91 protein-coding genes (1 of these 91 only partly in view) are annotated in these 115,343 nt (G+C 68.3%); 55 read left to right on the top strand and 36 right to left on the bottom strand.

Annotation, left to right across the window (positions count from 1 at the left end; genetic code table 11):
• Window positions 1–203: 203 nt before the first annotated feature.
• From DBV35_RS15500 to DBV35_RS15490, 3 genes are all read right to left on the bottom strand, one after another.
• Entirely contained in the window at window positions 204–1,205 is a 1,002-nt protein-coding gene (locus DBV35_RS15500; RefSeq protein WP_108661216.1) for an HAD family hydrolase, read from the bottom strand.
• 69 nt (window positions 1,206–1,274) lie between these two features.
• Window positions 1,275–2,978, bottom strand: coding sequence for an arylsulfatase (locus tag DBV35_RS15495; protein ID WP_108661215.1), 1,704 nt, complete (start codon window positions 2,976–2,978; stop codon window positions 1,275–1,277).
• 67 nt (window positions 2,979–3,045) lie between these two features.
• Window positions 3,046–3,300 carry a hypothetical protein gene (locus tag DBV35_RS15490; protein ID WP_108661214.1) on the bottom strand — a complete coding sequence of 85 codons (255 nt, stop codon included), beginning with the start codon at window positions 3,298–3,300 and terminating at the stop codon, window positions 3,046–3,048.
• 272 nt (window positions 3,301–3,572) lie between these two features.
• Here DBV35_RS15490 and DBV35_RS15485 point away from each other — a divergent pair, with 272 nt between their 5' ends.
• Window positions 3,573–5,351, top strand: a complete 1,779-nt coding sequence (locus DBV35_RS15485; protein ID WP_170134953.1) for a hypothetical protein — start codon at window positions 3,573–3,575, stop codon at window positions 5,349–5,351.
• A gap of 35 nt (window positions 5,352–5,386) precedes the next feature.
• Here DBV35_RS15485 and DBV35_RS15480 read toward each other — a convergent pair whose 3' ends face one another.
• Both DBV35_RS15480 and DBV35_RS15475 read right to left on the bottom strand, forming a co-directional pair.
• Window positions 5,387–8,476, bottom strand: a complete 3,090-nt coding sequence (locus DBV35_RS15480) for an efflux RND transporter permease subunit (protein WP_108661212.1) — start codon at window positions 8,474–8,476, stop codon at window positions 5,387–5,389.
• Complete coding sequence (locus DBV35_RS15475) at window positions 8,473–9,585, bottom strand: efflux RND transporter periplasmic adaptor subunit (protein WP_108661211.1); 1,113 nt, start codon at window positions 9,583–9,585, stop codon at window positions 8,473–8,475. Before DBV35_RS15475 ends, DBV35_RS15480 begins: the two co-directional genes overlap by 4 nt.
• A 430-nt stretch (window positions 9,586–10,015) precedes the next feature.
• Here DBV35_RS15475 and DBV35_RS30665 point away from each other — a divergent pair, with 430 nt between their 5' ends.
• Window positions 10,016–16,843, top strand: coding sequence for an autotransporter outer membrane beta-barrel domain-containing protein (locus DBV35_RS30665; protein ID WP_205648697.1), 6,828 nt, complete (start codon window positions 10,016–10,018; stop codon window positions 16,841–16,843).
• Here the strand turns inward: DBV35_RS30665 and DBV35_RS30265 are convergent.
• Complete coding sequence (locus tag DBV35_RS30265; RefSeq protein WP_157961781.1) at window positions 16,830–17,819, bottom strand: LysR substrate-binding domain-containing protein; 990 nt, start codon at window positions 17,817–17,819, stop codon at window positions 16,830–16,832. The two genes, DBV35_RS30665 and DBV35_RS30265, sit on opposite strands and share 14 nt — an antisense overlap.
• Window positions 17,820–18,014: 195 nt before the next feature.
• Between DBV35_RS30265 and DBV35_RS15460 the strand changes: the two genes are divergently transcribed.
• Entirely contained in the window at window positions 18,015–19,079 is a 1,065-nt protein-coding gene (locus DBV35_RS15460) for a mandelate racemase/muconate lactonizing enzyme family protein (protein ID WP_170134952.1), read from the top strand.
• Between the two features lies 1 nt (window position 19,080).
• Here the strand turns inward: DBV35_RS15460 and DBV35_RS15455 are convergent, their stop codons facing one another.
• Both DBV35_RS15455 and DBV35_RS15450 read right to left on the bottom strand, forming a co-directional pair.
• Window positions 19,081–20,058 carry a dihydrodipicolinate synthase family protein gene (locus tag DBV35_RS15455; protein ID WP_108661966.1) on the bottom strand — a complete coding sequence of 326 codons (978 nt, stop codon included), beginning with the start codon at window positions 20,056–20,058 and terminating at the stop codon, window positions 19,081–19,083.
• Window positions 20,059–20,193: 135 nt separating this feature from the next.
• Window positions 20,194–21,150, bottom strand: coding sequence for an acetamidase/formamidase family protein (locus DBV35_RS15450; protein WP_108661209.1), 957 nt, complete (start codon window positions 21,148–21,150; stop codon window positions 20,194–20,196).
• 149 nt (window positions 21,151–21,299) lie between these two features.
• Between DBV35_RS15450 and DBV35_RS15445 the strand changes: the two genes are divergently transcribed.
• The 6 genes from DBV35_RS15445 (at window position 21,300) to DBV35_RS15420 (ending at window position 27,654) form a co-directional block, all read left to right on the top strand.
• Window positions 21,300–22,142 carry an isopenicillin N synthase family dioxygenase gene (locus DBV35_RS15445; protein WP_108661208.1) on the top strand — a complete coding sequence of 281 codons (843 nt, stop codon included), beginning with the start codon at window positions 21,300–21,302 and terminating at the stop codon, window positions 22,140–22,142.
• Window positions 22,143–22,272: 130 nt separating this feature from the next.
• Window positions 22,273–23,277 carry a BMP family lipoprotein gene (locus tag DBV35_RS15440; protein WP_205648696.1) on the top strand — a complete coding sequence of 335 codons (1,005 nt, stop codon included), beginning with the start codon at window positions 22,273–22,275 and terminating at the stop codon, window positions 23,275–23,277.
• Window positions 23,278–23,340: 63 nt separating this feature from the next.
• Window positions 23,341–24,936, top strand: a complete 1,596-nt coding sequence (locus DBV35_RS15435; RefSeq protein WP_108661207.1) for an ABC transporter ATP-binding protein — start codon at window positions 23,341–23,343, stop codon at window positions 24,934–24,936.
• Window positions 24,937–24,968: 32 nt separating this feature from the next.
• Window positions 24,969–26,033, top strand: coding sequence for an ABC transporter permease (locus DBV35_RS15430; protein ID WP_342752368.1), 1,065 nt, complete (start codon window positions 24,969–24,971; stop codon window positions 26,031–26,033).
• Window positions 26,026–27,000 (top strand): ABC transporter permease, encoded by a 975-nt coding sequence (locus tag DBV35_RS15425; protein ID WP_108661205.1) that lies wholly within the window; start codon window positions 26,026–26,028, stop codon window positions 26,998–27,000. Before DBV35_RS15430 ends, DBV35_RS15425 begins: the two co-directional genes overlap by 8 nt.
• Before the next feature lie 87 nt (window positions 27,001–27,087).
• Window positions 27,088–27,654 carry a dihydrofolate reductase family protein gene (locus DBV35_RS15420; RefSeq protein WP_108661204.1) on the top strand — a complete coding sequence of 189 codons (567 nt, stop codon included), beginning with the start codon at window positions 27,088–27,090 and terminating at the stop codon, window positions 27,652–27,654.
• 68 nt (window positions 27,655–27,722) lie between these two features.
• Here the strand turns inward: DBV35_RS15420 and DBV35_RS15415 are convergent, their stop codons facing one another.
• Together DBV35_RS15415 and pepN are read right to left on the bottom strand one after the other, a co-directional pair.
• Window positions 27,723–30,290 carry an ATP-binding protein gene (locus DBV35_RS15415; protein WP_245943963.1) on the bottom strand — a complete coding sequence of 856 codons (2,568 nt, stop codon included), beginning with the start codon at window positions 30,288–30,290 and terminating at the stop codon, window positions 27,723–27,725.
• Between the two features lie 104 nt (window positions 30,291–30,394).
• On the bottom strand, window positions 30,395–32,968 hold the full coding sequence (pepN, locus tag DBV35_RS15410) for an aminopeptidase N (RefSeq protein ID WP_108661963.1): 2,574 nt from the start codon (window positions 32,966–32,968) through the stop codon (window positions 30,395–30,397).
• Window positions 32,969–33,066: 98 nt separating this feature from the next.
• On the opposite strand from pepN, the gene DBV35_RS15405 reads away from it, so the two are divergent.
• The 7 genes from DBV35_RS15405 (at window position 33,067) to gatA (ending at window position 42,614) form a co-directional block, all read left to right on the top strand.
• Window positions 33,067–34,284 (top strand): acyl-CoA dehydrogenase, encoded by a 1,218-nt coding sequence (locus DBV35_RS15405; RefSeq protein ID WP_108661203.1) that lies wholly within the window; start codon window positions 33,067–33,069, stop codon window positions 34,282–34,284.
• A gap of 441 nt (window positions 34,285–34,725) precedes the next feature.
• Window positions 34,726–36,579: an ABC transporter ATP-binding protein gene (locus DBV35_RS15400; protein WP_108661202.1), complete on the top strand. Its 1,854-nt coding sequence runs from the start codon at window positions 34,726–34,728 to the stop codon at window positions 36,577–36,579.
• Window positions 36,579–38,468: an ABC transporter substrate-binding protein gene (locus DBV35_RS15395; RefSeq protein ID WP_108661201.1), complete on the top strand. Its 1,890-nt coding sequence runs from the start codon at window positions 36,579–36,581 to the stop codon at window positions 38,466–38,468. The genes DBV35_RS15400 and DBV35_RS15395 overlap by 1 nt, the downstream gene beginning before the upstream one ends.
• 27 nt (window positions 38,469–38,495) lie before the next feature.
• The gene (locus DBV35_RS15390; protein WP_108661200.1) at window positions 38,496–39,521 is read left to right on the top strand and encodes an ABC transporter permease; all 1,026 of its coding nucleotides are present in this window, start codon (window positions 38,496–38,498) and stop codon (window positions 39,519–39,521) included.
• Between the two features lie 16 nt (window positions 39,522–39,537).
• Window positions 39,538–40,755, top strand: a complete 1,218-nt coding sequence (locus DBV35_RS15385) for an ABC transporter permease (protein ID WP_108661199.1) — start codon at window positions 39,538–39,540, stop codon at window positions 40,753–40,755.
• A 105-nt stretch (window positions 40,756–40,860) separates the two neighbouring features.
• Window positions 40,861–41,148 (top strand): Asp-tRNA(Asn)/Glu-tRNA(Gln) amidotransferase subunit GatC, encoded by a 288-nt coding sequence (gatC, locus tag DBV35_RS15380; protein WP_108661198.1) that lies wholly within the window; start codon window positions 40,861–40,863, stop codon window positions 41,146–41,148.
• A complete protein-coding gene (gatA, locus tag DBV35_RS15375) occupies window positions 41,145–42,614 on the top strand; it encodes an Asp-tRNA(Asn)/Glu-tRNA(Gln) amidotransferase subunit GatA (RefSeq protein ID WP_108661197.1) in 1,470 nt (489 codons plus the stop codon). Before gatC ends, gatA begins: the two co-directional genes overlap by 4 nt.
• Before the next feature lie 15 nt (window positions 42,615–42,629).
• Here the strand turns inward: gatA and msrA are convergent, their stop codons facing one another.
• Window positions 42,630–43,277 carry a peptide-methionine (S)-S-oxide reductase MsrA gene (msrA, locus tag DBV35_RS15370; RefSeq protein ID WP_108661962.1) on the bottom strand — a complete coding sequence of 216 codons (648 nt, stop codon included), beginning with the start codon at window positions 43,275–43,277 and terminating at the stop codon, window positions 42,630–42,632.
• A 129-nt stretch (window positions 43,278–43,406) separates the two neighbouring features.
• Between msrA and DBV35_RS15365 the strand changes: the two genes are divergently transcribed.
• The 6 genes from DBV35_RS15365 (at window position 43,407) to rnd (ending at window position 51,370) form a co-directional block, all read left to right on the top strand.
• Entirely contained in the window at window positions 43,407–44,348 is a 942-nt protein-coding gene (locus tag DBV35_RS15365) for an ABC transporter ATP-binding protein (RefSeq protein WP_108661196.1), read from the top strand.
• Complete coding sequence (locus tag DBV35_RS15360) at window positions 44,345–45,106, top strand: ABC transporter permease (protein ID WP_108661195.1); 762 nt, start codon at window positions 44,345–44,347, stop codon at window positions 45,104–45,106. Before DBV35_RS15365 ends, DBV35_RS15360 begins: the two co-directional genes overlap by 4 nt.
• 265 nt (window positions 45,107–45,371) lie before the next feature.
• Complete coding sequence (locus DBV35_RS15355) at window positions 45,372–47,147, top strand: N-acetylglutaminylglutamine amidotransferase (protein WP_108661194.1); 1,776 nt, start codon at window positions 45,372–45,374, stop codon at window positions 47,145–47,147.
• An 18-nt stretch (window positions 47,148–47,165) separates the two neighbouring features.
• Window positions 47,166–48,947 (top strand): N-acetylglutaminylglutamine synthetase, encoded by a 1,782-nt coding sequence (gene ngg, locus DBV35_RS15350; RefSeq protein WP_170134951.1) that lies wholly within the window; start codon window positions 47,166–47,168, stop codon window positions 48,945–48,947.
• The gene (locus DBV35_RS15345; RefSeq protein WP_108661192.1) at window positions 48,935–50,086 is read left to right on the top strand and encodes an osmoprotectant NAGGN system M42 family peptidase; all 1,152 of its coding nucleotides are present in this window, start codon (window positions 48,935–48,937) and stop codon (window positions 50,084–50,086) included. The genes ngg and DBV35_RS15345 overlap by 13 nt, the downstream gene beginning before the upstream one ends.
• An 18-nt stretch (window positions 50,087–50,104) precedes the next feature.
• Complete coding sequence (gene rnd / locus DBV35_RS15340) at window positions 50,105–51,370, top strand: ribonuclease D (RefSeq protein ID WP_108661191.1); 1,266 nt, start codon at window positions 50,105–50,107, stop codon at window positions 51,368–51,370.
• 87 nt (window positions 51,371–51,457) lie between these two features.
• Here the strand turns inward: rnd and gpt are convergent, their stop codons facing one another.
• Together gpt and DBV35_RS15330 are read right to left on the bottom strand one after the other, a co-directional pair.
• Window positions 51,458–51,958: a xanthine phosphoribosyltransferase gene (gene gpt, locus DBV35_RS15335; protein ID WP_108661190.1), complete on the bottom strand. Its 501-nt coding sequence runs from the start codon at window positions 51,956–51,958 to the stop codon at window positions 51,458–51,460.
• A gap of 27 nt (window positions 51,959–51,985) precedes the next feature.
• Window positions 51,986–52,321 (bottom strand): DUF5330 domain-containing protein, encoded by a 336-nt coding sequence (locus tag DBV35_RS15330; RefSeq protein ID WP_157961779.1) that lies wholly within the window; start codon window positions 52,319–52,321, stop codon window positions 51,986–51,988.
• A gap of 241 nt (window positions 52,322–52,562) precedes the next feature.
• On the opposite strand from DBV35_RS15330, the gene DBV35_RS15325 reads away from it, so the two are divergent.
• The 30 genes from DBV35_RS15325 to DBV35_RS15185 all read left to right on the top strand — a co-directional run bounded on the left by DBV35_RS15325 (window position 52,563) and on the right by DBV35_RS15185 (window position 79,531).
• Complete coding sequence (locus tag DBV35_RS15325; RefSeq protein WP_157961778.1) at window positions 52,563–53,183, top strand: peptidoglycan-binding domain-containing protein; 621 nt, start codon at window positions 52,563–52,565, stop codon at window positions 53,181–53,183.
• Window positions 53,184–53,258: 75 nt separating this feature from the next.
• On the top strand, window positions 53,259–53,567 hold the full coding sequence (locus DBV35_RS15320; protein WP_205648695.1) for a DUF1491 family protein: 309 nt from the start codon (window positions 53,259–53,261) through the stop codon (window positions 53,565–53,567).
• Complete coding sequence (locus DBV35_RS15315) at window positions 53,560–54,033, top strand: YcgN family cysteine cluster protein (protein WP_108661186.1); 474 nt, start codon at window positions 53,560–53,562, stop codon at window positions 54,031–54,033. Before DBV35_RS15320 ends, DBV35_RS15315 begins: the two co-directional genes overlap by 8 nt.
• Before the next feature lie 403 nt (window positions 54,034–54,436).
• A complete protein-coding gene (locus DBV35_RS15310; RefSeq protein ID WP_108661185.1) occupies window positions 54,437–54,793 on the top strand; it encodes a hypothetical protein in 357 nt (118 codons plus the stop codon).
• Window positions 54,794–54,900: 107 nt separating this feature from the next.
• Window positions 54,901–56,148, top strand: coding sequence for a DNA-packaging protein (locus DBV35_RS15305; RefSeq protein ID WP_108661961.1), 1,248 nt, complete (start codon window positions 54,901–54,903; stop codon window positions 56,146–56,148).
• A gap of 60 nt (window positions 56,149–56,208) precedes the next feature.
• A complete protein-coding gene (locus tag DBV35_RS15300) occupies window positions 56,209–57,366 on the top strand; it encodes a phage portal protein (RefSeq protein ID WP_108661184.1) in 1,158 nt (385 codons plus the stop codon).
• Entirely contained in the window at window positions 57,366–57,551 is a 186-nt protein-coding gene (locus DBV35_RS15295) for a hypothetical protein (RefSeq protein ID WP_108661183.1), read from the top strand. Before DBV35_RS15300 ends, DBV35_RS15295 begins: the two co-directional genes overlap by 1 nt.
• Window positions 57,551–57,727, top strand: coding sequence for a hypothetical protein (locus DBV35_RS30260; protein WP_157961777.1), 177 nt, complete (start codon window positions 57,551–57,553; stop codon window positions 57,725–57,727). The genes DBV35_RS15295 and DBV35_RS30260 overlap by 1 nt, the downstream gene beginning before the upstream one ends.
• Complete coding sequence (locus DBV35_RS15290; protein WP_108661182.1) at window positions 57,727–58,290, top strand: HK97 family phage prohead protease; 564 nt, start codon at window positions 57,727–57,729, stop codon at window positions 58,288–58,290. The genes DBV35_RS30260 and DBV35_RS15290 overlap by 1 nt, the downstream gene beginning before the upstream one ends.
• Before the next feature lie 16 nt (window positions 58,291–58,306).
• Entirely contained in the window at window positions 58,307–59,521 is a 1,215-nt protein-coding gene (locus DBV35_RS15285) for a phage major capsid protein (protein ID WP_245943962.1), read from the top strand.
• A gap of 105 nt (window positions 59,522–59,626) precedes the next feature.
• Window positions 59,627–60,199, top strand: a complete 573-nt coding sequence (locus tag DBV35_RS15280; protein ID WP_157961776.1) for a head-tail connector protein — start codon at window positions 59,627–59,629, stop codon at window positions 60,197–60,199.
• The gene (locus tag DBV35_RS15275; protein WP_108661179.1) at window positions 60,196–60,522 is read left to right on the top strand and encodes a phage head closure protein; all 327 of its coding nucleotides are present in this window, start codon (window positions 60,196–60,198) and stop codon (window positions 60,520–60,522) included. Before DBV35_RS15280 ends, DBV35_RS15275 begins: the two co-directional genes overlap by 4 nt.
• Window positions 60,519–60,926, top strand: coding sequence for a DUF3168 domain-containing protein (locus DBV35_RS15270; protein WP_108661178.1), 408 nt, complete (start codon window positions 60,519–60,521; stop codon window positions 60,924–60,926). The genes DBV35_RS15275 and DBV35_RS15270 overlap by 4 nt, the downstream gene beginning before the upstream one ends.
• Before the next feature lie 19 nt (window positions 60,927–60,945).
• Window positions 60,946–61,359 carry a phage major tail protein, TP901-1 family gene (locus tag DBV35_RS15265; RefSeq protein ID WP_108661177.1) on the top strand — a complete coding sequence of 138 codons (414 nt, stop codon included), beginning with the start codon at window positions 60,946–60,948 and terminating at the stop codon, window positions 61,357–61,359.
• A complete protein-coding gene (locus tag DBV35_RS15260) occupies window positions 61,356–61,697 on the top strand; it encodes a gene transfer agent family protein (RefSeq protein WP_211099988.1) in 342 nt (113 codons plus the stop codon). Before DBV35_RS15265 ends, DBV35_RS15260 begins: the two co-directional genes overlap by 4 nt.
• Before the next feature lie 44 nt (window positions 61,698–61,741).
• A complete protein-coding gene (locus DBV35_RS15255; RefSeq protein WP_157961775.1) occupies window positions 61,742–61,897 on the top strand; it encodes a phage tail assembly chaperone in 156 nt (51 codons plus the stop codon).
• Window positions 61,887–62,459 (top strand): phage tail tape measure protein, encoded by a 573-nt coding sequence (locus DBV35_RS15250; protein ID WP_108661174.1) that lies wholly within the window; start codon window positions 61,887–61,889, stop codon window positions 62,457–62,459. The genes DBV35_RS15255 and DBV35_RS15250 overlap by 11 nt, the downstream gene beginning before the upstream one ends.
• A 3-nt stretch (window positions 62,460–62,462) precedes the next feature.
• On the top strand, window positions 62,463–63,098 hold the full coding sequence (locus DBV35_RS15245; RefSeq protein WP_108661173.1) for a DUF2460 domain-containing protein: 636 nt from the start codon (window positions 62,463–62,465) through the stop codon (window positions 63,096–63,098).
• Entirely contained in the window at window positions 63,095–63,946 is an 852-nt protein-coding gene (locus tag DBV35_RS15240; protein WP_108661172.1) for a DUF2163 domain-containing protein, read from the top strand. The genes DBV35_RS15245 and DBV35_RS15240 overlap by 4 nt, the downstream gene beginning before the upstream one ends.
• The gene (locus DBV35_RS15235) at window positions 63,943–64,371 is read left to right on the top strand and encodes an NlpC/P60 family protein (RefSeq protein WP_108661171.1); all 429 of its coding nucleotides are present in this window, start codon (window positions 63,943–63,945) and stop codon (window positions 64,369–64,371) included. The genes DBV35_RS15240 and DBV35_RS15235 overlap by 4 nt, the downstream gene beginning before the upstream one ends.
• A complete protein-coding gene (locus DBV35_RS15230; protein ID WP_108661170.1) occupies window positions 64,371–68,255 on the top strand; it encodes a baseplate multidomain protein megatron in 3,885 nt (1,294 codons plus the stop codon). Before DBV35_RS15235 ends, DBV35_RS15230 begins: the two co-directional genes overlap by 1 nt.
• Window positions 68,239–71,328, top strand: a complete 3,090-nt coding sequence (locus DBV35_RS15225; RefSeq protein WP_108661169.1) for a DUF2793 domain-containing protein — start codon at window positions 68,239–68,241, stop codon at window positions 71,326–71,328. The genes DBV35_RS15230 and DBV35_RS15225 overlap by 17 nt, the downstream gene beginning before the upstream one ends.
• Window positions 71,329–71,405: 77 nt before the next feature.
• On the top strand, window positions 71,406–72,356 hold the full coding sequence (locus DBV35_RS15220) for a C40 family peptidase (protein WP_108661168.1): 951 nt from the start codon (window positions 71,406–71,408) through the stop codon (window positions 72,354–72,356).
• On the top strand, window positions 72,353–72,640 hold the full coding sequence (locus DBV35_RS15215) for a hypothetical protein (RefSeq protein ID WP_108661167.1): 288 nt from the start codon (window positions 72,353–72,355) through the stop codon (window positions 72,638–72,640). The genes DBV35_RS15220 and DBV35_RS15215 overlap by 4 nt, the downstream gene beginning before the upstream one ends.
• Window positions 72,641–72,847: 207 nt before the next feature.
• Window positions 72,848–73,147: a PepSY domain-containing protein gene (locus DBV35_RS15210; RefSeq protein ID WP_170134949.1), complete on the top strand. Its 300-nt coding sequence runs from the start codon at window positions 72,848–72,850 to the stop codon at window positions 73,145–73,147.
• A gap of 13 nt (window positions 73,148–73,160) precedes the next feature.
• A complete protein-coding gene (locus DBV35_RS15205) occupies window positions 73,161–73,832 on the top strand; it encodes a response regulator transcription factor (RefSeq protein ID WP_108661165.1) in 672 nt (223 codons plus the stop codon).
• A complete protein-coding gene (locus tag DBV35_RS15200) occupies window positions 73,822–75,198 on the top strand; it encodes an ATP-binding protein (protein ID WP_108661164.1) in 1,377 nt (458 codons plus the stop codon). The genes DBV35_RS15205 and DBV35_RS15200 overlap by 11 nt, the downstream gene beginning before the upstream one ends.
• Window positions 75,199–75,377: 179 nt before the next feature.
• A complete protein-coding gene (locus DBV35_RS15195) occupies window positions 75,378–78,170 on the top strand; it encodes a valine--tRNA ligase (RefSeq protein WP_108661163.1) in 2,793 nt (930 codons plus the stop codon).
• 51 nt (window positions 78,171–78,221) lie between these two features.
• On the top strand, window positions 78,222–78,977 hold the full coding sequence (locus tag DBV35_RS15190; RefSeq protein WP_108661162.1) for a class I SAM-dependent methyltransferase: 756 nt from the start codon (window positions 78,222–78,224) through the stop codon (window positions 78,975–78,977).
• 20 nt (window positions 78,978–78,997) lie between these two features.
• Entirely contained in the window at window positions 78,998–79,531 is a 534-nt protein-coding gene (locus DBV35_RS15185; protein ID WP_425428477.1) for a DUF2155 domain-containing protein, read from the top strand.
• Window positions 79,532–79,569: 38 nt separating this feature from the next.
• Here DBV35_RS15185 and aat read toward each other — a convergent pair whose 3' ends face one another.
• The 5 genes from aat to DBV35_RS15160 all read right to left on the bottom strand — a co-directional run bounded on the left by aat (window position 79,570) and on the right by DBV35_RS15160 (window position 86,377).
• Complete coding sequence (gene aat, locus DBV35_RS15180; RefSeq protein WP_108661160.1) at window positions 79,570–80,247, bottom strand: leucyl/phenylalanyl-tRNA--protein transferase; 678 nt, start codon at window positions 80,245–80,247, stop codon at window positions 79,570–79,572.
• Window positions 80,244–81,593, bottom strand: coding sequence for an acetyl-CoA carboxylase biotin carboxylase subunit (gene accC, locus DBV35_RS15175; RefSeq protein ID WP_108661159.1), 1,350 nt, complete (start codon window positions 81,591–81,593; stop codon window positions 80,244–80,246). Before accC ends, aat begins: the two co-directional genes overlap by 4 nt.
• Window positions 81,593–82,039, bottom strand: coding sequence for an acetyl-CoA carboxylase biotin carboxyl carrier protein (gene accB, locus DBV35_RS15170; protein ID WP_108661158.1), 447 nt, complete (start codon window positions 82,037–82,039; stop codon window positions 81,593–81,595). Before accB ends, accC begins: the two co-directional genes overlap by 1 nt.
• A 385-nt stretch (window positions 82,040–82,424) precedes the next feature.
• Complete coding sequence (locus DBV35_RS15165; protein ID WP_108661157.1) at window positions 82,425–83,174, bottom strand: DsbA family protein; 750 nt, start codon at window positions 83,172–83,174, stop codon at window positions 82,425–82,427.
• Between the two features lie 140 nt (window positions 83,175–83,314).
• The gene (locus tag DBV35_RS15160) at window positions 83,315–86,377 is read right to left on the bottom strand and encodes an Rne/Rng family ribonuclease (protein ID WP_108661156.1); all 3,063 of its coding nucleotides are present in this window, start codon (window positions 86,375–86,377) and stop codon (window positions 83,315–83,317) included.
• Between the two features lie 810 nt (window positions 86,378–87,187).
• Between DBV35_RS15160 and DBV35_RS15155 the strand changes: the two genes are divergently transcribed.
• From DBV35_RS15155 to prfB, 3 genes are all read left to right on the top strand, one after another.
• Window positions 87,188–88,381, top strand: a complete 1,194-nt coding sequence (locus DBV35_RS15155) for an N-acetylmuramoyl-L-alanine amidase (protein ID WP_170134948.1) — start codon at window positions 87,188–87,190, stop codon at window positions 88,379–88,381.
• A 185-nt stretch (window positions 88,382–88,566) separates the two neighbouring features.
• Window positions 88,567–91,041: a penicillin-binding protein 1A gene (locus DBV35_RS15150; RefSeq protein ID WP_245943961.1), complete on the top strand. Its 2,475-nt coding sequence runs from the start codon at window positions 88,567–88,569 to the stop codon at window positions 91,039–91,041.
• Window positions 91,042–91,101: 60 nt separating this feature from the next.
• A protein-coding gene (prfB, locus tag DBV35_RS15145) for a peptide chain release factor 2 (RefSeq protein WP_205648694.1) occupies window positions 91,102–92,230 on the top strand; the annotation gives its coding sequence in 2 pieces (ribosomal slippage) (window positions 91,102–91,170 and window positions 91,172–92,230; 1,128 coding nt in all).
• 61 nt (window positions 92,231–92,291) lie between these two features.
• Here prfB and ccoS read toward each other — a convergent pair.
• The 18 genes from ccoS to DBV35_RS15055 all read right to left on the bottom strand — a co-directional run.
• The gene (gene ccoS, locus DBV35_RS15140) at window positions 92,292–92,426 is read right to left on the bottom strand and encodes a cbb3-type cytochrome oxidase assembly protein CcoS (RefSeq protein ID WP_108661153.1); all 135 of its coding nucleotides are present in this window, start codon (window positions 92,424–92,426) and stop codon (window positions 92,292–92,294) included.
• 38 nt (window positions 92,427–92,464) lie between these two features.
• Window positions 92,465–94,720, bottom strand: coding sequence for a heavy metal translocating P-type ATPase (locus DBV35_RS15135; protein ID WP_108661152.1), 2,256 nt, complete (start codon window positions 94,718–94,720; stop codon window positions 92,465–92,467).
• 48 nt (window positions 94,721–94,768) lie between these two features.
• Window positions 94,769–95,260: a FixH family protein gene (locus DBV35_RS15130; RefSeq protein WP_117434484.1), complete on the bottom strand. Its 492-nt coding sequence runs from the start codon at window positions 95,258–95,260 to the stop codon at window positions 94,769–94,771.
• Window positions 95,257–96,834: a cytochrome c oxidase accessory protein CcoG gene (gene ccoG / locus DBV35_RS15125; protein WP_108661150.1), complete on the bottom strand. Its 1,578-nt coding sequence runs from the start codon at window positions 96,832–96,834 to the stop codon at window positions 95,257–95,259. Before ccoG ends, DBV35_RS15130 begins: the two co-directional genes overlap by 4 nt.
• A 104-nt stretch (window positions 96,835–96,938) precedes the next feature.
• On the bottom strand, window positions 96,939–97,820 hold the full coding sequence (gene ccoP, locus DBV35_RS15120; protein WP_108661149.1) for a cytochrome-c oxidase, cbb3-type subunit III: 882 nt from the start codon (window positions 97,818–97,820) through the stop codon (window positions 96,939–96,941).
• 1 nt (window position 97,821) lies between these two features.
• Window positions 97,822–98,070: a CcoQ/FixQ family Cbb3-type cytochrome c oxidase assembly chaperone gene (locus tag DBV35_RS31390; RefSeq protein ID WP_108661148.1), complete on the bottom strand. Its 249-nt coding sequence runs from the start codon at window positions 98,068–98,070 to the stop codon at window positions 97,822–97,824.
• 9 nt (window positions 98,071–98,079) lie between these two features.
• The gene (gene ccoO, locus DBV35_RS15110; protein ID WP_108661147.1) at window positions 98,080–98,850 is read right to left on the bottom strand and encodes a cytochrome-c oxidase, cbb3-type subunit II; all 771 of its coding nucleotides are present in this window, start codon (window positions 98,848–98,850) and stop codon (window positions 98,080–98,082) included.
• 5 nt (window positions 98,851–98,855) lie between these two features.
• Window positions 98,856–100,475: a cytochrome-c oxidase, cbb3-type subunit I gene (ccoN, locus tag DBV35_RS15105; protein ID WP_108661146.1), complete on the bottom strand. Its 1,620-nt coding sequence runs from the start codon at window positions 100,473–100,475 to the stop codon at window positions 98,856–98,858.
• A gap of 120 nt (window positions 100,476–100,595) precedes the next feature.
• Window positions 100,596–101,351 carry a Crp/Fnr family transcriptional regulator gene (locus DBV35_RS30545; RefSeq protein ID WP_170134947.1) on the bottom strand — a complete coding sequence of 252 codons (756 nt, stop codon included), beginning with the start codon at window positions 101,349–101,351 and terminating at the stop codon, window positions 100,596–100,598.
• A 563-nt stretch (window positions 101,352–101,914) separates the two neighbouring features.
• Complete coding sequence (dnaE, locus tag DBV35_RS15095) at window positions 101,915–105,367, bottom strand: DNA polymerase III subunit alpha (protein ID WP_108661144.1); 3,453 nt, start codon at window positions 105,365–105,367, stop codon at window positions 101,915–101,917.
• A gap of 218 nt (window positions 105,368–105,585) precedes the next feature.
• On the bottom strand, window positions 105,586–106,302 hold the full coding sequence (locus DBV35_RS15090; RefSeq protein ID WP_108661143.1) for an ABC transporter ATP-binding protein: 717 nt from the start codon (window positions 106,300–106,302) through the stop codon (window positions 105,586–105,588).
• A 1-nt stretch (window position 106,303) separates the two neighbouring features.
• Window positions 106,304–107,554, bottom strand: a complete 1,251-nt coding sequence (locus DBV35_RS15085; protein ID WP_108661142.1) for a lipoprotein-releasing ABC transporter permease subunit — start codon at window positions 107,552–107,554, stop codon at window positions 106,304–106,306.
• Window positions 107,551–108,879 carry a proline--tRNA ligase gene (gene proS / locus DBV35_RS15080; RefSeq protein ID WP_108661141.1) on the bottom strand — a complete coding sequence of 443 codons (1,329 nt, stop codon included), beginning with the start codon at window positions 108,877–108,879 and terminating at the stop codon, window positions 107,551–107,553. The genes DBV35_RS15085 and proS overlap by 4 nt, the downstream gene beginning before the upstream one ends.
• 198 nt (window positions 108,880–109,077) lie before the next feature.
• Entirely contained in the window at window positions 109,078–110,094 is a 1,017-nt protein-coding gene (locus tag DBV35_RS31285) for a calcium-binding protein (RefSeq protein WP_281262234.1), read from the bottom strand.
• 13 nt (window positions 110,095–110,107) lie between these two features.
• A complete protein-coding gene (locus DBV35_RS15070; RefSeq protein WP_108661139.1) occupies window positions 110,108–112,141 on the bottom strand; it encodes a TonB-dependent receptor domain-containing protein in 2,034 nt (677 codons plus the stop codon).
• A gap of 81 nt (window positions 112,142–112,222) precedes the next feature.
• Complete coding sequence (locus DBV35_RS15065; protein WP_117434483.1) at window positions 112,223–113,359, bottom strand: calcium-binding protein; 1,137 nt, start codon at window positions 113,357–113,359, stop codon at window positions 112,223–112,225.
• 283 nt (window positions 113,360–113,642) lie between these two features.
• Window positions 113,643–113,957 carry a heme-degrading protein HmuQ gene (gene hmuQ / locus DBV35_RS15060; RefSeq protein WP_108661138.1) on the bottom strand — a complete coding sequence of 105 codons (315 nt, stop codon included), beginning with the start codon at window positions 113,955–113,957 and terminating at the stop codon, window positions 113,643–113,645.
• A gap of 38 nt (window positions 113,958–113,995) precedes the next feature.
• Window positions 113,996–115,343, bottom strand: the 3' portion of a protein-coding gene (locus DBV35_RS15055; RefSeq protein ID WP_108661137.1) for an extracellular solute-binding protein. It continues 464 nt past the right edge of the window; the window shows 1,348 of its 1,812 coding nt (coding positions 465–1,812); its start codon lies off the right edge, out of view; it ends in the stop codon at window positions 113,996–113,998.

The following is a 115,343-nucleotide window of genomic DNA, read 5'->3' as shown; positions in this document are numbered from 1 at the left end:
TCCCGCGCCGTTGCGGCGGGGGCGGTTGAACGTGACGACAGCACCGCGGCCTCGTGGGGAACGGGCTCGGCCGGCGCGTCGTCCTCCTCCAAAGATGGGCCTCGCAGGCGGCGTCGGCCACTATGCTTGCGTATTGGTCATGTTGACCCGGAGGCCGCCGGACGCGGGGTGCGTCGCGGCGGCGCGCGGTGCCGGGCGGGCGGTCAGTCGGTCCAGATCGTCGCCCAGTCCTTCTTCATGTCGACGACGAGCCAGCCTTCCTTCGCCGCATCGTCGAGCGCCTGGTTGAGGACGCCGATATGGCCCTCGCGGTCGTAGGCGAACTCGCGCTCGGCGTCGGTGTGGTGGACGATGAGGCCGAAGCGCGGACCCTCGCCGGCGGTGACATATTCGAGCATCTGGTAGTCGCCGTCCGAGTTGCCGGCCGCGAAGATCGGGCGCACGCCGATGAAGCGCTCGATGCCCACCGGTTTGCCCACCTTGTCGTCGAGGAAGGAGAGGCCGCCCTCCTTCATGAGGGACGGCACGCCGTCGCTGACGACATATTTCGTCGTCCCCTCCGAGCCGACGACCTGGTGGACGGGGATGTTGTAGGCCTCGGGCGCGATCGCGCGGATGAAGTCCACCCCGCCGCCGGAGACGATGTAGGTCGTGAAGCCCTCGTCGCGCAGATAGCGGAGCAGCTCGTTCATGGGCTGATAGGTCATGGTGGCGAAGGTCATCCCGGTCGTCGGGTGTTTCGCGGTCGTCAGCCACTCATGCGCGTCGGCCTTGAAGTCGTCGACGCTGAGACCGGAATGGGAGACGTTCACGATCTCGAGGAGGCCCTTCTCGCCGCCCGCCATCGCGCCCTTCATGTCGCCGGCGGCGGCGGCCTTCAGCGTGTCGGAGGTGAGGATGGAGGGGTCGGCCTTCGCCTTCTCCTTCAGCCTGTCGAGGGCGTAGAGGGCCTGGAAATAGGCCGGCTGCTCGGACCAGAGCGTGCCGTCATTGTCGAAGACGGCGATGCGCGCCGCTTCCGGTACGTAGGTCGGCGCGGCCGGATCGATCACGCTTTCCACGAAGGCGATGATGGACGCCTTCGCCTCCCCCTCGTTCCAGGAGGGAAGCGGGTCGTTACCGGCGAAGGCGCTGACGGAGTGGAGCGTCGCCGTTGCGATGGCGATGGATGCCACGAGCGCACGATGGGGGATCGCGAGGGTCATGTTCGGCCTCTGTGTTCGTGAGCCGGCGGCCGGATCCGGAGGACCCGGCCGCGCGCTGGCGGGAGAGTATCAGTTTCCGGACGGCAGGCCGATGGTGATGCCGCCCTTGGCGAGCGCCTCGCGGGCCCACTGGAAGCGCTCATACTCGGTGATCGTGATCGGGCCGGTGTACGTCTCGCTCTGCAGCTTGCGCGGCGGATACTGGACGTAGGTCTTCATCAGCTTCGCGATCGCGTCGTTCGCCGGGATCACCGACCAGGTGCTCTCGGTGAAGTTGGTCATGAAGACGTCGTAGCGCTCCTGCGGGTCGGCGAGGAGGTCGAAGGCCTGCGGGATGGTCGCGACGTACTTGGAGGGGCCCTTCCAGCCGAGATTGGTGTCGACCGCCATGCCGCCGGTCAGCGCCCCGTCATCACCGCGCAGGTTGAAGACGAACTTGAAGTTGCCATAGCGGACGGCGCCGGGGGTCAGCTCGTCCTCGGTGAAGTAGAACCATTCCTTGCGGTTCGGCGTGCCTTCGCCGGTCCAGACCGGGGTCATGTCGTAGCTGTCGAAGATGATCGGCTGGCCTTCGCGGTCGTTCTTCGGAAGCTCGGTCCCGGCGATCGCGGCGAAGGTCGCCATCAGGTCGAGCCCGCCGACGATGTCGTCGCTGCGCGTGCCGCCCTTCACGTGACCCGGCCAGCGCACCATCGAGGGAACGCGGTTGCCGCCCTCGCGCACGGTACCCTTGGTGCCGCGGAAGGGGGTGTAGCCGGCGTCCGGATAGACGTCCTGCCAGGCGCCGTTGTCGACCGTGTAGAAGACGACCGTGTTGTCGGCGAGGCCCAGCTCGTCGAGCTTCTCGAGGACGTTGCCGACGCGCGTGTCGAGCTCGACCACGGCGTCCGCATAGTCGGACTTCGAGATGGATTTACCCTCGAATTCCGGCGCGGGCATGTTGGGCTGGTGGTTCTTCATGAAGTTGGCGTTGATGAAGAAGGGCGTGCCCTTGTCCTTCGCCGCGTCCTCCAGGAACTCGATCGTGGCCGCCTCGACATATTTGTCGAGGAAGGGGATGCCGACGACGCCCTTCTCCGGGGTGTCGACATATTGGCCGTTGACCTTGAAGTCCTCCTTCGCGCTCTCGCCCGCGTTGCCGGAGAGCGAACCCTTCGTCACGCTCTCGAACATTTTGCGCAGCTCCGGATCCATGGCCTTGTGCCAGGTCGGGTCGGTGTAGGTGTAGGCGTTGAGGTGGTAGAGGAAGGCGTACTTCATGACGTCGTAGCCCTGCGCGTTCGGCAGCGCATAGTCCGCCTCGCCCAGGTGCCACTTGCCGGTGAAGTAGGTCTTGTAGCCGGCCTCTTTCAGCATCGAGCCGAGCGTCCATTCCGCCTTCGGCAGGCCGCCGCCCTGGCCCTGGAAGGCGACCGTCGTCATGCCCGAGCGGTTCGGGATGCGGCCGGTCTGGATCGCGGCGCGGCCCGGCGTGCAGCTCGGCTGGCCGTAGAAGTTCGTGAAGATCATCCCCTCGGAGGCGAGCTCGTCGAAGGCGGGGGTGGGCATCCCGCGCGCCGCGCCGCCGAGATAGGGGCCGAGATCGCCCCAGCCGGTGTCGTCCGACACGATCAGGAGGATGTTGGGCTTCGTCGCGGCGGCCGGCGTCGTCTGCGCCCCGGCGTGCGTCGCGAGGGTCGCGCCAAGGCCGAGGGCGAGCGCCGGGAGAATGGCCCGGAGCGAGGCAGCGCTTCGCCTCGATGAGGCTCGGCGGGGATCGGTGGGTTGGTGCATCGGACTTGTCTCCGTTGAGGACGGGAACGCGACGGCTTGGACGTCGCGGGACAGCGGACGGAAGCCGTCAGGGGCGCAGGCTCGGCTGGGTGGTGCGGTCGAGGATGGCGCCGAGTTCCAGCTCCAGCTCCTGGGCGAGGCGGGCATATTCCTCGCTCCGGCGCGCATCGCGGTGTCCGCCGCGGCGCCAGTGTTCGCGGGCGTCGAGGGCGTCCGCGTAGTCGGCGCAGATGGAGCGGAAGACGGCGTCGTGCGCAAAGCAGCGGCGGATCGCGAGTTCGCGATGCGGGAAGCGCGCGACGATCGCCTTGATTGCGTCCACGGCACCAGGTCCACCATCCCGCGGGCGCGACCCTTCGTGCGTCCCGTCTGGTTGTTGTTCTTTTGACGGCGCGACCTTTGGCCGGAGACGGGATGTTGAGAAGGTACGAACAGGTGCGAACAGGGAGCCTACGCGCGCTGGGCGGCCGCCGGCCTCGGCCGCCTTCGCTCGCCCATTTGATGCGTGTCAAAGCCCGGACACGTTTGGTTGTGTGACGGTAGATTTCCCTGCCGCTGGCGCTGTATCAGTTGGTGGGACCGGGAGGACGGATCGTGCCGTTGTCGAACACCGCCGCGGATGAGATGGGCACGACCGGCCCTTCGACCGGCGCGGTAGAGGCCGAACTCGCGAAGATCCTGTCGAGCCCGCACCTCGAGGCGAGCGAGCGGCGCAAGGCGTTCCTGCGCTTCATCGTGGACGAGACGCTCGCCGGGCGCAGCGCGGGCCTCAAGGGGCATGTGATCGCGGTCGAGGTGTTCGGACGCGACGAGACCTTCGATTCCGCCAACGACCCCGTGGTCCGGCTGGAGGCCCGGCGCCTCAGGCGCGATCTCGACAGCTACTATGTCGAGGCCGGCCGCAACGACCCGCTCCGCATCACCATCCCGAAGGGCGCCTACGTCCCCCATTTCGACTGGAACGGGGGCGCGCCGGTCCCGCCAGCCGCGCCGGTCGAGGCCCGTCCGCCTGAGCCCGAGCCCGCGTCGACGGCCGAGCCTGCACCCGTGCCACCGGTCGCACGGCCCGCGCGGGCGTGGTGGCGGCGGCGTTCGACGCTCGCGGCGGGTGCGCTTGCCATTCTCCTCGTCGTGGCGTGCGGCCTCTACGCGGTCTGGCGCGACACGCCAGTGCCGATCGCGGCGAGCGAGGCGGAGCCTGCGGTCTATGTGCGTCCGTTCGAGGCGCTCGGCTCATCCGACGACGAGCGCTATCTCGCCGCCGGCATCAGCCAGGAGCTGATCGCCGACCTCATGGGCTTTCGCGGCTTTCGCCTCTACGGCAACCCCGTCGCCGAGCTGCCTGTCCCGGAGGGGCCGCGTGCCGCCTACACCGTCAGCGGGAGCGTGCGCCAGGACGGGCAGTCGGTCCGCGTCTCGACGCAGCTTCAGGATGCGGCGAGCGGGCAGATCCTGTGGTTCGGCACCTACGACAAGCCGCTCGACCCCAAGGCGCTGATCAAGGTGCAGAGCGACATTGCGGCCGAGATCGCCACCATCCTCGGCCAGCCCTACGGGATCGTGAGCGACGATCTCAACCGGCGCACGGCCGAGGCTTCGGTGCGCGAGATGACGAGCTATCTCTGCGTCCTGCGCGCCTACACCTACCGGCGCTCCTTCTCCAAGCCCGCCTATGATGCGGTGACGCCGTGTCTGGAGCGGGCGACGGTCCGTGACCCGAACTACAGCGACGCCTGGGCGATGCTCGGCTGGCTCTATCTCGACGGGGGCCGCTTCGAGTTCGCGGGGGCGGGCGAGGTCGAGGCGCAATATGAGAAGGCGCGCGTCGCGGCCGAGCACGCGGTCCAGCTGGAGCCGAACAACGTGCTGGCGTTGAAGGCGCTCTCCTCGATCCAGCATTATCGCGGCCGGTTCGAGGAGGCGGAGGCGCTCGCCCGCCGCGCGGTCGCGCTCAATCCGAACGATCCGGACACGCTCGCCCAGCTCGGCTGGCGTCTCGCGGTGCGGGGCCAGTTCGAGGAGGGGATCCCCCTTCTCGATCGCGCGATCGGGCGGACCGTCGATCCGCCCGGCTGGTATTTCCACCTCGTCGCCATCGACCAGTATCTGCGCGGCGACTACCACGCGATGCTGCGCACGGCCGAGCGGTCGGCGGTCGACGGGTCGGGCATCAGCCAGGCGCTGATCGCGATCGCGTGCGGCGCGCTTGAGGACGGGCCGTGCGCGCGCGGGGCGCTCGACCGGCTTGCCACCTATGGCGTGATCGCACGCGACCCGGCCGCCTATTTCCACCGCCACGGGGCGACGGACGAGATCGTGAAGGCGCTCTCAGCCGGCCTTGCAAGGGCGAGCGAAGAGGCCTCCAGGGTCTAGGTTTCGGACCCAAGCAGGACAGGGCCTGAGGGCGATCAGCCGGCGACGGGCTCGCCGGCGGTCGGCTCCGCGTGCTCCTCGGCCGGCGCTCTGCGGAAGAGGCGGGCGGCGAGTTCGTAGACGACCGGCGTCACGAAGAGGGTCAGGATCGAGGCGAAGGTGAAGCCGCCGCAGATCACGACGCCGATCGAGACGCGGCTCGCGGCCCCGGCCCCGGTCGCGAGCGTGAGGGGCACGGCGCCGAGCACGGTGGAGATCGTCGTCATCAGGATCGGGCGAAGGCGCAGCACCGAGCCTTCGAGGATCGCCTCGCGCAGCGGCCGTCCCTCCTCGCGGAGCTGGTTGGCGAACTCCACGATCAGGATGCCGTTCTTCGCCATCAGCCCGACGAGCAGGATCAGCCCGACATTGCTGTAGACGTTGAGCGACGCCCCCGCCCACCACAGCGTCCCGAACGCGCCGGTGAGCGCGAGGGGGACCGTCGCGAGGATGACGACGGGCTGGATGAAGCTCTCGAACTGGGCGGCGAGGACCAGGAAGACGATGAGGAGCGCCATCAGGAAGACGAGCTGTGTCCCGCCCGAAGTTTCGAGGAAGGTCGCCGCCTCGCCCTGGAACTCGATCGTGGTGCCGATCGGGAGGTCCTCCGCCGCCGCGCGCACGAAGTCGATCGCGGCGCCGATGTCGGTCCCGGCGGTGAGGTCCGCGCCGATCTCGACCGAGGGGACGCGCTCGAAGCGGGAGAGGGAGGGCGCGCTCGCCTCCTCGGTGATCGTCACGAAGCCCGAGAGGGGGACGAGGTCGCCGCCGCCGGTGCGCACGAAGATGTTTTCGAGGTCGTCGAGATTGTCCCGCCCCGATGCCTCGGCCTGGAGGACGACCGGATATTGGCGGCTCCGGTCGGTGTATTCGGTGACGCTGCGCGAGGCGATCAGCACCTGCACCGTCTCGGCGATGGTGCCGGCATCGAGGCCGAGATCGCGGGCGCGCTGGCGGTCGATCGCGACGGTGGCGCCGGGCTGGTTGGGGTTGTACTGGAGCTGCGTCCCGGCGAACCGGTCCGACCCGCGCATCGCCTCGGCGAGGAGCTCGCCCGCGGCGGCCGCGCTCTCGATGTCCGGCCCCCCGACCATGACCTGCATGCCGCCGCGCCCGCCGCCACGCACACGCAGCCCGCTTGGCGCGAAGATGCGGATCGTGGCGCTGTTGATGGCGGCGAACTGGCGGCGAAGGCCGTTGATGATCTCGGTCTGGCCGACCGTGCGGTCCTCCCAGTTGGCGAGGCGCACGATGATCATGGCGCGGCGCAGGTCACCCCAGCTCCCGACGATCGCGGTGGTGTCGGTGACGAGGCCCTCTTCGCGCAGCGTCTCCAGCGCGGCCTCGACGCGGCGGGCGGCGGCGTCGGTGGTCTTGAGGTTGGAGCCCTGCGGGGTCGTGACGTCGACCATGAACATGCCCCGATCCTCCTGCGGCGTCAGCGCGGAGGGGAGACGCTCATAGATCGCGACCGCGGAGGCCATCAGGAAGATGGCGACGCCGAGGGTCAGGACGGGACGGTCGAGGACGCGCGACAGGATGCGCCGGTAGACATTGTTCAACCCGTTCAACACCGTGTCGACGATGCGGGTGAAGCGGCCGGGCTCGGTCGATTTCGGCAGGAGACGCGCCGCGAGCACGGGGCAGAGGGTCAGGGCGACGAAGCTCGACACCGCGACCGCGATCGCGAGCGTCACGCCGAACTCGGCGAAGAGCTGGCCGACCGACCCCTCCATCATCGAGATCGGGATGAAGACGGCGATGAGGACGAGGGTCGTCGCGATGACGGCGAAGTTCACCTGGTCCGCGCCGCGCTCGCTCGCGACCCGGCGGTCCTCGCCGAGCGACATGCGGCGCTGGATATTCTCGAGCACCACGATCGCGTCGTCGACGACGAGGCCGATCGCGAGGATCAGCGCGAACATCGTGAGGAGATTGACGGTGAAGCCGGCGAGATAGATGCCGCCGATCGCGCCGAGGAGCGAGATCGGGATGGTGACGACCGGGACGGCGGCGGCGCGCGGCGAGCCGAGGAAAAGGACGATCACCGCGATCACGAGGGCGAGCGCCTGGCCGAGCACGATCACCACCTCGCGCAATGAGGCGCCAATGAAGATGGCGTCGTCGGAGGTGATTTTCAGCGCCGTTCCGGCTGGAAGGGTCGGTCCGATCTTCTCGAGCTCGGCCTTCACCGCGCTCGAGATCGCCATGGTGTTCGCCTGGGACTGCTGCTGCACGCCGAGGCCGACGGCGGTGCGCCCGTCCGCGCGGAAATTGGAATCCGTGTTCTCCGCGCCCGGCTCCACCGTCGCGACGTCGGCAAGGAGGATCGGCCGCGCCCCATCGTCCCGCAGGACGAGATTCTCGAACTCGGCGACGGTCTGGAAGCGGGTGCGGGTGAGGACCTGGATCTGGCGCGCGGGGGTCTCGATCTCGCCGGCGGGGCGTTCGAGATTGTTGTCCTGCAGCGCGCTCGTGATGTCGCCGACGGTGATGCCGTGCGCGGCCATCTTCGTCATGTCGAGCCAGATCCGCATCGCGGGGGCGCGCTCGCCGAAGATGGTGACATTGGCGACGCCGGAGAGACGGGCGAGGCGGTCCACGATGTAGCGGTCCGCGTAGTCCGTGAGCTCGATCGGCGACATGCGGTCGGAGGTGAGGGCGAGGCGCACCACCGGGTCGCTCTGGTTGTCGTTCTTGCGCACGACAGGGCGTTCCGCGTCGTCGGGCAGGTCGCTGATGATGCTGTCGACCGCCGCGCGCACGTCGTTCGCCGCCTCGTCGATGTCGCGCGAGGTGTCGAAGGAGAGGACGGTGCGGCTCGACCCGCGCTCGGCCTCGGAGGTCATCGTGTCGAGGCCGGGAATGCCGGCGACGGCGCCTTCCACGATGGCGGTGATCTGGGCGTCGACGACGTCGGGCGCGGCGCCGGTGTAGGTGACGCCGACCGTCACCTGCGCCGCGTCGATGTCGGGCAGTTCGCGCACCGGAAGGTTCAGGAGCGCGCTGATCCCGACGACGATGATGAGGAGGTTCGCGACGGTCGCCGTGACCGGCCGCTTGAGGGAGAGGCCGGAAAGGGTCACGACGCGCGCTCCGGGCTCGCGATGCCGGCGCGGGCGGCGGGTTCGGCGGGCGTCGCGGTCACCTTGTGGCCGTCCGCGATCTGGTCGAGACCGGAGACGATCACCGCGTCGGCCGTGGAGAGGCCGTCGACGATCTCGACGAACCCGTCCCGGCTCGCGCCGCTGACGACGGTGCGCCGTGCGGCCTTCCCGTCCGCGACGGTCCAGACGAAGGTCTCGGCCCCGTCGGCGACGAGCGCGGCCTCGGGGATCGCGGGGCCGGACCGCTCCTCGAAGGTGAGGGTCACGTCCATGAACATGCCGCCGCGGAGTGCAAGGTCGGGGTTCGGCACCACCGCGCGCAGCGCGAGCGAGCGCGTCGCGGTGTCGATGCGCGTGTCGAGCCGCTCGATCTTCCCGGTGAAGACGCGGTCCGGATAGGCGGGCGAGGTGAGGCGGACATCGAGCCCCTGGGTGACGCGGGCGAGGTAGCGCTCGGGGACCGAGAAGGCGACCTCGACGGCGGTGAGGTCGTCGAGCGTCGTGACGGTCGTCGCGGTGTCGACGCGGCTGCCGACCTCCAGCTCGGTGAGGCCGACGATGCCGGAGAAGGGGGCGGTGAGGGTGCGCTGCTCCAGGTCGTGCTCGGCCGTCTGCACGTCGGCCTGGGCGCGCAGGAGCGCGGCCTCCGCGGCCTGGACGAGCGCGGCCGAGGAGGCCGGCGAATTCGCGAGCTGGCGCTGGCGGGCGGCGGCCGCCTCGGCCTCGGCGAGCGTTGCCTGCGCGGCCTTCAGCTCGGCCTCCTCCGCGCCGGTGTCGAGCGTGACGAGGACGTCGCCGGCCGCGACGGTGTCGCCGGACGTGAAGGCGATGCGCGTCACCGTGCCCTCGGCCTGGGGGTGGACGTCGAGATGGTGGAGCGAGCGCGTCGAGCCGACCGCGCGGACCTCGTCGGCGAAGCTGCGTTGCGTCGCCTCGACCACCGCGACCGAGAGCGGGCCGTCGGCGAAGGGCGGACGCGGCCGCGCCTCGGTTCCGCCCGCATCGAGGAGGGCACCGGTCAGTTCCAGGCCACCGACGGCGGCGGCGAGCAAGAATGCGAAGCCAGCGATCGATTTCACGACGCGCATATTGGGTGCCTACTCCTCTACTGGATCCCCGGAAGGCGGGCATGGGGCCGCCCATGGTGGGGTATGTGGAGGACGCTACGCCGTTTGCCCGAGGCCTGCCGAACGGGATTGTCGCGACCGATCGCAAGGCAAATCCGCTGCGACACGCCGTTACAAATTCGTTCGAGGCGGAAAGATTGGGGCAATGGAGAGGGCGGTTTCACCCGCCTTTTGCGGGATGATCGCGCCGCCGCGCCGCGCCTTTCGGGCATCGCGTCGGAATGCGCGGCGAGCACTGCCGGGGCGGGACCGGGCACAGTGTGGCGAGATCGTGACCGGCGTGCAACACCTTGAGAATGATGTCCTTTCTGCGCCGATTTGATCGAGATCAAGGCTTGCCCGGCGACGCGAACGGTGCGTGCATTCTCGCAATTGCCGGGGAGACAAGGGCATGGACAAGAACACCGCAGCGGCCGGCTTTCGCACGCGCCTGCTGGTCACGACGATGCTCTCCACCGGGGCGCTCGCGCTCCTGCCCTTCCCGGCCTTCGCGCAGACGATCGACTGCACGGTCTCGGGCAGCACCTGCACCTTCTCGAACGGGTCGACGACCGCCGAGCCCTTCAGCCACACGAACACCGGCACGGCCGGTTCCGGCAGCACCGCCGGCGGCGAGGGGGACAGCTACACCTACAATGTCGATTCCAACATCGACGTGTCGGTTTCGAGCTCGTCCAATCCCGACGAACTCGCGATCAGTCTCCGGGTCTACTCGAACGGCGGGGCGGGGTCGGACGACGGGCCGTCCTCCGGTGGCGATGGCGGCACCATCACCTACAACGCGCCGAGCACGACGACCCTCAACTACAATCTCGACGCCAACTCGCTCTACGATGTTTACGCGGTTCAGCTCGGCTCGCTCGGCGGCAACGGCGCCGACGACAACACGAACAACAAGAGCAATGGCGGGGCGGGCGGCAACGCCAATTCCGTCACCTATGACGGCGACACGGCGGACATCTCGCTGGTCACCACCGAGACGATGCAGATCTCGCAGGCGAGTGCGGCCGCGCTCTTCGTGGAGGCGAATGGCGGGTTCGGCGGGCGCGGCAACGAATCGTCCTCCTTCACGCCCGATGGCGGCAACGGCGGGAATGGCGGCGACGTGACCGTCAATTCGGGCGGCATCACCGTCGGCAGCGCGGCGAACCCGATCACGGCGGCCTACACCTACGGCATCTACGCCCAGTCGGTCGGCGGGCGCGGGCCGAACGACTACAACTCCTCCGACGACGAGACGCAGGGCGGCGGCGGGGCCTCGACCGGCGGCGACGGCGCGTCGGTGACCGTCAACAGCTACGGCTTTCTCAACGTCACCGGCGCCAGCACCGACGGCACGATCGCCGGGATCTACGCCCTCAGCGGCGGCGGCGAGGGCGGCTGGTCCTACGATGTCGGCCTCGATTCGGACTTCACCGATGGCGGTGATGGCGGCAATGGCGGCGCGGCGAAGGCCTGGGTGAACGCGGCGGCCAATCTCGTCCAGACCGGCACCACGCCGAGCAGCAAGCCGAGCGCGACCGTCATGGTGCTTTCGAGCGGCGGCGCGGGCGGGGTCGGCCAGTCCGGCACCACGGGCGGCACCGGCGGCAATGGCGGCACGGCGACGATCGAGGTCACGTCGAGCGCCTACGGCACGGACGGCATCGCAGTGAGCGCGACGGGCACCAACGTGGATGTGCTCTTCGCCAACTCGAGCGGCGGCGAGGGGGGCGCGGGTCTCGACAACGCCAACACCTCGACCGGCGGCACCGGCGGCAATGGCGGGGCGGTGTCGATCACGGTGAGCGTCGAGGAGGGGCAGACGCTGGCGGCGATCTCCTCCAGCGCGGGCTCCGACTCCGGGCGCGGCATCGTCGGCCAGTCGATCGGCAATTTCGGCGGCCAGGGGAGCGACGGCAACGCCGTGTTCGGCAGCCCCGGCTCGGCCGGTGACGGCGGCAATGGCGGGACGGTCAGCGTCACCATCAACTCGGGCGCGATCTCGACCGACGGCACGGTCGACGCGGACTCGGCCAACAATTTCGCCCACGGCGTGCTCGCCCAGTCGGTCGGCGGCGGTGGCGGCGACGGGGGCGACTTCCAGGGCCTCTTCGGCGGCTCGGGCGGGGCCGGCGGCAAGGGCGGCAACGGCGACACCGTGAGCGTCACGAACGCCGGGGACATCAGCGCCAACGGCATCTTCGCATCGGGCATCGTGGCGCAGTCGATCGGTGGCGGCGGCGGCGAGGGCGGCGTTTCGGACGCCCTCGTGGTTGCGCTCGGCGGCTCGGGCGGATCGGGCGGCGAGAGCGGCGCGGTGACCGTCACGAACTCCGGCACCATCGAGACATCCGGCTTTGGCGCGATGGGCATCATGGCCCAGTCGATCGTCGGCGCGGGCGGATCGGCGGGCGTCGCGGCGGCCGCCGTCAGCCTCGGCGCGACGGCGGGGTCGGATGCGGGCGTGCCGGCCGGGACCACGACGGTCGCGAACACCGGGACGATCACGACGCAGGGCGACGCCGCGATCGGCATCCTCGCCCAGTCGATCGGCGGCGGCGGCGGCAGCGCGACGGGGACGCCGAGCTCGTCGAGCGGCGGCACCGATTACGGCATCATGACGATCGGCGGCGCGGGCAGCGACGGCGGCGCGGGCGGTGAGGTCGACATCACCGATATCGGCACCATCACCACCTCCGGCGGCTACGCCCACGGGCTCCTCGCCCAGTCGGTGGGCGGCGGTGGCGGCAATGGCGGCAACGCCTTCTCGGCCTCGATCCTGTCGGTTCCGGCGGGCGCGATCGGCGGCGCGTCGGGCGGCGGCGGCGATGGCGGGCTCGTGCAGCTCACGAACACTGCCGGCTTCACGGTGACGACGAACGGCACGGCGGCGAGCGGCGTCGTCGCGCACTCGGTCGGCGGCGGCGGCGGCACCGGCGGCGACGCGAGCACCACGACCGGCCTCGACTTCCTGAACCTTTCCATGGGCGGCTCCGCCTCGGGCGGCGGCACGGGCGGCGAGGTGAGCGTCACGCTCGACAACGGCACGATCACCACCAACGGCAATCGCGGCGCGGGCGTGATCGCCCAGTCCGTCGGCGGGGGCGGCGGCATCGGCGGCTCGGCGACGAACCAGGCCTATGGCTTCCTGTCGATCGGCGTCGCGGCCGGCGGGCTCGGTGGGGGCGGAGGTGACGCGTCGAGCGCGACCGTCTCGCTGACTGGAACCACGATCAAGACAGCGGCGGACCAGGACACGGCGAGCGCGAACGACGCGATCGGTGTCCTCGTCCAGTCGATCGGCGGCGGTGGCGGCATGGGCGGGGCGGCGGCCTCGCAGGCGATCACCACCGGTGTGCCGATCGACCCTGAGGATCCGGACATCACCGTCACCGTCAACGCGCAATTCTCGATGGGTGGCGCGGCGGGCGACGGGGGCAGTGGCAAGGCGGCCTCGGCGACGGTCGCCGGCCAGTCCTCCATCACCACCAACGGGGCGGGCTCGCACGGGATGCTCGTCCAGTCGGTCGGCGGCGGCGGCGGCTCGGGCGGCGACGCCTCGTCGGCGGCGACGACGATCCCCGACAGCACACAGACCTACGGGCTCACCCTCACCGGCGCGCTCGGCGGCTCGGGCGGGGATGGCGGGTCGGGCGGCACCGCGACCGCGACCGTCGGCTCCAGCAGCGGCACGAGCAGCGCGCCGACGAACGTCCATACCACCGGCCAGTATGCGAACGCGGTGGTGGCCCAGTCGATCGGCGGCGGCGGCGGCAATTCCGGCGTTCCCTCCACGACGACCACCACCATTCTCGGCGCGAGCACAATCAACATCAATCTCGACCTCGGCTCGGCCAACCTTCTGTCGAGCGAGCAGGGGGCGAATGGCGACACGGCGACCGTGACGCTCTATGGCGACGCGGTGCTGAAGACGGACGGGGATGGCTCGCGCGGCGTCGTCGCGCAGTCGGTCGGTGGCGGCGGCGGCACGGTCCAGGGCGGCGAGATCGGGGTCTCGGCCGACGCGAACTCGGAAGAGGGGTCGCTGACGGGCTCGGCGACGGTCAATCTCGGCCAGAAGGGCGGGGCGGGCGGCGATTCGGGCCTCGTGACGGTGACGACGTCGGCCGGCAGCACGATCACCACGGCAGGCGTCGACGCGGACGGCATCATGGCCCAGTCGATCGGCGGCGGCGGCGGTCTCGCCGGGTCGGTTGGCTCCACCGACGACACGGCCGACGCTTCTGACGACGACGGCGGCGACGAGGACGACGATATCAGCCTCTCGGCGAGCGTCTCGGTCGGCGGGCGCGGCGGCGATGGCGGTGCGAGCGGCGGCGTCTCCATCAACTATGACAGCACGATCACGACGGCGGGCGACTTTGCGGACGGCATCGTCGCCCAGGCGATCGGCGGCGGCGGCGGCACCGGCGGCTCGGCCGCCTCGTCGAGCACGGGCGAGACGGCGCAGCTCGATCTCAGCGTCGGCGGCACGGGTGGCGGCGGCGGCGATGGCGGCGCGGTGGATGTGATCCTCGGGACCAACGACGCGTCGATCACGACGTCCGGCTACATGGCGCACGGCCTCCTCCTCCAGTCCATCGGCGGCGGCGGCGGGCAGGGCGGCGACGGGTCCGATTCGGCCTCCGGGTCGCTGAGCGTCGGCGCCTCGGTCGGCGGCAGCTCCACGATCTCTGGGTCGGGTGCGGCCGTGTCGGTCACCGGGATCATGGCGATCACCACGAATGGCGACGATGCCTACGCCCTCGTTGCCCAGTCGATCGGCGGCGGTGGCGGCATCGGCGGCTCGGGCACCTCCGACACATCGGACGGCGGGGACGACGACTATTCGGTCGACGTCGCGGTCGGCGGCAGCGGCGGCGTCTCGGGCGACGGCGACACCGTCACGGTGAATATCACCACCCCCATCGAAACCTTTGGGGCGCGGGCGTTCGGCATCCTTGCCCAGTCCATCGGCGGGGGCGGCGGCATCGGCGGGGCCGGCAGCGCCGACAACCTCGCGAGCGTCAATCTCGGCGGCCAGGGCGGGGCGGGCGGCAATGGCGACACGGTGAGCGTCACGCTCAGCGACAGCGCGCTGACGGGACACGGTGCCGGCGGTCACATGGTGATCGCGCAGTCCATCGGCGGCGGCGGTGGCGTCGCGGGCGCGGCGGCGAGCGGGCCGCTCTCCCGCGTGACGCGCTCCGGCGGCGGGTCGGGCAATGGCGGGGCCGTGACCGTCGACATCTCGATGACCACGATAGACATCGACGGGGACGACGCGTTCGGCATCCTCGCCCAGTCGATCGGTGGCGGCGGCGGCATGGCGGGCGATTCCAGCGGCGTCTTCCTCGGCGCGCTGACGTCCGGCAGCGGCACCGGCGGCACGGTGGGCGTGTCGGTGGATGAGACGTCGGTGATTGATGCGAGCGGGGGCGAGAACGCCATCGGCATCGTCGCGCAGAGCGCGGGCGCGTCCGGGAGCGGCAACATCACGCTGATGATCGACGGCGCGGTCACCGGTGGCACGGGCGATGACGGGGCCGGCATCATGGTGCTCGACGGGGCGACCAACGTCCTCACCATCAACGCGGGCGGCAGCGTCGTCGCGGGCGAGAGCTACGGCACGGCAGTCGCCTACTACACCGCGAATTCGGGGGGGCTCGTGGTCGACGTCTACGGCACGATGACGGGCAACGTCCTCAGCCAGAACGCGGCCGGGAACAGCGCGGTCACCGTCAACAACTATTCCAGCAACTCCATCACCGGGGCTTCGCTCTACGAGGCGAACGTCGTCAATCGGGGCCGCTTCGTCGTCGGCGAGGGGACGGCGTTCGAGCGCACGCGCATCACCGGGGATTTCCGCCAGTCGCGCGAGGGGACGCTCGTCGTCGGCGCGAACTTCGCGCGGGGGCGGGCGGGCACCGTCATCGTGGAGGGCGATGCGCTCGTGAACGGGCGGATCGAGGTCGCGGCGGCGACGCTCGCACCGACCGATGGGATCGCGGTCGTGGCGGCCGAGGGGGCACTCGTGGGCGCGATCGAGGCGATCGACACGCGCACGATCGACTACGATGCCCGCGTGCGGGACGGTGCGGTCGAGCTCTCGATCGAGCGCACGCGCTTCGCCGAGGCCTTCTCGACCCTGTCGCCGAACCAGGCGACGGCCGGACGCCATCTCGACGAGATCTTCGCCGCGGGCTCGGGCCGCTATGCGCGCCTTCTCGCCGACTATGCGGCGCTCGCCGAGAACGACGCGTCGGGCGTGGCCTATGCGCAGGCGCTGACGGCGCTGTCGCCGGGCGGGTCGCAGGCGGCGGCCGCCGCGCAGGCCGCGCTCGCGCAGGGGCGGCTCGACAAGGCGCTGAGCTGCCCGGCCTTCTCCGCCGACTCGGCGATGTTCGGGGAAGAGGCGTGCGTGTGGGCCGAGGGCGGCGCGGCGGCGGTCGATCAGGGCGGAGAGCCCGGCTATGACGGCAACACCTGGGGCCTCGCGGGCGGCGTTCAGCTCGAGGTGCGGCCGGACTGGTTCGTCGGTCTCGCCGTCGGCTACGAGGATTCCAACTACGACAGCTCGGACAATCTCTCCTCCTCGGACGGGTCGAGCGGCTACGCGGCCGTCTCGGTGAAGCGCGAGATCGGCGCCTTCACCATCGCGGGCGCGCTCTCCGGCTCCTATGGCAGCTACGATATCGACCGGCGGGTGGTGACGCCCGGCAATGTCGCAACCGCGAGCGGGAATGCGGACCTTTACACCGTGAGCGCGCGGGCGCGGGCGGCCTACACCTACGCCACCGAGAACGCCTATGTGCGGCCGTTCCTCGACGTCGACCTCCTCCATACCAACGCCGGGAGCTACACCGAGTCGGGCGCGGGCCTCTACAATCTGCGCGTCGCGGAGGAGGACCAGACGGCCCTCGTCGTGACGCCCGCGATCGAGATCGGCGGCAAGGTCGCGATCAACGAGGACTGGCACGCCCGCCTCTTCGCGAGCGGCGGCGTCAGCCTCTCGACCGAGGATTCGTGGACGACGTCGGCCAAGCTCGCCGCCGCCCCCGCCGGGACGGGGTCGTTCGAGACGACACTGCCGATCGCGGACGTCGTCGGGCGGATCGGGGCGGGCCTCCAGATCACGAGCAAGACCGGGTTCGACATCCGCGCCGAGTATGGCGGCGCATTCGGCGACGACTATACGAGCCACAGCGGCACGTTCCGCCTCATCAAGCGCTTCTGAGCGCGGCTTCGGCGAGGGCGCGCGCCGCGCGGCGGAAGGCGTCGGCGACGATGGCGGCGAGCGGATGGAGCGGGCGGTCGGCGCGGGCGGTGATCCCGACCGGCAGGCGGCTCTCGCCGAGCGGCGGGGCGATGATCGCGACCGCCCCGCGCGCCGCGCCTGCGACTGCGAGATGCTGCGGCAGGATCGCGATCGCGTCGGTGCGTTCGAGGAGGCTGAGGATCGTCTGGTAGGAGACGGTCTCGATCCCGCGCCGCCTCGGCCGGATGCCGCTGCGCAGGAAATAGCGCTCCAGTGGCTCGGCGGCGGACGAGCCGTAGGGCGGGATGATCCAGGGAAAAGCCGACAGGCGCGCGGCGGCGGGCGCGGCCTCGCCGGCGAGCGGATGGGCCGCGCCGACGACCGGGACGAACGGGTCCTCGAAGAGGATCTCGTGGGTGAGGTGCGCGCCGGTCGGCGCCGTCGGCACGCGGCCGAGGACGAGGTCGACCTGCCCGCTTTCGAGCGCGGCGATCATCGGCTCGATTGTCCCTTCGACGACGCGCACGAGACCGCCCGAGCCCGTCACCGCCGCGTCCGCGAGGCATTCGGGCAGGAGCTGGGGCAGGACCGACATCGTGGCGCCGACGGTGATCGCGCCGAGCGTGCCGCGCTGAAAGGCGCTGACCTCGTCGCCGATGCGGCCGAGATCGGAGAAGACGGCCTGGACATGCGGGAGGACGAGGCGGCCCGCCTCCGTCAGCACCACGCCACGCGCCCGACGCTCGAAGAGGGGGGCGGCGAGGAGCCGCTCCAGCTCCCGCAGCGTCTTGGTGACGGCGGGCTGGGCAAGGTTGAGGACGGCGGCGGCCTTCGACACGCTCTCCTGCCGCGCCACTTCGAGGAAGACGCGCAGGTGCTGGAGCTTGACGCGCTGCGCGAGCGCCTGGCGCAGGCGTTCCTCCTGGTCGATATCCTGCGGCGTCGGCTTGTCCATGATGCGGGCCCGGTGTCACTCACTGATAGCGCGGCGCCGGATGACAGATCCACCGACGGCGCATCATTGCAGGGCGAAAAGGTGCGGATCAGGGACCCGCACCGTAGCGGGGCGGAAAGGGTGCGGATCAGAGATCCGCATCGTGGCGGGACGGAGAGGCGCGGATCGGAGATCCGCACCCTGGCGGGGCGGAAGGTGCGGATCAGAGACTTTTCGATCGAACGGCTGACGCTCGCCGACCATGACCCGGACTGGCGGATCGCGGGCCGGGCGATCCCCTTCAACGAAGCCTGCATCGTGACGCTCCGCGCCGAAGGCGGGATCGCGGGCGAGGGTTACGCCGCCGCCTATGCCCATCTCGGCACCACGCAGGAGGAGACCTTCGCGGCGCTGCGCGTCATGGGCGAGGCGTTGATCGGATGGGAGGTCGACGCGGTCGACGCCGCAATGGCGCGGTTGCGGGGGCTCGTCGCGCGCAACAATCCGGCGAAGGCGGCGATCGACTGCGCGCTCCACGACCTCAAGGCGCGCGCGCTCGGCGTGCCGCTCCACGCCCTCTATGGCGGCAAGGTCCGCGATCGGCTGCCGCTGATGCGCATCCTCGCGCTGAAGGACCCGGCGGCGATGGCCGAGGAGGCGCGCGCCCTCGTCGACGCGGGCTATCGCGGGCTGAAGGTGAAGGTCGCGGGCGATGTCGCGGCGGACGCGGCGCGCGTCGCGGCGGTGCGGGCGGCGGTCGGCGATGGGGTGCGCCTCGCGGTCGACGCCAACATGGCGTTCGGGGTCGCGGAGGCGATCCGTTTCGCGGCGCTTGTGGAGGGGGCCGGCCTCGCCTTCTTCGAGCAACCGGTGGCGGCGGACGACATCGCCGGGCTCGCCGCGGTGGCGCGCGCCGTTGCGGTGCCGGTGGAGGCGGACGAGGCGGCGGGCTCGGCGGACGCCGTGCGCGCGATCGCGGCGCGCGGCGGGGTGGCGTCGGTCAACCTGAAGCTCGCCCGCTCGGGCGGGATCGGGCCGACCTTCGAGATGGCGGGGATCTGCGCGGCGGCGGGCGTTGCGGTGCGGATGGGGGCGAATGTGGGCAGCCAGCTCCTCGTCGCGCACGCGGTCCATGTCGCCGCCGCGCTTCCTGCGCTCGGCGGGCTATCGGAACTTGCGGAGTTCGCCCGCCTCGACGGCGACCCCTATCGGGGGCTCGCGATCGAGGACGGGGCAGTGCTGGTGCCGGACGGGCCCGGCACCGGGGTCGCGCGGCGCTGAGCTACTCGGCGGCCGCCGCGCTCGGGCCGTGCTGGAGGCCGCAGGTCTCGAACGCGGCGCGGATCGCGGCGCGCTCGGCGTCGGTGAGGGGGAGCATCGGGCGGCGCACCGGGCCTCCGGCCTGGCCGAGCAGCTCCTGCCAATATTTCTGCGAGGCCTGCGGCTTGTCGGCCGGCCGCGTCGACTTCATCGCCTGGCGCACGGGGTTGAGGCTGTCGCGCACGGCGCGGGCGCGCGCGTGCTCGCCGGCGAAGGCGAGGTCGGTGTATTCGCGCATCCGCCGGTCCCACTTCGTCTGGATGAGGTAGGGGGGCGAGGAGCAGAGATAGACCTGCCAGTTGAGCTCGATGATGTTGTCGAGCCACTCCTCCTCCGAGGCGGTGCTGACGATCAGCGTGTCGCCGGCGATCTCGGTGAGCTTGGCGTACATCGGGCGCGGGACGCTGTATTTGATCGCGACGATGTTGGGCAGCTCGGCGATGCGCGCGCAGAGCTCCGGGCTCATGAGATAGCCGCTGTCCGGATGGCTCCAGAGGGCGATGCCGATCTCCACCTGTTCGGAGATGTGCTTGTAATATTGGTAGAGTGTCTCGTCCTGATCGTGGACGAAGTGCAGGATCGGGGCGTGGACGACGATATAGTCCGCGCCGATCGCCTCGGAGTGCTTCGCAAGGTCGAGGACGACGTCCATGTTCTGGTCCGAGCAGGACATGATCGTCGCGCCGCGCCCCTCGGCCGCGTCCACCGCGATCTCGAAGGTGCGCTTGCGCTCCGGCACGGACATCGAGAAGAACTCGCCCTGCTTGCCGCTGATGAAGGCGCCGTCGATGGCGAGATCGTCGAACCAGTGGACGAGGTTGGACTTGTAGCCGGCCTCGTCGATCGAGAGGTCCTCCTTGAAGGGGGTGAGGGCGGCGGCCCAGATGCCCTTCAAATTCTCGCGCGCGTAGTCCTTGGCCTCGTTGCGCCGGTATTTCATCGCCCGTTCCTCCGTCTCGTCGTCCGTCCGTCCCGCATCCATCGCACCTTGGCGGGTGCGATGCACATCGCAATTCGGCGCTCTGCCATATCGTGGCGTTATGGGAGAGCAGTCTGGTGCGCGAAAATGCGCTGGTCAGCGGCCGACCAGCTCGCGCGCGATCATGCAGTGCACACCTTTGTGCTGGTTCACGGTCTGGGTGATCTTCATGTCGGCCGCGAGGCTCGCCAGCATGTAGGCGTCGTCGCGGGTCATCGCGGTCGTCGCCGCGACGAGCTCGATCATGTCGAGGAGGGCGCGCTCGGCGCACACGTCGAGATCGGGGTGGGTCGCCATCGTGAGGAGATGGGTCGGCGTCAGCGCGTAGGGGCGGGCGGTCGCCGCGCCCTTGTGGATCGCGAATGAGAAGACGCCGTTCAGCGCGGTCTCGATGGCGGTGCCGCAGACCTCGCCGTCGCCCTGCGCGGCATGGCCGTCACCGCACGAGAAGAGCGCGCCCGGCACGTAGACCGGCAGGAAGAGCGAGGTGCCGGGGACGAGCGACTTGTTGTCGAGATTGCCGCCGAAGGTGCGCGGGATGATCGAGGTGCAGCGGCCCCATTCGGGCGGCGGGGCGACGCCGAGCACGCCGAAGAAGGGATGGGTCGCGAGGGTGGTGCCCCACGGTGTTTCGGCGCGGCCGGCCTCCATGTCGAGCCGGGTGTGGGCGAACTTCCCCTCGGGGAAGGCGTCCGGCAGCGTCCCGCCGAGGGGCTTGAAGAAGGTGTAGCCCCAGTCCTGCGCGAGCGCGATGCCTTCGATTTTCACTTCGAGGAGGTCGCCGGGCTCGGCGCCCTCGATCGCGACGGGGCCGGTGAGGATGTGACCCGGCAGCATCCGCTCGGACCGGGCGTGGATGTCGGCAAGGGCCGGCGGGATGAAGAAATCGCCCTTCGGCAGGTGGTCCGGCCCGCCGGACACGGTCTCGATGCGCACGCTCGTGCCGGGGGCGACGGTGAGGCGGGGCGCGAGCTTCGCTTCGAAATAGCCCCAGTGGCAGTTCTCGACGCTCGCGGAGAGGGTCTCGTCGGCGGGAGGCAGGGCGCTCGGCATGTGTCGGTCCGTGTCGGTCGCGAGGATGGGGTTCGGGCGGAGGGTGGCGCGGCGGGACGGCGATGTCCAATCGCATCGAGCGCCGTTTGAAGTCGGTGGAGTCCCGCTCTAACATCTTAGACGCCCAGTCCCTGCGAGCGACAGAGATCATGTTCAATATCCAAGCGGTGAGCTTCCGCGATCCCGATGCGCCTGCGGCCTTCACGCGGTCCCTGCGCGAGACCGGCTTCGCGGTCCTGAAGGACCATCCGATCGCGCCCGAACGCATCGACGAGGCCTATCGAGACTGGGGCTATTTCTTCGCCTCGCCGAGCAAGGAGAGCTTTACGCACAAGCCGTCCTCGCCGGAGGGCTACTATCCGTTCCGCTCGGAGAACGCGAAGGGCTCGCCGACGAAGGATCTGAAGGAGTTCTTCCAGGTCTATCCCGCGACGGCGCTGCCCGGCGAGGTGGAGACGACGACGCGCTCCCTCTACGAGGATCTCGTGGATCTCGGCGGGACGCTGTTGAAGTGGATCGAGGCGAACACGCCGGAGGACGTGCGCACGGCCTTCTCCGAGCCGCTGCCTGAGATGCTGTCGGGAAGCGCACAGTCGATGCTGCGCATCCTCCACTATCCCTCGCAGGAGGGGCAGGTGTTCGATGCGGGGGCGACGCGGGCGGCGGCGCACGAGGATATCAACCTCATCACGCTTCTTCTCGCCGGCTCCGCGCCGGGCCTTCAGGCGCGCGACCGTGAGGGCAACTGGCACGAGGTGCCGTGCGATCCGGGCATGATCGCGGTGAACACGGGCGACATGCTGGAGCTCGCCTCGGGCGGCCACTATCCCTCGACGACGCATCGCGTCGTCAATCCGCCCGACGCGAAGGCCGGGCCGCGCTTCTCGATGCCGATGTTCATTCATCCGCGTCCGGAGGTGAAGCTTTCGAGGGACCGGACGGCCAACGATTATCTCACCGAGCGGCTGCGCGAGATCGGGCTCGGCAGCTGAGGAGGATCGCCGGGCAGGGCGCGCCGGTCCGCGCTGGAATGCGACCGGATTGCGCTTGCCTATCCACTAGCCAAATCGCGAGAGCGCGAATTAAGCTCAGCGCGGAACCGTCTCAGTCCGGAGAATATCCATGACCTTCAAGCCTTGGCTCGCCGGCGTCGCCGCGATCGCTCTGTGCGCCACCTCCGCCATGGCGCAGGACTTCAAGCCCGCCGTCGTCTTCGACATGGGCGGCAAGTTCGACAAGTCCTTCAATGAAGGTGTGTGGAACGGCGTGAAGCGCTTCATCGACGAGAGCGGCGACGACGTCATGGAGTTCGAGGTCACGAACGAGACGCAGCGCGCGCAGGCGATCACCCGCATGGCCCAGCGCGGCGGCAACCCGGTGCTCGGCGTCGGCTTCGCACAGGCGGACGCGATCGACGCCGTCGCCCAGGAATTCCCGGACCAGATGTTCGCGATCATCGACGTGAACTGGCTCGACCGGCCGAACCTGCGCCAATATTCCTTCAAGGAGCATGAGGGCAGCTACCTCGTCGGCGTCGCCGCGGCGATGAAGAGCGAGACGGGGACGGTCGGCTTCGTCGGCGGCATGGACATTCCGCTGATCCGCAAGTTCGCCTGCGGCTACAAGCAGGGCGTGCTCGCGACGAAGCCCGACGCGACGGTGCTGGAGAACATGACCGGCACGACGCCCGCCGCCTGGAACGACCCGACGAAGGGCGCCGAGCTCGCGCGCAGCCAGATCGACCGCGGGGCCGACATCGTCTACCACGCCGCCGGCGGCACCGGCCTCGGCGTGATCCGCGCCGTCGCGGACGAGGGCAAGCTCGCCATCGGCGTCGACAGCGACCAGTACGCCGTCGCCCCCGGCTCGGTGCTCACCTCGATGCTGAAGCGCGTCGACAATGCCGCCTACGACACGATGACCGACGCCAAGAACGGCGAGTTCACCGCCGGCATCATGGTGCTCGGCCTTGCCGAGGAGGGTGTCGACTATGTCGCCGATGAGAACAATGCCGACCTCCTGACCGCGGACATTCGCGACGCGATGGAGGCGGCGAAGGCGAAGATCGTCGCCGGCGAGATCACCGTCCACAACTACGAAGACGACCAGGCCTGCCCCGTCGACTGACCGGTCGCGGGTGATGCTCGCCCACGAGCTCGCGTGTCACGGTCGCCCCTGGGGGCGGTTGCGATGACGTTTGACGCAGCAGACGGCGGCGCAGTCGCGCCGGCCATCGTCCTCAGCGCGATCTCCAAGCGGTTCGGGGCCGTCCAGGCGAATGACGGCGTGGACCTCGAGGTCGCCGAGGGTGCGATTCACGGGATCATCGGCGAGAACGGGGCGGGGAAGTCGACCCTCGTCTCCATCCTCGCCGGCCACTATGCCGCCGATTCCGGCGAGATCCGGCTCTTCGGCGCGCCGGTCAAGATGACCTCCAGCGCCGATGCGATCGGTGCCGGTATCGGCATGGTCCACCAGCACTTCATGCTGGTGCCGAACTTCACCGTCCTCGAAAATCTGATGCTCGGCTTTGCGAAGAGCGCGACGCTGAAGGCGAGCCGCGACGAGGTGCTTGCGCGGATGCAGGCGATCGCGCGCGATTATGGGCTCGAGGTCGATCCGCACGCCGTGGTCGGGCGGATGCCGGTCGGACTCCAGCAGCGCGTCGAGATCATCAAGGCGCTGATCGGGGGCGGGCGGATCCTGATCCTCGACGAGCCGACGGGCGTCCTGACGCCCGACGAGACGGACCGCCTCTTCGAAAGCCTCAAGGTGCTGAAGGCGCGCGGCGTCACGATCCTCCTCATCACCCACAAGCTGCGCGAGATCATGGCGATCACGGACGCGGTGTCGGTGATGCGGCGCGGCCAGATGGTCGCCCATCTCGTCACCGCCGAGACCGACCGAGAGACGCTCGCCGAGCTGATGGTCGGGCGCGCCGTGCGGGCGGTGCGCAACGTGTCGGCGACGCCGGCGGGCGATGTCGTCCTCTCTGTCGAGGGGCTCTCAGCGGCCGACGAAGGCGGGATCACGCGTCTCCACGATGTGAGCTTCAATCTGCGGGCGGGCGAGATCCTGGGCGTCGCCGGCGTCGCGGGGAACGGGCAGTCGGAGCTTCTCGCCGTCCTCGCCGGCATCCTGCCGCCGACGGGGGGCGCCTTCACCGTCGCGGGGCGGACCGTCAGCGCGGACGCCCGGTCGGACCCCGCCGAGATGCGCGGCCTCGGCGTCGCGCACGTGCCGGAGGACCGGCGGCACGAGGGGCTCGTCCTCCCGTTCGCGATGCGCGAGAACGCCGTCCTTGGCTATCTCGACGAGGCGCGCGGGCAGCGGCCCTGGCTCATCGCCTCGCGGCGGATGCGGGCGCGCTGCCAGTCGCTGATGGACATTTTCGACGTGCGGCCCGCGAACCCCGAATTGCGGGCGGCGGGCTTCTCGGGCGGGAACCAGCAGAAGCTGATCCTCGCGCGCGAGCATGGCGCGGCGCCGGCCCTCCTCCTCGTCGGCCAGCCGACGCGCGGGGTGGATATCGGCGCGATCGAGTTCATCCACCGCCAGCTTCTGGCGCTGCGCGACCAGGGCTGCGCGATCCTGATCGTCTCGGTCGAGCTCGACGAGATCCTCGCCCTCTCCGACAGGGTGATGGCGATGAATGGCGGGCGCGTGGTCGGGATCATCGACGGGGCGGACGCGGACCGCCAGCGGGTCGGGCTGATGATGGCGGGCGTTGCCGATCCGCCGCCGATGCCGGCCGAAGAGAATTTCCGCGACGAGGCGATCGTGTGACCCCTTCGCAATTGCCCCGGTGGGCGGATCTCGTGGTGATCCCGCTCCTGAACCTCGTCCTCGCCTTCCTGGTGGCGGGGCTCGTCGTCGCGATGATCGGGGAGAATCCCTGGCGCGCGCTGACGGTGATGATCCAGGGCGCCTTCGTCTATCCGGGGAGCCTCGGCTACACGCTCTACTACGCGACGAACTTCATTTTCGCGGGCCTCGCGGTCGCCGTCGCCTTCCAGGCGCGGCTCTTCAATATCGGCGGCGAGGGGCAGGCGGCGATCGGCGGGCTCGGCGCGGCGCTCGTGTGCCTGGCGCTCGATCCCTATCTGCCGGGGCTCGTGGTCCTGCCGCTCGCGATCGTGGCGGCGGCGCTCTTCGGTGCGGCCTGGGCCTTCCTGCCGGGTGTCCTCCAGGCGACGCGCGGGAGTCACGTCGTCATCACCACCATCATGTTCAACTTCATCGCGGCGGGCGTGCTCGTCGCGCTGCTGACGGGGGCGCTGATCCGGCCCGGGCAGTCGACGCCGCAGACGCGCAATCTGGAGGCGACGCTGCCGAAGGTGCACGAGATCCTGCGCGCGTTCGGGATCGAGGCGACGGCTTCGCCGCTGAATCTCTCGATCGTGCTCGCGCTCGTCGCGTGCGTGGTCGTCTGGGTGCTCGTGTGGAAGACGCCGTTCGGCTTCCGCATCCGCACCCTCGGCGAGAGCGAACCGGCGGCGCGCTATGCGGGCGTCGCGGTGCCGCGCACAATCATCGTCGTGATGTGCATCTCCGGCGCGCTCGCGGGACTGATGGCGGTGAACGACGTCCTCGGCGCGCAGGGCAAGCTGATCCTCAACTTCACCGCCGGCTACGGCTTCACCGGCATCGCGGTCGCGCTGATGGGGCGCAGCCACCCGGTCGGGATCGTCCTCGCGAGCATCCTCTTCGGTGCGCTCTATCAGGGTGGTGCGGAGCTTTCCTTCGAGTTCCGCACGATCGACCGCGAGATGGTGCTCGTCATCCAGGGGCTGATCATCCTGTTCTCCGGCGCGCTCGCCTACATGCTCGAAAAGCCGCTGGTGCGCCTCTTCTCGCCGAGGCTCGCGCCCGCCCATGGCTGATCTCTGGCTCGACATCATGCAGATCATGGGGAGCACGCTGCGGCTCTCCACCCCGCTCATCCTGTGCGCGATGGCGGGGCTGTTCTCGGAGCGGGCGGGCGTCGTCGATATCGGGCTCGAGGGCAAGCTCCTCATGGGGGCGTTCGTCGCCGCCGCGGTCGCGAGCGCGACGGGCTCGCCCTGGATCGGGCTCATCGGCGCGATGCTCGCGGGCATGGCGCTCGCGCTCGTCCATGCCTTCGCGTGCGTGACGCACCGGGGCGACCAGATCGTGAGCGGGGTCGCGATCAACATCCTCGCCTCGGGGCTGACGGTGGTGATCGGGATCGCGCTCTTCGCGCAGGGCGGGCAGACGCCGCCCCTGTCGCGGGCGGAGCGGTTCGGCGAGGTGAATCTGCCCTTCACCGAGACCTTCGCAAGCATTCCCTATTTCGGGCCGTTCTATACGGAGATCCTGAGCGGGCAGAACATCCTCGTCTATGTGGCCCTTCTCGCGGTGCCGCTCGCCGGGTGGGTGCTCTATTCGACGACGTTCGGGCTGAGGCTCCGCGCCGTCGGCGAGGCGCCCGAGGCGGTGGACAGCGCCGGCTATTCGGTGGCGTGGCTGCGCTATCGCGCGGTGCTGATCGCGGGGCTCCTGTGCGGCATCGCGGGGGCGTATCTGTCGACCGGGCACGGCGGCGGCTTCGTGCGCGAGATGAGCGCGGGGCGGGGCTATATCGCGCTCGCGGCGCTGATCTTCGGCAACTGGAAGCCGGTGCCGACCTTCCTCGCCTGCCTCCTCTTCGGTGTCCTCGAAAGCACGGCCTCGCGCCTCTCGGGCGTCGACCTTCCGGTGATCGGGCAGATCCCGGTCGAGGCGATCCTGATGGCGCCGTACGTGCTGACGGTGGTGCTGCTCGCGGGCTTCTTCGGACGCTCGACCCCGCCGCGGGCGCTCTCCATTCCCTACGTGAAGGACCGCTGAGGGCGGGCGGGCGGCCTGGCGGGCCTGCCCGCGACAGCCGCAGCGGAACGGCGTGGCGAGGATATCGGAAGCTTGTAGGCTGGCCTCATGGGACTCTTGATCTTCAGCACCAACGTCACCCTGGACGGATGCGTCGACCACCGGGCGGGTATCGCCGACGAGGAAACGCACGCCTTCTTCACCCGCCTCATGGACGAGAGCGGTGCGATGCTGTGGGGCCGCGTCACCTACGAGATGATGGAGGACTTCTGGCCGGCGGTCGCGCGCGGCGAGGTTGAAGCGCCTCCGGCCATCCGCGAGTGGGCGGTCAAATTGGAGGCCAAGCCGAAATACGTCGTGTCGTCGAAGCGAAGCGACTTTCCGTGGACCAACAGCCACCACATCGCGGGTGATCTGCGCACGGGCGTGCAGAACCTCAAGGATGCGACCCCGGCGGGCGTGCTCCTCGGGAGCATCAAGCTCGCGGCGGCGCTCGACCGGCTGGATCTGATCGACGAGTACAAGTTCCTCGTTCACCCGCGGATCGTCGGCCACGGCCCGACCCTTTATGAGGGCGGCCTGCCGAGCGCGCGACACCTCGAATTGATCTCGGCGACGCCGCTCTCCGACGGCGTCGTCGCCATGCACTACCGGCGCTCTCCGACGACGGCCTGAGGGCCGGGAAGCGCAGAGACGGGCCGACTGAGGCGGCCTTCAGGGGGCCGGTCCGATTGCCGACGCCGTCAGGCGGCGTTGCGGCTTTCGGCGGCGTGCTCGCGCGGGAGGCGGACCGTCACGGTCGTGCCGTGGCCGACCTCGGACTGGATCTCCATCTTGCCGCGGTGCAGCTCGGTGAGCGAGCGGGCGATGGCGAGGCCGAGGCCGGAGCCCTGGTGCGTCTTGGTGAACTGGTTCTCCACCTGCACGAAGGGCTGACCGAGACGCTCCAGCTCGCGCTTCGGGATGCCGATGCCGTTGTCCTCCACCGCGACGACGACCCAGTCGCGCTCGAGGCGCGCGCGGGTGGTCACGCACCCGTCGTTCGGGGTGAACTTCACCGCGTTGGACATGAGGTTGAGGAGGATCTGCTTCATCGCGCGACGGTCCACCTGGATGCGCATCCCGTCCGAGATGGCGGAGGCGAGCGTGATGTTCTTCTCCGCCGAGGTCGGCGTCATGATGCGCGTTGCCTCGGTGAAGAGCTCGGCAAGGTCCACCATCTCGACCGAGAGGTCCACCTGGCCGGCTTCGATGCGGCTCATGTCCAGGATGTCGTTGATGACGCCCAGGAGGTACGTGCCGGAGTGGTGGATGTCGCCGCAATATTCCTCGTATTTCGGGGCCCCGAGCGCGCCGAACATCTGGTTCCGCATGATCTCCGAGAAGCCGATGATCGCGTTCAGCGGCGTGCGCAGCTCGTGCGAGATGTTGGCGAGGAACTCGGACTTGGCGCGGTTCGCGTCCTCGGCCCTCGTCTTCTCCTCGGCATATTTCTCGGCGAGCTCGGCGAGCTGGCGGGTCTGGTTTTCAGCGGTCCGCCGCGCGTTTTTCAGCTCGACGACGTTCGCCTTGAGGCGCTTCTCCGATTCCATCAGCCGCTCTTCGTGGTTCTTGAGCGTGGTGATGTCCGTGCCGACCGAGACGAAGCCGCCGTCCTTGGTGCGGCGTTCGTTGATCTGGAGCCAGCGGCCGCCGGCGAGCTCGGCCTCGTAGGAGCGTTCGTCCTCCGGTCCCTCGGTGTAGGTGAGGAGCTGGGAGGAGACGACCGGCTGGAGCGCGGCCTCGATCACGACATGGTAGGGCGTGCCGGGCTTCACCGCGTCGTCCGGCAGGTTGTGCATCTCCTGGTATTTGGTGTTGCACATGACGAGGCGGTTCTGCGCGTCCCACAGCACGAACGCCTCCGAGACTGTCTCGATCGCGTCGCGCAGGCGCATGTCGGCCGTGGCGGACTGCTCGGCGAGGCGCTTCTGCTCGGTCGTGTCGAGGGCGACGCCGATGAGGTGGGGGCGGCCGGATTCGTCGTCCGTGACGAGCTCGGCGCGGAAGCGGAGCCAGATCCAGCGCCCGTCCGCGTGCCGCATCCGGAGCGTGCGGTCGAGCACGCGTTCGCCGGTCGCGAGCTGGCGCTGGGCGATCTCGTAGAGGCCGCCATCGTCGGGGTGGACGAGGGCCGCGACCTCGCGGAATCCCATCAGCTCGTCCCTTGGGGGCATGCCGAGGACCTCGAACATCGACTGGGTCCAGAACATGCGCCCGCGCGCGACGTCCCAGTCGAAGAGGCCGCATCGGCCGCGTGTGAGGGCGGTGTCGATGCGCGTCGTCGTCGCCGTGTAGATCTGGTCGGCGGAGCGGGCGCGCGCCGACTGCGCGTAGAAGGCGTAGACGACGACGATGATCACGCCCGCGGTGCACATGAAGAGCACGGCGTTGGTGCTGAGCTCGTCGCGCCACGCGGTGAGGATCGCCTGGCGCGGCTGGGTGACCGCGATCATCGCCTCGCGGTCGGCGAGGTGATGGACGGTCGCGAAGAGCTCGGTGCCGTTGGACATCACCTCCATGACGCCGGCGCGGCGGCCGAATGTCGTCATCGGCTGGTTGGGGCCGAGGAGGCGCGAGACGGGGCCGCCGACGAGATCGGGCCGGAAGGGCACCGTCGTCGCGATCGTATCGTTCTCGATGAGGGTGATCTGGCGCCCGTTCGAGGTGGCGCCGTCGGGCAGGCTCGTCGCGAAGATCGTCTCGAGCGGGACCTCCTCGGTGGCGCTGCGCCGGCTCATCTCGGCCGAGAGCGCGCTCGCGAGGAGGGTGATCTGGGTGCGCGCCTCCGCCTCGGTCGTGTCGCGATGGTCGAGCGTGATCGCGACGCGGTAGGCGGCGATGACGAGGATGAAGATGATCGTGAGGAACGGGATCGCGCGGCGCAGCAGCGGCTCGCGCGCGAGGAGCTGGCCGTAGCCGGGCTCGGCGAGGAGGCGGACATGACCGTCCATCCGGTGCGCCTTGGCGCTCGCACGCGGCGGCTCCTCGCTGTCGCCGAACCGGGCCATGGAGGGGCGCGGGACGGGCCGGGGGCCGTCGACGGGAAGGGGGCCGCGCTGGCGCTGGGGCGGCGTCCCGCCCTCGGGCGGGCGGGGCCGGCCGCGGACCGCGCCGGGCGCGGGCCGCGTGCGGGACACGGGGGCGGGCTCGGCGCGCCCGCCCGAGCGCGCGCGCACCGACATGCCGGGCGACGGCGCCGCCGCCGCGGCGACGGACGACGCGCCCACATTGGGCTCGTCATCAATCGACGTGCGCGTTGTCACTGCCATGGGAACCCGCAAGATGTGTCCGAATCGACCTAGAGTATGAGCGGCTCCTTAAGACTGTCCAAGTGTGGTTAACAATTCGTTAGTGAATCGTGTCGAGGTCGCCCTCACACGTTCACGAGACGGCGCACGATGTCCCCGACGTCGGACGATTTGGCCTGGTCGAGGACGCCCTTCAGCGCGGTGAGGGCGGCGGTGCGGCGCGTGGCGTCGAACCGGCGATATTCGCTGAAGAGGGTGAGGAGGCGCGCGGCGACCTGCGGGTTCGCCTTGTCGAGCGTCAGCGCGATGTCGGCGAGGAAGCGGTAGCCGGAGCCATCGGCCGCGTGGAAGGCGGCGATGTTCTGCGCGAAGGCGCCGATCAGGCTGCGCGTGCGGTTCGGGTTCTTCAGGCTGAAGCGGGGGTGGTTCATGAGCCCGCGGGTGCGGGCCAGCGCCTCCCCGTCGCTGCGCGAGGCCTGCAGGGCGAAATATTTGTCGAGGACGAGGGGCTCGGCCTCGAAATCGTCGTGGAAGCGCTGCATCGCGGCGTCCGTCGTCGGCGCGTTCGCGGCCGCGAGGGCGGCGAGCGCGGCGAGGCGGTCGGTCATGTTGCCGGCGCTCTCGGCCTGCTTCGTCGCGCGGGCATGGTCGCCGCCGGCGGTGAGGAGGGCGAGGGCGGCGTTGCGCAGCGAGCGGCGGCCTGCGGCCTCCGGCGTCACGTCATTGTCGGCCGGGGGCGGGGCGTCGTGGAGGGCGGCGAGCGTCGGGGCCATCTTCGCGCCGAGCGCGGCCATCATCGCCTTGTGCGCCGCGTCGACCTTGTCCGCGTCGACGTCGCCGCCGATCGCCTCGACCAGCATGTGGCGGGTCGGGAGCTGGAGGAGGAAGGCGCGGAAGGCCGGCTCGTGGCTTTTGTCCTCGGCGAAGGCGGTGAGGACGTTTGCGAGGCGGTCGATGTCGAGCGGGGCGCCTTCATAATGCGCCTTCAGGATCGCGAGGGCGCGGCGCTGGGCGGCGTCCCAGACGTTGAAGGGGTCGTCGTCATGCTCCAGCAGCGTGAAGTCGCGCTCCGCGTCGACCGGGCGCTCCACATGGACGGGCGCGGAGAAGGTGCGGAAGACCGAGGCGACGGGCGATTCGTTGAGGCCGTCGATGGTGACGGAGACCTTCTCGCCGAGCGTCAGGCGGTCGCCGTTGAGGCGCGCGCCCTCGATGGTGCTGCGCGAGAGGTCGAGCGCGCCTTCGCGGCCGAGGATCGCGAGGCGGACCGGTATCGGCTTCAGCGCCGCGTTCATGAACGGCTTCTGGGTGAGGGTCAGGCGGTAGCGCCCGTTCTCGTAGGTCTCCTCGACCGCGACGGTCGGGGTGCCGGCCTCCAGATACCAGCGCATGAAGGAGCTGGGGTCCGGCAGCTCGAAGCAGCCGATGAAGTCCTCGATCGTGGCGGCCGTCCCGTCGAAGCGGGCGAAGTAGGTGTCCATGCCGCGGCGGAAGGCGGTCTCGCCGATCAGCGTGTGGATCATGCGGATGACCTCGGAGCCCTTCTCGTACACGGTGGTCGTGTAGAGGTTCGAGATCTCGGCATATTCGCTGGGGCGCACCGGGTGGCGGAGCGGTCCCCCGTCCTCGCTGAACTGGTGGAGGCGGAGGCGCCGCACATCCTCGATGCGCTTCACCGAGCGCGAGCGCACGTCGGACGTGAACTCCTGGTCGCGGAAGACGGTGAGGCCTTCCTTCAGGCAGAGCTGGAACCAGTCGCGGCAGGTGATGCGATTGCCGGTCCAGTTGTGGAAATATTCGTGGGCGATGACGGTCTCGATGCCGGCATAGTCCGCGTCGGTGGCGAGCGCGGGGTCGGCGAGGACGTAGCGGTCGTTGAAGACGTTGAGGCCCTTGTTCTCCATCGCGCCCATGTTGAAGTCGGACACGGCGACGATGTTGAAGACGTCGAGATCATATTCGCGCCCGAACCGCGTCTCGTCCCAGCGCATGGAGCGCTTGAGGGCGTCCATCGCGTAGGTGGCGCGGGGCTCCTTGCCTTTCTCGACATAGATGGCGAGGTCGACCTTGCGGCCGGACATGGTGGTGAAGGTGTCCTTCACGAGGCCGAGTTCGCCGGCGACGAGGGCGAAGAGGTAGGTCGGCTTCGGGAACGGGTCGTGCCAGTGGGCGGTCGGCGCGCCGTTGACGACACCCTTGTTGACGAGGTTGCCGTTCGACAGGAGGGCGGGCGCTCCCGGTCCGTCGGCGATGATGAAGACGTCGTAGACCGAAAGGACGTCCGGACGGTCGTACGAATAGGTGATGCGGCGGAAGCCCTCGGCCTCGCACTGGGTGCAGTAGACGCCGTTGGAGCGGTAGAGGCCCATCAGCTCGGTGTTCTCGTCGGGCGAGACGACGGTGACGAGGGTGAGCTCGAACGGGCGCTTCGGCGGGTCCTTGAGGACGAACGAATCGGGCGTCGCCTCGTAGGCGCTGTCCGGAAGCTTCTTGCCATCGAGCTCGGCAGAGAGCAGGAGGAGACCGTCACCGACGAGTGTCAGCGGCCCGTCGACGCTGCCGCGTGGCTCGTATTTCGTGGCGTTGCGCACGACTGTCCGCGTGGGGTGGAGCGCGAACATCAACATTGTGCGCGGCGCACGGTAGAGGGTCGGCGCGTAGTCGATGAGCCGAACCGTCTGGCCGGTGTCGGTGCGCATCATAGGGTGTATCCTTTCGCGGTCCTTTGCCCTTTCGGGTGGCGGGGCCTATGATCCTTCAACTATGAAGGATCGCTGTTCTAGGGGTAGGAGAGACTATGTCGGCCGCAGCCGAGCCCGGGAATGTGCGCGACAAGACGGTTTCGTTCCAGTGGGATGATCCCTTCCGTCTCGACGCACAATTGAGCGAAGACGAGCGGATGATCCGCGACACGGCGAACGCGTACGCGCAGGAAAAGCTCCAGCCGCGCGTGATGGAAGCCTTTCGCGAGGAGAAGACCGACCGGTCCATCTTCAACGAGATGGGCGAGCTGGGTCTCCTCGGCGTCACCGTTCCGGAGGAATATGGGGGCGTCGGCGCCAGCTACGTCTCCTATGGGCTCGTCGCGCGCGAGGTCGAGCGGGTCGATTCCGGCTATCGCTCGATGATGAGCGTCCAGTCCTCGCTCGTCATGTATCCGATCTATGCCTATGGTGACGAGACTCAACGCAAAAAGTGGCTGCCGAAGCTCGCGACCGGCGAATATGTCGGCTGCTTCGGGTTGACCGAGCCTGACGCCGGCTCCGACCCCGGCGGCATGACGACCCGCGCGAAGAAGGCCGATGGCGGCTACATCCTGAAGGGCGCCAAGACCTGGATCTCGAACTCGCCGATCGCCGACGTCTTCGTCGTGTGGGCGAAGTCCGAGGCGCATGACGGGGCGATCCGCGGCTTCGTCCTCGAGAAGGGGATGAAGGGGCTCGACGCGCCTAAGATCGAGGGCAAGATCTCGCTGCGCGCCTCGATCACCGGCATGATCATGATGGACGACGTGTTCGTGCCGGAGGAGAATCTCCTGCCGAACGTGTCGGGTCTCAAGGGGCCGTTCGGCTGCCTCAACCGGGCGCGCTACGGCATCTCCTGGGGCGCGATGGGGGCGGCGGAATATTGCTGGCACGCCGCGCGCCAGTACACGCTCGACCGCAAGCAGTTCGGCCGACCGCTCGCCCAGACCCAGCTCGTCCAGAAGAAGCTCGCCGACATGCAGACCGAGATCGCGCTCGGCCTGCAGGGGTCGCTGCGCGTCGGCCGCCTCTTCGACGAGGGGGAGATGGCGCCGGAGATGATCTCCATCGTGAAGCGCAACAATTGCGGCAAGGCGCTCGACATCGCGCGGATGGCGCGTGACATGCACGGCGGCAACGGGATCTCGGAGGAGTATCACGTGATCCGCCACATGGTGAACCTCGAGACGGTGAACACCTACGAGGGCACGCACGACGTCCACGCCCTCATCCTGGGGCGTGCGCAGACGGGGCTTCAGGCCTTCTTCTGATCGCCGCGACAGCCTTTTCCGGGGATGAAAGGCGCTCTTCGGAGCGCCTTTTTTGTTGCGCGGACGGCTGGCGGCGTGGCTCGCGCAACCAAGGCATGGTCGGGTGCGTTTGCGCAGGGCGGGCCGGGCGGTGCGGTATCGGGCCGGGGACGGGAAGTTGGATGGATGCGAAGGCTGCGCCGTGATCGGGCGCGCCGCGCGCCTGGCCTTGGCGGCGGGCGGCGCGGGGCGGGTCCGGTCTTGATCGTTATCAAGGTCAAGCGGGCAGGAAGAACAGAGTGTGATGACGCGTGAGTGACAGGAGACGGCGCGCATCGGCGGGGTAAAGTTCAAGCAGATTCGGTGGTGTTTCTGCGCGATTCACCTGGTTGCCCTTCGCGAAGGATCATGCGATCACCGCAAGACTTGGTTGGTCTCAACCCCTTGGGAAAAAGAGGATCCATGGCCGTCCTCGACGTGCGCAACCTGGTGGTGGAATACCGGATCGACGGGGTGACGCGCGCTGTCGACGGCGTCTCGTTCCAGATTCCACAAGGCAAGACGGTTGCGATCGTCGGCGAGTCGGGGTCGGGCAAGTCGACCATCGGCCAGGCGGTGATGGGTCTTCTGCCGTCCGTCGCCTCGGTGCCGCAGGGCGAGATCCTCTTCACCGACCCGATCGACGGGACGACGGTGGACCTTGCCAAGCTGCCGCGCGACGGCGACCAGATGCGCAAGATCCGCGGCAACCGGATCGCGATGATCTTCCAGGAGCCGATGACGAGCCTGTCGCCGCTCCACACGATCGGCGACCAGATCGGCGAGGCGGGCCGGCTCCACCAGAACATGGACCGGGCGACGGCGCGCGAGGCGACGCGCGAGATGCTGCGCCTCGTCCACTTCCCAGACCCGGAGCGCGCACTCAGCACCTATCCGTTCGAATTGTCGGGCGGCCTTCGCCAGCGCGCGATGATCGCGATGGCGATGATGTGCCGTCCGGCGCTCGTCATCGCCGACGAGCCGACGACCGCGCTCGACGTCACCATCCAGGCCGAGATCCTGAAGCTCCTGCGCGACGTGCAGAAGGAGATCGGGATGAGCATCATGCTCGTCACCCACGATTTCGGCGTGGTGGCGAACATGGCCGACGAGGTCGTGGTGGTCTATCAGGGCCGCGTGATGGAGCGCGGGCCGGCGCGCACGATCTTCACGATGCCGGAGCATCCGTATCTGAAGGCGCTCCTCCACGCGGTGCCGACCTTCGACATGAGCGAGCGTCTCGTCCCGATCCGCCCGATTACGCCGAAGCTCGATGCGTTCGGCAAGCCGTGCGAGGTGGAGCGCGGTGAGCCGCTCGTCGAGGTGGACAATCTCGTCAAGCGCTTCCGCCTGAAGAAGGGCGGGCTCTTCTCCGCCGCGCGCACGATGACGGCCGTCGACCAGGTGAGCTTCAAGATCAACGCGGGCGAGTGTCTTGGCCTCGTCGGCGAATCGGGCTCGGGCAAGACGACCGTCGCGATGGCGGTCATGCGCGCCTTTCCGCCGAGTTCGGGCGCGGTGCGGATCCGCGAGGGCGACGGGTGGCGCGATATCGCGACGCTCGAGGGGGAGGATCTGCTCGCCTATCGCCGGCGGATCCAGCTCGTCTTCCAGGACCCGTTCTCCTCGCTGAACCCGCGCATGTCGATCAACGAGGTGATCCGCGAGCCGCTGGTGATCCACAATATCGGCACGCCCGAAAGCCGGGACGAGCACGTGCGCAACCTGATGGAGCTTGTTGGGCTCGATCAGAAGATGTTGCGGCGCTATCCGCATTCGCTCTCGGGCGGGCAGCGCCAGCGCGTCGGCATCGCGCGCGCCCTCGCGCTGCGGCCGGACATTCTCGTCTGCGACGAGCCGGTCTCCGCGCTCGACGTTTCGGTGCAGGCGCAGGTCCTGAACCTGTTGAAGGATCTTCAGCGGGACCTCATGCTCACCTATCTATTCGTGAGCCACAATCTTGCCGTCGTCGACTATCTGGCGACACGGATCGCCGTGATGTGTCGGGGCCGGCTCGTCGAGCTGGGGGAGACGCGAGCGGTGATCGACAACGCGCAGCATCCCTATACGAAGGCGCTGCTCGCGGCCGTGCCGGACGCCAATCTCGACCGGCCCCTCGACTTTGCCAAACTCTCAGCCGGACGCGCGTCGGACCCGACCGCCTGGCCCGAACCCTATCGTTTGATGCCGGGGGACGTTCCCACCATGGTGGAGCGTTTCCCGGGCCATTTCGTGTGCGCACCCGGCGAGGTGCCGGCGATGAAGGATGCCGCGTGATGATCCGGACACTCCTCGTACTCGGTTTGTTGTTGGCGGCGCCGGCGGCTTACGCCGAGCGCCCGGCGCTCGTCGAAACCCCGACGCTCGCGAACACCCACAGCGGGCTCCCGCCGATCGAGGAGCGGGTGCCCGAGGAGCCGCTCGTGACCGACCTTGCCGCCACCGGGCGCACGGTCGGCAAGCATGGCGGCGAGCTGAACACGCTGATCGGGCGCGCCAAGGACATGCGCCTCATCAACGTGTGGGGCTATGCCCGCCTCGTCGGCTACAACGAGGACTACGAGCTGGTGCCGGACATCCTGCGCGATGTCGACGTGGAAGAGGGGCGCATCTTCACCTTCCACCTGCGCAAGGGGCACAAATGGTCGGACGGGCAGCCGTTCACCTCGGAGGATCTGCGCTATTTCTTCGAGGAGGTCCTTACCAACGAGGAGCTGACCCCGACCCCGCCGCCCTACATGCTGGTCAACGGGGCGCTGCCGAAATTCGAGGTGATCGACGAGACGACGGTCCGCTACACCTGGGAGGCGCCGAACCCGCGCTTCCTGCCGACCCTGGCGCAGGCCCGGCCGCCCTTCATCTATCGCCCGGCGCACTATCTGCGCCAGTTCAACCCGAAATTCGGGGACCAGGCGGCGATCGACAAGATGGTCGCCGAGGCGCGGGTGCGCTCCTGGGCGCCGCTGCACAATCTGCGCGACGACATGTATGACGGCACGAACCCGGAGTTGCCCTCGCTGCAGCCCTGGGTGCCGACGAAGGGGTCGACCGACCGCCGCTTCGTGATGGTCCGCAATCCCTACTTCCACCGCATCACGTCGACCGGACAGCAGCTCCCCTATATCGACCAGGTGGTGATGTCGGTCGTGGACGGCAGCCTGATCCCGACGAAGGTGCAGGCCGGCGAGGCGGACCTTCAGGCGCGCGGCCTCGTCTTCGGCGACCTGCCGGTCCTGAAGCGCGGCGAGGCGCAGAAGGGGTACACGACGCGGCTGTGGCCGGAGGCCTACGCCTCGGCGATCGCGATCTATCCGAACCTCACCGTCGCGGATCCGGAGCTGCGCACGCTCTTCCGCGACAAGCGCTTCCGCGAGGCGCTGTCGCTCGGTGTCGACCGCGCGCTCCTCAACCGGGTGCTCTTCTTCGGCCTCGGCAAGCCCTCGGCGAACACCGTGCTGCCGGAGAGCCCGCTCTTCGATCACGGCCATTTCGATCCACCGTCCTTCGATCCGAAGAAGGCGAACGCGCTTCTCGACGAGATCGGCCTCACCAAGCGCAACAAGGACGGGATGCGTCTCCTTCCGAGCGGGCGCACGCTGGAGCTGATCATCGAGACGGCGGGCGAGAACGACATCGAGGTCGACGCGCTGGAGCTCATCAAGGACACGTGGGCCGAGATCGGCGTGTCGATGTTCCCGCGCCCCTCGCAGCGCGATGTGCTGCGCAACCGCGCCTTCTCCGGCGAGCTCGCGATGAGCGTGTGGCCGGGCTACGACAACGGGCTGCCGTCCCCCGACATGCCGCCGGACGAGCGCGTTCCGGTCTCCACGATGTTCCTGACCGGCCCGGCCTGGGGCGCGTTCGAGATGAGCGGCGGCGAGAGCGGCGAGAAGCCGGACTACGACCCCGCCGTCCAGCTCATGAGCCTCTACAATGACTGGCTCCACACCGAGACGGAGGAGGAGCGGGCGCTCGCCTGGGAGAAGATCCTCGCGCTTCATTCCAGCGAAGTGCTGACGATCGGCACGGTCGAAGGGGTCGTCCAGCCGGTCGTCGTGAAGAACACGCTGAAGAACGTCCCGGAAAAGGCCGTCTATGGCTGGGATCCGGGCGCGCAATTCGGCCTCTACCGGATGGACGAGTTCTATTTCGACGATGCGAAATAGACAGAACGACAAGGCGTCGGTGCGGTCATGATCTCGTATGTTCTGCGCCGGATTGTCGGCATGGTGCCGACGCTCTTCATCATCTCGCTGCTGATCTTCTTCATCATCGAGCTGCCGCCCGGCGACTATCTGTCGAACCAGATCTCCCAGCTTCAGGCGCAGGGCGAGGCGGCGTCGGTCGCCAAGCTCGAATTCCTGCGCCGCGAGTTCGCGCTCGACCGGCCGTTCATGGAGCGGTACGCGGTCTGGGTGGGGATCTGGCCGGGCCAGCACGGGTTCGACGGGATTTTGCAGGGCAATTGGGGCTGGTCGTTCGAGTTCCAGAAGCCGGTCGGTGAGGTGGTGTCGGGGACGCTCCTCCTGACGGTGATCCTCAATTTCGCGACGATCCTCTTCGTCTACATTGTGTCCTTCCCGATCGGGATCTATTCGGCGACGCGCCAATATTCCTGGGGCGATTACGGCTTCACGCTGCTCGGCTATCTGGGGCTCGCGGTGCCGAACTTCCTGCTCGGGCTGATCCTTCTCTTCCTCATGAACGAGTGGTTCGGGGTGTCGGTCGGCGGGCTGATGGCGCCGCGCTTCATCGATGCGCCGATGAGCCTCGACAAGTTCCTGTCGATCGTCTCGCACCTCGTGGTGCCGACGATCGTGATCGGGACGGCGGGGACGGCGGCGATGATCCGGCGCCTGCGCGCGAACCTCCTCGACGAGTTGAACCGCCAGTATGTGACGACGGCGCGGGCGAAGGGGCTGAAGGAGCGCAATCTCGTCCTCAAATATCCGCTGAGGATGGCGCTGAACCCGTTCATCGCGGACATCGGCAACCTTATCCCGTCGCTGGTGTCGGGATCGGTGATCGTGTCGGTCGTCCTCAACCTGCCGACGGTGGGGCCGATCCTGCTCGGCGCGCTCCAGTCGCAGGACCAATATCTCGCCGGTTTCATCCTGCTCTTCGTGGCGGTGCTGACCCTGGTCGGAATGCTGATTTCAGACTTGTTGCTCGCCTTGCTCGATCCCCGGATCCGTCTCGGCCAGGAGGCGACCGCGTGACCGGAGGCGATCGGCAATGAGAGAGGGGCCGCGCGTCGACCCAACTCGCAATGAGGGCGCCGCAAGCGTCGACGTGCCGGGCGGCGCGGTCGACCACTATGTGGACGCCACTCCCTTCGATCCGGGCGAGGCCGAGCGCCTCACGCCGGAGCAGGAGCGCTATTTCCAGGCGTCGATGTGGCGCATCATCTGGTGGCGCTTCCGCCGGCACCGCATCGCGGTGTGGTCGGCGGTGGTGCTGCTGCTCTTCTATCTCTGCGTCCCCTTCGCCGAGCCGATCGCGCCGTACGATCCCAACTCGCGCAATGCGGACTTCCTCTACGCGCCGCCGCAGCCGATCCACCTCTTCCATGAGGGGAGCTTCGTCGGCCCGTTCGTCTATCCGATGCACTCGGAGGTCGACCTCGACACGCTGCGCTGGGTCTACAAGACGGACCGGTCGACGCCGCAGCCGCTGCGCTTCCTGTGCCTCGGCGATTCGTATGATTTCTGGGGGCTGATCGAGGGGCGCTTCCACCTCGTCTGTCCGCCGGAAGGGGGGACCTTCTTCCTCTTCGGCACGGACCGCCTGGGGCGGGACGTCCTGTCCGGCCTCGTCTACGGGGCGCGCATCTCGCTGACGGTCGGTCTCGTCGGCGTCGCGATCTCGATCATCCTCGGCATGTTCTTCGGCGGTCTCGCGGGCTTCTTCGGCGGGATCATCGACAATCTGATCATGCGGCTGATCGAGATTTTGCGCTCGCTGCCGGAATTGCCGCTGTGGATGGCGCTGTCGGCCGCGCTGCCGGTGACGTGGTCTCCGCTGTGGATCTATTTCGGCCTCACCATCATTCTCGGCCTTCTCGACTGGCCGGGCCTCGCGCGTGCGGTGCGCTCCAAGCTCCTGTCGCTCCGTGAGGAGGATTATGCGCGCGCGGCGATGCTGATGGGCGCGCCGCCGGGCCGCATCATCCGCCGTCACCTGCTGCCGGGCTTCTCGAGCCACATCATCGCCTCGGCGACCCTGTCGATCCCGACGATGATTCTGGGCGAGACGGCGCTGTCCTTCCTCAATCTCGGCCTCAAGCGGCCGGCGATCTCGTGGGGCGTGCTTCTCAACGAGGCGCAGAACATCACCGTCGTGACGATCTATCCGTGGCTGATGGCGCCGGTGATCCCGATCATCATCGTGGTTCTGGCCTTCAACTTCCTCGGCGACGGGCTGCGCGACGCGGCCGATCCCTACAAGCACTAGGCTCTGTCCTGATTGGGGCCGGCGCCGCCAGGCCGGCGCGCGCCTTGAATGTTGCGCAGGGCGCCCCGCGAATGCTAGGCGGGGCGCACCTTTGGAGCGACCCTCATGTCCGTTGATTTGGAAACCGTGCGCCGCGTGGCGCACCTCGCCCGCATCAAGGTGGGCGATGATGAAGCAGAGCGCCTGCAGGGCGAGTTGAACGCCATCCTCGGCTTCGTGGAGCAACTCGACGAGGTGGATGTCACCGGGGTCGAGCCGATGACCGCGACGGTCGACGCCGCGCTCCGCCGCCGCGCCGACGCGGTGACGGACGGGGGCTATCCCGAGCGCGTCCTCTCCAACGCCCCCGAATCCGACGACGGCTTCTTCATGGTTCCGAAGGTGGTGGAATGAGCGCGCTCACCGATCTGACGCTCGCCGACGCGCGGGACAAGCTGAAGACCAAGGAGATCCGCGCGGTCGAGCTGACCGACGCCTATCTCGACGCGATCGAGGCGGCCTCGGCGCTGAACGCCTACATCACCGTGACGCCGGAGAAGGCGCGCGAGATGGCGGCGGCCTCCGACGCGAAGCTCTCGACGGGCACCGGCGGGGCGCTCGAAGGCGTGCCGCTCGGCATCAAGGACCTTTTCTGCACCGACGGGGTCCGCACGACGGCGGGCTCGCGCATCCTTGGCAATTTCGTGCCGCCCTACGAATCGACCGTCACGGCGAATTTGTGGAAGGCGGGGGCGGTGCTCCTCGGCAAGCTCAATCTCGACGAGTTCGCGATGGGCTCGTCGAACGAGACGAGCGCGTACGGGAGCGTCCTCAATCCGTGGGGCGGGCCAGACGCGAAGCTCGTGCCGGGCGGTTCCTCGGGCGGGTCGGCGGCGGCGGTCGCGGCGCACCTGTGCGCGGCGGCGACGGGCACCGACACGGGCGGCTCGATCCGCCAGCCGGCGGCGCTGACGGGCACGGTCGGCATCAAGCCGACCTATGGGCGCTGCTCGCGCTGGGGCATCGTCGCGTTCGCGTCCTCGCTCGACCAGGCGGGGCCGATCGCGCGCACGGTGAAGGACGCGGCGATCCTCCTGAGAGAGATGGCCTCGGTCGACCCGAAGGATTCGACCTCGATCGATCTGCCGGTCGCCGACTATGAAGCGGCGCTGGAAGGCGGGCTGAAGGGCAAGCGGATCGGCATTCCGAAGGAATACCGGGTCGACCCGATGCCGGCGGCGCTCGAGGAATCCTGGCAGAAGGGCATCGAGTGGCTGAAGGCGGCGGGGGCGGAGATCGTGCCCGTGTCGCTGCCGCACACGAAATATGCGCTTGCCGCCTACTATATCGTGGCGCCGGCGGAGGCCTCCTCCAACCTCGCCCGCTATGACGGCGTGCGCTACGGGCTGCGCGTTCCGGGCGACGACATCATCGGCCTCTACGAGAACACGCGCGCGGCGGGCTTCGGCGACGAGGTGAAGCGGCGCATCCTGATCGGCACCTACGTGCTCTCGGCCGGCTACTACGACGCCTATTATCTGAAGGCGCAGAAGGTGCGCACGCTGATCAAGCGCGACTTCGAGACCGTGTTCAATGACGGGATCGACGCGCTTCTGACGCCCGCGACGCCGGGGCCGGCCTTCGAGCTCGGCGGCAAGCCCGATCCGGTGGAGATGTACCTCAACGACGTGTTCACCGTGCCGGTGAACATGGCGGGGCTGCCGGGCATCTCGGTGCCGGCGGGGCTCTCGGAGGGCGGGCTGCCGCTCGGCCTCCAGCTTATCGGACGCCCGTTCGAGGAAGAGGCGCTGATGCCGATTGCCCGCGCGATCGAGGACGCGGCCGGCCACTTCGTCGCCGACAAGTGGTGGGGCAAGTAGAGTAGGGAGCGGGCGTCAGCTTGCCGGCTTGGCGCCCTTCCAGACCTCCTCGATCCGCGCGTCGCGCCCGCACCGCCAGCGGTAATATTCGTACCGGAGGGCGTGCGTCTCATAATAATTCTGGTGGTAGGATTCGGCCTCGTAGAAGGGGCCGGCCTCCAGGATCGGGGTGACGATCGGCTGCTTGATCGCCTCGCTCGCGGCCGCCTTCGCGGCTTCCGCGTCGGCGCGCGCCTCGGGGCCGTCCACGAAGATCGCGGTGCGGTAGCTGTCGCCGCGGTCGCAGAACTGGCCGCCCGCATCCGTCGGGTCGACGTGGCGGAAGAAATAATCCACGAGGGCGCGGTAGGTGACGGTCGCGGGATCGTAGGTGACGCGCACGGCCTCGAAATGGCCGGTCTTCTCGTAGGTGACCTGCTCGTAGGTGGGGTTCTCGGTGTGGCCGCCGGTGAAGCCGGAGACGGTGTCGAGGACGCCGGGGACTTTGTCGAAGTCGGCCTCGACGCACCAGAAGCAACCTCCGGCGAAGATGGCCGTTCTGTTCTCAGCGGCCGCGGGCCGCGGCAGGGCGAGGACGAGCGCCAGGACCAGCGCTGCGGCGAGGGTTGGGGCGAGGCGGCCGGCCTGGCGGACGGGCGCGGTGAGGACGGAACAAAACCTCATATTCACCTCGGTCTCGATTTCAGCGGCGTTCGCCGTGGGAAAACCGTGCCATAGCGCATATATCCCCCGCCAAGGCCGCGCGATCGAGGGGTCTTGATGCATGGCGAAGGCGAGGAGCGACAGGACCCAATGAGCGAACACGACCCGATCCTGACGGTCGAGCATCTCAGCAAGACATACGCGTCCGGCCATCATGCGCTGAAGGACGTCTCGCTGTCGATCGAGCCCGGCGAAATTCTGGCGCTGCTCGGCCCGAACGGCGCCGGCAAGACGACGCTGATCTCGGTGATCTGCGGTCTCGTGACCCCGACGAGCGGGACGGTCACGGTCGGCGGGCACGACATCGTGAAGGACTATCGCCGTGCGCGCGCGCTGATCGGGCTCGTGCCGCAGGAGATCTCGCTGGAGCCGTTCGAGCGGGTCTCCGACACGGTGAAATTCTCGCGGGGGCTCTTCGGCAAGCCCGCGGACAAAGCGCACCTCGAACGCCTCCTGAAGGCGCTGACCTTGTGGGACAAGCGCAGCACCGAGGTGATGGCGTTGTCGGGGGGCATGAAGCGGCGCGTGCTGATCGCGAAGGCGCTCTCGCACGAGCCGCGCGTCCTCTTCCTCGACGAGCCGACGGCCGGCGTCGACGTGGAATTGCGCAAGGAGATGTGGGCGGTCGTGCGGAAGCTGCGCGAGGAAGGCGTCACCATCATCCTCACCACCCACTATATCGAGGAGGCCGAGGCGATCGCGGATCGCGTCGGCATCATCTCCGACGGGCGGATCCTGCTCGTGGAGGAGAAGGCCTCGCTGATGCGCAGGCTCGGGCGGCGGCAGATGACGATCGCCATCGACGCGCCGCTGGAGGCGATCCCGGCGGCTCTTGCGTCCTATGAGCTGGAACTTGGCGGCGACGGGCGGTCGCTGCGCTTCACCACATGCGAGGGCGGGCCGACGATCGGGGCGCTGCTCGCCGACCTTTCGGCGGCGGGGATCCATCTCGTCGATGTCGAGACGCGGCAGCGCTCGCTGGAGGACATCTTCGTGGAGCTCGTCCACAACGACAATGGAGTGGCCGCGTGAACTGGTACGCGATCTGGGCGATCTACCATCACGAGATGGCGCGCTCCCTTCGGACTTTGCTGCAGTCTCTGATCTCTCCGGTGATCACGACCTCGCTCTATTTCGTGGTGTTCGGCGGGGCGATCGGCTCCCGCATCCAGGAGGTGGAGGGGGTGAGCTATGCCGCCTTCATCGTGCCGGGGCTCATCATGCTGACGGTGCTGACCCAGTCCGTCACCAACGCGGCGTTCGGGATCTTCTTCCCGAAATTCATCGGGTCGATCTACGAGCTTCTGTCGGCGCCGCTGAACTTTCTGGAGATCGTGATCGGGTTCGTGGCGGCGGCGGCGACGAAGTCGTTCGTGATCGGCATGGTCATCTTTATCACCGCGCACCTCTTCGTGGATCTCCACGTCACCCATCCGGTGCTGATGGTGCTGATCCTCATCGTCACCTGCATCGTTTTCTCGCTGCTCGGCTTCATCGTCGGGATCTGGGCGCGCAATTTCGAGCAGCTGCAGCTCGTGCCGCTTCTTATCATCACGCCGCTCGTCTTCCTCGGCGGGAGCTTCTATTCGATCACCATGCTGCCACCGGCGTGGCAGACGGTGACGATGTTCAACCCGGTCGTCTATCTCGTCTCGACGTATCGCTGGACGTTCTTCGGGATGGCGGACGTCAATCTCGGCCTCTCGGCGGTGATGATTGCGCTGTTTGTCGTGGTGTGTCTCGGCGTGATCTGGTGGATGTTTCGGACGGGCTACCGGTTGCGAACGTAGTCTGTGGAGAAATTTTGTTTCGCCGCTTCGGATGCATGGTTGATCTGAAAGGTCGCGTGAGAACAGGGACTTAGAGGAGCTCATCGGCAGCCCGGACGGGGCGGGCCGGTGGAGCGGGAGGCAGCCAAGCCGTCGGCCGAGGTGGATGTTCGGCCGCTGAGACCTACTCTTTTAGGAGCGCCTGCGCGCCTTCGTCTCACCCGGTGGTCCATCGGGCGGGCGATGGCGCGTGGGTTTCGTTGAATAAAAAGGAGGTTTGCAGCCTATGTGCGGAATTTGCGGGGAAGTGACGTTCGACGGCTCATCGGCGTCGGTGCGGGCGGTGGCCGCGATGGCCGACGCGATGGCGCCGCGGGGACCGGACGGAGCGGGCATTCTCGCGCGCGACAGGGTCGCCTTCGGCCATCGCCGGCTGACGATCATCGACCTGTCGACCCGATCCGCCCAGCCGATGACGGACCCCGAGCTTGGCCTGTCGATCGTCTTCAATGGCTGCATCTACAATTATCCGGAGCTGCGCCAGGAGCTTCAGGGGAAGGGCTACCGGTTCTTCTCGTCGGGTGACACCGAAGTCATCCTGAAGGCCTATCATGCGTGGGGCACGGAGTGCGTGAAGCGCTTCCACGGCATGTTCGCCTTCGTGATCCACGAGCGCGACAGCCAGCGTGTGGTGATGGCGCGCGACCGGTTCGGCATCAAGCCGTTCTATCTCGCCGAAACGAAGGGGCGGATCCGCTTCGCCTCATCGCTCCAGGCGATCCTCGCGGCCGGGGATGTCGACACCTCGATCGATCCCGTCGCGCTCCACCACTACATGTCTTTCCACGCCGTGGTGCCGCCGCCGCGCACGATCCTGTCTGGCGTGCGCAAGCTGCCGCCGGCGACAGTGCGCGTGATCGAGCCGGACGGGCGCTCGCGCGAAGAGGTCTATTGGCGCGTCAGCTATGAGCGGACGGCCGAGGATCTCGCGACGTCAGGCGAGGTGTGGCGCGACCGCGTCCTCGAGGCGCTGCGCCTTTCGGTGAGCCGGCGCATGGTGGCGGACGTGCCGGTCGGCGTGCTCCTGTCGGGCGGCGTCGATTCCTCCGTGATCGTCTCCCTTCTCGCCGAGGCGGGGCAGACCGGGCTCCAGACCTTCTCGATCGGCTTCGAGGACGCGCACGGCGAGGTCGGCAACGAGTATCAATATTCCGACCTCATCGCCGAGCGGTTCGGGACCGACCATCACAAGATCTTCATCCCGTCGACGGAGATGATCGACTCGATGCCGGCGACGGTCGCGGCGATGCCCGAGCCGATGGTCTCCTACGACAATGTCGGCTTCTTCCTCCTGTCGCGGGAGGTGTCGAAGCACATCAAGGTCGTGCAGTCCGGCCAGGGGGCGGACGAGGTGTTCGGCGGCTATCATTGGTATCCGCCGATGGCGTCCGCGAACGACCCGCTCGACGCCTATCGCCGCGCCTTCTTCGACCGGACGAACGAGCGGATGGCGGCGGAGATCTCGCCGGCCTATCGCGCCGACCACGATGCGAGCCTCGAATTCGTGCGCGACCATTTCGAGCTGCCGGGGGCGGACGATCCGGTCGACAAGGCGCTGCGGATCGATTCCACCGTGATGCTGGTGGACGACCCGGTGAAGCGCGTCGACGCGATGACGATGGCCTGGGGCCTCGAGGCGCGCGTGCCCTTCCTCGACCACGAGCTTTGTGAGCTCGCGGCGCGCATTCCGCCCGAGCACAAGTTGAAGGATGGCGGCAAAGGTGTTCTGAAGGACGTGGCGCGTCTCCTCGTCCCGCACGAGGTGATCGACCGGAAGAAGGGGTATTTTCCGGTCCCGGCGCTCAAATACATCTCCGGGCCCGTGCTCGACATGGTGCGGGACGTCCTGGGGGCGTCGGCGGCGAAGGATCGGGGGCTCTTCACGCAGAGCTATCTCGACACCCTGTTTGCCGATCCGCCTGCGCACATCACGCCGCTCCGTGGATCGGAGTTATGGCAGGTGGCGTTGTTGGAGATGTGGTTGCAGTCCCATCGGATCTAAGGGGGACCGATGTCGAACATGAGCGAAGCGGGAGCCGACGTGAGGGAAGCAGACGTTCCAGCGCAGGAGAGCGCGGCCGAAGGGTCGCGCGTCACGGTCAAGCCGCTGAATGTCGGGCTCGATTGCGGTTGGGGGACGCTGCATTTCGCGGACACCTATGAGAGCTCCGAGGCGCTCGCGGATGCGATGCGCTCGGAGGGACCGGGGCGTCGCGACATCGCGTTCTATGTCGAGGAGCCGCACGTCATGCTCTCGGCGGCGCCGCTCGAGCTGTTCCTCGATCCGAGCCACGCCTTCCGGCTCGATCTCGAGGCGTACGAGCCGTCGGCCGACAAGCCGCGCGGGTTCGTCGTGCGTCGCCTCACCAACGAGGAGGACGCCGAGGCGGTGAACCGCATCTATGCCTCGCGGGGCATGGTGGCGGTGCGGCCGGACTTCTTCTGGCGCCGGCGCGACAGCCGGGCCTTTATCTATCTCGTCGCCGAGGACGAGGTGACGGGCGCGATCATCGGGACCGTGACCGGCATCGACCATGCGCGCGCGTTCGGCGATCCGAACCGGGGCACCTCGCTCTGGTGCCTCGCGGTCGACCCGCAGACGCGCCATTCGGGTGTCGGCGAGGCGCTTGTGCGGCGCCTGGCCGATCTCTTCAAGACGCGCGGGTGCCGGACGCTGGACCTTTCGGTGCTGCACGACAACGACCTTGCGATCCAGCTTTACGAGAAGCTCGGCTTCGAGCGGCTCGCGGTCTACACGCTGAAGCGGAAGAACCCGATCAACGAGCGCCTCTTCGCGGGGCCTGCGCCTGAGGTGGGGCTGAACCCCTATGCGCGCATCATCGTGGAGGAGGCGCGGCGGCGCGGGATCGATGTCGAGATCATCGACGCCGAGAACGGCTATTTCCGCCTGACCTATGGCGGACGGTCGCTGCGCTGCCGCGAATCGCTGTCGGAGATGACGAGCGCGGTCGCGATGTCGATCTGCGATGACAAGGCGGTGACGCGCAGCATCGTGGAGCGCGCCGGGATCGCGGTGCCGGACGAGATCGAGGCGTCGACGGCCGAGGAGGCGCGGGCGCTGTTCGAGCGGCACGAGCGCATCGTGCTGAAGCCAGCGCGGGGCGAGCAGGGTCGCGGAATATCGGTTGGCCTTGCCGCGGACGACGACGTGGAGGCCGCATTTGCCCGCGCGCGCGAGGTGTGCGAGCGAGTTCTCGTGGAGGAATTCGTCGAGGGCGATGACCTGAGGCTCGTTGTGATCGATCATCGGGTGGTTGCGGCGGCGGTGCGCAAGGCCGCGCGTGTGTTCGGAGACGGGAAGACGACCGTGAGGGCGCTCATCGAACGGCAGAGCCGGCGGCGGTCGGCGGCGACAGGCGGGGAGGCCTCTATTCCGATGGACGCCGAGACGGACCGTTGCCTGCGTCTGCAGGGCTTCGACATGGAGAGCGTTCCGGAGGACGGGCGCGAGGTGCAGGTGCGCCGCACGGCGAACCTTCACACCGGCGGCACGATCCACGATGTGACGGACCATGTGCATCCGGCGCTGGTGGACGCGGCGGTGCGTGTTTCGCGCGCGATCGACATTCCGGTCGTGGGCGTCGACCTGATGGTCCCGTCCCATCGGGAGTCGCGCTATCGCTTCATCGAGGCGAATGAGCGGCCGGGGCTTGCGAACCACGAGCCGCAGCCGACGGCCGAGCGCTTCATCGACCTCCTGTTCCCGCTGTCGGTGCCGCACGCGGTGCGCCAGGCGGCGCTTCAGGGGGTAGGCGAGACGGGGTCCACGTGCCCCGCCTGAACATCGACACCGTCTATATGAAGGACACGTTGGCGGAGCTTTTGTCTATCGCTTCGCCGACGGGCTACACCGACACCATCGTTCGCGCGGCGGTGGGGGAGTTGCGCCGGCTCGGCGTCGAGATGGAGATCACCCGGCGCGGGGCGATCCGCGCGCGCCTGCCGGGGGCGAGCCCCAAGGGCGCGCGGGCGATGATCGCCCACCTCGACACGATCGGCGCGCAGGTGAAATATCTGAAGTCGAACGGGCGGTTGGAGCTCGTCTCGGTCGGGCACTGGTCGGCGCGTTTCGCCGAAGGGGCGCGGGCGACGGTCTTCACCGACAAGGGCGCCTATCGCGGGACGATCCTGCCCTTGAAGGCGTCCGGCCACACCTTCAACGAGGAGATCGACACGCAGCCGGTCGGCTGGACGAATGTCGAGATGCGCGTCGACGCGATGCTGAAGGACGACGAGGATCTGCGGCGCCTCGGCTTCGCGATCGGCGATCTCGTCGCGATCGACCCGCAGCCGGAGTTCATGGACAACGATTTCATCGTGTCGCGCCATCTCGACGACAAGGCCGGGGTGGCGATCCTGTTCGCGACCATCGAGGCGCTCTTGCGGGAGAAGGCGGAGCTTCCGGTCGACCTCTTCTTCCTCTTCTCGATCGCGGAGGAGGTGGGGATCGGCGGGGCGTCGGTGCTGACCGACGACATCGCCTCCATGATCACGATCGACAACGGAACCACCGCGCCCGGACAGGCGAGCGCGGAGTTCGGCGTCACGGTCGGGATGGCCGATCAGTCCGGTCCATTTGATTGGCATCTCACGCAGAAACTCGTGAGGTTGTGCGAAGAGAACGAGATCCGGTATCAGAAGGATGTCTTCCGCTATTATCGGTCCGATAGTGCGGCGGCATTGCAGGCGGGCCATGACGTTCGCACGGCGCTCATCACGTTCGGGGTGGATTCCTCACACGGATATGAACGCGTGCATCTTCATGCCCTCCGATCGATCGCGGAATTGTTGACGGCGTATGCGGTGAGCCCGGTGGAGATCCAGAGAGACCGGGAGGCCATGGGGCCGATCGCCGGTTTCCCGACCCAGCCGATGGAGGATGCGGATGTGTTCCCGCGTCCTGGGAAGCCGCAATTGTAGGGGCGCAGACAGAGGGCGATGGAAATCATTCGGACGACGGACGCGCTGGCTGAGTTGTGCGCGCGTCTATCTTCGGCACCGTTCGTGACGGTGGACACCGAGTTCATGCGTGAGACGACCTTCTGGCCGAAGCTGTGCCTCGTTCAGGTCGCATCCATGGACGAGGCGGCGATCATCGATCCCATGGAGGACGGCCTGTCGCTGGGGCCGCTCTTCGAGCTGATGGGCAACGATGGGGTCGTGAAGGTGTTCCATGCCGCGCGGCAGGACATCGAGATCTTCCACCATCTGAGCGGCGACGTGCCGACGCCGATCTTCGACACGCAGGTCGCGGCGATGGTGTGCGGCTTCGGCGACAGCATCGCCTATGACCAGATCGTGCAGCGGGTGACGGGGAGCGTGGTCGACAAGTCGTCCCGCTTCACGAACTGGGCCGAGCGGCCGCTGACGGATGCGCAGCTGACCTATGCGCTCGCGGACGTGACGCACCTGCGCTCGGTCTATATGCACCTGCGCGACACGCTCGAGGAGAAGGGGCGCTCGGAGTGGGTGGCGGAGGAGATGGCGCTCGTTGCCTCGGCCGAGACCTATGACCTCCAGCCCGAGGACGCGTGGAAGCGGCTGAAGGCGCGGGCGCGCCAGCCGGTGGAGCTCGCCGTGCTCCAGGAGATGGCGGCGCTGCGCGAGCGCGAGGCGCGCGAGCGGGACGTGCCGCGCAACCGCGTGATGAAGGACGACGTGATCTACGAGATCGCGCTCCAGCGGCCGCGCTCGCCCGAAGCGCTCGCCAAGCTGCGTGCCGTCGGCAAGGGGTTCGAGCGTTCGCGGCTCGGCCAGGCCTCAGTCGCGGTGGTGAACGAGGTGCTGGGGCGTCCGTCCGAGCAGCTTCCGTCGCTGCCCAAGCGCAAGCCGAGCATCGAGGGGGCGAACTCTGCCGTCGAGTTGATGAAGGTGCTCCTGAAGCTGTGCGCCGAAGCGAACGGGGTCGCGCCGAAGGTGGTGGCGACCGTCGACGAGCTGGAGGCGATCGTCGCCGGGCACGACGCGCCGGCGCTGCATGGCTGGCGCAAGGCCGTGTTCGGGGAGGCGGCGCTGCGGCTGCGCGCGGGCGATATCGCCATCGCGTTCGACGGGCGCGGGCTGAAGACGATCGAGTGCGACCGGCCGGTCAATCCGATGCCGGTGAATGGCGGACGGACCCGCCGGCGCCGCAAGCGCGGCGCGGGCGAGGACGGTGCGGTCGCGGGACGGCCCTCCGAAGAGGCGACGTCCGGCTCGGCCTGACGGGTTCGGGCGAGGCCGCGGTCAGGGCACGTCCCGCTCAAGTGGAATCATTTGAGCGGGATACGTGCTTGCGATCCGTGAGATGCTTTATCCGCGGCCGCCGCGAATCGGGGGCTGGAACGAGTAGCCGAGATCCCACGGGAAATAGATCCAGGTGTCCTGGCTGACCTCGGTGACGAAGGTGTCGACGAGGGGGCGGCCCTTGGGCTTGGCGTAGACCGTCGCGAAATGGGCGCCGGGGAGCTTGTCGCGCACGAGCTTCGCGGTTTTGCCCGTGTCGACGAGATCGTCGACGATGAGGAGCTTCGAGCGGTCGGCCTCGACGAGGTTCGGGGCGACGTCCTTCACGACATCCAGCGTCTCGAGCTGCTTGAAGTCGCCGTAGGAGACGATCGAGATCGTGTCGATCACGCGTACGCCGAGCTCGCGTGCGACGATCGCGGCGGGCACGAGGCCGCCGCGGGTGATGCAGACGATCGATTCGAAGGGGCCGAACCCGTTCAGCCGCCACGCGAGGGCGCGGCAGTCGCGGTGGAACTGGTCCCACGAGACCGGGAACGCTTTTTCGGGAAGTTTCTGCTCAGTCATGGCGTCCGCGTGGTTTGATCGGGACGCCTAGATTGGCTGATCTTCGTTGTGCCCGGCAATCGCGTTGTGCGGCATGTCCCCTTTTCCGGCGGTCGTGGGGGAGAGCGCACGGTCCTCGGCGGTGAGCGGGGAGCCGCGGGTCGCGCTTTCGGTGAGGTTGGCGATCGTCTCGCCGACGAGCTGGCCGGTCACGCGCAGAAGCTCCATCCCCTGCCGGCAGGTGTCCGGGCGGCGGTCGCAGAAGGTGCGGGCATCCTCGATCGCCGCGCCGACGACCTGGCCGAACTGCGTGTTCGAGGCGAACACCGGGCTGAGGAGGGTGAGGACGAGGGCGAGCGCGACGAGCTTGAACAACATAGACATGAGCTGACGGTCCGATGGTTTTTCGGGCGCAGGATAGACGCGTCCGGTAACGGTCAGGTTGGCGTCACTGATTGCATTGCACAGGCTCGGGTGAGGGGGCGTTTAACACCCTTTTCACAGGTTTTTGGCAACGTCCGCTCAGGAGGTGCCCGCTGTGCGACTGATAGAACACATCGATCGTTTGCCGATTGAGGATTGGGCAGCCGCCGTCGGCCGGACCATGAGGCGCGGACGGCGCCGGGTGGCCCGGCGCAAGGGCGCGACAATCGCCTCCGTGGCCGGGGTGCTCCTCCTCGTCGTGGTGGGGAGCAACGCGCTCTGGCAGCAGGATGAGAAACATCCCGCCCCGATGTGGGGGATGAGCGAGGGGGCGCAGTCCTTCTCCTCCCACGGATCGGACGGGGTGCGCGAGATCGTGCTCGAGACCGACGACTCGGAGCGGGACCCGCTCGTGGAGAGCGTGCAGGCCGGGCTCTCGGTCGCGGGCTATTATGACGGGCCGGTCACGGGCGTTCTCGACGACGACACGGCCGACGCGATCCGCGCCTTCGAGCGGGACCGCGGGCTGCCGGAGACGGGCGAGCCGAATGTCGCGATCGTCGCCGAGGTGAGCAACGCGCCTGCGCGTCCCGTCGCCGCAGCGCCGGTGCGGGTCGCGCCGCATGAATCGGCGGCCGCCCAGATGGACATCGTGCAGGTGCAAACCCTCTTGAATCAAAAGGGGTTCGGGCCGGTGTCGGTGGATGGGAAGATGGGGCCGCAGACGCGCGCCGCGCTCTCCCGCTTCTCCGCGACGCGCGGTCTCTCCTCGCAGGGGATGACGCCTGAGGTGCTGCGGGCGCTTGCCGCCGACGGCGTGTGATCCCACCTTCGCCTTGTGGCGGATTATAGATATGACGATCGGGACGAGCCGGGCTTCGCACCACGGTTGAAATCCGTGGTGTGGGTCACGGCCTATGTCCGGCGCTGTTCGAGCGCGGGCGCCTTCGCCGCGATCTCGCGCAAGGGCGACGAGAGCGCGGGCGCGATCTTCATCGAATGCCTTCACAAGGACGGGACGGACCTCTTCGGTCCCCGCACCCGCGAGGACGGCAGCCGCGGCTTCGAGAAGGTGCTAGGGAGTGCGACGAATGTCGACGTGGCTGACCGCCTGGAGCGGGAGTCGCGGTTCGACAGCGACCTCTGGGTCGTCACGGTCGAGGATCGTGACGGCCGGCATTTTCTGACGGCCGACGAATATGAGTGAACCCTTCTGGCGCACCAAATCTCTCGAGGAGATGAACCCCGAGGAGTGGGAGTCGCTGTGCGACGGGTGCGGCCGGTGCTGCCTCAACAAGATCGAGTATGCCGACACGGGCGAGCTCGCCTGGACGGACATCGCCTGCACCTTGCTCGATCATGGCACGTGCCAGTGCCGCAACTATCATCGCCGCACCGAGATCGTGCCGAACTGCGTGCCGCTGACGCCGGCGACGGTGCGCGAATTGACGTGGCTCCCGCCGAGCTGCGCCTATCGCCTGGTGCGGGACGGGCGCGATCTCTTCTGGTGGCATCCGCTGAAATCGGGTGATCCGAACACCGTGCACGAGGCCGGGATCTCGGTTCGGGGGCGTGTGATCTCGGAAGACGGGGTCGATGTCGACGACTACGAGGAGCGGATCGTGGAGTGGCCCGACGACCTGGGTGACGTGGCGGACAAAACTAAAGGTTGACAACGTCACGCTGCTAAGGTATAGGTTGGGCATCGTCGGAGAGTTGGGTAGCGCCAGGGTGGCTTTTGGGGGCCGGCTGGAGGCGACCGGAAGGATGGCGATCCCTGATCCACCGGGACTGGGTCGGGGTTTCCTGAAGCGATTGAGAGGTAAGTTGGGACTGGGGTGAGCGGTTCGATTGGCGACTGACGCTGTGTCCGCGCCGCTCATTGGTGTTTCTCGCTTCTTGCGCCGCCCTCGGGCGGCGCTTTTTTTGTGCCCGATTCTGGGACCGCCAGCCGCATCGACGTGTCTTCGGCGGGGCGCTTCGCGCGCTCCGGACGGGACGGGTGCGTCCTGCGCCGGGGACGGTGCGGGGTGGATGGTGCCTCGCGCGGCGGGCGGCGGTGCGACGGAGGGGGTGATGGTCGAGATTGCGATGCCGGCGGATTTGAGCCGGGAGGGACTCGTGCGCCGCCTCTTTGCGGCCTTCGCGATGCAGGTGAAGGACATCGAGGCGCGGATCGCTGGCGAGGGGGGCGAGATCGTCGAGGACACGAAGATCCTGACGGGTCTGGCGCGGACCTTGGAGACGCTGATTTCGCTGGACAGCAAGGTGGCCGGCGACGGGGCGGGCGATGGGCCCGATATTTACGGGATGCGGGCCGAGCTTGCGGCGCGGCTTGCGCGGTTGAATGCGGCTGCGGCGCCGAAGGCGAAGGCGAAGGCGCGGCGCGGGAGCAAGGCGCCGGCGCGGGGCGCGCCCAAAGGGGCCGAATGAGCGGGGCCGCGGTGCGGCGGGCTTCGGCCTATCAATTGCGGCGCTCGCTTGTCGCATGCCTGAAGCGGGGGAATGCGGAGGCGTTTCTGGCTTCGCTCGCGCCGGAGATGGCGGAGGTGCTGCTCGCCGACTGGGCGGTCTGGGCGCGGCGGGAGCAGCTTCCGCCGGACACCGCCTGGACGACGTGGCTGATTCTGGGGGGGCGCGGGGCCGGCAAGACGCGGGCGGGCGCGGAATGGGTGCGGGGCGTCGCGCTGGGGCGTGCGCCGTTCGCGAGTGTGCCGCATGGGCGGATCGCGCTTGTCGGGGAAACGCTCGCCGATGCGCGCGAGGTGATGGTCGAGGGCGTCTCCGGGATCCTGGCGGTCTCGACGCGGGGGGACCGGCCGCAATGGCAGCCATCGCGGCGGCGGCTCGAGTGGGCGAACGGGGCGGTGGCGCAGCTTTTCTCCGCCGCCGATCCTGAAAGTTTGCGCGGGCCACAATTTGCGGCGGCGTGGAGTGACGAGCTTGCGAAGTGGCCCTCGCCCGATGCGACGTGGGACATGTTGCAGTTCGCGCTGCGGCTCGGCGAGCGGCCGCGCCAGGTGGTGACGACGACGCCGCGGCCGGTGCCGCTCCTGCGCCGCCTGATGGCGGACGGGCGCACGGCGCTGACGCGGATGTCGACGGTCGAGAATGCGGTGAACCTTGCGCCGGGCTTCTTCGAGAGCGTGGTGGCCCGCTACCAGGGGACGCGGCTCGGGCGGCAAGAGCTCGATGGCGAGATTTTGGAAGACCGGGACGACGCGCTCTGGAGCCGCGACGAGATCGAGCGGGGGCGCGTCGCGGCGATGCCGGAGATGCGGCGGATCGTGGTGGCGATCGACCCGCCGGCGACGAGCGGGGCGCGGTCGGCCTCGTGCGGGATTGTGGCGGCGGGGCTTGCGGCGGACGGGCGGGCCTATGTGCTCGCGGACCGGACGATCGAGCGGGCGAGCCCGAAGGCTTGGGCCGAGCGGGCTCTGTCGCTCTATCACACGCTCGGTGCGGACCGGCTCGTCGCGGAGGTGAACCAGGGCGGCGAGATGGTCGAGACGATCATCCGCGAGGCGGACCCGACGGTGCCGGTGGTGCCGGTGCGGGCGAGCCGGGGGAAGTGGGTGCGGGCCGAGCCGGTGGCGCTTCTTTATGCGCAGGGGCGGGTCAGCCACGTCGGGCTGATGGCCGAGCTCGAGGACCAGATGTGCAATTTTGTGCCGGCGGGGACGGCGGACGGCGTCTCGCCGGACCGGATCGACGCGCTCGTCTGGGCGCTGACGGTCCTCATGCTGGAAGGCGGGGCCGCGCCACCTCGGTTGCGGCGGTTGGGATGAGGGAGGCTTCGGCCTCCCTTTTTTGTTTCGGGGACGGGCTCGGCCCGCGGAAAGGTTGCGATGGGCATCTTTGGCAGGCGCGAGGAGAAAGCCTCGCGCACCGGCCGCGTCATGAGTCTGGAACAGCTCGGGCGGCCGATCTGGACACCGCGCGACTATGGCTCGCTGGCGCAGGAAGGCTTCGCGCGCAATCCGGTGGTCTTCCGCGCGGTGCGGATGATCGCGGAGGCGGCGGCCTCGGCTCCCTTCCTCCTCTATGAGGGGGAGCGGGAGGTGGAAGACCACCCGCTGCTGGCGCTGCTGACGCGACCGAACCCGGCGCAGTCGGGCGTGGCGCTTCTGGAGACGGTGTACGGGCACCTGATGGTGGCCGGGAACGCCTACCTGGAGGCGGTGACGATCGACGCCGCGCCGCGCGAGATCTTCGCGCTGCGGCCGGACCGGATGAAGGTGGTGCCGGGGCCGGACGGGTGGCCGGCGGGCTTCGAATATGGGGCGGGGTCGCGCACGGTGCGCTTCCGCCAGGAGGGGACGCCGCAGCCGGTGCTCCACCTCTCCCTCTTCCATCCGCTGAACGATCATTACGGGTTCGCGCCGATCGAGGCGGCGCAGACGAGCCTCGACATCCACAACGCCGCCGGGGCGTGGGCGAAGGCGCTGCTCGACAACGGGGCGCGGCCCTCGGGCGCGCTCGTCTACAAGGCGGAGGGGCACCTTTCGGACGATCAGTTCGACCGGCTGAAGGTGGAGCTCGAGGAGAATTATTCCGGCGCGCGCAATGCCGGACGGCCGCTCCTTCTGGAGGGCGGGCTCGACTGGAAGACGATGGCGATGAGCCCGCGCGACATGGATTTCATCGAGGCGAAGAACCTCGCGGCGCGGGAGATCGCGCTCGCCTTCGGCGTGCCGCCGATGCTGCTCGGGATACCGGGCGACAACACCTATTCGAACTATCGCGAGGCGAACCGGGCGTTCTGGCGGCAGACGGTGCTGCCGCTCGTGAACCGGACGTGCCAGGCGATCGGCAACTGGCTGGGGCCCGCCTGGGGCGAGGGGCTGCGGCTTTCCTACGACGCCGACCAGATCGAGGCGCTTTCGCTGGAGCGCGAGGCGCTGTGGGATCGCGTCGCGGCGGCCGACTTCCTGACGCGCGACGAGAAGCGGGCGGCGGTCGGGTACGGCATCGAGGAGGGCGGCGCCGACGCCGCGTCCGCCTGATGGACCCGGTCACGCAGTCGATCGTGGATCGTGGGGACCTTGCGCATCTGGCGCTCTTTCTCTGGGCGAGCGCGGCCTCCGGGCTGCTCGCCTGGACGACGCGGGAGCTCGCCCGCTCGAACCGGCGCTTCTGCGACTTCGTCGCCGCGATCGCCAAGTTGAACTCGATCTTTGGACAATCCTGATGGTTGAGATGATGCGGCGGATCGCGGCGCCGGTCGTGCGCCTGTCGACGGTGCGCGAGGTCGGCCATGGCGAAGTGTTCGACGCGTTCGCCGACAATCTGGCGGGCGTGCTCGTCGAGCGGCGGGCGCGGGACGAGCCGCGCGTGGTGAGCCTTCGGGCGCGGGGGGCGCGGTGATGGGGCCGGCTCCGGAGCGCAAATTCGCCGACCGCCTGTCCTCCATCGATGCCGACGGGCGCTTCTGCGGCTACGCCTCGCTGTTTCACCGGGTCGACCTTTCCGACGATGTCGTGATGCCGGGGGCGTTCGCGGCGACGTTGCGGCGGAAGGGCCCGGACGGGATCGGGATGTTCCTGGAGCACGATCCCGGCGCGCCGATCGGGGTGTGGAGCGTGCTCGAGGAGGACGCGCGCGGGCTCTGGGTCGAGGGGCGGCTTGCCTCCGGCGGCGGGGCGGCGCGGGCGGCGGCGCTGATGCGGGCGGGGCGGCTCGACGGGCTGTCGATCGGCTTTCGCACGGTGCGGTCCGAGCATGACCGGGGGGCGGGCGCGCGCCGCCTCTATGAGATCGATCTTTGGGAGGTGTCGGTGGTGGCGTCGCCGATGTTGCCCGAGGCGAGGGCGCGAGCGGCCGGGGCCGGGCGCGTCGAGATGGAGCGCGAGGCTCCCGGCACTGCCGCGGCCGCGGGGCTGATCGCCCGAATGCGCGAGACCGCGGCCCTTCTTCGTCAAACGAGGTGATGGAATGGACAACGAGATGGTTGCGCCCGAAACGAAAGCCGAGATGGGCCGGGCGTTCACGGATTTCATGAGCGCCTTCGAGGTGTTCCGCGAGACGAACGATCGCCGTCTCGGCGAACTCGAGCAGAAGACGAGCGTCGACGTGGTGGTGAGCGACAAGCTCGCCCGTGTCGAGGCGGCGCTCGATGCGAACCAGCGCCGCATGGATGAGCTGGTGCTGAAGGGGCGCCGTCCGGCGCTTGGCGGTGTGGCGGCCGAGCGCGGGCGTCCGGCCGGGTTCGACCTTTACATGCGCTCCGGCGATGCGACCCAGCTCGAGGCGAAGGCGCTGACGGCGGCGGCGGACACGACTGGCTTCAACGTGCCGGTCGAGGTGGAGAGCGAGGTGCTGCGGCGTCTGGCGCAGGTCTCGCCGATCCGCGGCATCGCGACGGTGCGCCAGGTGTCCGGCGCGAGCTTCCGCAAGCCGGTCATCGCCGGCGGCCCGGCCTTCGGCGGCTGGGTGAGCGAGGGGGCTTCGCGCACCGAGACGGATGCCGAGTTCACCACGCTCGACTTCCACACGATGGAGCTCTACGCGATGCCGGCCGCGACGTCGGCCCTTCTCGACGACACCGCCGTCAACATGGACGAGTGGCTGGCGGACGAGATCGAGACGGTGTTCGCCGAGCAGGAGACGAAGGCGTTCGTCTCGGGGTCGGGTTCCGGCCAGCCGACGGGCTTCACCACCTACGACACGGTCGCGGATGCGAGCTGGGAGTGGGGCAAGATCGGGCGCGTCAACACCGGCGTGTCGGGTGCGTTCCCGGCGTCGAACCCCGGTGATGTGCTGATCGACCTCGTCTATGCGCTGAAGTCGGGCTACCGGCAGAACGCGCACTTCGTGATGAACCGGCGCACCCAGGCCGCGATCCGCAAGTTGAAGGATGGCGAGGGCAACTACCTCTGGGCCCCGCCCTCGACGGCCGGGATGCGCGCTTCGCTCCTGAACTTCCCCGTGGTGGAAGCGGAGGACATGCCGGACATGTCGGGCAATCCGGTGGATGTCGACAACAACGCGATCGCGTTCGGCGACTTCCGCCGCGGCTATCTCGTGGTCGACCGCCAGGGGCTGCGCATCCTGCGCGATCCGTATTCCTCCAAGCCCTACGTGCTCTTCTACACGACGAAGCGCGTGGGCGGCGGCGTGCAGGATTTCGAGGCGATCAAGCTTCTGCAGTTCGCGGCGTAGGCGGGCGCCGCGGGACGCGGCGCGCGAGGAGAGATGGAACGGGCCGGCCTTGCGCCGGCCCGTTCGCGTTTGGCCCGACGGGTCCTCACACAGACAGGTGGAATGATGGTGGCGATCCTAGTGACTCCGCCCGCCGCTGAGCCCGTGACGCGGGACGAGGCGAAGGCGCACGCGCGCGTGACCGGCGCCTCCGACGACGCGCAGATCGATGCGCTGGTGACGGCGGCACGGATCGACATCGAGAACCGGACGGGACGCGCCCTTGTCACCCAGGGGTGGCGGATCGTGCGCGACGGGGCGCCGAAGGGCGGGATCATCCGCCTCGGCCCGGCGCCGATCCAGAGCGTCGACGCCGTGACCGTCTATGGCGATGACGGGATGCCGGTGCTGGTGTCGTCCGCCGAGTATGAGGTGGATCTTTATTCCGCGCCCGGACGGTTGCGGCTCGCCTCGGGGCGCTTCTGGGGCGCGCGGGCGATGAACGGGATCGAGGTCGACGTGACCGCCGGCTACGGCGATCCGGACGACGTGCCGGGGCCGCTGAAGCAGGCGATCCTGATGCTCGTCGCCTACTGGTACGAGCAGCGCGAGGCGGCGCTGGTCGGTGCGGTGTCGGATTTCGTCGCGTGCGGGATCACGACGCTGACCGCGCCCTACCGGATGCCGAGGCTCGCATGATGCCGCGGATCGGGGAGTTGCGGCGGCGGATCGCGATCGAGACGGCGAGCGACGTCGCGGACGGGGCCGGCGGATCGGTGCGGTCCTGGACGCCGGCGGGGACGGTGCATGGGCGGATCGAGCCGCGCCGGCGCGCGGAGCGGGTGGAGAATGGGCGCCTCTCGGGGCTCGTCACCCATCGCGTGACGCTGAGGGCCGGGGCGACGGTGACGGGCGGGGCGCGGCTCGTCGCGGACGGGGTGCGCTATCGCGTGCTCGTCGTGGAGGACCACGACCCGCAGCGGCGCTTCATCGACTGCCTTTGCGAGGAGGAGCAGGCATGAGCGAGGCTCGGCATGTGCTTCTCGGCGCGATCTATGACGCGATCACCGGGGATGCGGAGTTCGGCGCGCTGCTCGCCGGAGCGAAGGTCTATGACGCCGTGCCGCGCGGGGCGGATCATCCCTTTGTGGTGATCGGCGCGGTGACGAGCCGCGCGCTCGACGGGGACGATGTGCCCGTGGTCGAGCACCGGGTGGAGCTTTTCGTCCATTCGGCGGCGTCGGGGCAGGGGGAGGCCTCGTCCATCGCGGACGGTGTGCGGGGGCTTCTCGATGGGGCCTCGCCGACGCTGGAGGGGCAGCGCCTCGTCTCGCTGCGGCATCTCGAGACCGGTGTGAGCGCGACGCGGGACGGGCGCGGGTATCGCGCGCGGCTGCGCTTCCGCGCCCTGACCGAAGCCATTTGAACCCACGAAGGAGAGCGCAATGGGCGCGCAGAAGGGCAAGGACCTGCTCTTGAAGGTCGACGAGACGGGGTCGGGTTCGTTCGTGACGGTGGCGGGCCTGCGCTCGCGGCGGATCTCGTTCGGGGCGGACACGGTGGACGTGACCGACCAGGAATCCGCCGGGCAATGGCGCGAGCTTCTCGGCGGGGCGGGCGTGCGGCGGGCGAACCTTGCCGGCTCCGGCATCTTCAAGGATGCGGGGTCGGACGGGACGGTGCGGACGATCTTCTTCACCGGCGCGGTGCGGGACTGGCAGGTGATCGTGCCGGATTTCGGCACCATCGCCGGGCCGTTCCAGGTGACGGCGCTCGAATATGGCGGCACGCATGATGGCGAGATCGTCTACGAGATCGCCATGGAATCGGCCGGCGAAATCACGTTCGAGGCGGCTTGACCATGGCCAATCCCTATCGTGGCGAGGTGGACGCGATCCTCGACGGCAAGCGCTGGACGCTGTGCCTGACGCTTGGGGCGATCGCGGAGCTGGAGCGGGCCTTCCAGGTCGAGGACATGACGGCGCTCGTGGAGCGGTTCGCGGGGGGCAAGCTCTCCGCGCGCGATGCGACGCGGATCATCGGGGCGGGGCTGCGCGGTGCGGGGCATCCGATCGAGGATGACCAGGTCTCGCGCATGATGGCCGATGGCGGGGCGGTCGGCTTCGCCGGGATCGTGACGGAGCTGCTGGTCGCGACCTTCGGCACCGCCGAGGGGGAGGGCGCCGACCCTTCTTGATGACGGCCGCGCGTGGAGCGCGGCCGTTTCCGTGGCGCGAGCTGATGACGCTCTTTCTGGGCGAGCGGGCGATGGCGCCGCGCGACTTCTGGTCCCTCACCCTTCCCGAAATCGGAGCCGTGCTCGGTGGCGGTGCGTCGCCGGCGACGCGGCGGGCCGACCTTGCGCGGCTGATGGAGGCTTTTCCCGATGGCGAATGAGACGACGAGGCTCGCCGAAAGCGAGCTCGTGGCGCAGGAGATCGCCGAGACGCTGACGGTGTCGGCCAGCACCTTCTCGCGCGTGCTGCGCAGCGGGCTGCGGGACGCGATCGTGGAGGGGCAGGGACTTGAGCGGGTGCTGCGGCAGGCGGCGCTCTCGATCTCGGCGGCCTCGCTGAGTTCGGGGTTGCGGCCGCTCACCAATCTCATCGGTTCGGGCGCGAACGCGCTGACGGCGGGGCTCGCGAAGGCCGTCGTCGGCGCGGGGAGCGCCGCGACGAAGGTGGTGCCGTTCGCCGAAGGGGGCGTGATCGGCGCGCCGACGGCGTTCGGCCTGCCGGGCGGGCGCGTCGGGCTGATGGGCGAGGCGGGCCGGGAGGCGGTGCTTCCGCTGGCGCGGGGGAGCGACGGGCGGCTCGGCGTGGCGCTCGAAGGGACGGGTGGGGGCACGACGATCAACGTGTCGATCGCGACGCCCGACGCGGAGAGCTTCTCCCGGTCGGAGGCGCAGGTGACGGCGATGCTGGCGCGCGCGGTGACGCGCGGCCGGCGGGGGATGTGACCGATGGACGGCTTTCATGATGTTCGCTTTCCGCTCGCCGTCTCCTTCGGCGCGACCGGCGGGCCGGAGCGGCGCACGGAGATCGTGACGCTCGGCTCCAACCGCGAGGAGCGCAACCAGCGCTGGGCGCTGAGCCGCCGCCGTTATGACGCCGGGACGGGGATCCGGAACCGGGACGATCTCTATGCGGTGGTGGACTTCTTCGAGGAGCGGCGCGGCCGGCTCTTTGGGTTCCGCTATCGCGATCCGCTCGACAACAAGAGCTGCGGGCCGAGCGAGACGCCGGCGGCCGACGACCAGGTGTTGGGCGTGGGCGACGGGGTCGAAACCGATTTTGCGCTCGTGAAGCGCTATGGCGGGGCGTTCCTGCCTTACGACCGGCCGATCGTGCTGCCGGTGGACGGGAGCCTTCAAGTCGCGGTCGGCGGGCTCGCGCGGGTGGAGGGGGCGGACTTTTCCGTCACCGACGGGGTGGTGAGCTTCTTCGCCCATGCGGTGCCCGCCGAGGACGAGGCGGTGACGGCGGGCTTCCTGTTCGATGTGCCCGCCCGCTTCGACACCGACCGGCTGGAGATCAACCTTTCGCGCTTCGAGGCCGGGTCGATCCCCTCCGTTCCGATCGTGGAGATCGTGCCATGAGGACGATACCGGCGCCGCTGCAGGCGCAGCTCGATGCGGGCGTGACGACGCTCTGCCGCTGCTGGCGGCTGGAGCGCACGGACGGGACGGTGATGGGGTTCACCGACCATGACCGGACGCTGACGATCGACGGGACGGTCTGTTCGGCCGTCACCGGGCTTTCGTCGACGGGTGACGTTGCGATGTCGGGGTTCGGGGCCGGGGGGCTCGAGATCTCGGGCGCGTTCAGCGCTTCGGGGCTCCTCGCCGAGGATCTGCAGGACGGGCTCTACGATTTCGCGACGGTCGAATTGTGGCTCGTGAACTGGGACGACACGAACAAGCGCACGCTCCTGCGCAAGGGCTTTCTCGGCGAGGTGACGCGCGAGGATGGGGCCTTCCGCGCCGAGGTGCGCGGGCCGATGCAGGCGTTGGAGAGGGTGCGCGGGCGTGTCTTCACGGTGCGGTGCGACGCCGATCTCGGGGATCTGCGCTGCACGGTCGGGCTCGAGGCGCTGGCCGCGACGGCGGTGGTCGTGTCGGTCGACCGGGCGCGGGTGCGCGTCTCCGGGCTTGATGCGTTCGCGACGGGGCACTTCTCCGACGGGATGGTCGTGGTGACGAGCGGGGCGGAGGCGGGGCGGCGGGAGATCGCGGTCCAGCACGCGCTGGAGGGGGAGAGCGCGGTGCTGACCTTGCGCTCGGCCATGCTGGCGCTTGAGGCGGGCGATGAGCTGACGGTCACGCCGGGGTGCGACAAGCGCTTTCAGACGTGCCACCAGAAATTCGCCAATGCGCTGAACTTTCAGGGCTTTCCGCATCTGCCCGGGAATGACCGGGCGTTCTCGTTCGCACGGCCCGACCAATGAGGCGGGGCGAGATCGTGACGGCGGCGCGGGCGTGGATCGGCACGCCCTATCACCATCAGGGCTCGGCACGCGGGGCGGGGTGTGACTGTCTCGGCCTGGTGCGGGGGGTGTGGCGCGAGCTTGTCGGGGCAGAGCCGGAGGCGGCGCCGCCCTATTCGCCCCAATGGGCCGAGGCGCATGGGTGCGAAACGCTGCTTCTCGCCGCCGGCCGGCATTTCGTGCCGTGCGGGACGGTGCGGGCCGGTTCCGTGTTGGTCTTCCGCTGGAAGGCGGGAACACCGGCGAAGCATGTCGGCATTGCGACGGGCGAGGACGGGTTTGTCCATGCCTACGATTCTGCGGGGCGTGTCGTTGAGGGGCGCCTGGCGGCGGTCTGGCGGCGGCGCGTTGCGGCGATCTTCGATTTTCCGGGGGTGACGGACTGATGGCGACGCTGGTCCTTCAGGCGGCGGGGCAGGCCGTCGGCGGTCTTCTCGGTCCGGTCGGCGCGGTCGTGGGACGTGCGGCGGGTGCGCTCGCGGGCAACGTGATCGACCAGCGCCTCTTCGGTGACAGCTACACGCGCAGCGTCGGCCGGATCGACGACCTGACGGTGCAGACGGGGTCGGAGAGCAATCCGATCCCGCGCGTCTATGGCCGGATGCGGCTTGCCGGGACGGTGATCTGGGCGACCGATTACGAGGAGAATGTCTCGACCTCGGGCGGCAAGGGCGGCGGGCCGACAGTGCAGGAATATTCCTACACGGCGAATTTCGCGGTCGGGATCTGCGAGGGGCCGATCGCGCGGATCGGGCGGATCTGGGCCGATGGCGAGCCGCTCGACCTCGAAGGGGTGACGTGGCGGCAATATCTCGGCGCGGACGACCAGGAGGCCGATCCGCTGATCGAGGCGGTGGAGGGCGTGGCGCCGGCTTACCGGCACATGGCCTATGTCGTGTTCGAGAGGCTGCCGATCGGGCCCTATGGCAACCGGCTTCCGCAGCTGACGTTCGAGGTGGTGCGGCCGATTGGCGAGCTCGAGAAGCGCATCCGGGCGATGACGATTATTCCGGGCGCGACGGAGTATGGTTACCACCCGGAGCGGGTCGACCTCGATGTCGGGCCGGGGGAGGTGGTGGCGGACAACCGCCATATCGGGACGGCGGCGTCGGATTTCGACGCGGCGGTCGACGAGCTGGTCGCGCTCTGTCCGAACCTCGAGCAGGTGGCGCTGGTGGTCGCCTGGTTCGGCAATGATTTGCGGGCGGGTTCCTGCCTCGTGCAGCCGTGCGTGGAGAGCCGGGGGCGGGAGACGAGCCTTGCCTGGGCGGTCTCCGGCGAGGACCGGGACAGCGCCGCTCTGGTGAGCACGGATGCGGAGGGGCGGCCAGCCTATGGCGGCACGCCCGCCGACGCGACGGTGTTCGCCGCGATCCAGTCGCTGCGGGCGCGGGGGCTGAAGATCGTCTTCTATCCTTTCCTGCTGATGGACGTGCCGGCCGGGAACGGGCTCCCGGATCCTTATGGCGGGGCGGAGCAGGCGCCGTTTCCCTGGCGCGGGCGGATCAGCGTCGCGCCGGCACCGGGGATCGAGGGTTCGCCCGACGGGACGGCGGCGGCGGACGATGACGTCGCCGCTTTCGTGGGGACGGCGGCGCCGGGTGATTTCGCGGCGGACGGGAGCGATATCGCCTATTCAGGTCCGGCGGAGTGGACGCTGCGGCGCATGGTGCTCCATTACGCGCACCTTGCGGCGTCGGCCGGTGGGGTCGACGCGTTTCTGATCGCCTCCGAGATGCGGGGGCTCAGCTGGGTGCGCGGGGCGGCGGGCTATCCCTTCGTCGACGCGCTGACGGCGCTTGCGGGGGACGTTCGGTCGGTCGTCGGCGGGACGACGAAGATCTCGTATGCGGCCGACTGGTCGGAATATTTCGGCCACCAGACGCCGGAGGGGGATCTCGTCTTCCACCTCGATCCGTTCTGGTCGAGCGCGGACGTCGATTTCGTCGGAATCGACAATTATTGGCCGCTGTCGGACTGGCGGGACGGGGCACACCTCGACGAGGCGGTCGCCGATATCGTCCACGACCACGACTATCTGACCGGGAATGTCGCGGGCGGCGAGGGGTACGACTGGTTCTACGAGAACGAGGCGGCGCGGGTCGCGCAGGAACGCACCCCGATCACCGACGGGGCCTACGGCAAGCCCTGGGTCTATCGCTACAAGGACGTCGCGAGCTGGTGGAGCAACGCCCACTATGACCGCGTGTCGGGCGTGGAGCTTGGCGCGCCGACGGGGTGGGTGCCGGGGATGAAGCCGGTGTGGTTCACCGAGGTCGGCTGCCCGGCGGTCGATCGCGGGGCGAACCAGCCGAATGTCTTCTACGATCCGAAGAGCGCGGAATCGAAGCTGCCTTATTTCTCGAGCGGGCGGCGCGACGATGCGATGCAGCGGGCCTATCTCGAGGCGATGATCGAGGCGTTCGATCCGGAGTTCTCCGTCGATATCGACCGCTTCAATCCGCAATCGGGCGTCTATGAAGGGCGGATGATCGATCCGGGCACGGTCCACGTGTGGACGTGGGACGCGCGGCCGTGGCCGGCCTTTCCGCATCGGCTCGACGTGTGGTCGGACGGGGAGAATTGGGAGCGCGGGCACTGGCTGACGGGGCGGCTTGGCGGGGTGCCGGTCGATGATCTGTTGCGGGGCCTCTTCCGCGATTGGGGGCTCGACAAGCCTCAGATCGAGCGGATCCCGGTGGTGCTCGACGGGTACATGGTGGCCGTCGCCTCAACGCTGCGCGCGGTGCTGGAGCCGCTCGTCGCCGCGACCTCGGTGATCGGGGCGGACACGGGGACGGGGATCCGGTTTCTGAGCCTTGCGCAGAAGAGCCGGGCGACGTTCGGGCGGGACGATCTCGTGGAGCTCGACGCGCGGACGGCGCTGATCAGCGAGACACGGGACGAGGCGTCGATCCTGCCGGTCGAGATGCGGATCAAATATTTCGACAGCGGGCGCGAGTATCAGATCGCGAGCGCGCGCTATCGCCCGCAGGAGGGGGCGGCGCGGCAGCTTCAGGAGATCGCGCTGTCGGGGAGCCTCAATGACGGGCTCGCGAGCGAGCTGGCGGAAATCGCGCTGTCAGTGCGGTGGGCGGGGCGCACGGCCGTGCGGTTCGCGCTGCCGCTGCGCGATCTTGCTATCATGCCGGGCGATATCGTGACGCTTGCGGCGGATGGGCGGGCGCGGGCGGTGGTGGTCGAGGAGGTCACGGATCTGCGACACCGTGAGGTCGCGGCGCGCACGATCGACCGCAACGCGCTGATGCCGACCCCGGTCGTGGGGACGCCGACGCCGCCGCCCGCGCCGCCGAGCTATGCGGCGCCGGTGGCCTTCGGGCTGAACCTTCCGATCATCGACGAGGATTACGCGGTCCATATGCCGTGGGTCGCGGTCTATGCGCGGCCCTTTCCGGGCGAGATGGGGGTTTGGCGGGCGGCGCCGGGCGGGGGATTTCAGCTCGTCCAGACCGTGGACCGGTCGACGGCGATGGGTGAGCTGATCTCGTCGGTGGCGCCTGGCCCGACGAGCCGCTGGCACTATGGGGGGCGGCTCGATGTGCGCCTCTACAACGCGGTCGCGGTGTCTGAGCCGGTGATCGACGTCCTCAGCGGGGCGAACGCGCTCGCCGTGCGGTCGTCGACGGGGCTGTGGGAGGTCGTTCAGTATCAGAAGGCGGAGCTGATCGGGGAGCGGACCTATCGGCTCTCGACGCTGCTGCGCGGTCAGCTCGGCACCAACGACCCGAACGCCGCCGGGCTGACGGTCGGCACGCCGGTGGTGTTGCTGAACGGGACCCTTGCGCCGCTGCCGACGCCGGCGAGCGAGGTCGGGCTGAGCCGGACCTATCGGGTGGGACCGCTCGCCGAGGGGATCGGCGGGCGGAACGTGACGACGTTCGAGTTCACGCCGTCGGGACGGGGGCTTTGCCCCTATTCGCCGGTCCATGGGCGGGCGCGGCGCATGGGATCGGGGGCGCTGACGGTCACCTGGATCCGGCGCACGCGGGTCGGGGGCGATCCCTGGGCGGACGGGACGGACGTGCCGCTCAGCGAGAGCGAGGAGCGCTACCGGATCCAGATCCTGAACGGGGCGACGGTGATGAGGAATGTCGAGGTGACGAGCCCGACCTACACCTACTCGCTCGCCAACCAGACCGCCGATTTCGGTTCTCCGCCGGACACGCTGTCCTTCCGCGTCTACCAGAAATCGCCAGGCTACGGCCTCGGCGTTCCTTACGAGGTGACTGTCGATGTCGAACAGCCTTAATCTCGAACTGCCTTACGTCGAGGAGGCGCAGGCGCAGAAGCATGTGACGGTGAACGACGCGTTCCGGCGTATCGATTCAATCGTCCAGCTGAGCGTGCAGGATCGGACGCGCACGACGCCGCCGGGTTCGCCGGCGGAGGGCGACCGGCACATCATCGCTTCGGGGGCGAGCGGCGCGTGGGCGGGCGAGGCTTTCAGCGTCGCCGCCTATATTGACGGGGCCTGGGTGTTCTTCGAGCCGCGAGCGGGTTGGGTCGCGTTCGTGGAGGCGGAGACCGCGATCATCTATTTCGACGGTTCGGCCTGGGAGATTCTCGCGGCGGCGGAGGATTTCGAGACCACGGGCATTCTCGGCATCAACGGGACGGCGGACACCACGAACCGGCTTGTGGTGCGGGCGGAGGCGGCGCTCTTCGCGCCGGACAACACGCAGCCCGTTCCGACGGGCGACGCGCGCGTGAAGGTGTCGAAGACGGCGGCGGGCGATGTCGCATCGCACCTCTTCCAAACCAACTTCAACGGACGCGCCGAGCTTGGGCTGATCGGGTCGGACGATTTCTCGCTCAAGGTCTCGTCGAACGGGTCGACCTTCAACGAGGCGTTCAAGGTGAACCGGTCCACCGCGATCGTGAACTTCGCCAAGATGCCGGCCGTGGGTGGGATCCAGGCGCTCAAGATCTCGCTGCCGAGCCGTGCGGCGCTTGCCGCGACGCAGGTGCCGGCCGACGTCGTCCAGGTCGAGACGCGCGGCTATGCGGCCGAGAATGATGGCGGCGGCGGTGTCTATCAGCGCGTGGGCTCGTTCCCGGCCGACGGGCTCGGCGTGACGGATGCGAGCGGGGCGCATTGGGCGTTGCTGGGCTCGGTCGTGAACGTGCGCCAGACGGGCGCGGTCGGGAACGGGACGACCAACGACACGGCGGCGATCAATGCGGCGCTCGCCTCGGGTCGGTCGGTCCAGTTCGACAAGGGCGTGTTCTATGTGACGAACGCGCTGCGGACCGGCTCGTCGAGCCAGCGCATCTTCGGCGATGGACGCGGGCGCTCGACGATCAAGGTGACGACGGCGTTCAACATGTCGGCGCTCGGCGTTTTCATCTTCGATCACCAGTTTATTTGCCTCGAAGATCTTGAGATCGATTTCGACCAGTCGGGGGCCGGGTCGCGTGCGACGCTCGTCGTTTATCCGCCAGCGGTCCACATGATCGACAAGACGCGGTGCCGGCTATCGCGGCTGCGCTTCATCGAGGCCTATGATGGGGTGCTCGCGACCGGGAACACGGGCGGCGCGCTGTTCGAGGATGTCGAGAGCGGCTCGTTCAATTGCGGCTTCCGCTTCGACGGCGCACTCGACACGGTGGAGCTGCGCAATTGCCGCGTGTGGCCGTACAATTTTGCCGGCGACGCAACCCGCTACGGGATCTACCAGGACGGGCAGACGATCGGGTTCCGGTTCGGCCGGGTCGACGATCTGAAGCTCTCGAACTGCACACCCTTCCAGAGCCGGATCATCCTGGAAGAGGATGCGAGCGGGCATGCGCCGTTCGGGACGATCAACGGGCTCGCGCTCGACGGGTCCTATTCGCGCATCGAGATGTCGGCCGGCGAGATCGCGATCAGCGGCCTTTATGCGACGACGGCGACGAGCAACGACCGCTTCATCTATCTGACGGGCGGCAGCCTCGCCGTTTCGGATTTCAGCTTCCGTATCGGCGAGACGGCCAATGTGCCGATGGTACAGGTGAGCGGGACCGGGGCGCGCTGCCAGGTGCAGAACGGCACCTGCGATATCGGCATCAGCGTTTCGGCCGACGGGTTCCGCGTGACGGAGGGGCAGCTTTCGGTCTCCTCGGTGCGCTTCAGCGTCAATCCGACGATTTCGCGGACGGGCTCCTGCATCCGGCAGGTCGGCGGCGATCTTCTCGCGATCGGCAACAGCTGCAACGGCGTGACGACGGGATCGGGCTCGTTCGTGCGGGTGCAGACGAACGGTAACCATGTCGTCGTCAACAACGACTCGAACGGTTGGACTTATGATTTCCCGGTGTCGAAATCGGCCGGGATCTATGGGCCGAACCACACTGGCACCAGCGTCCTGATGGACAGTTCGGTGACATTCGGGCCGGTCGACAATGCCAACGAGGGCGGTGAGATACGCCTTGGCGGGGCCGGGACCAACGGGTCGGTGACGCTCGACAACTGGGCGGGCAATGCGCGCTTCCTAGGGTTCGCCGCGGGCAAGACGCTGCAGGTGATCACGCCGGAGGGGACGGCGCAGGTCGGCGGCAACATGATCGATCTCGGCTCGCTGAGGGTCTCGCGGGGTGCCGCCGACGATGCGCAGAGTGTCGCGGTCGGGCAGCTTGCGCTGTCGGCGGCGACGGGCGGCGTGACAAACACCGCGGTCGGGCGGCGCGGGCTAACGGCGGTAACGGGCGGGAGCGAGAACACCGCGCTCGGCGCGAATGCCGGGTCGGCGGTCACCAACGCGAACGGCAACACGTTCGCCGGGTTCAATGCCGGGACGAGCCAGACGGGGGGCGGGAATACGGGGATTGGGCGCAACGCGTTCAGCGGGGCGTCCGCCGGGATCTCCAACTGCGCGGTGCTCGGTGACGGGGCAACCGTGACCGGCTCTAACCAGGTGCAGCTCGGCAATTCCAGCACGACGACGTACGCCTATGGGGCGGTGCAGAACCGATCGGATGCACGGGACAAGACCGATGTGCGTGACACGGCGCTGGGCCTCGAATTCGTGAGCCGGCTGCGGCCGGTCGATTTCCGCTGGGATTATCGCGAGGATTATCGCCGGCCGGAGGATGTCGATCCCGGGGCGTGGGTGCCGCCCGCGACGGGGAGCCACAAGCGCGGGCGGTATCATCACGGCTTCATCGCGCAGGAGGTCGCCGACGTGATCGACACGATGGGGGTCGATTTCGGCGGCTATCAGGATCATGCGGTCGCGGGTGGCGAGGACGTGAAGTCGATCGGCTACACCGAGCTCCTCGCGCCGCTTGTGAAGTCGATCCAGGAGATCGTGGTGCGGCTTGAGGCGCTCGAAGCGGGCGGTTGAGCCTTCGGGATCGTCTTGCCGTCGACGGGCCGCCGCTGGGCGGCTTTTTTTGTGCCTCAAGGGAGAAGGATGGCGTGATGCACGAACGGGTGCCGTGGCTTGACTATCTCGCTCATCACATCGGGCTCGCTGAGATACCGGGGCCGGAGCACAACCCGCTGATCGTCGAATGGGGACGGCAGGCGGGGATCGGCTGGTGGAACAATGATGACGACGCCTGGTGTGCGGTCGCGGTGAATGCCGCGCTCGTCCATTCGGGCTATCCGTCGACGCGGTCGGCGCTCGCGCGGTCCTTCACGACGTACGGCACTCGCCTTTCGCGGCCGGTGCCGGGGGCGATCGTCGTGTTTCCGCGCGGGGCGAACCCGCTCTACGGCCATGTGGGCATCGTGGAGGAGGTTCGGCGCGACGGGACGATTGCGATCGTCAACGGGAATGTCGGGGACCGGGTGACGCGCTCCGTCTTCCGCACCGCGTCCATTTTGCCGGACGGGATCCGCTGGCCGCCGGGGGCGATGCCGCCGGCGTCGGCCGGGACGATCGCGGTGGAGGGGGCACTTGGGGCGCGGCTTCTGCGGCTCGGGGCGACGGGGTCGGATGTCGCCGCGCTCCAGCGCAACCTCAATGTCCTGAACTATGCGCTCGAGGTGGATGGCGAGTTCGGCGGCCGCACGCGCGACGCGCTGATGCGCTTCGAGGCGCGTCGCGGGCTGCTCGCGGACGGCGTTGCGGATCCCGCGACGCTTGCCGCGCTCGATGCGGCGGTTGCCGCGCGCCGGGAGCGCGATGCCAAGAAGGCGACCGCCACGCAGGCCGCCGCGCCGATCGCGGGGGCTGGCGCGATCGTGACGGCCGGGGCGGTGACGAGCACCGGCGTGCAGATCGCCAAGGATGTGAGCTCGCTGAATGACGGGACGGTGCTTGGCCTCGTCCTCTTCGCGCTGCTCGCGGCCGGGCTTGGCGGCTTCCTGTTGTGGCGCTTCGCGATCCGGCGTGCGGAGGGGCCTGTGATGGAGGATCGGCTTTGACGCTCATGGTTCGGATTGTCGCCCTTCTCGGCTGGCGCGCGGCCGTCGGGATGGGGCTCGGGGCGCTGCTCGCCACGGTGCCGGCTTACCAGCTCGGGAAGTGGACGGAGGGGGCGGCGGCGCAGGAGCGCGTCGCGCGCATCCTCGTGGAACGTGACGTGAAACGGATGGAGGCCGAGAATGCGCGGATCGAAAAGGCGCTCGCGGCGCGTCGCGATGCCATCAGCCATGGTGGTGGCGCTGCTGGCGGCCGGTTGCCAGACGACGGGTACAGGCGGGACTGACGTCTCGTGCCGCGCGTTCGGTCCGATCGGGTGGTCGGAGGCCGATACTGTTGAGACCGTGCATCAGGTGCGCGGTCACAACGCGGCTTGGACCGCTTTGTGTGCCCGGCCGACGCAGCGGCGGTGACGCAATCTGCTATCGATGAGCAACCTTCTGACTGCGCGCACCCATTCATGCGCCATACACGGAGTCTTTCCTAACGCTCGATGATGCGTCTCGCACTGGTTGTTGTTGCTCTTTGGATGGGACTGGTTCCGCCGCTGATCGAGCTTCCCTCGGTCGCGGCGCAGGGGCAGTGCTTGTCGCGCGAAGAGCAGCGCAAGGCGGTGAACTCGGGCCAGGCGATTCGTCCGGGGCGGTTGGGAAATCGTCTCGGGGGCAAGGTGCTTCGCCTTCGTCTTTGCCATGGTGGCGGCGGCCTCGTATGGCAGGTCACGGTCCTGGGTCGCGACGGGCGCGTTGTGGGCCATGTCGTCGACGCCCAGAGCGGGCAGACGTTGCGATGAGGGGAGACATTCGATGCGGCTTCTTGTTGTCGAAGACGATCGCGATCTGAACCGTCAGCTCGTGGAGGCGCTGAAGGGCGCCGGCTACGTGGTGGACACGGCCTTCGACGGCGAAGAGGGGCACTATCTCGGCGACACCGAGCCCTATGATGCGGTGGTTCTCGACCTCGGCCTGCCGGAGATGGACGGGATCACGGTCCTCGAGAAATGGCGGCGCAACGGGCGCTCGATGCCTGTCCTGGTGCTGACGGCGCGCGACCGGTGGAGCGACAAGGTGGCCGGCATCGACGCCGGGGCGGACGACTATGTGTCGAAGCCGTTCCACATGGAGGAGGTACTTGCGCGCCTTCGTGCCCTGATCCGCCGGGCTGCGGGGAACGCCACCAACGACTTCCATTGCGGGCCGGTCCATCTCGATGCGCGGGCGAGCCGGGTGACGGTCGACGGGATGATGGTGAAGTTGACGTCCCACGAATACCGGGTCCTCGCTTATCTGATGCTTCATCAGGGGCGGATCGTGTCGCGCACCGAGTTGACCGAGCATCTCTACGACCAGGATTTCGATCGCGATTCCAACACGATCGAGGTCTTCATCGGGCGTCTGCGCAAGAAGCTCAAAGTGGATGTGATCGAGACGGTCCGTGGCCTCGGCTACCGGGTGACCGCGCCTGAGAATGCGGCTTAAATCCCTCTCCGCACGCCTGCTTCTCACCTCGCTCGGGTGGAGCGCGTTCGCGCTCATTGCGACCGGGCTGGTGCTGACCTCGGCGTTCCGCGAGAGCGTCGAGAAGCGATTCGACGACACGCTGAATGTCTATCTGTCGATCCTGATCGGGCAGCTCGCCGACATGTCGGAGCGGATGTTCCAGGACATTCCGCCCGACCTCGGCGAGCCGCGCTTCGTGCTGCCCTTTTCCGGCTGGTATTGGGTGGTGACGGATGCCGCGACCGGGACGGTCATGCAGACCTCCGAATCGCTCGCGGGCGACACGATCGAGATTCCGCCCGATCTCGCCGATACGGCGCCGGGGATGCTCCTCCAGACCTACGGGCAGGGGCCGACCGGCGACACGCTGCGGATCGTCGCGCGGCGCGTGGCGTTCGAGGACGGGCAGTGGTTCAACGTGCTGATCGGCGGCCTCGCGGCGACGATCGAGGAGGACACGGCGCGGTTCACGCAGCGCCTCGCGATCTATCTCGGCATGTTCGCGATGATCCTCGTGACGGCGACCTTCATCCAGTGGCGCATCAGCCTGCGGCCGCTGAAGCAGCTCGGCTCGGAGCTGCAGGCGATCCACGAGGGGCGGAGCCGCTATGTCGGCACGCGCTATCCGCTGGAGATCGCGCCGGTCGCCGAGGCGCTCAATCAGCTAATCGATTCCAATCACGCGACATTGGAGCGCGCGCGCCAGCATGTGGGCAATCTTGCTCATGCGCTGAAGACGCCGCTCAGCGTGCTCCTGAATGATGCGGGGCACGACGACACCTCGCTCGCCCGGTCGGTGCGTGAGCAGGCGCTGATCATGCAGCGGCAGGTTCGCTACTATCTGGAGCGGGCGCAGATGGCGGCGAAGGAGCGCGTCATCGGGACGGTGACGCACGTCTCGCCCGCGCTGGAGCGGCTGCACCGGGCGATGGCGCGGCTAGCGGAGCGGTCCGGTGTGATCGTGCATCTCGATGTCGTGGACCAGGTGCGGTTTGCCGGTGAGCAGCAGGATCTCGAGGAGATCGTCGGCAACCTCGTCGACAACGCGATCAAGTGGGCCGAGAGCGAAGTCGTCATCGAGGTGCGCAACAGCGAAGCGAAGCCTGCGAGCGCAGGGGCCGCGCGCTATTTCGAAATCACCATCGATGATGACGGTCCGGGCCTGTCCGAGGAGGAGAGCGTCGCGGTGCTGTCGCGCGGCAAGCGGCTCGACGAATCGAAGCCGGGGAGCGGGCTTGGCCTTTCCATCGTCTCAGAGCTCGTCGAGCTCTATGGTGGGGCCCTGCGCCTCAAGCCCTCACCGCTCGGGGGGCTGCGCGTGATTGCACGGCTGCCACGCGCCTGAGCGATCTGACGACAGGTTCATCTTGCGATCAGGCGGTCCATATGCCTGATACCAGCCAACTGGATGCGCCAGCTCGGCGAATGGCGCGCGCTCAGGCCAAAGAGCGCGCGCCATTGCGACTGTTCGCATTGACGGGGGGTGCGTGGGGGCCGTAGGCACACCTCCCAAGGGTGAGCAAGATGTTCGACAAGACTTACGACGCGGCGGCGATTGAGCCGCGCATTCGCAATGTGTGGGAAGAGGCGGAGGCCTTCCGGGCCGGCGCCGGCGCGGAGCGTGACGCGGAGAGCTTCTCCATCGTCATCCCGCCGCCGAACGTGACCGGCTCGCTCCACATGGGCCATGCCTTGAACAATACGTTGCAGGATGTGCTCGTCCGCTTCGAGCGCATGCGCGGCAAGGACGTGCTGTGGCAGCCGGGCACCGACCATGCCGGCATCGCGACGCAGATGGTCGTCGAGCGCCAGCTCGCCGCCGAGGGAGGACCGACGCGACGCGAGATGGGGCGCGAGGCGTTCCTGGAGCGGGTGTGGCAGTGGAAGGCGGAATCCGGCGGGGCGATCAAGGGCCAGCTCGACCGCCTCGGCGCGTCCTGCGACTGGTCGCGCGACCGCTTCACCATGGATGAGGGCCTGTCAGAAGCGGTGCTGACGGTGTTCGTCCGCCTCCACAAGCAGGGCCTCATCTACCGCGACAAGCGGCTGGTGAACTGGGACCCGAAATTCCTGACCGCGATTTCCGACCTCGAGGTGGAATCCAAGGAGGTGGCCGGCGAGCTCGTCCATTTCCGCTATCCGCTCGCGGGCAAGACGTTCAATCCCGAGGATCCGTCGACCTACATCGTCGTCGCGACCACGCGGCCCGAGACGATGCTGGGCGATACCGGCGTCGCGGTTCATCCGGACGATGAGCGCTATCAGGCCTTGATCGGCACCGATGCGATCCTCCCGCTCGTTGGGCGGCGCATCGAGATCGTGGGCGACACCTATTCCGATCCCGAGAAGGGCACGGGCGCGGTGAAGATCACGCCCGCGCACGACTTCAACGATTTCGAAGTCGGGAAGCGGCACAAGCTCGAGCTGATCAACATCTTCGACGAGCAGGCCTCTGTGACGCTGCGCGACAACGCGGCCTTCCTCGAGGGGCTCGATGCAACGGCGGTCGCCGACCTCGTCGACGCGCTGGACGGGCTCGACCGGTTCGAGGCGCGCAAGTGGATCGTCGCACGGATGGAGGAGCTCGGCTATCTCGAGACGATCGAGAAGCACGTGCACCAGGTGCCGTTCGGTGACCGCAGCGGCGTGCCGATCGAGCCCTTCCTTACCGACCAGTGGTATGTGAACGCGAAGCGCCTTGCCGGGCCGGCGATGGATGCCGTGCGCGAGAAGCGCACGCAGTTCGTCCCGGCGAACTGGGAGAAGACGTATTTCGACTGGATGGAGAACATCCAGCCCTGGTGTGTCTCGCGTCAGCTCTGGTGGGGTCACCAGATCCCGGCCTGGTACGGGCCCGACGGGAAGATCTTCGTCGAGCGGGCGGAGGCCGACGTGCGGCGCGCCGCCGAGATCCACTATGGCGCCTCGGTGACGTTCGCCGAGCGGGCGGAAGCGCTTGCGGCCTGGGAGCGGGAGGATGACGGCTCGATCGTCCTCTATCGCGACGAGGACGTGCTCGACACTTGGTTCTCCTCGGCGCTGTGGCCGTTCTCCACGCTCGGCTGGCCCGAGCGCACGCCGGAGCTGCGCCGCTATTATCCCACCAGCGTCCTGTCGACGGGCTTCGACATCATCTTCTTCTGGGTCGCCCGGATGATGATGATGGGGATGCACTTCCTCAATCGCGAGCCGTTCGAGACGGTCTACATCCACGCCCTCGTCCGTGACGAGAAGGGCGCGAAGATGTCGAAGTCGAAGGGCAATGTGGTCGATCCGCTCGAACTCATGGACGAGTTCGGCGCCGACGCGCTGCGCTTCACCCTCGCCGCGATGGCCGCCCAGGGCCGCGACGTGAAGATTGCGAAGGCCCGCGTCCAGGGCTATCGCAACTTCGCGACGAAGCTTTGGAACGCGACGCGCTTCGCCGACATGAACGCCTGCCGGATCGACCCGAATTTCGATCCGAACCAGGCGGAGACGACGCTGTCGCGGTGGATCCTGACCGAGGCGAACCGGGCCCAGCAGCAGGTGACGGCCGGGATCGAGGCGTTCCGCTTCAACGACTCGGCGGCCGCGATCTACCGCTTCACCTGGAACACCTTCTGCGACTGGTATGTCGAGCTCGTGAAGCCGATCCTGATGGGGCCGGACACGGACGAGAAGCGCGAGATCCAGGCGACGACAGCCTATGTCATCGACGTCATCCTGAAGCTTCTCCACCCGTTCATGCCTTTCCTCACGGAAGAGCTCTGGGAGATCACGGCCGAGCAGTCGGGGATCAAGCGCGACACGCTGCTCGTCCATGCGCGCTGGCCGCAGGCCGGGCTCGAGGACGAGACGTCGGCGGCCGAGATCAACTTCATCCTGGAACTCGTGGCGTCCGTCCGCTCGGTGCGGGCCGAATCCAACGTTCCCGCCTCGCTCGAGGCCGATATCGTTGTCGTCGGCGCGTCGCGGCACCATGAGGCCTGGCTCACCCGGCACGAGGCGGCGATCCGGCGGCTGGCGCGCGCGGCCTCGGTCAGCGTCTCCGACGTCGCGCCACCGCATTCGGCGCAGTCCGTCGTCGGTGACGTGGTGGTCTGCCTGCCGCTCGCCGGCCTCGTCGACATCGACGCCGAGCGGGAGCGGCTCGCCAAGGAACTGTCACGCCTGGAGAAGGACATCGCCAAGATCGACGGGCGCCTCTCCAACGAGAAGTTCCTCGAGAAGGCGGATGTCGAGACCGTCGAGGAGCAGCGCGAAAAGCGCCAGGAGGCGGAGACCCGGCTCGTCCGCCTGCGGGCCGCGATCGAACGGCTGGACCCGGCGGTCTGATGGCTGGCCGGGATGCGCGCGGTTGAGGGCGGGAGCGCAAGGAGTGCTGCGATGAGCGGTGTCGAAGGGCAGGTCTGGTCGGCCGACACCTATGAGCGGAACGCCCGGTTCGTCTCCGATCTCGGGGCGGGCGTCCTAGAATGGCTGGATCCGCGGCCGGGCGAGCGCATCCTCGACCTTGGCTGCGGCGACGGCGCGCTGACCGAGAAGCTGGCCGCCGCGGGCGCCGACGTGGTCGGGCTCGACGGCAGCGCCGCCTTCGTGGAGGCGGCGCAGTCCCGCGGCATCGACGCGCGGGTCGGCGACGGCGAGGCGCTCGCCTTCGACCACGAGTTCGACGCTGTCTTCAGCAACGCCGCGCTTCATTGGATGCTGCGGCCGGTGGACGTCGTCCGCGGTGTCCGCCGCGCATTGAAGGACGGCGGACGCTTCGTCGCGGAGATGGGCGGGCAGGGCAATGTCGCCGCCATCGTGACGGCGCTGCGCGCGATCGGCCAGAAGCACGGCATCGATCCGGCGCTCGCCGCGCCGTGGTATTTCCCCTCGACGGAGAGCTACGGGAACATCCTGCGCGAGAACGGGTTCTCGGTGGAGCGGATCGCATTGATCCCGCGTCCGACCCCGCTGCCGAGCGGAATGAGCGGTTGGGTCCGGACCTTTCGCGCGCCTTTCTTCGAAGCCGCGGGGGACAAGGCGCCGATCCTCTTGTATGAGGTGGAGGAGCTCTTGTCCCACGCGTTGCGCGACGAGGAGGGGCGTTGGGCGGCCGACTATGTGCGGCTGCGCTTCATTGCTCGCGCCGTGTGAGGCCCAGGGAACGGATGAACTTGAAATCGCTTCCGCTGATCGTGGGCGCCCTTGTGGTGGGCGTCGCCATCACCCCGGTTCGCGCCGCGCCGATCGAGAATCCGATCGCCGTTTTCTCCGGTCTCGACAAGGTGACGGGCCGGATCATCTCCTTCGACGTCTATATCAACGAGACCGTGCAGTTCGGTGCCCTTCGGGTGACGCCGCGCACCTGTCTCACCCAGCCGCCCACCGAAGAGCCGAACACGATGGTGTTTGCTGAGGTGGATGAGATCACGCTGGATTCGCACATCCGCCGGATCTTCACCGGCTGGATGTTCGCCGCGAGCCCTGGCCTCAACGCGGTCGACCATCCCGTCTATGACGTGTGGCTGAAGGATTGCGCGCTCGCCTCGAGCGTCGAGCCGCCGCCGGGTTTCCAGGACGACAAGTACGCGCAGGATCCGCTCGGCATCATTGAGCGGCCGGAAGGTTGGGTCGGGATGCCCCGTCCGAAGCCGTTCCGCGCCGCGCCCGAGGTGGACGAGACTCCGCCCGATCTCATCGAAGACTGAGCCACGCGGAGGCGGGCCGTCGCCTGGGTGGCAGTCCGTCAGTCGTCGGCTTGGGTGCCGAGCGCTGCGAGGATCTGTGCGCCGGAGAGCGGGGCCGTCGGGAAGCTCGCGTCGGTGACGGCGAGGGCCTGATCGAGGTGCGTCTGGTATTGGCGCCGGCTGATCTCGACCGCGCCGAATTGGGTCAGGTGGTCGGTGATGAACTGCGCGTCGAGCAGCGCGAACCCACCGATCTTGAGCCGGGCCGTCAGGTGGACAAGCGCCACCTTCGACGCATCGCGCACCCGCGAGAACATCGATTCCCCGAAGAACGCGCCCTTGAGGCGCACGCCATAGAGGCCGCCGACGAGCTCGTCCCCCATCCAGACTTCGACCGAGTGGGCGCGGCCGCGCTCGGCGAGCGCGGTGTAGAGCTGGCGGATGCGGGTGTTGATCCAGGTCCGCTGGCGGCCGGGGGCGGGGGCGGCGCACCCGTCGAGCACGGCGGAGAAGGATGTGTCGATCCGCACATCGAACCGGTCCTGCCGGACGAGGCGGGCGAGGCGGCGGGGGACATGAAATGAATCGAGCGGCAGGATGCCCCGCCGCTCTGGTTCAATCCAATAAAGGCCGGGGTCTTCGGCCGATTCCGCCATCGGAAATATTCCGCAGGCGTACGCCTTCAGCAAAACCTCCGGCGTGATCTCCAGGACGATATTGTCCTGCGTGCCTGTCACGCAGCGGCGTCCTTGGCGAGGAAATGCTCCAGCCAATGGATGTCGTAGTCGCCATTGGCGATGTCGGGGTGGTCGATCAGCTCCCGGAAGAGGGGCAGCGTCGACTGCACGCCGTCCACCACGAATTCATCAAGCGCCCGCCTCAACCGCATCAGACACTCCGCACGGGTGTTGCCATGAACGATCAGCTTGCCGATCAGGCTGTCATAATGTGGGGGGATTCGGTAGCCCTGATAAGCGGCAGAATCGACGCGCACCCCGAGACCGCCCGGCGGGTGGTAGTGGGTGATCACACCCGGCGACGGGATGAAGGTCTGCGGATGCTCCGCGTTGATGCGGCACTCGATGGCGTGACCCTGGAAGCGGATCTCGTCCTGCTTGATGCCGAGTGAGCCGCCGGCCGCGATGGCAAGCTGCGCGTGGACGAGGTCGATGCCGGTGATCATCTCGGTGACCGGATGCTCGACCTGGAGGCGGGTGTTCATCTCGATGAAGAAGAACTCGCCGTTCTCGTACAGGAACTCGATCGTGCCGGCGCCGCGATATTTCATCTTGCGCATGGCGTCGGCGCAGGTCTCGTAGATCTTCTCGCGCTGCGCCTCGTCGAGGGCCGGGGAGCGGGCCTCTTCCCACACCTTCTGGTGCCGGCGCTGGAGCGAGCAGTCGCGCTCGCCGAGCGCCACCGCATCGCCCTTGCCGTCGCCGAGAACCTGGATCTCGATGTGGCGCGGGGTGGCGAGATAGCGCTCGATATAGACATCGTCATTGCCGAAGGCGGCCTTCGCCTCGGCGCGCGCGCTCGCGGCGGCCTGGACCACGTCCTCGGCCGAAAGCGCGATCTTCATGCCGCGTCCGCCACCGCCGGCGGCGGCCTTGATCAGCACCGGATAACCGATCTCCTCGCACACGCGCAGCAGCTCCTTGTCGGAGCGGATCGCGTCGGTGGAGCCGGGGACGACCGGAAGGCCGAGCGCCACCGCGGTGCGCTTGGCCTCGATCTTGTCGCCCATGGTGCGGATCTGGTCGGCCGTCGGGCCGATGAAGGCGATGCCGTGCGCTTCCAGAATGTCGGCGAAGCGCGCATTCTCGGACAGGAAGCCGTAGCCGGGATGAACGGCCTCGGCCCCGGTGATCTCGCACGCGGCGACGATCGAGGGGATGTTCAGATAGCTCTCGGCGGCCTGGGGCGGGCCGATGCAGACCGATTCGTCGGCGAGGCGGACGTGCATGGCGTCCGTGTCGGCCGTGGAGTGGACCGCGACCGTGGCGATGCCGAGCTCCTTGCAGGCCCGCAGCACGCGCAGGGCGATCTCACCGCGGTTCGCGATGAGGACTTTGCTGAACATCAGCTGATCGCCAGCAGCGGTTCGCCATACTCCACCGGCTGCCCGTCTTCGACGAAGATCTCGCGAACGGTCCCGGCGGTTTCGGCAATGATCTGGTTCATCGTCTTCATCGCTTCCACGATCATGACGACCTGGCCGGCGCGAACGGTGTCACCGACCTCGACGAAGGCGCGTGCGCCCGGCTCCGGGCTGCGATAGGCGGTGCCCACCATGGGCGAAAGGACGGCGCCCTCGCCACCCTTCGCAGCCGCTCCAGCCGGCGCGGATCCGACCGGGGCAGGGGCCGCTGCGGGTGCCGCCGGCACGTAGGTGGCCGCGGCGATGTTGCGCGCGACGCGCAGCTTGCTGTCGCCGTGGACCACCTCGATTTCCGAGAGATCCGTTTCGTGGAGCAGCGCGGCGAGCGTTCGGATCGCCGCTTCGTCAATGGTTGGGGTTTTCGCCATAAGGATGAACGCAGCCAGCTGGACGCCGGCACGCCGTGCCCTCTCATATCAACGCGCGAGCCAGTGCCGCGCCGGTGGTTAGGACGGACGTCCCGCCAGCCCCGTCGGTTCGACGAATGCGCGACGCCGGTAAACTTTCCGCCGACCGATCAATCCCCGCATTCGCGACGTCGCGCGACGCCAATGACGAAGACTGCCGACCGGCTGCGAGACAGTTGGGTGATCGCCGTTCACTCGTCCAGTAGCGGAACCCGCGCAGGATTCGCAACGACGCACGCCGGCGCCTCGTCAACACCCGTTTCGCCTACCCACACAATTCGACAATCGCAAGCGCGATCCATCGAAATTGCGCGCCGAAGTGTCGAACCCGGCGCGCCGTGGGGGGTCAGCAGGACGTCGCGCCGCAGCGGGCTTCGTTGATGCGCAGCTTCAGCGCGTCATAGCCGACCGCGCCAAACTCCACATTGTCCCCGATCACGTAGGACGGCGTTCCCGAGAGGCCGAGCGCCTGCGCGATCTCGTAGCTCTCCTGGATCGCGTCGCGCACCTTGTCGGAGCGCATCAGCTCGGTGATCTGGTCGCGCGGCAGCTTCATGTCGGAGACGATCTGAAGCGCGACATCTTCGCTCGCCTGCCCCTCGCCGCCGAGAAGACGGTCGTGGAACTCGGCATAGGCGTCCGGTGCGACATTGAGGACGGCGATCGACACGGCCGCGGCCTCCATCGAGGACTGGCCGAGGACCGGGAACTCCTTCAGCACGACGCGAAGGTTCGGGTCGCCCTCGATCAGGCGGTCGAGGTCGTCCATCGCGCGCCGGCAATAGCCGCAATTGTAGTCGAAGAACTCGACGAGGGTGACGTCGCCGTTCGGATTGCCGAGAACGGCGCCGTGCTCTGACGTCTCCAGGGCGTCGCGATAGAGCTCCAGAGAGGCGGTGCGGGCGACGGCGGCCTCTTCCTGGCGCTTCGTCTGCAGCGCGGCAAAAGCCTCTTCCAGCACCTCCGGATTGGCGAGCAGATACTCGCGGACGATCGTCTCCACGTCGGAGCGCGACAGAGGCGCCTCGTCGGCCATCGCGGCGGGCGCGAAGCCGAGCGTCACGAGGACGAGGAGGCTGGCGAAAATGCGGGTCATTCTTGGCCTTTCCCAATAGACGGCACATCCCGTAGCGCGCCGCGGGCTCGGGTTGAAGTCAGGAGCTGTCGCAAGACGTCACAATCAGGAGAGCGGCCAAGCTCCGGTCGAGCCTGGCCGCCCCGGATCGATGCGCTCGCTCAGAAGAAGGAGCGGCGCTGCCACCAGCCGGCGCGCGGCTTGGCGGGCGGTTCATCGGACTTCGGCGCTTGGGGCGCCGGGGCCTCTTCCGCGACGGGCTCGGCCGCGGCGGTGACCTCTTCCTCGGCCTCGCCGTTCGGCGCGGCTTCCTCCGCAGCCTCTTCGGCCGCTTCGGCGGGCGCCGCTTCGATTTCGGCTTCGGCAGGCGCGACCTCGGCGGTCTCGGGCGCTTCGGTCAATTCGGCCGGAGTAGCCTCGACCTCGACCGTCTCGGATTCGACGCTCTCAGGCTCGTCGTTCGCCGGTTCGGTGCTCTGGGGCTCGGTGATCTCGACCTCGAGGACGCTACCGGCGGCCTCGACGGTCTCACCCTCATCGCCGCCTTCCGCATCGGACTGGGCGAACTCCTCGCCCTCGCGACGATGACGGCGGCCACCGCGGCGACCCCGGCGGCGACGGCCGCGGCGGTCGTCGTCCGACCCGTCCCCGTTGTCCCCATCGGCATCCATCGCCTCGTCGGACGCCTCGGCCGCTTCGGCGGTCTCCGTGTCGGACTCGTCGCCAGGCTCGTCGTCCTCGGCGCCCATCTCGTCACGCGCCACGGGTGCGCCGTTGTCGGCTGCCCGCGTGTCGTCGCCATTGCCGCCGCCACGCCGGCGGCGACGCCGGCGGCGGCGCGAGGAGCGCTCGCCATTCGGCTCGCTCGCGGTCGCGGCTTCCTTCTCCTCCGCCGCCTCCGCGATGTCGTCGACCACGTCCTCGTCCTCTTCGTCGAGGATGACGGCGTCGGGCACGACCTGCGTCGTCGGCGGCGCCGCGTCCTCGGGCGTGCGCTCGACGATGCGGCCGGTCACGATCTCCATGTGCTGGCCGCCGAGCGCCTCGTCGGCATCGACGCCGATCTCGAGGCCGAAGCGGCTTTCGAGGTCGCGCAGGTGACTGCGCTTCTGGTTGAGGATGTAGAGCGCCACCGAGGCCGACGTCTTGATCGTGACGTGATGGTCGGACTGCTTCAGCAGGAACTCTTCAAGCGTGCGCAGGCAATAGAGCGCGACCGACTGGGTGGAGCGGACATGGCCCGTCCCGCCGCAGGCCGAGCACGGCACCATCGAGGTCTCGACCATGCCCTGGCGGATACGCTGGCGACTCATCTCGAGGAGGCCGAACGGCGAGATGCGGCCCACCTGGATGCGCGAGCGGTCGAGCTTCAGCGCGTCTTTCAGACGCTTCTCGACGGCGCGGTTGTGCCGCTTCTCGTCCATGTCGATGAAGTCGATGACGATGAGGCCCGCAAGGTCGCGCAGGCGGAGCTGGCGCGCCACCTCGTCCGCCGCCTCGAGGTTCGTCTTGAGGGCGGTGTCCTCGATCGAATGCTCCTTGGTGGAGCGGCCCGAGTTCACGTCGATGGAGACGAGCGCCTCGGTCGGGTTGATGACGATGTAGCCCTTGGAGGGCAGCGTCACCTGGGGCGAGAACATCGCGTCGAGCTGCGGCTCGATCCCGTAGCTCGTGAAGATTGGGGTCGCCTCCCGATAGGGCTTCACGTTCTTCGCATGGCTCGGCATGAGCATGCGCATGAAGTCCTTGGCCTCGCGATAGGCCGACTCGCCCGAGACGAGGATCTCGTCGATCTCCTTGTTGTAGAGGTCGCGGATCGCGCGCTTGACGAGGTTGCCCTCCTCATAGACGAGCTCCGGCGCGATCGACTTCAGCGTCAGGTCGCGCACGCTCTCCCAGAGGCGCAGCAGATATTCGAAGTCGCGCCGGATCTCGGTCTTGGTGCGCGAGGCGCCGGCCGTGCGCAGGATGATGCCCATCCCCTCCGGCACGTCGAGTTCGGCGACGAGGCTCTTCAGACGCTTCCGGTCGGCCGAGTCGGTGATCTTGCGGGAGACGCCGCCGCCACGGTCCGTGTTCGGCATCAGCACCGAATAGCGGCCGGCGAGCGAGAGATAGGTCGTCAGCGCCGCGCCCTTGGTGCCGCGTTCTTCCTTCACGACCTGGACGAGCAGGATCTGGCGACGCTTGATGACTTCCTGGATCTTGTAGGTGCGGCGCGGCTGGCTGCTGCGGCGACGCTCCGGGATCTCTTCCATCACATCCGAATTGCCGAGCGAGGTGACGGTGTTCGCCTCCTCGTCATCGTCGCTGTCGTCGTCCGAATCCTCGTCGTCGCTGACCTGCGGGTCGGCGAGACCGTCGGCCGCCTTCTTGGTGCGCGGGGTGCGCGGGGTGCGCGTGCGGCGGCGGCGCGGGGCGGGCGGGGTGTCGTCCTCGGTGGTCTCGGCGGCGTCTTCGGCAGGCGTCTCGGCCGCGGCGGTCGCTTCCTCCGCGGGCGCGGCGTCGGCCGTCTCGGCCTCGCTCGGCGCGGCGGCCTCGGCCGGAGCCTCGGGCTCGGCGGGCTCGATCATCTCGGCGTCGCGGATCGGGTTGTCGAACGCGGCGTCGAGGTCGGCCGCCATCGTCGCCTCGACCTGCTCGATCGCGCGCGCCAGCATCGGCGGCGCGTCGGCATTGTCGGCCTCGTCGCTGACGTCGAACCCGGCGGGCGCCTCAGGCGCCTCTGGTGCCGCGGCGGCCTCGCTCACCGGTGCATCGGTTTCCGGCGCATCGGCCTCGGCGGCCGCTTCGATCTCGGGCTCGTCGCCTTCGCTCGCCGCCTCGGCGGCGGGGGCGGCGGCCGGCTCGGCGCGGGCGCTCGTCGCCTCGCCGCGGCTCTTGTTGCGCTGGGAACGGCGGCGGCGCTTTTCCTTCGGCGCCGGCTCGTCGGCCTCGTCCTCGCGCTCGGCTTCGAGGAGCGCGGCGCGGTCAGCCGCCGGGATCTGATAATAATCCGGATGGATTTCGCTGAAGGCGAGGAAGCCGTGGCGGTTTCCGCCATACTCGATGAACGCGGCCTGCAGGGACGGTTCGACCCGCGTCACCTTCGCGAGATAGATGTTTCCGCGAAGCGGCTTCTTGCTAGCAGCCTCGAAGTCGAAGTCTTCCACCCGCTTGTCGCGCACGACGACGACGCGCGTCTCCTCCGGGTGGATGGCATCGATCAGCATTTTGTTCGACATGAAGAAACTCCAAGCCTCGCGAGCGGTGGCCTTCGAGGCCGTTCACCGCGTTCGAGCGAGGCTGATTTGTCTGGGAGATAAGGCGCCTTGCCCCCGCACGGTGTGCAGGGTCGGACCAAGGCCGGGGCGCCGACGATGAGGCTCCGCGCGAAATCGCGGGAGCCGGAATTGGTGTGAGACCGTCCGTCGTCGGCAAATTGGGCGCCGAAGGCGAGGGATCAGACTCGACGGGGAAAACTCTAGACTCCACGTTCGCACGGGCGTGCCGGATGTTCGTGGAGGTACGTTGTGACGGGGAAGGATCGGTCCGACGGCCTCGGCGAACGCTGTGGGGGGCGATGCCGGCTTGATCGGACAGCGTCGTCGGCAGGCGATCGGAGACGCGAACTCGCCGGGTCTTCCCCGTGCCGTTCGCAGCCAGTCCTAAGCCCAACACCAATGACATTCGCCCGTCGTCTCCTGCGCCATGCGGTGACCACACCGCATCCGGCGCGCACTTCCCTCAACATGCCGACCATGCTGGCACTCGCACCGCTGCGACGATCCATCGCTGCATTGGGGGCAAGCACAGTCCGCGCGCCGGGTTAGCGCTCTCGATCCACTCGAATCATATCGAGGTGACCAGAAAGCAACCTATCGGCAAAGATTGTTGTCCACAACACGCTTTGTGGTCCGGGATGCCTGGACTCATGCGCTTTTTGCAGACTGGATCAAGCTGGCGGTCGTCCGAGCCCGAGCCGAGCGACGCCGCCGCGCCGAACGAGGTCTTGTGTTGAGATGGTGATCGAACGGCTGTTCCGAAAGGTCCCCGTGCGGCGGCTCACGGCCATTCTTTTTCTGTCGCTTGTGATGCTCGCCCCGGCGCGGGCCGATATCGCGGTGACGTCTGCCGGCTTCACCCCGCTGGAGCACGGCACGCGCTTCGTCCTCGAAATGAGTGAAGAGCCAACCCACCGCGTCTTCGCGGTCGAGGATCCGCCCCGTCTCGTCATCGATCTCGACCGCGTGTCGTTCGACGTCGCGACGCCGGCCGAGGCCGACGGGCTCGTCAGCGGCTGGCGCTATGGCGCGCTGACGCCGACCGCCGGCCGCATCGTGTTCGACCTCGCGGCCCCCGCGCTGGTGTCCCGCCAGTTCTTCCTGCCCTCGCTCGCGGGCCGACCCGGCCGCCTGGTGCTCGACATCGTGGAGGCCGAGCCCGCCCAATTCGCCCGCGCCGCCCGCAACGCGACCGGCGCGAACCGGGACGAGGACCCCGCCGTCACGCCGAACGCCGGCGGCACCATCGTCGTCATCGACCCCGGCCATGGCGGCATCGATCCGGGCGCGAGCACCGGGGAGGGGATGCTCGAGAAGGACCTCGTGCTCGCCTTCGCCAAGAAGGTGAGGGCGCAGCTCGAGGGGACGCCCGGCATCACCGTGCGCATGACGCGCGGCGACGACCGCTTCCTCTCCCTCAACCGCCGCATCCGCATCGCGCGCGCCTATGGCGCGGACCTCTTCATCTCCATCCACGCCGACGCCGCCCCGCAGGATTATGTCCACGGCGCGACGGTCTATACGCTCAGCGAAAACCCCTCCGACTCACAGGCGGCCGCCCTCGCGGCGCGGGAAAATCTGGTGGACGAGGTCTCCGGCGCCATCGAGCCGGAGCTGAAGGAAGAGGTGAGCGGCATCCTCGCCGACTTCATGCGGCGCGAGACGAAGTCCTTCTCCTTCGCTTTCGCCGAGGATCTCATCGGCAGCCTGTCGGCGAAGGTGCGGATGAACGCCCACCCGCACCGCTATGCCCGCTTTCGCGTCCTGATGGCGCACGACATTCCGTCCGTGCTCCTGGAGCTCGGCTACCTCACCAACTCGAACGACACGAAGTCGCTCCTCGACCCCTCCTGGCAGGAGGAGGCGAGTCGCGCCGTCGCCGCGGCCATTCGCGAGTTCGTGTCCACACAGCCTGGGGAAACCGCACAATCCCAGGCGATTGGCTCCTCTTCGTCCACCCAATAGGGGGCCGGGAGGCTCGATTGCGCCAAGGCAACTTGCTGGCGCAGCCGTTTTTTGATTAGTGCGAGGGACGGAACGACTTGCGGCGACTTTGCAACAGGACTCGCGTATAATGCGCGGGTTTGGTGGATGGTGGCCGGTGTGCGCCCATATGGGCGAATTGAAGTGACCCGTGCGGGAGGCGCGTAGTGTTCAGATTCTTCGTCGGCGTCCTGGGTTTTTTGTTCTCGCTCGGATCCGTCCTCGGCCTCATCGCCGCGGCGGGTGTCGGCATCTACATTGCCCAGATGTCGGACGACCTGCCGAGTGTGAACTCGCTGCGGGACTATGAGCCCCCGGTGATGACCCGCATTCACGCCGCCGACGGTTCGCTCGTCGCCGAATATGCGCGCGAGCGGCGTCTCTTCCTGCCGATTCAGGCCATCCCGACCCGCATTCGCGACGCGTTCCTGTCGGCCGAAGATTCCAGCTTCTACGACCATTCGGGCGTCGACCCCCAGGCCATCATCCGCGCGCTCCTCACCAACCTGCGCAATCGCGGGACCGACAGCCGCCCCGTCGGCGCGTCGACCATCACGCAGCAGGTCGCCAAGAACTTCCTCCTCACCAACGAGGTCAGCTACGAGCGCAAGGTGAAGGAGGCCGTCCTCTCGCTGCGCATCGAAGCCGCCTTCTCGAAGGACGAGATCCTCGAGCGTTATCTGAACGAGATCTATCTCGGCCTCGGCGCCTACGGTGTCGCCGCCGCCGCGCTCGTCTATTTCGACAAGTCGGTCCACGAATTGACGCTCGCCGAGACCGCCTATCTCGCCGCGCTCCCGAAGGCGCCGAACAACTACCACCCCTTCCGCGCGCCCGAGCGCGCGATCGAGCGCCGCAACTGGGTGCTCGAGCGCATGATGCTCGACGGCATCATCACCGACGAGGAGCGACGCCAGGCCCAGGCCGAGCCGCTGAAGGTGAAGCCCCGCGCCCGGTCGCAGTACCTCTTCGCCTCCGAATATTTCGCCGAAGAGGTCCGCCGCGAGCTGATCGAGCTCTACGGCAACGAGAGCCTCTATGATGGCGGCCTCTCGGTGCGCACCTCGCTCGACCCGGAGATGCAGGCCCTCGCGCGCAAGTCGCTGATGGACGGCCTCATCCAGATCGACATTCGCAAGACCGGCTGGCGCGGCCCGATCAGCCAGCTCGAAATTGCGCCGACCGAGGATTGGGGACCGAAGATCGCCTCCGTCGAGGCGCTGTCGGACGTGCCGGAATGGCGCGTCGCGGTCGTCCTCTCCGTCAACGGCAGCGAAGCCATCATCGGCCTTCAGCCCAAGCGCGAGGTGTGGGGCGCGATCTCCACCGAGCGCGTGCGCGGCCGGATCGAGATGGCCGACGTCGCCTGGCGCTCCGGCCGGCGCGAGAAGAGCGGCGGTTATCGCGGCATCAACCGCATGACCGACGTGCTGAGTCCCGGCGACGCTGTCTACGTGGAGAAGCGTGAGGGCGACGCCGATCGCTGGCTCCTGCGCCAGGTGCCCGAGATCCAGGGCGCAATCCTGGTGATGGACCCGCACACCGGCCGCGTGCTCGCCCTCCAGGGTGGCTTCTCTTTCGCCGACTCCGAGTTCAACCGTGCGACGCAGGCCTGGCGCCAGCCCGGCTCGTCCTTCAAGCCGTTCGTCTACGCCGCGGCGCTCGACAACGGCTACACACCGGCCTCGATCGTCCTCGACGCGCCGATCGAGATCGTGAAGGGTCGCGAGGTGTGGCGCCCGAAGAATTATGGCGGCAAGTTCTACGGCCCGGCGACGCTGCGCCTCGGCATCGAGCGCTCGCGTAACGTCATGACCGTGCGCCTCGCCAAGGACATGGGAATGCCGCTCGTCGCCGAGTACGCCGAGCGTTTCGGCATCTACGACCATCTCGGCCTCTATCTGCCGATGTCCCTCGGCGCGGGCGAGACGACCGTGAAGCGCCTCGTCGGCGCCTACGCGATCATCGCCAATGGCGGCCAGCGCCTCCAGCCGACCCTCATCGACCGCATCCAGGACCGTCACGGCCGCACCGTCTTCCGCCACGACAACCGGCGCTGCGAAGGCTGCACCGCCGTCGCCTGGCGCAACCAGCCGCCGCCGACCGTGATCGACGATCGCGAATATGTCCTCGACCCGATGACCGCCTACCAGATCACCTCGATGATGGAAGGCGTCGTCCAGCGCGGCACGGCGACGATCGTCAAGCAGCTCGGCAAGCCCGTCGCTGGCAAGACCGGCACCACCAACGAGGAGAAGGACGCCTGGTTCGTCGGCTTCACGCCCGACCTCGTCGCCGGCGTCTTCATCGGCTACGACGATCCGAAGCCGATGGGCCGCGGGTCGACCGGCGGTCAGCTCGCCGCGCCGATCTTCCTCGAGTTCATGCAGAACGCGCTGCGCGGCAAGCCGGGCATCGAGTTCCGCGTGCCGGAGGGCATCAAGCTCATCCCGATCGACCGCAATTCCGGCCGCCAGGTCTCGGGCTCGGGCCCCGGCGTCATCCTGGAGGCCTTCAAGCCGGGCACCGCGCCGGGCGACACCTTCTCCATCATCGGTCTCAACGACAATCAGCCCCGCCAGCGTCGCATCACGCGTGAATCGGAGCGCGCCGTGTTGTCGGGGACGGGCGGGCTGTACTAAGTCCTCCCCCATGGGCGGACGCGATTCCGCCCGACCTGATGCGACAAGGAGTGAGTTCTCGTGAGAGCCGAGACCGAAGGTTTGGTCGACGAAATCAAGCAGGCCATAAGCCTGCTGAGGAGGCATCTTTGACTGGGATGATGCCGTCAAACGTCTCGAAGAGCTGAACGCCGCCGCCGAGGATCCCTCGCTGTGGAACGACGCCTCGCGCGCCCAGAGCCTGATGCAGGAGCGTCAGCGCCTCGAAACCCAGATCAACACCATCAACGGCATCGAGCAGGAGCTCAATGACGCCGTCGAGCTGATCGAGCTCGGCGAGATGGAGAACGATTCGAGCGTCGTGACCGAGGCCGAGGGCCTCCTTGCCCAGCTTCAGAAGGATCTCGGCAAGAAGCAGATCGCCGCGCTCCTCTCGGGCGAGGCGGACCGCAACGACGCCTATCTCGAAGTGCACGCCGGCGCGGGCGGGACCGAGTCGCAGGACTGGGCCTCCATGCTCCTGCGCATGTACGTGCGCTGGGCCGAGCAGAACGGCTTCAAGGTCTCCACCCTCGAATATCATGACGGGGAAGAGGCCGGCATCAAGTCCGCGACCATCGAGGTCAAGGGCGAGAACGCCTATGGCTGGCTGAAGACCGAATCGGGCGTCCATCGCCTCGTGCGCATCTCGCCGTTCGATTCGAACGCGCGCCGTCACACGAGCTTCGCCTCGATCTGGGTCTACCCGGTGATCGACGACAGCATCACCATCGAGATCAACGAGAAAGATGTCCGCGTCGACACCTATCGTTCGTCCGGTGCGGGCGGCCAGCACGTCAACACGACCGACTCGGCCGTGCGCCTCACGCACATCCCGTCGGGCATCGTCGTGGCGTGTCAGAACGAGCGTTCGCAGCACAAGAACCGCGCCACGGCGTGGGACATGCTGCGCGCCCGCCTCTACGAGGCCGAACTGAAGAAGCGCGAGGACGCGGCGCAGGCCGAGGCCGATTCCAAGACGGACATCGGCTGGGGCCACCAGATCCGCTCCTACGTCCTCCAGCCCTATCAGCTGGTGAAGGATCTCAGGACCGGGGTGGAATCCACCGCGCCCGACGACGTGCTCGACGGCGAGCTGACCCCCTTCATGGAGGCGACGCTCGCCCAGCGTGCCTACGGCACCGAGACGGAAGTCGCCGACGTCGACTAACGCAGATGGCCCGCTTCACGGCGGGCCATTTCGCATCCGGCGCGTGGATCGCCGACCGCGCTCAGTCCTCCAGGATACGCCGTGCCGCGCCCTCGAGGTCCTCATACTGGTCGGACTTCACGCACCAGAAGAAGGCGACGAGGCCGACGAGGCCGAGGAAAATCGCCACCGGCACGAGAATGATCAGAACCGACATGGGTCACTCCCACGGATAGGGCCGGCGCACGCCGGCCGTCAGGACGTTGGCGCGTAGTGGAGCGGGGTGTCAACGCGGCGCCCGGCCGGAACGCGCGGCGCCTCCGGCTCCCGCTTGCCGCGCGGAACGAGGCGCAGCGCGTTGAAGGTCACGAGGACCGAGGAGGTCGACATCGCGATCGCGGCCGCCAGCGGCGAGGCGTACCCCATCACCGCGAGCGGCACCGCGATGAGGTTGTAGCCCGCGGCGATCGCGAAATTCTCCATGATCCGCCGGTGCGCCTTGTTGGCGGTGAGGAGCGCCTCGGACACGTCGTCGAGCCGGTCGCCGGTCATCACGATGTCGGCGGCGGTGCGGGAGAGGTCGGACGCGTCGGCGGGGGCGATCGAGGCGTGCGCGGCGGCGAGCGCCGGCCCGTCATTCAGTCCGTCGCCGACCATCAGCACCTTCGCGCCGGCGGCGGCTTTCTCGGCGAGGATCGCGACCTTGTCGGCCGGCGCACAGCCGCTCCGCCACTCCGCGATGCCGAGTTCGCGTGCGATCCTCTCCACCGCCGCGCGGCCGTCGCCGGAGAGGATCGCGAGGCCGAATCCCTTGTCCCGCAGCGTCGAGACGAGGCTTGCCGCCCCCTCGCGCACCGTCTCGACCACCGGGAGGTCGACGGGGCTCTCCCCCTCGCGCACGAAATGGAAGGCCGCGTTTGCCGGGCCGCCCCAGGGTGCGGCGCCGCGGCCGAGGAAGACGCGCACCCCGCCCATCAGGCCGCTGAGCCCCTGGCCGCGATGCTCGAAAACGCCGGTGACCGCCAGGGGCGTGATCCCGCGCCGGTGCGCTGCGCGCATGATGGCGCGTGACATCGGGTGGGTGGAATGGCGCGCGAGCGCGGCGGCCGCCGCGAGCGTCTTGTCGCCGATCGCCGCGGTCGGATCGAGCTCGGGTACGGTGAGGGTGCCGGTCTTGTCGAAGACGACGGTGTCCACGGCGCGCAGCCGCTCCAGCGCCGCCCCGTCCTTGATGATGAGGCCGCGCCGGAAAAGCCGGTCGCACGCGGCGACATGAACGGCCGGCACCGCGAGGCCGAGCGCGCAGGGGCACGTGATGATGAGGACCGCGATCGCCGTCGTCAGCGCCGCGCCGGGCGAATAGCCGGCGATCACCCAGCCGAGGAAGGTGAGGAGGGCGGCCAGATGCACGACGGGCGCATAGACCCGCGCCGCCTGGTCGGCGATGCGGGCGGGCCGCGAGCGCGCCGTCTCGGCCGCGGCCTGGAGCGTCCCGAGCCTTGCGAGGAAGCTGTCCGTCGCGGGACGCAGTGCGACGAGCGCGAGCGGCCCCGTGATCGCCATGGTGCCTGCGAGGATCTCCTCGCCCTTCTCGAGGAGGAGCGGGCGGCTCTCGCCGGTCGCAAGCGAGGCGTCGAGCGAGGCGCGCGCCGAAAGGAGCCGCGCATCGACCGGCACGCGCTCGCCCGCCGCGACCTCGATCCTGTCTCCGGGCGCGACGTCCTCGACCGGCACCGTCGTTGCCCGCCCGTCCTCGCCCACCACATGGGCGAGCACCGGGCTGATCGCGGCGAGGCGGCTCACCGAGGAGCGCGCCCGCTCGCGTGCCATATGGTCGAGCACGCGGCCCGCGAGGAGGAAGAAGGTGAGGGTGATCGCGGCGTCGAAATAGGTCTCGCCGGTGCCGCTGATCGTCTTCGTGAGGCTGAGCGCGGCGGCGAGCACGATGGCGATCGCGATCGGCACGTCCATGTTGAGCCGCCATCCGCGCAGCGCCGAGAAGGCGGAGCGGAAGAAGGGGCGCGCCGAATAGGCGAGGGCGGGAAGCGCAATGAGCGCCGCGAACCAGTTGAGGAAGGCGCGCGTCGTCCCGTCCGCCCCGGCCCAGACGGAGACCGACAGGAGCATCACGTTCATCGCGGCGAAGGCGGCGACGGCGAGGCAGCGGATCAGCTCGCGCCCGCGCGGATCGCCCTCGCCGCGGGCGACCACGAGCGGCTGCGGCGCGTAGCCGAGATCGCGCAACGCCCCGATCGCGACCGCCGGGTCGAAGGACGGATCCTCCCAGGTGAGGGCGACGGTGCGGCGCGTGAAGTTCACGCGCGCCCGTACCGCGCCGAGCCCGTCGATCGCGGACTCGATCCGGCCGATGCAGGCCGCGCAATGGATGTCCGGCACGCTGACGAGGAGGCGGTAGAGCCCGTTCTCGCGGCTGAGGCCCGCCGCGAACGCCGACGGCAACGCGCCGTGCGCGCCGCCGAGGCCGTCGACCGGATCACCGCAGCAGCTCATCGTGCGCCTCCCGAACGCATGGCACGCCCCCGCGCGGGGCCCGATCCGTCACTCGACGTCGAACGCGGAGCGCCAGGTGATGCTCTGGTCGTCCCGTGTCACGTGCGCGGAGACGATCCACCGCCCCTTGCCGAGCGGCGCCTCGGCGCGGAAGTGCCCGCCCCCGACGGGGCTGAGGTGGAGCGGATGCGTCTCCTCGCCCGAGACGGCGCGGGTGACGTCGGCCGTCACCGCGGCGCGCAGCGGATCGCCGGCAAGGTCCGTCACGTTGAGGACGACGATGCCGTCCTCCTCGTCCATGGAGATCGCCCATCCGAGCGCCTCGGCCGCCTCGCGCTGGGCCTGGTCGCGCGCATAGTCGATGCTGGCGACATAGCCGTTCTTGGCGAGGAGCCCCGTCCAGCTCGTCGTCGCGAGCACGGCCATCGTGATGTTCACCGCGATGATCACCCCGAAGAAGAGCACCAGGATGATCAGCATGTGCCATCCGGTGAACTCCTTCATCGTGAAGAAGCGGCGCATGGACTGGGCTCGGCTCATTTGGGCGCCTCGAACACGACATCGGTCTCGGAACTCTCACGCCCGCCCATTTCGAACGTGCGGAAGGCGAACGGTTTCGGCACTTCGTCGAGGCCGGAAGGATCGGCCTTCACGAACACGCGGAACTCGCGCACCTGGTCGGGTTGCACCTCGACCGCGAAGCGGCGGGCGGGTTCGTCCACGATCTCCGGGCTCCACATCAGCCCGTTCGGCAGGCCGACGAGGCCGAAATCGAACGTGCGCGGCTGCGGCTCCATGTTCATGATCTTCACGGTGTAGCCGTTGCGGATCGACCCGTCCGAGAGCTGAACATAGCGCGGATTGCGGTCATGGGCGACGGAAAGGTCGAGCCGGTCGCGCGCGATGACGGCGACGAGCATGCCGATGCCGATGAGGCTCCACAGGCCGAAATAGAGGAAGACGCGCGGGCGCATGACCTCGCGCCAGCCCGGCAGCACCTGCTTGGCGCGCGCCGCTTCCAGCCCCTCCGTCGCCGCCCGCGCGGTGTTCGCGGCATAGTCGGACAGCGTGGTGTAGGAGATGAGGCCGCGCGGCTTGCCGACCTTCTGCATGACGTCGTCGCACGCATCGATGCAGAGCGCGCAGGTGATGCAGGGGAGCTGCTGGCCGTCGCGGATGTCGATCCCCGTCGGGCAGACCGCGACGCACGCGTTGCAGTCGATGCAGTCGCCCGTCACCGCCGCCGCGCCCTCCTTGGCAAGGCGCTTCTGGTGACGCGAGCGCGGCTCGCCGCGCCAGTCATTGTAGGTGACCGTCAGCGAGTGCTCGTCCATCATCGCCGCCTGGATGCGCGGCCAGGGGCACATGTAGGTGCAGACCTGCTCGCGCATCAGCCCGCCGAGCGAATAGGTCGTGAAGGTGAGGATCGCGACGGTGATGTAGGCCGTCGACGGCGCATCGCCCCGCAGAAACTGGGCAAGCAGCGTCGGCGCATCGGCGAAATAGAAGATCCACGCGCCGCCCGTCGCGACCGCGATCGCGAGCCAGATCCCATGCACCGTCGCCTTCAGGCGGAACTTGCGCGCCGTCCAGGGCGAATTGTCGAGCTTGATGCGCGCGTTGCGGTCGCCGATGACGAGCCGCTCGACCCAGATGAAGAGGTCCGTCCACACCGTCTGCGGGCAGGCATAGCCGCACCATGCCCGGCCAACCGCGGAGGTGACGAGGAAGAGGCCGATGCCGGCCATGATGAGAAGGCCGGCCACATAGAAGAATTCCTGCGGCCAGATCTCGATGATGAAGAAGAAGAAGCGGCGGTTGGCGAGGTCGACGAGGACGGCCTGGTCCGGCGCGTAGGGACCGCGGTCCCACCGGATCCAGGGCGTCACGTAGTAGATCGTCAGCGTGATCGCCATGATCCACCACTTCAGCGTCCGGAAGCGGCCGTGGACGCGGCGCGGATAGATCGGCTCGCGCCCCTTGTAGAGCTGTGGCTTCTTTCCGCGATTGACCGCTTCGACGTCGTACTGGCGGACGCCGGCCGGATTCACCGGCTGTCCGGGTACAGGCGCGGCGACCGATGAGGGGTTCGCCCCTTTTGTCGATCCCGGCATCCTAGCCTCGCTCGTTTGGACCTCATCCAGTTCTTATCGCGGTACGCTTGTCGGAATATCGACTCCTTGACCTCGATCAACCCCGCGGGCGGCGTCCCTGCGACTTACTGACCGCCGCCGAGAGAATGGACATAAAGGGCGAGCTTCTTGCGCGTCGCGTCGTCGAAATAGTTCTTCCAGGACGGCATCACGCCGAGGCGCGGGCTCGTGACCTGGGCGACGATCGCCTCGTGCGTGCCGCCATAGAGCCAGATCGGATCGCTGAGGCGCGGCGCGCCGAGCGCGGTGTTCCCCTCGCCGCCGGCCCCGTGGCAGACGGCGCACTGGGCGGCGAAGATCGGCGCCCCCTCGGCCGCGGCCGCCTCGTCGTGCTCGGCGCCCGAGAGCGAGAGCACATAGTCCGCGACGTCGTTGATCTGCTGGCGGTTCAGCATCCCCATCGTGCCGAAGGCCGGCATGATGGAGGTGCGCGCGTCGGGGTCGTCGGCATTGCGGACGCCGTGGCTGATGGTGGTGAAGATGGCGTCGCGCGTGCCGCCCCAGAGCCAGGCATCGTCGTTGAGGTTCGGGTAGCCGAGCTCCTCCGAGCCGGTCGCGCCGGAGCCGTGGCACTGGACGCAGACGAGCTTGAAGGAGGAGGCGCCCGAGCGCTGCGCATAGTCGAGGAGCGTCGGATCGTGGGCGATGTCCTCGAGCGACATCGACGCGATCTTGTCATCGAGTTCGGCGCGGCTCTCCATCACGCGCTTGAGGTCGGCTTCCACCACCTCGCGCGTCGAGTAGCCGAGGAGGCCGGGCGTCGCCTGCCGCACCAGCGGGATCGCCGGATAGAGGATGACATAGACCAGCGCCCACAGGATCGTGGCGTAGAAGATGTAGAGCCACCAGCGCGGCAGCGGGTTGTCCAATTCGCGGATGCCGTCCCAGACGTGGCCGGTCGTTTCGACCCCGGTCGGCTCGTCGACGTGTCTCTTTTCAGCGCTCATGTCACTGACCGTCCTTTGTCTCGGGTCGGCTCGGCCCATTGCGGCCGGAAGCGTCGGGTGCGGGCGTTGCTGCGGGCGACCTCAGGCCGTCCGTCGGGTGTTCCGGCGAGTCGAGCGCGATCCGCGCCGCGCGCCGGTAGCGTTCGGAGGAGCCCCGCCGGAAGACGAACAGCAGGACCCCGACAAACAGGATGGCGAGGAGGCCAAGTCCCCACGTGTCGGCGAATGCACGCAGGCCGTGATAGTCCATCGTCCGATCCTATCGTCCGGCGGGCTCGGGCTCGAAGGTGGAGAGATCGACGAGCGTGCCGAGCATCTGGAGATAGGCGACGAGCGCGTCCATCTCCGTCACGCGGCGGGGGTCGCCGTCGAAATCACGCACGTTCACCCGGTCGCCATACCGCTCTTCGATGCTGCTCCCGTCCGTCATGCCGGCCTGCGCGAGGAGGTCGGCGCGCGCATTCTCGATCATCTCGTCCGTGTAGGGGACGCCGACGGCCCGGTTCGTCTCGAGGTCGGCGGTGATGAGGTGCGCGTCGACCGTCCGGTTCCCGAGGAAGGCGTAGGTCGGCATGATGCTCTCGGGCACGACCGAGCGCGGATCGATGAGGTGCTGCACGTGCCACGCGTCGGAATAGCGGCCGCCGACGCGCGCCAAGTCAGGCCCGGTGCGCTTCGAGCCCCACTGGAAGGGGTGGTCGTACATCGATTCCGCGGCGAGGCTGTAGTGGCCGTAGCGCTCCACCTCGTCCCGGAAGGGGCGGATCATCTGGCTGTGGCAGACGTAGCACCCCTCGCGGATATAGACGTTGCGCCCCGCGAGCTCGAGCGGCGTGTAGGGCCGCATCCCGTCCACCTTCTCGATCGTGTTGTCGACATAGAAGAGGGGCGCGATCTCCACGATGCCGCCGATGGCGACGGTGATGAAGGTGCCGATGAGGAGGAGCGTGATGTTCCGCTCCAGCCAGGCGTGGCTGTACCACTTGCGCTTTTCGGGCGCCTCGGGGACGGCGTTGTCGGTCGTCGACATCGAACTTACTCCGCAGGCTGAAGGACGGCGGTGCGGGCAGGTTCGTCCGCGGACTTGCCGCGGATCGTCTGCACGACGTTGATCACCATGAGGATGGCACCGGCGAGGAACATGAGCCCGCCGAGGGCGCGGATCACGTAGTAGGGGAAGAGCGCCGCCACGGTCTCCGCGAAGGAGTAGACGAGGTTCCCGTCGGCGTTCAGCTCACGCCACATCAGGCCCTGCGTGATGCCGGACACCCACATCGAGGCCGCGTAGAGCACGATGCCGAGCGTCGCGAGCCAGAAGTGCCAGTTCACGAGCCGCAGCGAGTAGAGCTGCGGCCGGTTCCACAGGATCGGAACGAGATAGTAGATCGCGCCGAACGTGATCATGCCGTTCCAGCCGAGCGCGCCCGAGTGGACGTGGCCGATCGTCCAGTCCGTGTAGTGGGAGAGGCTGTTGACCGCGCGGATCGACAGCATCGGCCCCTCGAAGGTCGACATGCCGTAGAAGGCGACGGCGATCACCATCATGCGCAGGACCGGGTCGGTGCGCAGCTTGTCCCACGCGCCCGACAGCGTCATCAGGCCGTTGATCATGCCGCCCCAGGACGGCATCCACAGCATGACCGAGAACACCATGCCGAGCGTCTGCGCCCAGTCCGGCAGCGCCGTGTAGTGGAGGTGGTGCGGGCCGGCCCAGATGTAGAGGAAGATCAGCGACCAGAAGTGGACGATCGACAGGCGGTAGGAATAGACCGGCCGGTCCGCCCGCTTCGGGATGTAATAGTACATCATCGCGAGGAAGCCCGCGGTCAGGAAGAAGCCGACCGCGTTGTGGCCGTACCACCACTGGGTCAGTGCGTCCTGCACGCCGGCGAAAACGACGTAGCTCTTGGAGCCGAAGATCGAGACCGGGATCGCCGCGTTGTTCACGACGTGCAGCATCGCGATCGTCACGATGAAGGCGAGATAGAACCAGTTCGCCACGTAGATGTGCGGCTCCCGGCGCTTCACGAGGGTGCCGAGGAACTGGATGAGGAAGGCGACCCAGACGATCGTCAGCCACAGATCCACGTACCATTCCGGCTCGGCGTATTCCTTCGACTGGGTGACGCCCATCAGGTAGCCGGTCGCGGCCAGCACGATGAACATCTGGTAGCCCCAGAAGATGAACCAGGCGAGGCCCTCGCCGCCGAAGAGGCGGGCGTGGCTCGTGCGCTGCACCACGTGCATCGCGGTCGTGACGAGGATGGAACCGCCGAAGGCGAAGATCACCGCCGAGGTGTGGAGCGGACGCAGCCGCCCGAAATTGAACCACGGCTCGACATTGAGGTGCGGGAAGGCGAGCTGCAGCGCGATGAGGACGCCGACCGTGAAACCGGCGATGCCCCAGAAGATTGTGGCGATGACGCCGGCGCGGATCGGCCCGTCAATGTAGCCGTCGACCTCCTTCGCCTTCATGGCGATGGTGCCGTCGGCCTCCCACTCGATGTGCCGGGCCTGAAAGATCACGACGATCATCGAGACCGCGCAGACGAGCCACATATGGGTGGCGAACTGCGGGTCGCGTGCGAACGCCGCGGCCACGATGGCGAGGATGGCGATCCCCGCGAAGATGGGTATGAGGGCGAAACGGCCCATAAATTCCCCGCCTCTTGGTGCGATTCCAATGTGCAAACGACGCTAGGCGGGGAGCTTCGCGCGGTCCTTGATCTCGATCAATCTTGGAATGCATCCAAGCGCATTACGCTTGCGATTTTGTCAGTTCCGATCCTGGTCGCCGGCCGCTTTCCGGAGCGCCTCGAGGTTGACGAGACGGATCGAGCGTGCATCGCGGAAGGCGACGAGGCCGGCATCGCGCAGCGCCGTCATGCGCCGGCTGACGGTCTCGATGGTGAGGCCGAGATAGGCGGCCATCTGCGCGCGCGAGATCGGGATCTCGAGCTCGAGGCCCGGCTCCAGCATGTCGGGCGCGACGTGGCGGCAGCCGGCGTCGGCCTGGCGCAAGGCGAGGCGCAAGAGGAAGGTCGCGACGCGCTCTTCCGCCGACTTCTGACCGAGAAGGAGCATCCACTCGCGTGCATTCTCGAGCCGCGCCATCGCATGGTCGAGCACGCAATGGGCGAGCACCGGGTGATGGACGAGGAGGTGCTCGAAGCCCTGCCGGTCGAACGCGCACATGGTGACGGCGGTGACGGCCTGGACCGTGGTGTCGGAGGAATCGCGCTGCGCGTCGCCGATGAAATCGGCGGGGAAGAGCATGGCGACGATCTGCTCGCGACCGTCGGCAAGTCCCTTCTTTTCCACAAGAATTCCGGAGACCACGTTGGCGAATATGGCCGGCTCCCCCTCCGTCACGACGATCTGGCCGGGCGCGAAATGGCGGTGGCGCGAGATGCCGTTGAGGGCGGAGAGGGCGACATCGGTCAGCGCGCCGCACAGGCTCTGGCTGCGGATCGCGCAGCGCGAGCAGGCCGAGGGAAGCGGTGCCAGATTGAAGGCCGACTGAATGCTCACGATGACTCCGCCGAACGACACCGGTCCAACGCCGGCGCGCGGCCAAGCCTTCGCGCGGTGGGAGCAGTGCAAGAATGCAGCGATCCACACGGGATCAATCCCAATCCCTAGCGCAGCCGCCCGGCCAATGCCACCACCAGTCGAAATGCAATCGCGGCCGGAACGCCGCAGGGGACGGGGTTGTGGGGCGTGGCGCTGAGGCACCGCCGCGCGAGGGGCGCCCCGCAGCTGAGCCATGCGGCGTCGCAGCGGACGGTGGCCCCCGCCGCCCATACGTGCCGAACGGCGCGGCGAATGAGGCAGCGCGGCGGATCGTGCCGGGATACTCGGCGCTGGGGCGCCGCACCGCGCGAGGTTCGCCCCGCAGCGGGAGTCATGCCGTGCCGCACCGGACGCCGGCCCGTGCCGTGCCGTGCCATGCGCGCCGAGCGACGCGGCGATTGAGCCAGCGCGGCGGATCGTGCCGGGCCGCGCGGCGCTGAGGCACCGCACCGCGCGAGGTGCGCCCAGCAACGGGGGCAAGGCGGCGTCGCGCCGGACGCCGGCCCGCGCCGCGCCGCGGCTCAGGCGAAGGTGACGTCCACCACGCCTTGCATCGCCTTGATCGCGCTCGCCACGGAGCGGGTCACGGCGCGCGGCTCCTTCAGCGCGATCTCCACCTCCTGCGCGCCGTCGTCGACGAGGGCGACGAAGCGTACGTTGCAATTGCCGTTGCCCTCGATCAGGCGGTCGATCGAGGTGATCGCGCTCGCGGAGTTGAGGAAGACGGTGAGGGCGGTCGAATTCGTGGTCAGCCGGTCGAGCGGCTCGACGTGCTGGATGCGCACGGCGAGACCCTCTTCCCGCTCCTGCGCCGTCACCGTGAGGAGGACGCAGGCGCCTGGCTCCAGCCGGTCCCGGCATGCCTCCAGCGTGTCGGAGAAGGCGACCGCTTCATATTGGCCGGACGGGTCGGAGAGCTGGATGATGCCGAGGCGGTTGCCGGTCTTCGTGCGCCGCTCCTGGCGTGAGATGACGACGCCCGCGAGCCGCGCACCCTCACCCCGGCGCACCGCGTCGAGATAGTGGCGCCACTGCGGCACGCCCGCCCGGCGCAGCGCGTCGCCATAATCGTCGAGCGGGTGGGCCGAGATATAGAAGCCGACCGCGTCGTGCTCGCGCTGGAGGCGTTCGGCCGGGGTCCAGACGACATTGGTCGGCAGGCGGATATCGTCGGGCGTGCTCGCGGCGCCGAAGAAGTCGGTCTGCCCCACGGCCTCGACGCTCGCGAGGCGGTTCGCGACGCCGAGGATCTGGTCGAGCCCGGCCGCGAGGCTGCCGCGATCGGAGACCCAGCAATCGAAGGTGCCGGCGGCGACGAGCGCCTCCAGCGCGCGCTTGGGCGCCGCCTTCGGGTCGAGCCGGTTCGCAAAATCGGTGAGGCTCTTATAGGGCGCCTCGGCGCGCGTCTTCTCGATATGGTCGACGAGGGGGCGGCCGACGCCCTTCACCGCGGCGAGGCCGTAGACGATGTCGCCGTCCTCCACCGAGAACTCCGCCTTGGAGTTCATGATCGAGGGCTGGCGTACGACGATCCCCATCCGCTGCGCCTCGGCGCGGAAGTCGGCGAGCTTTTCGGTGTTGCCCATGTCGAGCGTCATCGAGGCGGCGAGGAACTCGCGCGGGTGGTTCGCCTTCAGGAAAGCCGTGTGATAGGCGACCAGCGCATAGGCCGCCGCGTGGGACTTGTTGAAGCCGTAGTTCGCGAACTTCGCGACGAGGTCGAAGATGCGGTTGGCGTCGGCCGCCGCCGTCCCGCGCTCCACCGCGCCGTCGACGAAGCGGTCGCGCTGCACGGCCATCTCGGCCGCGATCTTCTTGCCCATCGCGCGGCGCAGGAGGTCGGCCTCGCCGAGCGAGTAGCCGGACAGGACCTGCGCGATCTGCATCACCTGCTCCTGGTAGATGATGATCCCGTAGGTCTCCTTCAGGATCGGCTCCAGGGCGGGGTGCAGATAGTCCGGATCCTCGAGCCCCTGCTTGCGGCGGTTGTAGCTCGGGATGTTGTCCATCGGGCCCGGCCGGTAGAGGGCCACGATGGCGATGATGTCGGTGAAGGTGTCGGGCCGCATCCCGATCAGCGCCTTCCGCATCCCCTGGCTTTCCAGCTGGAACACGCCGGCCGTCTCGCCGCGGGCGAGGATCTCGTAGGCGGGCGCGTCGTCGAGGGGGAGGGTGTCGAGGTTGATCCGCTCGCCCGTCCGCGCCTCGATGAGGTCGAGCGCGCGGTTGATGGTGGTGAGCGTCTTAAGGCCGAGGAAGTCGAACTTCACGAGGCCGGCGCTCTCGACCCACTTCATGTTGTACTGGCTGACCGGGAGGTCGGAGCGCGGGTCGCGATAGAGCGGCACGATCTCCTGAAGCGCCTTGTCGCCGATCACGATGCCGGCGGCGTGCGTGGAGGCGTGGCGGTAGAGCCCTTCGAGCTTCAGCGCGATCTTGAGGAGACGTTCCACCTCGGGGTCGGCGTCGCGCGCCTGCTGGAGGCGCGGCTCGGTTTCCAGCGCCTGGCCGAGGGTGACGGGGTTCGCCGGGTTCGAGGGGACAAGCTTGGCGAGCTGGTCGACCTTGCCATAAGGCATGTCGAGCACGCGGCCGACGTCGCGCACCACGGCGCGCGCCTGGAGCGTTCCGAACGTGATGATCTGCGCGACGCGGTCGACCCCGTAGCGCTCCTGCACATAGTGGATCGTCTCGTCGCGCCGCTCCTGGCAGAAGTCGATGTCGAAGTCCGGCATCGAGACGCGCTCGGGGTTGAGGAAGCGCTCGAAGAGGAGGTCGAACCGCAGGGGATCGAGGTCGGTGATGGTGAGGGCGTAGGCGACGAGGGAGCCCGCGCCCGAGCCGCGGCCCGGCCCGACCGCGACGCCGTGCGCCTTCGACCACTGGATGAAGTCCGCGACGATCAGGAAGTAGCCCGGAAACTTCATCGAGCGGATGATGCCGAGCTCGTACTTGAGGCGCTCCTCGTAGGTCTCGCGCGCGATGCCGGGGGCGAGGCCGCGCGTCTCGAAACGTGCTTCGAGGCCGGCGCGCGCCATCTCCTCCAGCCGATCGGCTTCGGCGGCGAGCTCGGCCTCGTCGGTCGTGACCTCCGGCTCAGGCTCGCCCGCGGCCTTGCGCTCGGACGCGAGGAAGCGGGGCAGCATCGGCGCACGCTTGCGCGGCCGGAACGAGCAGCGCATCGCGATCTCGGCCGTGTTCTCGATCGCTTCCGGCAGGTCGCCGAAAAGCGCCTCCATCTCGGCCTGCGACTTGAAATAATGCTCCGGCGTCAGGCGGCGCCGGTCATCGTCGGCAAGGCGGCGGCCCTCCGCGATCGCGATCAGCGCGTCATGCGCCTCGAAATCCTCGCGCTTGGCGAAATAGACCTCGTTCGTCGCGACGAGGGGGACGGCATGGTCGTAGGCGAGCTCGACCGCCACCGCCTCGAACGCGTTCTCGGCCGAGAGGTTGTGGCGCTGAAGCTCGCAATAGAAACGATCACCGAACGTTCCGTGGAGTTCCTGGAACACGGCGCGCGCGCCGTCCATGTCGCCATAGCGGTGGGCGAGGGCGACCGGACCGTCGATCCAGCCGCTCAGCGCCATGATCTCGCCGGAGAAGGCCTTCAGATCGTCGAGCGAGACGGTCGCACCCTGACCCTCGGCGACGAGATAGGCGTGGCTGACGAGGCGGACGAGGTTGGCAAAACCCTCCTCGGTCGCCGCGATCAGGGGCAGGCGGCCGATGGGAACGATCGTCCGCCCGTTCTGGATCCGCTCCTGCAGGCGGACCGGCAGCGTGCAGCCGACAATGGGTTGCACGCCCGCGCCGAACGCGGCTTCGGAAAATTCCAATGCTCCGAAGAGGTTGGCCGTGTCCGTGATGGCGACGGCCGGTTGATTGTCGCCCTTCGCGAGGCCGACGACCTTCTTCGCGTGGATCGCCCCTTCGAGGAGGGAGTAGGCGGAGTGCACTCTCAGATGGATGAACATGAGACGCTCCTTTGCCCGGACCGGGTGAGCCTACAGCGCCGACGCGAAGACCGTCACATCAGACGGAGACCTGGAACCACCCCATCCACAGATAGAACGCGGAAATGAACGACAGGCACGACACGAATGCACCAAGGTCCAAAAGGAAACGCTGCATGACTGATCCTCCAATGTTCTGATTGGAAGGTAGCGGAATGTTCCGAGAACATCAACGCGAATCAGTCGTGCGGAACGGACTCGTGAGAACTGGTTAAGGGAACGATAAGGCCGTCGCGCAAAGTGACGATACGGTCGAGATCCGCAGCCAGAGCCTCGTTGTGCGTGGCGACGAGCGCGGCAAGGCCCGTGTCGCGCGACAGCGTGAGGAACGCATCGCGTACGGAGGCGGCCGTCCCCTGGTCGAGATTGCCCGTCGGCTCGTCGGCGAGGAGAACACGCGGGTTGTTCGCCACCGCGCGGGCGATCGCGACGCGCTGGCGCTCGCCGCCCGACATTTCGCCCGGCCGGTGCTTGCGCCGTGCGGCAAGGCCGAGCCGGTCGAGAAGCGCGTCGGCGCGGGAGAGGGCCGTTCCGCGCGCGACCCCGGCGAGGCGCATCGGAAGCGCGACGTTCTCGCGGGCGCTGAAATCGCCCATCAGGTGGTGGAACTGGTAGACGAAGCCGATCTGGTCGCGCCGCAGCGCCGTCCGGTCGCGGTCGCCGAGCTTGCCGGCCTCCACGCCGCCGATGCGCACCGAGCCGGAGGTCGGACGCTCCAGGAGCCCTGCGATCTGGAGGAGGGTGGACTTGCCGGCGCCCGACGGGGCGACCAGCGCGACAAGTTCGCCGGCATTCACCGCAAGGCTCGCCCCGGAGAGGACGTGAACCTCCGAGGCACCGTCATCGAAGGTGCGCACGACATTCTCGAGCGCGAGGGGCGCAATGGTCTCTGACACCTTATTCGGCCTTCAGCGCGTCCACGGGGTCGGTCTTTGCGGCCTTCCAGGCCGGGTAGATCGTGGCGAGTAGCGACAGGATAAGCGCCATGATCACGACGGCGGCGGTCTCCGAACTGTCCATGTCGGCCGGCATCTGGGAGAGGAAGTAGAGTTCGGGCGAGAACAGCTCGGTGTTGAGGAGGCGGGAGATACCCTGGCGGATCGCCTCGATATTGAGCGCGACGAGGGTGCCGAGGAAGAAGCCGATGATCGTGCCGACGACGCCGATCGAGAGGCCGACGATCAGGAACACCCGCAGCACCGACCCGCGCGAGGCGCCGATCGTGCGCATGATCGCGATGTCCCGCGTCTTCTCCTTCACAAGCATCGTCATGCCCGAGACGACGTTCAGCGCCGCGACGAGGATGATCAGCGTCAGGATGATGAACATGACGTTCCGCTCCACCACGAGGGCGGAGAAGAAGGTCTGGTTCCGCTGCCGCCAGTCGATGAGATAGAGCGGTCGGCCGGCCGCGGCATCGATCGCGACGCGCAGTTCGTCCACCGCGTCGGGATCTTCGGCGTAGACCTCGATCGCGGAGACCGTCCCCTCCTTGTTGAAGTAGAGCTGGGCGCGTTCGAGCGGGAGATAGATGAAGGAGGCGTCGTACTCCGACATGCCGATCTCGAAGATCGCCTGGATCGGGTAATTGTCCGTCCGTGGCGTCACGCCGAAGGGGGTGACGGCGCCGTCGGGGCTGATCAGCGTGATCACGTCGCCGACCGTCACGCCGAGCGCGCGGGCGAGGCGCGAGCCAATGATCGCGCCCTTCTCCTTGCCGAAATTCTCCGCCGAGCCGAAGAGGAGCCGGCCCGACACGAAGTCGAGCTTCTGGAAATCCTCCGGCGAGATGCCGCGCACGATGGTGCCCGAATTGCCGACGGGGCCGGAGACGAGCGCCTGCCCCTCCACGAACGGGATCGCCCGCACGACGCCGTCGATCGCGGCGATGCGGTCGGCGACCTCGCGATAGTCGGTGAGCGGCCCGTCGAGGGGCTGCAGGAGGATGTGGCCGGACACGCCGAGGATCTTGTTGAAGAGCTCGGCGCGGAAGCCGTTCATCACCGCCATGACGATGATGAGGGTGGCGACCCCGAGGGCGATGCCGATGAGGGAGAGGGTCGAGATGACGGAGATGAACGCCTCACGCCGCCGCGACCGCAGATATCTCAACGCAATGCCCCATTCGAGGGCGCCGAAGGGCTTCATGCGGCGTTGCCCTCGGTGATGTAGGCGATTGCGCCGGATTCCGGCAGCGTCTCACGCGCCCCGGTCGCGCGGCGCTTGATCTCGACCGACCCGTCCGCCGCCCCGCGCGGTCCGACGATGACCTGCCAGGGGATGCCGATGAGGTCCATCCCGGCGAACTTGGCGCCCGGCCGCTGGTCCGTGTCGTCGACGAGGACGGTCTTGCCGGCCGCCTCGAAGCCCTTCTCCAGACGGTCGACCATCGCATCCGTCGCCGCGTCGCCGGGCTTCAGGTTGAGGATCGCGACCTGATAGGGGGCGATCGAATCCGGCCAGATGATGCCCGCCTCGTCGTGGCAGGCCTCGATCACCGCGCCGACGAGGCGCGACACGCCGATGCCGTAGGAGCCCATGTGGACCGGACGCTCCACGCCGTCGAGCCCGGCGACCTTCGCGCCCATCGGGGCGGAATATTTGGTGCCGAAATAGAAGATGTGGCCGACCTCGATGCCGCGCGCGGCGACGCGCTTCTCCTCGGGGATCGCCTCGAAGGCGGCGACATCGTGCATCTCGTCGGTCGCGGCGTAGAGCGAGGTCCAGTCGTCGACGATCGGGGTAAGGTCGGACCAGAAGTCGGTGTCGGGCGAGGGGACGGGCTTCTCCAGCAGGTCGCGATGGCAGAAGACCTCGCTCTCGCCGGTCGAGGCGAGAATGATGAATTCGTGGCTGAGATTGCCGCCGATCGGCCCGGTGTCGGCCCGCATCGGGATCGCGGTGAGGCCGAGGCGCGCGAAGGTGCGCAGGTACGCGACGAACATGCGCTGATAGGCGTGGCGCGCCGATTCCTCGTCGAGATCGAACGAGTAGGCGTCCTTCATCAGGAACTCACGGCCGCGCATGACGCCGAAGCGGGGGCGCACCTCGTCCCGGAACTTCCACTGGATGTGGTAAAGGTTCATGGGCAGCGCGCGATAGCTGCGCACATGGGTGCGGAAGATGTCGGTGACCATCTCCTCGTTGGTCGGCCCGTAGAGCATCTCGCGCTCGTGCCGGTCCATGATCCGCAGCATCTCGGGGCCGTACGCGTCATAGCGGCCCGACTCGCGCCACAGATCCGAGGGCTGGATGGTGGGCATCAGGATTTCCTGCGCGCCCGCCCGGTTCTGTTCCTCGCGCACGATGTTGCCGATATTCTCCAGCACCGTCATGCCGAGCGGCAGCCACGAATAGATGCCGGCCGCCTGCTGGCGGATCATGCCGGCGCGCAGCATCAGCCGGTGCGAGACGATTTCCGCCTCTTTCGGCGTCTCTTTCAGGATGGGAATGAAGGCGCGGGAGAGACGCATCGGTGATTGGCTCGCTCTGTGGATCGGGCGTATTGGACCCACTCGGGGACCGCGGTCAATCGGAGTGGGCTATCCTGCCCCCATTCCTTCATCGAGACAGTGCGCGAATTGGCGCGCGATGCGGCAGGCGGGGGCGCAAACGAAAAGAAGCGGCCGGCTCGCGCCGACCGCTTCCTTGGCTGTCCGTTGGGGCTCGCCTCAGAAGATGAGGTCGCCCGCGTCGAGGTCGGTGAACCCCTTCAGCGTGATGTAGAGGTCGGCCTTGCCGTCCCCATCGACGTCGCCCATCAGGATCGTGTTGTTGCCCTTCTCCTGGTAGCGCAGTTCGCCCGCCGTGCCGGAGAAGCGGTCATCTTCGATGAAGTCGAATTTCTGGTTGCCGCCGGTCGTGGTGTCGGCGTCGATCGCACGCAGGTTGATGCGATCGTTGCCGTCGGCGTTGAAGTCCATGATCGTGTCGCGGCCGGACTTGTTGCTGTCCTCCACCGACTTGTAGATGAAAATGTCGTTCCCATCGCCGCCGAAGAGCTTGTCCGCCCCTTCGCCGCCGATGAGCTTGTCGTTCCCGGCGCCGCCATTGAGGACGTCCTTGCCGTCCCCACCGTTCAGCAAGTCGTTGCCGTTGCCGCCGAGGATCTTGTCGTTGCCGTCCTTGCCGTTCAGCTTGTCGTTCCCGTTGCCACCCTTGATGACGTCGCGGAACTCGGTGCCCGAATAGGTGTCCGCACCGTTCGAGCCGGTGACGATGTGGCCCTGCGAGTTGATCTCCTCGAAGAAGGTCTCGGCGCCGCGCGAGTTGGTGCCGCCGAGATACATCAGCTCGGCGACGATCTCGTGGAACTCGCCGCGCGTGGAGGAATTGTTCGCGGCCTTCAGCCCCTCGAACTCCACGACCTTGGTGTAGCCGGTGAGGTGGCCCTGACCGTCGAGGTCGAAGCTGCCGTCATTGTTGTAGCTGTCGCCGAGCGTGCCGAGGATCGCGCTCGACAGCTTGCCGCTGACGGTGTGCGAGCCGAGATCGTAGGCGAAGTTCGCGCCGCCGAGGACGATGACGTCCGTGTCGGCGCCGTCGACCGCGCCGACGATCAGCATCTCGTCGCCTTCCTCGAAGTACGGGTAGCCGCTCGACACGAAGTTGTCGATGTAGCTGTCAAGGAACGCGTCGTAATTGACGCCCTTCTTGCCAGAACCGTGAAGGGTGACTTTGATCGCCATAAGTATCGGCCTTCTATTGAGTGTTTGCGCCGAACCGCCTGACAAAAGCGAACTTGGCATTGAAGCCGGGACTCGCTTCGAGATTCAGGTATTGCGTGTAGTCGACGTCGAAGATGTTGTTCAGGGTGAGGCTGGCGGACGTGTTGTCGTCGATGCGCCAGTTCGCGAAGAGGTCGACGAGCTGGTAGGCATCGCCCACGAGCCCGGCGTCCTCCGCATCCTCCTTGGCGCCGACGAAGGTCACGCGCCCGCCGGCGTCGAGCCGGTCGTGGAAGGCGCGGAAGCCGAGCGTCGCGCTCAGCCGGCTCGGCGGCACGGAGGCGAGCGTGTCGCCCTCGCGCAGGTCCTCGCTGCGCAGGAAGGTGGCGGTGAGCCCGGCGAAGACGCGCCCGGCATCGTACGTGCCCTCAAGCTCGATGCCCTCGATCTTCGCCTCGGCGATGTTGTCGTAGGTGCATGCGCCCGGCAGCGGGAAGGGCGAGCATTCGAGCTCGATATAGTCGTCGACGCGGTTCTGGAAGACCGAGCCCTTGAGCCGCAGCCGGTCGTTCGCGCGCACCACATCGTCGAACCGCAGCGTCACGCCGCCTTCGAGGTTGTGCGCGGTCTCCGGCACGAGGTTGGGGTTCGGCAGGAACGCGAAGGTCGCGGGCGGCGGGTGGAAGCCCTGGACGAGCGTCTCGGTGAGGGAGGGGCTGCGATAGCCCTCCGAGTAGCCGACATAGATGGTCAGCGGCTCGATCGGAGTGACGCCAACGGTGATCTTCGGCGAGATGCGGCTGCCATTCTTCTCGACATCGACATCGTTGACGCGGTCCTCGCCGGTCAGATGGTAGCCGTCGAGGCGGAGCCCGCCGACGACTTCGAACCAGCCGCGCTCCAGCGTATGCTCCACGAAGGCGGCGTAGACGGTGCGCTCGCCAGGCGGGGTCGAATTGTTGGCGAGGTCGTTCTCGTCGCGCGTCTGGACGTGGTCGTAGAAGAGTTCGCCGCCGACGCGGGTTGTGTGGTCGAAGCCGAAGGCGTCGAACCGGGCGACGTTCACGGCATCCGTGCCGTAGGTGCCGATCTCGAAGGTGCGCTTGGCGCCGACGGACCAGCCGTTCTGGTCCTCCTGGTCGAGGGTCGTGCCGGTATAGTAGGCGCGGGCGTTGAGGTTGATGAGGTCGTTGTCGGCCGGGTCCCAATGGTGGGCGACGGTGAAGGTGTCGTCGATGCTGGTGGTGGTGCGCACCGTCGAGATGCCGTTGTCGAAGGTGTCGTAGAGGCGCATCGCGGAGAGGGTGGTCTCGTGCCCCTCGGCGACGCGGACCCGCGCCTTCAGGAGGCCGGACACCATGGTCTGCGCGCTGTTCACCTTCTCGCCGCCGCCGGTCGTGTAGTCGTCGACCTGGCGGAAGGTGCCCGCGGCGAGGATGTCGAACGCCTCGCTGATGCGGGTCGCGGCCTCCACGTGCGCCATCGCGCCGAGCCCGTTGCCCTGGCCCTCGACCTTGATGCGCCCGCCGATATTCTCGTCGTCCCGCAGGACGTCGTCGGCGTCGATGGTGGTGATCTGGACGACGCCGCCGATTGCGCCCGAGCCGCCGACGGTCGCGCCGGGGCCGCGCTCCACCTCGACCGCCTTCATCATCTCCTGGTCGAAATAGAAGGAGCCGTCGGAGGCGTGGCCGGAGCGCTGGAAGTTCTGCCGCGCGCCGTCGATCATGACGTTGACGCGCCCGAAATCCTGGAGGCCGCGAATGTTCACAGATGTCGCCGGATCGTCCGCGCTCGACGGGGCGATGACGCCCGGCATCGACTGGAGGATCTCAGACACGCTGCCGGTCTGCCCGGTCGCCGCCAGCTCCTCACGGGTGCGCGCGCTCGTCGGCGAGAGGCTCTGATAGGCGATGTCGGAATCGGTCGCCTCTCCATCGGAGGGGGAGGCCGACACCACGATCTCGTCGAGCACGATGCTGCCGCCGGGAATGGCGATGTCCTGCGCGATCGCGGGGACTGCCGTCAGCAGGGCCGCGCTGCATGCAACAGGAAGAAAGACGCGCATCGACGACACTCACTCGATCCTTGGTTCGTCATGGTTGGCGTGGCCGGGGCGGCGAACCGCGCCCGGCCAGACCGGTCCTCATCAGAGGAGGAAGTCGCTTTCCGTGAGGTCGTAGGCACCGGAAACGATCACGCGGAAATCCGCGACGCCGTCGCCGTCGGTGTCGGCGAGCACGACCGTGCCGCGTTCCACCTCGTTGAGGCGCACCTCGGCGCCTTCGCCGCTGAAGCCGTCCTCGCCGATGAAGTCGAGGCCGAGCGCCTGCAGGTCGATGAGGTCGTCGCTGAAGTCGGCGATCCGGTCCGGGGACTCGAAGAGGCTGTCGGTCGCGCTCTCGAACAGGAAGACGTCGTCGCCGCCCTGGCCGAAGAGGACGTCCTGGCCCTCGCCGCCGACGAGCGTGTCGTTGCCCGCGCCGCCGAAGAGACGGTCGGCGCCTTCACCGCCGAACAGCATGTCGTCGCCGTTCTTGCCGGAGAGGATGTCGTCGCCTGCGCCGCCTGAGAGTTCGTCGTCGCCCGTGCCGCCATGGACGAAATCGTCGCCCTCGCCACCGTCGAGCGTGTCCGCGCCCTCGCCGCCACGGATCGTGTCCGCGCCATCGCCGCCGGCGAGGATGTCGTCGCCGCCCTTGCCGAGGATGAGGTCGTCGAACGCGGTGCCGGTGTAGGTGTCGCTGTCATCGGAGCCGATGAACTTCTGCGCCTCGGAGCCGAACACCTCGTAGAGGTAGGCGATATAGTCCTGGCCTTCTTCGCCGTTCGCGCCGTAGCGGACCGCGCTGTAGAGACTGTAGACCTCGTTCTCGGGCACGTTGCCGGCGCCCGGCTCGGCGGTCACGTCGAGGCCGGAGACGACGAGGCCGGCATCGAGGTTGATCAGCTTGCCGTTCTCGGTGCCGTTGGCGGTGGTGGTCTCGCTGGTCGTCTCGGCGAAGGTGACCTTGTTCACCTCGCCGCTGATGCCGTGGCCGAATTCGGCCCCGTAGTGGATGAAGTCGTAGGCGATTTCCTTGCCGTTCAGCAGGGTGACCTTGTCGGTCCCCTCATAGTCGAACGACACTTCCGGGCCGCTGACATAGTACATGCCGCCGAACGCAGCGTCGGGCTTGCCGCCGCGATAGGTCGAGGCGCCCACCGCCAGGCCGGCATAGTAGCTCGCAAGATAATTCTCGTAGTCGATCCCGCCTTCGACGCCACTGGCGTTGATCACGATCATGTGGACGCAACTCCTAAAAGTCAGGTCGGTCACCTAAAGTGGACCGAATCGGGTTTGTATTCGTGTGCCGTCATATGGCGGCGTTCGTTTTCGCGCAAACAAAAAATCCTATTAATATGGTAATATTGGCGCAATGACGCAGGTAAATGGCATTTATATCATCTCATTATTGTCGTTCTCGACTTGAGATGTGCTTTGAATAATTCAAATCGTAGAAAAGTATTCGGATATAAACATTGTAAAGCGTATGGAGGCCACGGGTGCGCCGCAGCCTCCGCGCGTCTCAGACCGTGACCGTCTGGAGAACGTTGAAGCCCTCGAAGTGCGGGCCGCCGCTATAGAGCGGGCTGCGCGTCGCGGCATTCTTGTGCGCCTCGCGGAAGGCGTCGCCCTTCGTCCAGGCGATGAAATCGTCCTCGCTCGCCCAAACGGTGTGGGAGACGTAGAGGCGGATGTCGTCCTGCTCGGGGCCGCGCAGGAGATGGAATTCGACGAACCCCTTCTCGTGCTTCAGCTGCGAATCCCGGTTGAGCCAGACATTCTCGAATTCCTGTTCCGAGCCCTTTTTGACCCGGAAGCGGTTCATCGCGATGAACACGTGTGTCGTTCCTCTCTTCGTGAAGTCGGTGTTGGGTGTCAGCGCGCGGCGACCGACCAGCGGTCGGTCGGGGAGGGGGGAAAGCCCTCCGTCTCCGCGTGCGGGCGATTGAAGGCGTCCCACCAGGCGACCCAGACCCGGTCCGAGCGCCACAGGGGCAGCATCGCCTCCGCGTGGCGGAAGGCGCGGTCGAAGGCGCGGCCGGCGGTCGCGAGCGCGGCGTCGTCCTGCGCCTGCTCCAGCGCCTCGATGGCGGCGTCGAGGGCGGGGCTCTTGAGGCCGGAGATCGCGTAGGAGCCCGGCCTGTCGGCGAGCGCGCTGTGCCACAGGAGCCGCTCGGCGGTGCCGGGAAGGCGCGCGGGCGACCAGCTCAGCGAGGCGAGGTCGTAGTCGCGGTCGAGCATCCGCCGCATCGCGCTCGCGGTGTCGGTCTGCACCGGGGCGAGCGTCACGCCGAGGCGGGAGAGCGCGCGGGCGAGCCAGGCAAGGGGCCGCTCATAGCCGGGCGTCGGGGTCAGCACGTCGAAGGTGAGCGGCGCGCCGGTCGCGGGGTTGATCCGCGTTCCGTCGACGATCGCGAACCCAGCCTCGTCGAGGAGGGCGGAGGCCGCGGCGAGCGCCTCGCGGCTGCCGGGGCGCGGGCCGTCCGCGAACGGGTCGGGGTCGGCGAGGGCCGCATCGGTGATCTCGGCCCCGGCATCCGCGAAGATCGCCCGCTCGGCGCTCGCGGCGGGGCCGGTCGCGGCGAGCGGCGTTTCGGCGAAGACGCTGTCGAACGGGGCGTAGGCGCCCTTGAAGAGGAGCGAATTCACCTGCTCGAAATCGTAGGCGAGGGCGAGGGCGCGGCGCACGCGCGGATCGGCGAGGAGCGGCCGGCGCAGATTGTAGACGAAGCCGTGGAGCGCGCCGACGGACAGCATCCGCGCCTCGTCGCGCTGGATCGTCCCGTCGGTGAGAGCGCTCCCGTCATAGCCGCTCTGCCAGCGGTTCGGGTCGTCTTCGAGGCGCACATCCGCCTCGCCCGCCTTGAACGCCTCGAACGCGACGGTGGCGTCGCGATAATAGTCGAACACGAGGCGGTCGAAATTCCAGCGGCCGCGATTGGGGCCGATCGCGCCGCCCCAATATTCCGCGACGCGCTCCAGCTCGAGGCGGCGCGGCGCGGCGAAGCTCGCGACGCGATAGGGGCCGGACCCGACCGGGGTCTCCGGCGTCCCGTCCCGCCACACGTGGAGGGGGTGGACGGGGATCGTCGAGATGCGGCGGATCACGTCGCGGTCGCCGCGGCGGGCGTTCTGGAACACGACGCGGTCCCCGTCGGTGCGGGTTGTCAGCGTCGCGAAGGCCTGGCGGTAGTAGGGCGCGCCCTCCGCCTTCAGCGTCTCG

It is taken from the genome of Acuticoccus kandeliae, assembly GCF_003073115.1.
The sequence above is the reverse complement of the archived record's forward strand: the minus strand, read 5'-3'. Positions and strand labels throughout refer to the sequence as shown.

What these genes read in the sequence shown, in the direction of transcription:
- DBV35_RS15160 (WP_108661156.1), bottom strand. Translation starts at nt 86,377, where the DNA reads ATGTCGAACAAAATGCTGATCGATGCCATCCACCCGGAGGAGACGCGC.
- DBV35_RS15495 (WP_108661215.1), bottom strand. Translation starts at nt 2,978, where the DNA reads ATGCACCAACCCACCGATCCCCGCCGAGCCTCATCGAGGCGAAGCGCT.
- DBV35_RS15300 (WP_108661184.1), top strand. Translation starts at nt 56,209, where the DNA reads ATGGGCATCTTTGGCAGGCGCGAGGAGAAAGCCTCGCGCACCGGCCGC.
- DBV35_RS15395 (WP_108661201.1), top strand. Translation starts at nt 36,579, where the DNA reads ATGATCCGGACACTCCTCGTACTCGGTTTGTTGTTGGCGGCGCCGGCG.
- ccoG (WP_108661150.1), bottom strand. Translation starts at nt 96,834, where the DNA reads ATGCCGGGATCGACAAAAGGGGCGAACCCCTCATCGGTCGCCGCGCCT.
- DBV35_RS15315 (WP_108661186.1), top strand. Translation starts at nt 53,560, where the DNA reads ATGAGTGAACCCTTCTGGCGCACCAAATCTCTCGAGGAGATGAACCCC.
- ccoS (WP_108661153.1), bottom strand. Translation starts at nt 92,426, where the DNA reads ATGTCGGTTCTGATCATTCTCGTGCCGGTGGCGATTTTCCTCGGCCTC.
- ngg (WP_170134951.1), top strand. Translation starts at nt 47,166, where the DNA reads ATGAGCGAAGCGGGAGCCGACGTGAGGGAAGCAGACGTTCCAGCGCAG.
- DBV35_RS31285 (WP_281262234.1), bottom strand. Translation starts at nt 110,094, where the DNA reads ATGGCGATCAAAGTCACCCTTCACGGTTCTGGCAAGAAGGGCGTCAAT.
- pepN (WP_108661963.1), bottom strand. Translation starts at nt 32,968, where the DNA reads ATGCGCACCGACACCGGCCAGACGGTTCGGCTCATCGACTACGCGCCG.
- DBV35_RS15135 (WP_108661152.1), bottom strand. Translation starts at nt 94,720, where the DNA reads ATGAGCTGCTGCGGTGATCCGGTCGACGGCCTCGGCGGCGCGCACGGC.
- DBV35_RS15390 (WP_108661200.1), top strand. Translation starts at nt 38,496, where the DNA reads ATGATCTCGTATGTTCTGCGCCGGATTGTCGGCATGGTGCCGACGCTC.
- DBV35_RS15210 (WP_170134949.1), top strand. Translation starts at nt 72,848, where the DNA reads ATGATGCGTCTCGCACTGGTTGTTGTTGCTCTTTGGATGGGACTGGTT.
- DBV35_RS15305 (WP_108661961.1), top strand. Translation starts at nt 54,901, where the DNA reads ATGGCGGAGGTGCTGCTCGCCGACTGGGCGGTCTGGGCGCGGCGGGAG.
- DBV35_RS15070 (WP_108661139.1), bottom strand. Translation starts at nt 112,141, where the DNA reads ATGCGCGTCTTTCTTCCTGTTGCATGCAGCGCGGCCCTGCTGACGGCA.
- gatA (WP_108661197.1), top strand. Translation starts at nt 41,145, where the DNA reads ATGAGCGCGCTCACCGATCTGACGCTCGCCGACGCGCGGGACAAGCTG.
- DBV35_RS15240 (WP_108661172.1), top strand. Translation starts at nt 63,095, where the DNA reads ATGAGGACGATACCGGCGCCGCTGCAGGCGCAGCTCGATGCGGGCGTG.
- DBV35_RS15190 (WP_108661162.1), top strand. Translation starts at nt 78,222, where the DNA reads ATGAGCGGTGTCGAAGGGCAGGTCTGGTCGGCCGACACCTATGAGCGG.
- DBV35_RS15235 (WP_108661171.1), top strand. Translation starts at nt 63,943, where the DNA reads ATGAGGCGGGGCGAGATCGTGACGGCGGCGCGGGCGTGGATCGGCACG.
- DBV35_RS15365 (WP_108661196.1), top strand. Translation starts at nt 43,407, where the DNA reads ATGAGCGAACACGACCCGATCCTGACGGTCGAGCATCTCAGCAAGACA.
- DBV35_RS15405 (WP_108661203.1), top strand. Translation starts at nt 33,067, where the DNA reads ATGTCGGCCGCAGCCGAGCCCGGGAATGTGCGCGACAAGACGGTTTCG.
- DBV35_RS15290 (WP_108661182.1), top strand. Translation starts at nt 57,727, where the DNA reads ATGGGGCCGGCTCCGGAGCGCAAATTCGCCGACCGCCTGTCCTCCATC.
- DBV35_RS15165 (WP_108661157.1), bottom strand. Translation starts at nt 83,174, where the DNA reads ATGACCCGCATTTTCGCCAGCCTCCTCGTCCTCGTGACGCTCGGCTTC.
- DBV35_RS15195 (WP_108661163.1), top strand. Translation starts at nt 75,378, where the DNA reads ATGTTCGACAAGACTTACGACGCGGCGGCGATTGAGCCGCGCATTCGC.
- DBV35_RS15205 (WP_108661165.1), top strand. Translation starts at nt 73,161, where the DNA reads ATGCGGCTTCTTGTTGTCGAAGACGATCGCGATCTGAACCGTCAGCTC.
- DBV35_RS15425 (WP_108661205.1), top strand. Translation starts at nt 26,026, where the DNA reads ATGGCTGATCTCTGGCTCGACATCATGCAGATCATGGGGAGCACGCTG.
- DBV35_RS15385 (WP_108661199.1), top strand. Translation starts at nt 39,538, where the DNA reads ATGAGAGAGGGGCCGCGCGTCGACCCAACTCGCAATGAGGGCGCCGCA.
- DBV35_RS15275 (WP_108661179.1), top strand. Translation starts at nt 60,196, where the DNA reads ATGATGCCGCGGATCGGGGAGTTGCGGCGGCGGATCGCGATCGAGACG.
- msrA (WP_108661962.1), bottom strand. Translation starts at nt 43,277, where the DNA reads ATGAGGTTTTGTTCCGTCCTCACCGCGCCCGTCCGCCAGGCCGGCCGC.
- DBV35_RS15285 (WP_245943962.1), top strand. Translation starts at nt 58,307, where the DNA reads ATGGTTGCGCCCGAAACGAAAGCCGAGATGGGCCGGGCGTTCACGGAT.
- accB (WP_108661158.1), bottom strand. Translation starts at nt 82,039, where the DNA reads ATGGCGAAAACCCCAACCATTGACGAAGCGGCGATCCGAACGCTCGCC.
- DBV35_RS15225 (WP_108661169.1), top strand. Translation starts at nt 68,239, where the DNA reads ATGTCGAACAGCCTTAATCTCGAACTGCCTTACGTCGAGGAGGCGCAG.
- DBV35_RS15355 (WP_108661194.1), top strand. Translation starts at nt 45,372, where the DNA reads ATGTGCGGAATTTGCGGGGAAGTGACGTTCGACGGCTCATCGGCGTCG.
- DBV35_RS15455 (WP_108661966.1), bottom strand. Translation starts at nt 20,058, where the DNA reads ATGAAATACCGGCGCAACGAGGCCAAGGACTACGCGCGCGAGAATTTG.
- DBV35_RS15255 (WP_157961775.1), top strand. Translation starts at nt 61,742, where the DNA reads ATGACGCTCTTTCTGGGCGAGCGGGCGATGGCGCCGCGCGACTTCTGG.
- DBV35_RS30260 (WP_157961777.1), top strand. Translation starts at nt 57,551, where the DNA reads ATGGTTGAGATGATGCGGCGGATCGCGGCGCCGGTCGTGCGCCTGTCG.
- DBV35_RS15265 (WP_108661177.1), top strand. Translation starts at nt 60,946, where the DNA reads ATGGGCGCGCAGAAGGGCAAGGACCTGCTCTTGAAGGTCGACGAGACG.
- DBV35_RS15280 (WP_157961776.1), top strand. Translation starts at nt 59,627, where the DNA reads ATGGTGGCGATCCTAGTGACTCCGCCCGCCGCTGAGCCCGTGACGCGG.
- DBV35_RS15295 (WP_108661183.1), top strand. Translation starts at nt 57,366, where the DNA reads ATGGACCCGGTCACGCAGTCGATCGTGGATCGTGGGGACCTTGCGCAT.
- DBV35_RS30665 (WP_205648697.1), top strand. Translation starts at nt 10,016, where the DNA reads ATGGACAAGAACACCGCAGCGGCCGGCTTTCGCACGCGCCTGCTGGTC.
- DBV35_RS15450 (WP_108661209.1), bottom strand. Translation starts at nt 21,150, where the DNA reads ATGCCGAGCGCCCTGCCTCCCGCCGACGAGACCCTCTCCGCGAGCGTC.
- DBV35_RS15400 (WP_108661202.1), top strand. Translation starts at nt 34,726, where the DNA reads ATGGCCGTCCTCGACGTGCGCAACCTGGTGGTGGAATACCGGATCGAC.
- DBV35_RS15065 (WP_117434483.1), bottom strand. Translation starts at nt 113,359, where the DNA reads ATGATCGTGATCAACGCCAGTGGCGTCGAAGGCGGGATCGACTACGAG.
- DBV35_RS15200 (WP_108661164.1), top strand. Translation starts at nt 73,822, where the DNA reads ATGCGGCTTAAATCCCTCTCCGCACGCCTGCTTCTCACCTCGCTCGGG.
- DBV35_RS15415 (WP_245943963.1), bottom strand. Translation starts at nt 30,290, where the DNA reads ATGGCAGTGACAACGCGCACGTCGATTGATGACGAGCCCAATGTGGGC.
- DBV35_RS15085 (WP_108661142.1), bottom strand. Translation starts at nt 107,554, where the DNA reads ATGAAGCCCTTCGGCGCCCTCGAATGGGGCATTGCGTTGAGATATCTG.
- rnd (WP_108661191.1), top strand. Translation starts at nt 50,105, where the DNA reads ATGGAAATCATTCGGACGACGGACGCGCTGGCTGAGTTGTGCGCGCGT.
- DBV35_RS15440 (WP_205648696.1), top strand. Translation starts at nt 22,273, where the DNA reads ATGACCTTCAAGCCTTGGCTCGCCGGCGTCGCCGCGATCGCTCTGTGC.
- DBV35_RS15310 (WP_108661185.1), top strand. Translation starts at nt 54,437, where the DNA reads ATGGTCGAGATTGCGATGCCGGCGGATTTGAGCCGGGAGGGACTCGTG.
- DBV35_RS15445 (WP_108661208.1), top strand. Translation starts at nt 21,300, where the DNA reads ATGTTCAATATCCAAGCGGTGAGCTTCCGCGATCCCGATGCGCCTGCG.
- DBV35_RS15220 (WP_108661168.1), top strand. Translation starts at nt 71,406, where the DNA reads ATGCACGAACGGGTGCCGTGGCTTGACTATCTCGCTCATCACATCGGG.
- accC (WP_108661159.1), bottom strand. Translation starts at nt 81,593, where the DNA reads ATGTTCAGCAAAGTCCTCATCGCGAACCGCGGTGAGATCGCCCTGCGC.
- gatC (WP_108661198.1), top strand. Translation starts at nt 40,861, where the DNA reads ATGTCCGTTGATTTGGAAACCGTGCGCCGCGTGGCGCACCTCGCCCGC.
- DBV35_RS15475 (WP_108661211.1), bottom strand. Translation starts at nt 9,585, where the DNA reads ATGCGCGTCGTGAAATCGATCGCTGGCTTCGCATTCTTGCTCGCCGCC.
- proS (WP_108661141.1), bottom strand. Translation starts at nt 108,879, where the DNA reads ATGCGTCTCTCCCGCGCCTTCATTCCCATCCTGAAAGAGACGCCGAAA.
- DBV35_RS15130 (WP_117434484.1), bottom strand. Translation starts at nt 95,260, where the DNA reads ATGAGCCGAGCCCAGTCCATGCGCCGCTTCTTCACGATGAAGGAGTTC.
- DBV35_RS15500 (WP_108661216.1), bottom strand. Translation starts at nt 1,205, where the DNA reads ATGACCCTCGCGATCCCCCATCGTGCGCTCGTGGCATCCATCGCCATC.
- DBV35_RS15420 (WP_108661204.1), top strand. Translation starts at nt 27,088, where the DNA reads ATGGGACTCTTGATCTTCAGCACCAACGTCACCCTGGACGGATGCGTC.
- ccoO (WP_108661147.1), bottom strand. Translation starts at nt 98,850, where the DNA reads ATGTCGACGACCGACAACGCCGTCCCCGAGGCGCCCGAAAAGCGCAAG.
- DBV35_RS15250 (WP_108661174.1), top strand. Translation starts at nt 61,887, where the DNA reads ATGGCGAATGAGACGACGAGGCTCGCCGAAAGCGAGCTCGTGGCGCAG.
- ccoN (WP_108661146.1), bottom strand. Translation starts at nt 100,475, where the DNA reads ATGGGCCGTTTCGCCCTCATACCCATCTTCGCGGGGATCGCCATCCTC.
- gpt (WP_108661190.1), bottom strand. Translation starts at nt 51,958, where the DNA reads ATGACTGAGCAGAAACTTCCCGAAAAAGCGTTCCCGGTCTCGTGGGAC.
- dnaE (WP_108661144.1), bottom strand. Translation starts at nt 105,367, where the DNA reads ATGTTCATCCATCTGAGAGTGCACTCCGCCTACTCCCTCCTCGAAGGG.
- DBV35_RS15245 (WP_108661173.1), top strand. Translation starts at nt 62,463, where the DNA reads ATGGACGGCTTTCATGATGTTCGCTTTCCGCTCGCCGTCTCCTTCGGC.
- DBV35_RS15330 (WP_157961779.1), bottom strand. Translation starts at nt 52,321, where the DNA reads ATGTCTATGTTGTTCAAGCTCGTCGCGCTCGCCCTCGTCCTCACCCTC.
- DBV35_RS15230 (WP_108661170.1), top strand. Translation starts at nt 64,371, where the DNA reads ATGGCGACGCTGGTCCTTCAGGCGGCGGGGCAGGCCGTCGGCGGTCTT.
- DBV35_RS30265 (WP_157961781.1), bottom strand. Translation starts at nt 17,819, where the DNA reads ATGGACAAGCCGACGCCGCAGGATATCGACCAGGAGGAACGCCTGCGC.
- ccoP (WP_108661149.1), bottom strand. Translation starts at nt 97,820, where the DNA reads ATGAGCGCTGAAAAGAGACACGTCGACGAGCCGACCGGGGTCGAAACG.
- DBV35_RS31390 (WP_108661148.1), bottom strand. Translation starts at nt 98,070, where the DNA reads ATGGACTATCACGGCCTGCGTGCATTCGCCGACACGTGGGGACTTGGC.
- DBV35_RS15270 (WP_108661178.1), top strand. Translation starts at nt 60,519, where the DNA reads ATGAGCGAGGCTCGGCATGTGCTTCTCGGCGCGATCTATGACGCGATC.
- DBV35_RS15435 (WP_108661207.1), top strand. Translation starts at nt 23,341, where the DNA reads ATGACGTTTGACGCAGCAGACGGCGGCGCAGTCGCGCCGGCCATCGTC.